This window comes from Sporomusa sp. GT1 (genome assembly GCF_014634905.1).
Classification (GTDB): Bacteria; Bacillota; Negativicutes; order Sporomusales; family Sporomusaceae; genus Sporomusa; species Sporomusa sphaeroides.
In genome coordinates this window covers 1-115,343 of the sequence record NZ_BMBX01000005.1, presented here as the reverse complement: position 1 = coordinate 115,343, position 115,343 = coordinate 1, and the positions used below count along the sequence as shown (strand labels likewise).

The window sequence follows — 115,343 nt, the reverse complement described above, 5'->3', positions numbered from 1 at the left end:
ACGGCGAACCGAAGGTCCAGTTGCCTTTGTTCTCTTCGCCTGTTACCGGTTTATCCATATAATACAGGGCGTTGCGGTGATGTTTGGACATTTCCCGGATGTTATTGTATTTTGTCAGGCTTAAAAGGCGCTCATATTCCATCCACAGAGCGTTTTTTTGCTCCCGGGTCCCGGCAAAAGCATCAATATGTCCTTCAAATACGGCGCAGGCCGCCTTCAGCCTGACGCTTTCGTTATAAGAAATCATAAAACGGATAAAAACCAGCATGGCGGCAAGATTTTCAATTTTTAACGCCTGTGGGCAGCCGTCAAAGTATTCGATTATTTTTTGCTTGTGCTCTCCGGTAATGGCCGCCCCTTTGGTCGTACTCAGGACCATGAGAATGAAACGAAAATTGCCGGCGTTTTCAAAGCAGGTCATAGCCTGGATGCATTCCTGCTGTTTGAGGTGCCAGTGCCCCGCCCGCTCCCATAGCGCGTTTCTGCGCTCCTGGCTTTGCACGGCAAACGCCTCCCGCACATGGGAAAGAAACAAATTATGAAAGCAATAGCGTCCTGTCGCCGCATCTTTGGCAATAAAAGCGTTTTTGCGAAAAAGCTCCTCGACCAGGCCGGCAGCATTTCCCTCCGGCCACATATACCACGCCTGCTCCAGACTGAAGGAATCAAACAGGCAAATGCAGTGTAAAAACTCCTTCACGCTGGCATCCAGCGGCTGATACACCATGCTGCGCACCAGTGCCGCAACATTGTCTGAGATGAAAAATTTGCCGTGCTCAACATATTCCAGCATGTACAGATACAGTGGCGTGATCCAACCCTCGCTGTAGGCAAACAGTCTCACCTGCAGCTCCTTGGTGATTACTATGCCGCACAGCGCGTAATATTTGGCAATATCACCGGGTTGAAGCAGAAAGCAATCGGTTCCAATATAGTTTACAGCACCCTTTAGCCGCAAGCCGGCCAGCACCTCAGGCAAAAACACGGTGCGGCTGGTGATAACGATATGAAACTGCGGCGGCAGATTGGCCAGCAAAAAGCCAAAAAAATTATCCATGCTGTCGGCAGCGACAAAATGGTAGTCGTCGATAACCAGCACCGTCGCCTGGGTGAGTCTGACACTGCCAATAAGCTCCACCGCTTTTTGCACCAGCACGGCATCTGTCGGCAAACCCAGTTTTTGCAGGCTGTCGGCCAGCTCCGGCCCAAGAGGCGCCAATGCTTTGCAAAAGCCGTTCCAAAAATAAGCGACTCCGTCCGCGTAAACCGTGTGCCAAAGAATTTTGGCGTTTGTATGTTGCAAAACAAAGCGCACCGCCGTCGTCTTTCCGTAACCCATAGGCGCTTCCAGGACGGTCAGCGCATAGTCGGGTATGGAATTCAGCCGGTCTTGCAGTTTTTCGGTAAAATACAGCGCGCCGGTATCATACATGTCTACCATGGGCAAGTAATTCACTCCTTCACGAAAAACGCTTTTGTTTCCCTGTCCCCGCTCAACCCCCGGTCTGGGGATGGATTCGCATATCGCGGGCAATAACCATGCATTCAGGCTGACTGTCCAGGTAATGCCGGAACAGCCTGTTGCCCAGCCGCTTCAGTAAAAAAATAAATTCCGGTGCCGCAGGGTTTCGGGAGGAAAAAAGCTGCGCGGCGGCCTGCCTGTAATAAGGCTCGTTCAGAATACGCAAAGGAACCTCTTCCGCTATGAGAATCCGCGCCCCGATTTGGGCGGGACCGAATTGACCGGCATATACGCCGCGGTAGACGATGGTCTGCAACTCCCGTTCGGCGTACAGGACTTTAAGCAGCAGCGTGCCCCCGGCTTCGTCCGGCCAAATCTCCCGGAGGATGACATTCCCGTATAAGAAGCGGCCGCCCGTAGGTCTGTAAAAAGTCCTCCCGGTCAAAAGGCCCCCTCCTTTTCCCTCTTTTTACACCACTATACATCGGGGAGGGGTAGCCGCAATAGCCCCGAAAAGTATCCTTTTTTATCAAAAAAATTAAAACGCGCGAATTCTCCGCGTGTCTGCGGAAAACCCGTGCGTTTTACAGACTCTATTCAGCTTCTGCCTTGTGCCCCAGCAACCGCGCCCGTTCCAGCGCTTTTTCCAGTTGTGCTTCCGGCGTATCGGCAGCAGGCACCCCAGCCTTGCCGGCCTCTTCCTCCTGACGCCGCTTTTTCAGTTGCAGCGCACCCATGGCAGCGCCCGCGCCAGCCATAGCACCCAACCCACCGGCTCCAGCCATGTCTGCACCGCCGGCAACGCCAGCTCCCGGTTCGGCAGCAATACCGGTGTTAGCCGCCATACCGGCAGAGGAATTAACCGCCGCCCCCGCCGGCGCGGCGGTATAGTTGACGGTGGTGGCATTGATCGTCACCCCGGCCGGCGACGGTGCGGCAGCCGCGCCGCCGACCGAGGCTACAACTACCGGGTTTTTATAGAAATCCCGGTTATGCGCCTTCAGATTATCCACTTTCTTCACCTGGCGGGTTTCAGCCGACGTGTAGCTGCCCACGCTTCTGGCAAGAATCTGGCCTGCCGTGCTTAATACCGCCCGGGACTCCCCAAGCTGGGCGCCAAGTTTTTGCAGATTGCTTCGCACGGTGGCCAGCGTCTGATTGTGCCCCAGCCTGCCCTGAATCTGATTGACCTGCTGCGCATAGCCGTCCAGCAGCTTGGCAACAGCCTTCAGTTCTTCGGCCTCTTTGCTTAGAACCTTATATGACACTTTATACTTCGCCATAAGACCGCTCCTTTTCCCAGGCTTTACCGCATGGTGTTGTTCGGCAGCTTCGGCAGTTTGGAGGCTTCCTGCTGCACCGCTTTTTCATTGCGCTCATAGGCATCGGCGGAATCGTACAGCGCGTGTACCAGGCGCTCCACCGCGCCCAGGCTTTCAGCGCATCTGTCCAGAACTCTCTGAAAGCCGGTGTTAAAGCTGATGGCCGCTTCCCCGGTCCATACCCCCTTTAACGAGCCTACCTGGCTGTTGGAGGCATGGAGGGTACTCTTCAGGGCAGTGTGAACCTTGCCGATATCATCGGCGATTTGACGCAGCTTCGCCGGATCGGCCTGGATATCGTTAGTCATTATTTCCTCCCTCCCATTTTGGCTTTAATGGCTTCGGCGGCTGCCATATCGGCCTTGCCGTAGGTATTGGCGATGGCGGTGAGCGAAGCAGAGCAGCTCATGATGGCTTCTGCCAGCTGCAAAAAATTCTGCGTGTTCTGGAGATACGCATTCTGATAAGCCTTGGCCCCTTCGCCTTTCCAGACTTGCCCCAGATTGGCCATACTTTCGTCCAGTTTTTTAATTTGATTGTTAATGGTGGCATAATTCTTGTCAAGCTCGGCTGCCACACTTTTCATTTTCTGGATATCAACCATGCTTTGCGCCATGTGGTTTCACACTCCTTGCTTACACTCTTTGCGCAGACTGCCTGGCGGCTGCGTCCGCCGCCTTCATTTTATTGGCGGCCGTACGCAAAAACTCCGCCATATCACGCAGATATTTCGCTTTTTTACCCAAATCTTCCTGAACACCCCGGATATAGGTAAGGTATACCTTGGCCGCCTGACCCGACCACGCCGCGTCCACATTCTCATACACCAAGTCCAGCTTTCTGACGCAGTGGTTTTGCAGGTCGGCCGCCAGTTCCTCCAGCAGTTTTGCCTGATTCATGGTTTGGTTGTAATCAAATTGAATAGCCAATTTCGCTCACCTCACCGAAACGGTTTATCAAACGTTAGTGACTTGCCGGTTTCCTGAATATTTTTTTCGGTTTTGTCGTAGATGCCGGCAATTTCCCGGAGTGTTGCCGAATAACCCGACAAAGCTCCCAACAAATCGACGGCGCTTTTTTGCACCTGCTCCACCGTGTTTTTGATATTGTCGGAGACATCGCCCTGCCAGCTTCCCCGCAGGCTGTTCATGGACCTGTTCCAGTCCTGGCAGAGACGGCTGAGCTCTTTGGCCGCACCGTCCACAGTATCGGCAGTGGCAGCAAAGAGCTTGGTATCGATTTTGCTTTCATTTCCCGTTGCCATTGGCCTGCCCCCTTTATCTCAATGAAGAAACCTCACTGAGGATTTCGCTTTCTGTTTTGTCAAAATCGGCAGCCGTCTCCCTGAGTTGGAGACTGATCTCCCGGAATTGCTCCAGCATTTCCTTCATAGCCTCCTCATCCCGCCGGTAGCGGCTCATAAATTCGGCCTTAACGCCGGAAACCCAGCCTTTATCCAGGGCGGCGACAGCCTCCCGCACTTTGGCTGTCTGATTGGCGATGGCCGCCACAATTTCATCAAGCTGCTGCACGGCGCTGCCGATTTGCTCTGAGTCAATATTGCTCATATTGGCCACAGCACTGCCTCCTTTATAACAAAATGATGGTATCGCCGCTGCTCACGCCGACCTCGCTCAAGATCTCATGATCCTGAAGCAAGCCTTCCAGCCGGCTGGAACAAAAGAGCACCTCGGCCGCGTCGGCGAAAATATCCCGGTTTTCGACAGCGGAGATCTGGGCAATAAACTGTTTTTTCACCCTCCCTACCGACATGCCGTTATCGGCGGTAAACTCGTAGGTCTTGGCATTGCCGGGAACCTGCACTTCCAGATAAATTTTACTCACTCAGAGCCCACCTCCTTTACCAGCGGTGTAAGGATTCTGACAGCCGCTCCGTCCGGCCCGGCGGCATACCCGGCTCCCGCCGGGAGCTGACGCACATTGTCGGCAGCGGACAGGGCAAATTGCAGGATGCTTTGCTGATCAAACAGGCCGCCGAGATGCACGCCCCGGCGATAGCCTGCATAGGTGCGCATGGCGGTATAACGCGTCATGTCGGCGTAGTCGTCAGGCGTAATGGCCGCAAAGAACTGAATCTTGTGGCCCAAACCCTTTGCCAGCGCGATTTCAAAAAAGCCGCTCATCTCCATATGGGGACTATACACCGCCGTAAGGAAGGCCGTCATGTTGTCGATAATAACCACAATGCGCTCATGGCCGGCTAAGGCTGCCGCGATATCGCCGCCCGCGTCCCTGGTATCGGCGACAATGCCGTTGCGTTCGCTGAAGGCAGGCACGATCACCGACTCCATCAGCGCGAACAGTTCCGCGTCGCTGCGGACAACCTGTTCAAAGCCGGTCAGGCTGTCAAGCCCGCTGTCCCCGTCGTCGAACAGAAAGAGACGCGCGCCTTTATTCCGGGCCTGCCTGGCGACAGCCGCCAGCAGATTGGTTTTGCCGGAGACGCCGGAGCCACCCACTATATAGCAAAATTCCTCATCCAGATTTACAGTGATAAGCTTGCCGTCTTCGGTGCCGAGGCCGATCGCCAGCATATTCCCGGGCAGAGCTTTGACATCGGCCCGGTTTAATAGTACGCCAAAGCTAAGACTGTCCAGCCTGTCGCCAATTTTTTTGACACCCTCGCCGGCGCCTGGTTTCATCGTCGCAAATTTCCGGCGCAAAGTCTGCGCCTGGGAAAGACCTTCGTCCTCGCGCACGCAGAGCGCCACCTGGAATTCCACCGGCAGTGGGGCCTTGATCAGGCCGCGGCCGGGAGTGCGGCTCTCGGGAATGATCTCGGTGCGGTCGCCGATAACGGCCTCGTATTCAAACCGGTCAGGCATTTGCAGCGCGATGCCGGCAACGAAGTTTTGCCGGATGCGGCTTCTAAGCTCGCCGGCGTTATTCATGGTCAGCACCAGGTAGATGCCGTAGCTTGCCGCCTCCCGGGAAAGCTGGGCCAGGGTGTCTTCATATTGTTCATAGCTTTCAATAAACGCCACATAGTTGTCAATCAGCAGCAAAATAGCCGGACAATTGTCATGCTGCGCTACATATTCACGGAAAGAGCCGATCCCCTGCCCGGAAAACTCGCTCTTGCGCCGGGCCAGCGTCTTTTGCAGCAGTTCAAAGGTTTCGGCGATCTTTTCGTCATCTCCCTCAAACATCACGCCGCCCACATGCGGCAGGCTGCCGAACACCGCCATGGTGCGGCTGGAGAAGTCTGCCACATACAGGTTGATTTCCTGGGGGGAATACCGGTTCACGGCACTGTAAACCAGCGTTTGCAACAGGGTCGTCTTGCCTGAACCGCCGGCGCCGCAGACTAAGAGATGACCGTCAGTCATGAAATCCACCGCGCAGGGGTACTGATTCTGACCCTCGGGATTATCGGCAAGACCGACCGGCAGCAGCACGGAAAAGCCTTCCGGCCGGGCGATTGCGTCCAGTTCCTCCAGATATACGGCTTTCGGCAGCGGCGGCATCCAGATTTGCTTGAGGCCGGGAATGCCGTTCTCGGCTGCGATTTGCGCCGCATGTTTCACCACAGCGTCCAGTTGGGTAACCTTCTGAATGTTGTCAGACTTTTTCTGTTTTTTCTGCTTGGGTACGCCGCTTTTGCCGATAAGATTAATCAGCTCCACTTTGGCGTTTTTGTCGTCGGTGAATGGCACGTGCGGCTCATAGGCCGCACCCGACCAGCCGGACTGGAATTCCTCAAAGATTTCGTCGTTGCCTACCTGGAAATAGCCGCGGCCGGTGCCGGTGATAAAGGCGGCGTCAGGGCGTTTGAGCATCTCGTTGGAGTCTTGCTTGTCGGCCACGCGCAAGCATAGCCTAAAGCGGGTGTTGGACCAGATCTCGTCATCCACCACGCCACTGGGCTTCTGGGTGGCGAGAATAAGGTTGACTCCCAGGGACCGGCCGACGCGGGCGGCGGAAACAAGCGCCCGCACAAACTCCGGCTGTTCCTTTTTGAGCTCAGCGAACTCGTCGGCGATAATTAACAGATGCGGCATAGGCTCGGTCGCCACGCCGGAGCGGTACAGCTCGATGTAAGCGTCAATATGCTTGACCTTGTATTCGTTGAAAATGCACTGGCGGGACTTGATCTCCGCATTGATGGACAGCAGCGCGCGATTAGTGGCATTGCCACCAAGGTTGGTAATGACGCCGGAAAGATGGGGCAGCCCCAAAAAGCTCTGGGCCATGCCGCCACCCTTGTAGTCAATCAGGATGAAGGCCACCTCATGCGGATGGTAGTTGACCACAAGCGACAGGATATAGCTTTGCAGTGTCTCGGATTTACCGGAGCCGGTGGTGCCGGCAACCAGCCCGTGCGGGCCGTGGTATTTCTCATGTATGTCCAGATAAAGCGGCTGATTGCCGGACTTATAGCCAATCATCGAGCGCATGCTTTCATAGGTGCGGTTCTCCAGCCACTTGTGCAGCATGCCCAGTTCCTCCACCCTGGCGGTTTTATACATATCCAGAAAGGAGAGTATATCGGGAATGGCGGTGGATACGTTAAGCTCCCGCACCTGATAGCCCGAAAGGCGGCGGGCAAACTGCTCGGTCAGGGCCAGCGGCATGGCATCATAAGCGACGTTTTCCCGCTGGGGGAACAGACCCGTAGTGGAGTAAAAGCCGCGGTTTTCCGGATCATCCTGCACAATGGCGGTGCAGCCGCTGGGCAGCTTGTCGATAGCATCCACCAGATAGATGACCGACAGCCCCAGCTCCGGCTGGGGATTCATCAGGTATTTTGCGATAGGTTCATCCTCCACCAGCGACCAGTCGGCCACCACCACCACATAATGCGGCAGCACCTTGGCGCCGTCTTCCTCGCCGGCCTCCCGTTCCAGACGCTCCCGGATGACGGTGGAAAGATGGTACATTACATCGCCTACCGTATTTTTGTCGTTGGCAATCAGGCGCAGCTTGCCGTCCGGTGTCCAGACATGGGGCAGCCAGCGGGTATAATGCCAGTTGTCGGCTTCCCGCATGGGATAGACATAGCACAGGCGCACATCGGTGTAAGGATGGAGCCCGGCGAGCTGTGTACTGATGAGGTTGCCCAGCGCCAAAACCCGCTGCCTGTCCCGGCTGACAACTCCCACCATCCGGTTTTGGTAGGCGGAAAGCTCTACCGGCACGCCTTTCAGGGTAGACATGGTCTCTCTGATCTCCTCCACCTTGTCATTAAGCGGGTCGTGCGCCATCATCATCTGTTCCTTGGACACCACGATCCGGTTAGGGGAAGGAATATTGCCCAGCCCGAATCGGACTGCCAGAAAATCCTCATGATTGCTGCTCTTTTCCCACAGGCGGGAACTGCCTTCCAGCGCAAAAGCGGCTACATCCCCGGCAGTTGGGAACATCCTGAGCAAAGCAGCGCGGTTGTATTCAATCTTCTGCAGAATTTGCTGAGCCATTTTGGCAATATAGGCACTGTAGCTGTGCACACGGGCCGCTTCGGTTTCCAGTTCCTCTTTGTTTTGGTGACGGATGTTGAGCATGGCCCACATGCCGCCGATCAGCGCCGCGCCGACAGACATCACCAGACCGCCGGCGGCAGAAGCCCCGCTGCCGCCCATCATCATTACCCCGGCAATCATCGGGACCATCATGGTGAGCGACGGGCCGATAACAAAAATAATCGGCTGCTTCTTCTGCTGGTTTTTCGGCGGGCATTTCTCAATGGTAAAAGTTTCTTCATCCAGTTTTTCCAGCTTACGGGGTGTACGAAGGAAATAGGCTTCGCCGTTTTCCTTCGCGGCTTCCTCCGCTTCCTGCCCGGCAGCCTCAATGCGGATGAGCTTCAGCTTGCCCTCATCAACAATGCAGGCCTGCTTGGGGTTGTTGATGGCCAGAACATTGCCCAGATAAACAATTTTCAGACCAATAATATAAATAATGTCACCATATTTAAGGCTATGCTCCCCGGCAAGCATGCGGCCGTTGACAAAGGTGCCGTTGACGCTTCCCAGATCTCTGGCCACCGCTTTGCCGTCCGCAAAGTCAATCTCCGCGTGACTGGGCGAGCAGAAGCGGTTGCCGTACGTAATGAGGTTGCCTGCCCCACTGCCGATTCCAACCCGCAGTGCCACGGCCGGATCATGGAAATACTTGCCGAACCGGGTGTTGCCGTCGTCCACTTCCTCCACAGTGACAGAAAATATCTCGTCACTGCCGCCGAGTTCGCAGTTGAGGAGCAGCCCGGGTGCCAGCGCTACGGTTTCCATCGGCTGCTCATTATGGATAATAGTGAACTGGCGGCTGCCGCTCAACTGCCAGGTTTCGTCCCACACCGCCAGCGGCAGGGTGATGTCCTCCTGCCAGCCGCTGATATGGGGCCGGATATCCACCGGAACCGTTTTATTGTTTACCAAAGGAAGATAAATCTCCTGGAAGCCGTTGGAAAATACAACCGTTAGTAACAGATGCATGCCGGATTCTCCTTCCTGACCGGATTATTTTACAGTAGTCTTTTTGTCCCAGATTTTCTCTACAAGCGGCAAATACTTCACGGCCAGGCTTGTTTTGCAAATGAAGGCGTACTCAGACACATAAGACTGCTTATTCTTATACCAGACTCCTGTCCACCAGTACATATACATTTCCTGGCCCGTATCATCCTTGAACGTAGCGGTGGTCAAATACCGCCAGACATTGCCGCTGGGATTTACAACCTTCTGGCTCAGCACGGCAGGCTCGGACACCGTGTTCAGCAACCCCGCAACCTTCGCCTTGTTATTGGCCTCCAGCACCGGGATTACCATGTCCTTGTTGGCCAGATACTTTGCCGTGGGCGTGTCGGCTATAGAAATAATCAGCATCGCATGGGCATCGTCCCCCGCACTCAAAACCAGCTCACTTGCCGTGGATGACTGGACGGTAAAGATGCTGGACGGATAATGGATAATAATCCCGCTGGTGCTTAATGTCTTTTGGTCATTAAACGGCGCGTTAACGTCTATGACAGTGTCCACTGCGACCGCCTTGGCCGCATTGTTCGTATCGCCGGGATCGCCCTGCGCTTCTTCGCCGCCGCCCCAGGCAAAAAACAATACTGCCATCAGAACCACAACAGCCGCGCCGATGATCTTCAGCCGCTTGGGGTTGCCGGTGATTTTTTCCATGGCGGCCGGGCTGATATCCGGCCGGGGAATACTGATTTTCGGCATCTGCGGCAGGCCTGCGCCTTTGCCCTCTTGCTCCGCCGGCGGCGGCCCCAGGATGGCGTCAGGATTGGCGGCGGCTTCCGCCTTCTGGGCCCGCGCCTCCTCGGCAATCCTTATGGCTTCCTCCTCTGCCTGACGTTTGCGCTCGGCCACCTCGGCCTCCAGGCGGCGCACCTCCTCCTCGGCGGCTTTGCGTTTGGCTTCTTCCTCAGCGGCTTTGCGCTGCACCTCCTGCTCGGCAAGCTGCTTCTTGCGGGCGCTGACGAACAGGGCCGACGTGTCGTCACCGGACGCCGCACCCGGATTTTTCTTTTCCTCATTACTCATTACCGTATTCCTCCTTAGTGCCTGTGCCGCTGCCGGCAAGGCAAAGCTGTCTATGAATGAAACTCACAGGTTGCCGGAAAATCCTCTATACAAATTATACCGGGGCACTTTCGACAATTTCAGTACCCAATGGGTAATTTCCGCAAAAAAACACCATATCCATTTGGAGAGAATATCCGCCATAGACCAAAAAGTATCCTTTCCGCGTCAACACACAAAAAAACGCACAAGTTTTTTCCACAGGCAAGCGGTAAAAATTCGTGCGCTTTCTTTTTGTGCTATATCGAAAATACTGTTCCGTGAAAGCTCTGTGAAAATAGCTGCCTTTGAGCTGTTGCGGCAGCCGTATTCGGCCAGGTGCATAATCGCCGCTTAATCTTGCTATTGGCGGTGTCATAGCTGTAAAATTGGCGCCTCAGCCGGCGAGAACCTGGTGGCATCACCGGCTGAGGCACTCTCATCAGCCGGCCGCGCTGCTATGCTTCCAGCGCATATAGCCGCCTCTTACCTCGTAGCTGTCAACAGGCCAGATGATCTCTGCGTTTCTGATTCTGAACCGGTGGTTGGATTCGCCATAAGGCGCAATCATTTTTTCAAAATCCCGGAAGCTCCCCTTTACCGTGCCGGTATAGCCTGAATCGTTAGTAATGGTGGCCGTAAGGTTAAATTCATAGACATAGTTGATATACCGATCTGTGTTGTTACGGAAATACCCGTCAATGATCAGTATATTTTCGGGCGTGTTATCCTCAGTCACCTCATAGTACAAATTGGTGGTATGCCACTCAACCTGGGCAGCTTCCGCCTGAACCGGCAGCAGGCACACCAGACCGAATAGCACGGCTGCGCAAATCAATAACCAGCTTTTGCTCTTTTTCACTGTCCATCCTCCTCGTCTTTTTTGCTAGCATGCGGTTGGTCTTTCAGGTATAAGGTATCGATGAGATCAAGCATCGCCTTAATGTCTCCGGTCACGCGCCGGCGCTGTTCGGAGAGCGTGGCATCACCGCCGGCGGCTTCAAACATATCACCGCAGCTTAGCGCCACATAGAGCTTATCTTCGCGGAAAGAAAGATACAGCAGACAGCCCAGTTTGTCTGAGGCCATCAAAATGCTTTCCAGAACAGGCGGGGTCAGGATACGCAAGGCTGCCGTCGGACTGGGGGCGCTGACGTAAAACCGCCGATTGAAGGCGTCCAGTTCGGTTTGAATCGCCTCGGTACTCTTCATCCTGCCGCCATGCCGGTCACAGACAGTGACCGGTTCATTGGAGATGGCGTCATAGTCAAAGATCATCAGCCGTCCGCGAAACACGCTGACATATATTGTCCGTGTCTGTAATTCGCCGTCGTCATCCCGGTAAGTCTCCTCCCGCTCCTCCTGCAAATGGATATCCGACTGAATAAAGTGACGCCCATGGTAGTCTGCCGCCAAATAATCGTTACCGTAGTAAATGTCATAGTGAGGAAACAGCGCCGCCGCTTTGACCAAGGCTTCATCCAGCTTTGCTTCCGGCTGAAAATCCAGATTGTCCAGAACCGCTTCCAGTTCTCCGGTCACAATCAGTTCTTTAAACATACGCTTGTAGCGCAGCTTGACAGATGTCTTCGCCAGCCAAAAGCCGAGGAGCGCAAGTCCTGCCAGAAGCATGAAGCCGTAGAAGCCCGCCTCACCGAAATCGCCGTATAAGTCCTCCAGGAAGACAAAGCCCAGGCTAAACAGGATAATCGCCGTAATTGGAAAGAGCAGGTCCAGGGCCTGCGATTTCAGCCGCAGCTTTTCCAGTTCCAGCAGTTGCGGGGAACCGGTGGCGATAGTTTCCCGGAAGCTTTGCCGCTGTTTTACGCCGCTGAGCATCCCGCCGACGAGTAGGCCGATCAGCGAGGCGACCCCCAGCATGATTGCCAGAATCGGGCCAAACGCTACGATAAAGAGGATGAGTGCGAAGATCAGACCGATGATGCCGTCTTCCATTACCATAGGGGCAAAATTGCCCCAAAAGGCTGTGGCAATGATCAGAGCAACAGCGGCAAAAGCCAGCCGCAGCCACTTGACCCAGGAGTGCGGGCTGTTAAAGCCTAATATTTTTTTGATCCAATTCATATGTTTTCCCCCCCCCCCATCCTCCCGCTAGACCGGCAGCACGGTAATCAGATAACCGCCCAACAACAGGCTCAACAGGTTGGCAGTCAAAACGAAAGCCACGCGGCGAAGACGGCGGTGCTCTTTGATCAGCACCAGCGCACCTGCGGTTTCCGCAATAAACACCCAGAATTCCATAATAATAAGCTTGAACATCAGATAAACAGCCAGTGGCGAGCCTCCGTTAAGAGCGATGTTCAGCAGCCCCTGTGTAAGCAGATTCATCGCCAGGAAAACGCGCCAGCTTCTTTTTTCGCGGAAGCCGAACAGGTAGAAGACCAGGCCTTCGATAACCAGCGTAAATATTACCCGCAGGCCCACCAGCAGGATTGACCGGGAAAGCAGTTTTCCCCCGGCTATGGTTTGCGCGGCAAAATCCAGTGTGATGACACCAGGGTAGCTGTTCAGATACTGCACTCCCACGGTTTGCTCATACCTGATGTCGTTTCCCGAAACCTGCAGCGTAAATTCGCCGCTTGTGCCGATATCCCGGTGGTAAAACACATAATAGGTTTCCCACGCGACCCGGCTTTTGGACACTTCCACCAAGCCTGCCGCCGTAACCAGGGAAACTTCAGCATCCGCCGGCGCGTTGGTCATAATAACGACCAGTGCAGGCGGTTCCGCCGCATTGGTATAGGCAATCGCCGGCACCAGGCAAATAACTGCCAATACGAGTACCAGCACTCGGTATCGGTTTTGTTTCAATGACTGTCCCTCCATGTAAACCGCATTCACTCCCCACCTTACGCCCTAACTATACACCTGGGGACGGTAACCAAAATAGACCCGAAAAGTACCCTGTTTTTGCAGGAAAAATAAAAAAACGCCCCAGGGAGGGACGCTGAAAGATTAAAGCTAACCGTCTCCGGTTAGCAAAAAAACCGTTTGACTTCGCTGCGTTTACCGATATCCAGCCGGTCAAACAGCCTGGATACCACTTTTTTTATATAGGAAGGCGAGTAATTCAGCAGCCGGCTGATTTCGTCATTGGTATACCCCTGCGCCACCAGCGCGGCAACAGTAAACTCGGTTTTTGTCAGCAGTTGTTTCATGGCAAGCATTTTATCGGCCTGCAAACCGCCGCTGCCCAGGTGCTGTTCCTTAAAGAGCTCCAACTGACGGCGTTTTTCGGCATTGTCCAGGTGCAGAGCAATGCGAGCCAGCAATACTTCCTTCACCACAGGCTTCCTGATGTAGTCGACGGCGCCCAGTTGCAGACCATAAGCCTCACTGTCGGCACCGGTAAGGCCGGTCAAATACACGACCGGCACTTCCCGGCCGGCGTTTAAGGCGCGCAGCTTCAACAGGGTTGCAAAACCATCCATGTCCGGCATGTCGATATCCAGCAGAATCAAATCCGGGCTGCCGCCCTTTTCCAGAAAGCGCACAGCCTGCAATCCCGATTTGGCAAGACTTACTTCGTAATACGCTTTTAACAGTTCCTCCATAATCTTCAGCAGCGTGATGTCGTCATCGACCACAAAGATCTTACTTTTCTGGTGCATTAAGCGCCGCCTCCTTCCTGCGTACCTTGCAGAATTGCCCAAACAGCGCCTCCGCATCCTCAAAATTAAGATTATCCACAGCAGTGAGAGCCTGCTCCAGCAGTCCCCTTAAGTCCTGGTCCTGCTCCAGCGAGAGCAGCAGCGTCAATGCCTGCCGGCTTTCCGTGAAGTGATAGCCGGCAATGCCGGCCTGCACCAGAGCAGTCAGCGCTGCAAAATTCATAGGCGGCAGGGAGGTGGCTGACTCACCGGCAGCCACCGCTTTGGTCTGTTGCAGGAACTCGGCAAGTCCCTCGCGGGTGGCCGTTAGTTCATGACAAAAGAGCGGCAGCGCGGTTCGTACATATCCGGCTTCGCCGGCAGAACATTTTTGTTCAAGCCGCCGGGCCAGTGCGAAAAGTTCCCCGGCGCCAATGAGGCGGGCCAGAGTTTTAAGTGAATGAGCCAAATGGGAAAGCGCTGTAAGATCATTCTGCGCAGCAAGCCGGGTCAGCAGCTCTGCGGTCTGCCGGGTGTGAACGAGAAATATTCCGGAAACGGTTATGTACTGGGACAGACTCTGACTTAGAAACTGAAGCCCGGTTTCCAGCGAAATATCATATTTTCCCAACTGCTGCCGGAATCGCTCCGCCGTATCCGGGCAGGCATTCCCCACGGTTACGGTGGTGCGCGTCACCAGTTGCTGCGGCAAATAGGACAGCAGGCTCTGTTCCAGCCGGGTCCAGGAAACAGGTTTGGAAAGATAGTCGGCAAACCCTGCGGTTAGGAGTTTTTGTCGTGTCCCGGCGGTAACATCGGCGGTCAGGGCAATGACAGGGGTGTGACAGTTCATTTGCCGCAGCCTGCGCAGGGTTTCGATGCCATCCAGCTCCGGCATCATATAATCCAGCACAATAATATGATAATGGCTTTGACCTGCCTGCTCCAGGCATTGCCGGCCGCTCAGCGCGGTGTCGATTTGCAGCAAAGTCCGGGCCAGCAGGGATTTTATCACACCCAAATTCCCTTCATTGTCATCCACAACCAGGATTCGTCCCTGCGGGGCGAAAAAGCTCTGTTCGGCCAGCGGCGCGACAGACCGGTGAGTGCAGTCAGCCAGCCCGTCGGCATAACGCTGGGGAATTTCAGCCGTAAAGGTGCTGCCGCTGCCATACTCGCTTTGCACCAGCAGCCGGCCACCCATTAGGTTCACCAAATTCCTGACAATGGCCAGACCCAGCCCGGCACCTTCAATTTTAAGGTTCCGGACCGCTTCACTGCGGGTGAAGGCTTCAAAAACGGAGTCAAGGTTTTCCGGCCGGATACCCATTCCCGTATCGGCCACCGCTACGGAAAGCAAAATGCCATCCCCGCCGGGCATTTCCTCGGCAGTAAGGGTAAGCCTGACAGAACCGGCCTCGGTGTATTTCACGGCATTGCTCAAAAGATTGACGGCAATCTGACGAATATGCAGGGTATCCCCCCAAAGCATAACCGGCAGCCCGGAAACCTCCGCGGAAAAGGACAACCCTTTTTTCTCCGACTGTTCCCGGCCAAATTGAATCAGGCGCTGTGCCAGGTCATCGGTATAGTACACTTCCTCCAAAAGCCCCATTTTGCCGGATTCGATTTTGGAAACATCCAGAATATCGTTGATGAGCGACAGAAGCATTTGGCCGGCATCCTGCGAGCGGGCGATGTAACCGGCAACCGCCGGGGAAGGCTGTTCCCGCAAAATCATCTCATTCATGCCCAGCATAATATTGATGGGAGTCCGGATCTCGTGACTCATACTGGCAAGAAACATGCTTTTGGCCTGATTAGCCCGGATAGCCTCCTCCCGGGCCTGCTCCAACTGCCGCTGCTGGCTGTTATACATACGAAAGTTAAGGTGCATGGTAATACCCAAAACAATACTGACAGCCAGAAAACATACAATAACATCGGCCAGAATCTTTTCCTCGGTTTCAAACCAGCTAACCTGCTCAGGCACGTAATATCCATAAAGGCAAAGCCCGGTGTAAAACAACAGTTCCAAAACACTGACAACCAGCATCTGCCGGCCTTCCAGCATAAATACAGTAAATACCGTGGCAAAAATAAAGAACGAGGGAAGACCGCCCCGGTATCCGCCGCCGGAAAAAAACAAAAAAGCAAAGCCGATAAAAAAAATAAAGACAATGGTAATCAGGTAACACCGCTGGTACTGCCCGCTGGTGTAGGAATAGTAAAGCAGCCCAAAGGAAAGTACGGCAATAAGCAAGTTGAGTATGGCCATCGGGAGTCCACCGACAACCAGCAATGAAAATCCGGCCTGCAGCAGACTGTTGACAGTACCGGCCATGGCCAGCAGATTAAACAGCCGTACACGAAACTCCAGCTCGGGCCGGAAAAACTTTTTTACTATGTTTTGCAGCCAAAGTTTCATGCATTACCTCCGAATGTCACGGCCAAGTGCTGGCGGTCCGTCCTATCTATCCTCGCCCCGCTGCTTGCTCCTAAGAGCCCTCCAGCTAAACTCTCGCAAAGTTAACTGTTATAAAAAAGCAAAGTACCGGCTTGATTTACCTGCATATATATTCCCTCCTAATCCATTAAATTCCTTTACAGATCATGGAATAGCGGAAAACACAAAAGAAAAGAGTTTCACCGGAAGCAGAGGGGAAGCAAGGGGACGTTCTTTTTGCTCCTTACAGCAAACTAGAGATTAAGATAAATCGAAAATAGAATGCCAGGTTGTGATTGATTATTTCTCACAACCTGGCATTCATAGACTTAGAGCCTTTTAATCCTGAGCTTTGCGTCTTATCTTTTGAAATCCTTAGGGAGAGCTTGGTTCGCGTTCAGGTGACGATGAGTTCAACACTGCTTCGCTGTCTGGAGTTAACTTATTTGATGAATTTGTTTTCTTCTAATTCCCGGAAGGCGAGCTGCAACTCTTCCCGGGTATTCATTACGATTGGGCCGCCCCAGGCAATCGACTCCCGCAGCGGCTCCCCGGCCATCAGGAAAAACCGAATTCCCTGATCAGCAGCTTTTACGAGGAATGTTCCTGTTTCATCAAATAATACGGCATGCTTGGCCGGGATTACCTGCTCGCTGCCAAAGGTTCCGGCTCCCTGAAAAATATAAATAAACAAAGTCGTATTGCCCGCAATCTCCAGTGACCACTCAGCCCCGGCACACACTGCTACGTCCAGCAGCAGTGGCTTGCGGTAGTCCCCGGCCATAGCCCCGGCTTTACCGCCGTACACGCCGGCAAGAATATGGATCCGCCGGTCTCCCTCATCAACTACCGGGATATCCTCTTTGCGTATTCCATTATATTTAGGGGACACCATTTTGTCTTTTGCCGGTAGATTGAGCCAAAGCTGGAGTCCAAACATCCGCTCACTGGGTTTTGGCATTTCCTGATGGAGGATTCCGGAGCCGGCAGTCATCCACTGATATTCTCCTGCTAAAATCCTGCCTGTATTCCCCAGGCTGTCGCCGTGCTCAATATCACCCTGAATGAGATAGGTAATCGTCTCAATCCCGCGGTGCGGATGCCAGGGGAACCCTTTGACATAGTCCTCGGGGTCCACCGAATCAAAAGCATCCAACATGAGAAAAGGATCAAAATCTTGCGTGTCGTCGCGACCAATTACCCGCACCAGCTTGACGCCGGCTCCGTCCACCGTATGTTTTCCTGTCACAATTTTACGGATAGTCCTCAGCTTGTTCATCGCCAACCTCCTTGTTATTTAAAAGCAATAATCGTCTTTACCGGCAGTTCTGCCTGCTCCAGTATTGCTATTCACATTTGGGCAGGAGGCCGTTTCAGGTATGGGAAATCTTGTGAATAACTAACTTCTATAAAAACTTTTTTTCTCCTCCAAAGCATGACATGGGGAGCTATGGGAGGCAAACGTACACCCTATGCGCCCAAGGCAGCATCGGGTGGTGATGAAGTTGCAAGGCGGCAAAGCCAGAAAGAAACCCTTGATTCCTCGGGGGTAAAGAAAGCAGACGGGACTGTCGCAATAAGACAGCCCCGTCTGTTTAATACCTGGCAAATAGCTGTACGCCGTAGATTGTTCCATCCGGGGCAGTATATAAGCCCAGGCCAACATGCGTATATTGAGAGCTTAAAATATTGGCCCGATGCCCCGGACTGTTCATCCAGGCCACCTGCATCGCGGCAATGCTGCTATTATAGGCTATATTTTCTCCCGCCGACCGGTAGGTAATACCGTTTTCCTTCATTCGGTCAAAGGGCGACTGTCCCTTGCGATTGGTGTGGCTGAAATACTTGCTCTGTGCCATGTCTTCGGCATGTTTTCTCGCTACCTCCGACAGCCTGGCATCGGCACTCAGGCGCGGCAGGCCCTGTTTTTCCCTGTCCCGGTTTAAGAGGTCAATGCCTAAGCGTTCATCGGCGGTAATAGCAGCAGGAGCTGCCTGCCATACCAACTTGACAGTGCCGTCAGTGCCAATATTTACCCGTGAAAAATACTCCTTTCGCCACTTATCGCCTGGCGGGCACTGTTCGCCGTCATAATATTTGAACTTACTTTTTATTACCGTCCGCTCCATTGCGCCCTCACCGCTGCCGCTCCAGGCTGAACTGTAGATATAGGCATGCTTTACCTTTGTCGAATCAAGGAAGGTAAAATCCTTGACCGTCTTTGGCCCTACGTTGTACCAACCGATGCATACCCATTTGTTCAGCTTGTCGTCATGCTTTAAGATCGCAAAAGATTTGGTTGTATTATACTTATTGTCAATAGTAACCTTGAAGGCTTCTGCCGTAAGCGGAATGGCAGCCAAAAGCAACGCGGCCAGCAGTAAGACAGCCACCCTTTTATACAGCGCAGGTACATCTTTATCCATGCTCCATCCCCCCACCCTTCTCGCATTCTCTCAGCGTAAGCGGAGCAATTGCCCGCCTAAACGGAAAGAATGCCGGCCTGGCTTCATGTCGCCACTGTATCACGGCTCAATCATCAGCGTATCGTACAGCATTTTGTACAGCAGGATAATGCCGTCACTGATGCCCGGCATTTTGACGCAGATTACCTGGAAATGCCTGCCGTAAATATTGGCATAGTATAGTTCGCCGCCGTCTATCGCCAGGCCGTCAATTGTCCCGGTAAAGGGGCGGCGGTAAAACTCGTAGCCGTTCAGTCTGGTTGTGTCGGTTTGATAAGCCCACTCAATTTGACTGTTGATAAACGGTTCCTGAAGCAGCGCCTTAGCTTCCAGTGCCTCGCGAACTGTATAGTTATCCAAATCCTGCACAGCTTTGCCCCTCTGAGCTACCAGCATAAACCATTTGCCGGCAGTGACTTTAACACCGTCAGCGGTATCCTTGGCAGTGGCTCCTACCGGCAGGAGCAGGGAAAAGCCCTGCTGTGACTTATAGAGAGTCGCATTCGGGAACGGGAATTCCGACAAATCCTCGTATTCGTTCCTCATAGCCTCTTCTGACAGCAGTTTCTGCTCCCGCACCAGCCGGCGCTCGCCCTGTTCATCCAGACGGTATTCTCTGGCTATCAGCCGATCTACCTCCGGATCATAGCTGCGCTCAATGATTTGCACCGGCCAAAGTCTGCCGCCTTTCCACACATAGGTTGCTTCCTCACTGTCGGTGGCACTGATATGGGTAAAAGAATATACGGTCTTTACATCAGGATTGAATACCGGTGAGGCAAGCCGGCTCAATTCCTCCTGAAAAATGAAATTCTGGCTTTTTTGATCCCACAGCCAGCAACTGTAATAAACATTGGTACGGCCCTCTGACGACGCAAATTTCAAATCCAGATAGCCATCAAAATTCATATCCTCGGAAATCGTCATCATCCACTGACCGTCCTCAATCTCCGGAAAAATAGCGGCATCATACGGAATTTCCTGCAAGAGCGAATGTGGTTTCCTGTCTTCCCGATAAATGGAAATCTTGTCTGAACTTGAACTGATGTCAACACTCACGGTAGGCGCATCTTTACCGATGACGACAGGCAGATAACCGCCTTCCTCACAGGCCTGCACGGGCGGCAGGTTTACGCCAAACGGTAATACCAGTGATAGAATTAGCAGCACGGCCAACCTTCGCATGAGAAACACTCCTTTTTTGGGAAAAACTAATACTATTTCCAAACTGCTGAGCTTTCCCTTTTTCTTTACTATATACCGAAAAAATATAATGCGATAGACTCGAAAAGTTACCTTTTTTACCTAAAAAAAGACTGCCGTATTGCTTTTCCGTGCAACACAGCAGTCTAACTTTCCTTATAGTAATATTAAGTCCGTTTAATGAGCATGGGTTTTTTCTCAAACTTATGAATGGCGTCAACAAACCGTACCGTACCGGTGGAAGCACGCATCACCAGCGAATGCGTACGCGCCCCGCCGCCAAAATAACGCACCCCGTTAAGCAGGTCGCCCTGGGTAATGGCTGTTGCCGCAAAAATGACTTCATCGCCCTTAACCAGATCGTCAAGGGTAAACACTTTATTGATATCCGTGATGCCCATTTCTTTAGCCCGTACAATATCGTTATCACTTTCCGCCCACAATTTTGCCTGCATATCGCCGCCCAGACATTTAATGGCAGCCGCCGCCAGCACACCTTCCGGCGCCCCGCCGATACCCAGCAGCATATGGATGCCGGTTCCCTCAATTGCAGCGTTAACGGCCGGCGATACATCTCCATCGGTAATCAGCTTAATCCTGGCCCCGGCATCACGCGCTTCCTGAATGATGGCGGCATGGCGCGGGCGGTCAAGAATGACGACAGTCACATCTTCGATCTTACGCGAAAGGGCCGTAGCAACTGCTGCCAGATTGTCCTTAACCGGCGCATTAATATCAATTTTTCCTCTGGCCAGCGGCCCGACAGCAATCTTGTCCATATACATATCAGGCGCGTGCAGGAGACAGCCACGCGGCGCTATGGCTAAAACAGCAATAGCTCCCGGCAAGCCTTTGGCTACCAAAGTGGTGCCTTCCAGCGGATCAACGGCAATATCCACTTCCCGTCCGCCATGTCCTACCTCTTCACCAATAAATAGCATCGGCGCTTCGTCCATTTCACCTTCGCCAATAACCACGCGACCGCTGATGCTTACTGTGTCAAACGCAGCCCGCATAGCATCTACGGCAGCCTGGTCGGCGGCAATTTTATCACCCCGCCCCATCCAGCGGCCGCAGGCAACAGCTGCCGCTTCGGTAACCCGTACAAACTCCAATGCTAATTCACGTTCCATAATACTACATCTCCTTACTTCTTTGCTTGTTCCCAGTCTTCCAGGAAACGCTTAATCCCGGCATCGGTCAACGGGTGGTTTAAGAGCGCCACTAACACCTTGGCGGGTATTGTGGCGATATGCGCCCCGGCCAGCGCGGCTTGAGTGACATGCAGGGGATGCCGGATGCTGGCAGCAATAATTTCGGTCTCAATGTCATGAATGGCAAAAATATCTGCTGTATCCTTTATCAAGGCAATGCCGTCCTGGCTAATATCGTCAAGGCGCCCAACGAACGGGCTGACAAAAGCGGCCCCTGCCCGGGCGGCCAAAAGTGCCTGATTGGCCGAAAAAACCAGGGTAACATTGGTTTTTATCCCCTCGGCTGCCAAAGCACTTACTGTTTTCAAACCATCTACCGTTACCGGAACCTTAATGACCACATTATCGCCAAGCTTGGCCAAATCACGCGCTTCCGGCAGCATTTCTGCAAATACTGTGCTGATTACCTCGGCACTTACCGGACCTGGGGTAAGTGAGGCAATTTCTTGAATTACCGCTTTAATGTCCTGTTTTTCTTTGGCAATCAGTGACGGATTGGTAGTTACACCTGCTACAACACCCATAGGCAAAATTTCTTTGATTTCAGCAAGATTCGCTGTATCCAGGAAAAATTTCACAGGTACCTCACTCGCCTTTCCCTCAATATTCTTTATCCGCAACCTGCTAAAGCCTGTTGCGAACGTCGTGTACTTGTAACTCCATTATTTTATCCAACGAATTAAGACTCCCGCCTCTAAAGGCGGCGTCAGTTGAGATGGGAGTAGACTCTCCACCTGAACCCCCGATGTTTCAGCTGTGCTGAAACGAGTTCACTTACGGCTGGTTCGCCGGAGTGGAGCCAGCTCAATAATTTTTAGCGCCGATATGGCTGCCAAATCTTGTTCGTCCTTGGCCGAAATCCGCAATCTTCCCTCACATTGGCCACAGGATATTTCAACGGCATCAACCAGCACATCCACATCAACATCGGTATTGCCACAAGAGCAGTATACCCCTCCCTGCTCGGCAATATCATGAATTCTATTTAAAATCTCCAGTAAAATCTGCGAATTTTCTATCCCTTGTTCCGATTGGCCGTCCAGCTCGCAGGCCAGGCTGGCTACCTCTTGTTTATGTCTGGCAATGGTCGCGGCAATGGCTTCAGGACTGCCGGCAAAACCCAGTTCAAGATTAGCCTGGGCACAATATATTTTGCTTGCTTTCGGCTGCCTGAACAGCTTACTGTCAAGAAAAATCAAGTGGTTGGTTTCGCATACTACACAAGGAATATCTAACAGATACTGACGGCGGCCCGCGCTGGCAATAGACCCTTGTATTTGGCCGCAGCTGCAGACAAGCTGGTACTCAGCATTATTGATAGCAAACCGGGAGACATTATGCAATTCAATTTTGCCGCACCGCGAACAATACAGCGCTAATGTAGAAACAGCGCTAATGACCAATGGATATCCCCCCCTTGTCTTCATCTATTTCGCCGCCAGTATTAAAAATCCTGCCTGCCATTACCAAGTTGCCGTATCGGTAAGTAAGGGCACAGTCTAGTACCTTGTCGCATCTAAAATTTGAGATTATATGGCAAGGATTTTTTCGCCCTGCTAGGCGGAGGAGCCGCGCATATCGGACATATGTAAGGCGACGACAACAACGCAGGGCGAAAAAAGACTGCTATATAATCCAAAGAATTAGGTGCGACGAGGTACTAAGTGGCCAATTAATCAATAAGGAACCCGGGACAAACCGTCCCGGGCCTTTCTGGATCTTAACCTATGAGCAGACGACGCTCGGTAGTAAAACTGCTGCTGTCAATATTGGCCTCTATGATTTGGCATAGAGACATAATATCAAATGGTTTGGTAATGTAGTCCCGCATGCCCGCTTCCCGGGCTTCATTAACCATATCCAGCTCGCCGTAAGCTGTCATCATAATCACCTGGTCACCCTGCCCCTGGCGCTTAAGCTCTTTCAGCGCCTCGATTCCATCCATACCCGGCATTTTCATATCCATCAAAATAACCGCCGGCTTGACATCGATGGCAACTTGTATCCCCTCATAGCCGTTGGCGGCTGTAAGTACGTTATACCCTTCATCCTGGAGAACCTCAGTAAGCAATCTCCGGATTCCAGGTTGGTCGTCAATCACCAGGATTGTCGCTTGGGAATTGCTCATGTCCTGCACCTTGCTTTCTCCGTAGTATTCGAGAATAACTCCTTTACCTTTTCCTTATATAACCATATTCGCAATTAATTGAAAATTTCCTGCTGATTTCTGGAAGAAAATAGAAATTTAATTAACTTTTTCTATTTGCCGTAAATAATTTTAAATATAACCAAGATTATGCTAAAATTTGTAATAGCAAATAGTTACATCGAGGTATACATTATGGCAGCAAAAATTTCCTTGCGCAATATTTTCAAATTACTGTACAACCATAAGGCGGCCCTTTTGTTCACCGCCATACTGGCGGCCTATTTAGCCCCTTTTGTCCTTTTGCGGCAAAATGCTCATTTTACCATTAATGACAATCTTGACTGGATTACCGCTTGGATTGTACTGGCCAAAAGCGGTAAAGTTTTTGACCTGACAGGAACCGTTAATCAAATGCTGGGAGAACTGCCCCGCAGTTGCCTGCCAAGCGGATTTAATGTAATAACCTGGCTGTATATGATTCTGCCCCCCTTTCGCGCTTACCTGATTAATCTCTTACTGGTACATAGCATTGCTTTTTTCGGCATGTATCTGCTGCTGAAACAGTATGTCCTCACCGACAAACAGCAGGCTTGGCTGGCCTGGGCAGGCGCCGCAGCATTCGCCACCATCCCCTTTTATACCGTCTATGGCCTGTCGATCGCCGGACAGCCCTTACTATTCTATGCCATGCTAAATGCCTTTTATGCTAAAAAAATGGCAGTTAATGTAATAATCATTACTATCTTCGCCCTGTACTCGTCATTGCCGCTTGCCGGTGTGTTTATTTTGGCAGTCCTTGGCCTTGCTGCTGTTTATGATTATTGGCACCACCGGATAAAACGCCCGCATTTTTGGGGAGCCATTGCGCTGTTGGCCTGTTCCTATGTCGTAACGGAAATCTGGCTGATTTATAATGCCTTTTTCAGCGAAGGTTTCCTGTCCAGCCGGGAGGAAATTAACCGGATTCTTTTAGGCCAGGCCCGCAATTGGGACGGAGTGCAAGCCCTTATTGTTGAAAATCTGGTCAATGGTCAGTATCACGCCGTCAGCCTGCACAAATATATTCTGCTGCTGGCTGTGCCGCTGGCCCTTATCAGCGGCTGGCGGCAACCGCGCGAATACAAGCGGCTGTTGCTGCTATTGGCGCTGGCGTTCTCCCTGTCTGCCTTTTATGGGTTGCGGTACTCCGAGTGGTTTATGTCAGCCGTGTCCGGCATCAGCTTTCTCAATGCGTTTCAAATCCAGCGTTTCCATTGGCTGCACCCGCTCTTATGGTATACTATTTTTGCCTTGTGCCTGTCAATCATTGCCAACATCCGCTATGTCGGCAGACTGGCTGCCGCCCTGCTAATCGTCCTGCAGCTGGGGTATTTGTTTGGCAATCATATTGAATACCATTTGGCTCTAAAAAAACAAACAGACGTCTCGGTGCTGGAGAACGCCTGGCTGTACGAAAATATAAGTTATGGCGAGTTTTTTGCCGACAGCCTGTTTAAACAGGTTGACGACTATATCGGCCGGCCAAAATCAGAGTACCGGATAGCCAGCATCGGCATCTATCCTGCCATTACCCAGTATAACGGCTTCTATACTCTTGACGGGCGGCTTAATATTTACCCGCTGGAATATAAGCATGCCTTCCGCCGGATCATGGCCCAGGAGCTGGCTAAGAACCCGTTTTGGCAGCGGTATTTTGACTATTGGGGTATAACCTGTTATATCTTCCCGGCCGAGCTTGAATACTATCAGGTCCGCCGAGCCTATAACCTCAAGCTCAACAAGCTGGAGCTTGACACCCAGGCTTTCAAAAACTTAGGCGGCGAATATATTCTATCCGCCGCCGAAATAACAAATTATCAGGAAAATGGCCTTGAATTTTTACAACGGTTTAATGACGGTTGGTCAATCTGGGAAATTTACCTGTACCGGGTACGCTAAGCAAGTTAGCCCAGCAGCGGCAGGTGCATTAAGCTGGAACCGACAAAAATCACCCCGGCCACAACCGCACCGATAATCGCCAGCATGGGTGCCAATAACACCAGTACAGCCCGTGTGCCTGACAAGCCATGGGCACCGCGAATGGCAGCGACATTCAGCATCAGGGTCCAAAGAACCACCAGCAGGCCAATACTGCCGAACGCTATGCCACGCAGGCCGCTCGGCAACAGGGCGGCAATCACCCATAGCGGCGTCACAGCCACCCGCGGCAAATGGGAAAATCCCAGTGCAGCAAACAAGCCTACCGCCGTTCCCCGTCCGCCTGCCAGTTCGGCAACAAAGTTAAGTACTGCGGCACTCAGCACCCAGCAAAACAAACTGCCGAAAAAATGCAAGACAAACATAATACCTAAAGCCGGCGCGCCTGGCGTAACAGTTATGCCGGCATAGACCGCCCACACCGGAACAAGCATGCCAATGCCAAACATGGCCAGTGCTTGCCCGGTTAATTTTTTTTCGGCAATATATTGCATTGCCACCGTGGGTTTGAACAGCACATCATAAACGGTTTCAAGAAAACTGCTCATTATTCGCCGCCCCCCCTTAATAGCCCTGGGGTGTGGCCGCACGACCGGCCGTGGAGAGCATTTCCGTAAAATAGGTAAGCAGAAGCTGCCCGGAGTTAATGGTGCTCTGTGCCCCCAGCAGCATTTCCAGCGCATTCATTTTGCCATATTCAACAATTTCCGGTTTACCGGCAATCCCCACCATAGCTGCCGTTCCATCGATGGCATCATACATATTGCCCAGTTCGTCGACAAGACCAAGTTCTTTGGCCTGCCGCCCGGTATAGATACGCCCGTCAGCCAATTGGCGCACCCTGTCCGGCTCCAGCCCGCGGCCTTCGGCAATCACCTCAACAAACTGATTGTACATATCGTCGACCATGGCTTGAATAATGGCCCGTTCCTCGGCGGTGAGCGGCCGGTCGGGTGATAAGATATCTTTATGCGGTCCGCTCTTAATTTTTTCCTGCCTGACGCCAATTTTTTGGTAGAGTTCTTCCCAGTTGGAATAAGGCATATATACCCCAAGGCTGCCGGTGATGGTAGCAGGATTGGCATATATTTTGTCCGTACAGGCGGCCAGCCAGTAACCGCCCGATGCCGCCATGTCACCCATCGAGGTAACCACCGGTTTGCCGGCAGCACGCAGTTTTTTGAGTTCCTCTCCCACTTCCTGCGAAGCCGGGACTGTGCCGCCAGGGCTGTTGATTCTAAGCACTACGGCTTTCACCGCTGCATCATCGCGGGCTGAATGCAGCTGCCGGATGAGAGCATCTGTGCCGCCGCCTTCCGTAAACAGACCGACCTGACCGCGACCGCCGACAATCATACCATCAACATAGATTATGGCAATTTTATCCGCAGCAGTCAGCTTGCTATCCTTAACCTTGGGCGCAATAAACAGCGAGACTACCATCGACAGGCCAATAATAAAAGCCAAAAAGAGGACAACCGAGCGTTTGAACATACGTTTACCTCCTTTAAACGAAAACTGTTGGAAATCTTCCAACAGTTTCTACACATTATCCGACGACTAAGCTTCAGCTGGGGATAAACCCCGTCTGAAGCAAGTCTTCCTTTATAGTTTACCCTGTTTATACTGCAGCGATGCCTTGACAAAATCTCTAAACAGCGGATGCGGATTTGTCGGACGGGATTTGAATTCCGGGTGGAACTGCGTGCCGACAAACCAGGGATGATCTTTTACTTCAACAATCTCAACAAGGCGTCCGTTGGGTAAGGTACCGGCAATAACCAAGCCGGCTGCTGCCAATTGTTCGCGGTAAGCATTGTTAAATTCAAAACGGTGGCGGTGACGCTCATAAACAATTTCATCTTGATAGGCCTGATAGGTCAGAGTACCTTCCGTAACTTTGCAGGGGTACACACCCAGGCGCATGGTACCGCCCTTGTCCTCGACGGCTGCCTGCTCGGCCATAAGATCAATAACCGGGTACGGAGTATCGGCATTAAATTCGGCGCTATGCGCCTCTTTCAGGCCGCAAACATTGCGGGCATACTCAATAACAGCCGACTGCATGCCCAGGCACAGACCCAAAAAGGGTATTTTATTCTCACGGGCATAACGAATGGCTTTTATTTTGCCTTCAATACCACGGTCGCCAAAGCCGCCTGGCACCAAAATACCTTCAACATCACCCAGGTAGGCGGCAAGATCGGTTTCATCGGCTTCAATGTCTTCGGCATGAACCCATTTTATTTCAATGGCCGTATTGCTGCTGATGCCGCCGTGGCGCAGAGCTTCCGACACGCTCATATACGCATCCTGCAGGGCGACATATTTACCGACAATAGCAATACGCACACTTTCTGAAGGGTTCATGATCTTGTCCACCATGTGCCGCCACTCAGCCATGTCGGCGCCATTATCCACAAGATTAAGTTTTTCCATGGCAATACGGTCCAGCCCCTCATTTTCCAGCATGAGCGGGACTTGATAAATACTGGCGGCATTTTTGTTCTGGATGACGGCATCGCCGTCAATATCGCAAAACAGCGCCAGTTTTTCTTTCATTTCCGGCGAAATTTCATGCTCGGTACGGCACACAATAACATCAGGATGGATACCGATACTTCTCAGTTCTTTTACACTATGCTGGGTAGGCTTGGTTTTAAGCTCACCGGCAGCCGAAATATACGGTACCAGCGTAACATGAATATAGAGTACACCGCCCCGGCCTACTTCCTTCTTGACCTGACGGATAGCCTCTAAAAACGGCAGGCTTTCAATATCGCCGACAGTACCGCCAATTTCGGTAATAACAATATCGGCATTGTCTTCTTTGCCTACCCTGTAGATGCGTTCTTTAATCTCATTGGTAATATGAGGGATTACCTGCACTGTACTTCCCAGGTAATCGCCTTTGCGTTCCTTATTAATGACAGACCAATAAATTTTTCCTGCGGTAACATTAGAGCTTTTGCTCAGATTAATATCAATAAACCGTTCATAATGGCCCAGGTCAAGGTCGGTCTCGCCACCGTCCTCGGTGACAAATACCTCGCCATGCTGATAAGGGCTCATGGTACCGGGGTCAAAGTTGATGTATGGATCAAACTTTTGGATGGTTACCTTAAGGCCGCGGCTTTTTAACAGACGCCCCAGCGACGCTGCCGTAATGCCCTTGCCTAGCGAAGATACCACACCGCCGGTAACAAAAATATATTTAGTCATAAAACTATCCTCCTACAAACTATCCCATGGTGGTTATCGAAAAACTATGATCCAGCTCACAGTATGATTGCTAAACTAATTATGCCAACCATTTGAAGCTTTTATCCGATGAGGGCCGGGGCTGTGTTATTTATATTCTTCACCCTCAAGCTCTTCTTCATCTTCCTCAAGCTCGTCTTCGTCTTCCAGCAAAGCGGCAGGCTCAGTATGAACAGCGCCATCCTCGGGTTCAAAATCCTGCTGAATGGCAGCCAGCAGCTTTTCCCGCCTTACACCAATGTCATCCTTCCTGGCAGTAGCCGATTCCTCAACTTCCCGCAGGCTGATGCGCTGCGGCGACCATTCGTTGAGGCCCCACATACTCTTACCGGTATGTACAAACCGGCTGTCCAGATTAATCCGGGTGTGTATATCGGCAATCACATAGGCCGGCGGCCGGGTGGCTCCGCCCTTGGCAGCCACAACCCGGTCAATTAACTCACGGTAATGTAACGGATGGCCTGTTGTTTTGAGAATCTGATAAGCTAAAACGATTTCGTCAACACTTTTTGATGTATTATTTTCCATAATATTAACCTCCGCACTTAAACAATCCGCGTTTTATATTCAACGTGCAGAAGTAAATTCCTCCCGGCTGTCCAAAAACATTGCGTATACAGCCTTATCACATTTTTTCCGGAGCATCCACTCCCAGGATATTGAGCGCTTGCCGAATGGTTGACCGCACGGCTGTTACCAAAGCCAGGCGGGCAGCCTGCAGCGCAGGGTCGACACCGATAATACGGCACTGATTATAAAACGTATGGAACAAACCGGCCAATTCATGCGCATACCGGGCAATGCGGTGCGGTGCACGCTCACGGGCGGCAGCTGTCACTTCTGCGGGAAATTGCGCCATTTTTTTGATGAGGTCAATCTCGGCCTGTTCTGTCAACAGTTCCAGTTTAACCTGGCTGAAGTCGCCCGGCACAGGCAGGCCGGCTTCAAGCACCTGGCGGAAAATACTGGCAATCCGGGCATGGGCATACTGGATATAATAAACCGGATTTTCGTTAGACTTCGATTTAGCCAAATCAAGATCAAAATCAAGCTGGCTGTCAATGGACCGCATAATAAAGAAAAATCTCGCAGCATCCCGGCCCACTTCTTCGATAAGCTCGCCTAAGGTTACACCCTGGCCTGTCCTCTTGGACATTTTAACCAGTTCACCATTTTGATACAGGCTGACCATTTGCAAAATAAGTACTTCCAGATGGTCAGGATTATATTCCATGGCGGCAATGGCCGCCTTCACCCGGCTAATATAGCCGTGATGATCGGCCCCCCAAATATTGATTACCCGGTTAAAGCCACGGGCAAATTTGTCACGGTGGTAGGCAATATCGGCAGCCAGATAGGTCGGTACACCATTGTCGCGGATAACCACCCGGTCTTTGTCGTCACCATAGACTGTTGATTTAAGCCATAAAGCTCCATCCTTCTCGTAGATACTGCCATTATTCTTCAGCAGGTCACAGGTGGCAGCCACCGAGCCGCTGTTGTGCAAAGTGCGTTCACTGAACCACACATCAAAGGTGACGCCGAATTGTTCCAGATCTTCTTTGAGAGCGGCCAGCTTTTCGACAAGGGCTACTTCTTTAAATTCAGCCAGGCGGTCGGCCTCGGACATAGTGAGATACCTATCGCCATGGCGGTCGATAATTCGCCGGGCAGTTTCGATAATATCCCGGCCATGATAGCCGTCTTCCGGGAACTGAACCGTTTGGCCCAAAAGCTCCAGATATCTGGCATTGACAGAAGCCGCCAGATTATCAATCTGATTACCGGCATCATTGATGTAAAACTCGGCTTCCACCTGGTAACCGGCTGCCTTAAGCAGATTAACCAGCGCACTGCCGAACGCCGCCCCCCGACCATGACCCACATGCAAGGGTCCGGTGGGATTGGCACTGACAAATTCTACCTGAATCCGCTCGGCCTGTCCGGCATCGGTTTGGCCGAAGCTGTCCCCGGCAGCCAGTATGGCAGCCAGTTCCTGGTAAATTATATCTGCCTTCAAATAAAAGTTAATAAAACCAGGCCCGGCAATTACAGCCTTATCCAGCCACGGCTCATTCAGCCGGTCAACAATGGCCTGGGCAATGCTCCGTGGATTGCTCCTGGCCGCTTTGGCCGATTGCATGGCAAAATTGGTGGCATAATCACCAAATTCTTTTTGCGGCGGCACTTCCAAGGAAATTTCAGGCAGTTCACCGGCAGTAAACACACCGTCGGCCATAGCCCTCGCAGCCGCTTGTCCAATTGCGGCAGTCAGTTGTTCTTTAATGTCCATTCTTTCTATCCCCCTGTACAGTGACATGCAGAGTATTAGCGCTTTGCCACTGTCCGCTGATTTCAAGCTCGTACTCAATATGCACTCCGGTCACACAGCCGCCGTCATTGGCTCGGGCTACTGTCAGCCGGGTTGTCCGAACAGTTATATTCATGGTTCCGAAAGGTGTGGTATAGCTGGAGGATGAGCGTTCACCGGTGCGGAATTCCTGGCGCTGTTCCACAGAGCCCTGCCGTACCAGGATAACATGATCGCTGTATATTTTTAACAGCGTCGTGGCACCCTCCATCCCGCTGATCTCGGTTTCCTGATAGGTAATGTAGTCAACGCTGTTTTTCGCATACCTTTTCCCATGGGTAAATAATTCAATTGTATTCTCTTCCCCTTGCGCGTCCCGCTGTGAACCAATCACAGTAAGCAGCACCTGGTCAACAGCAGTATTACCACATAACGGCTTAATCAGACTCAACCCTTTCATAGAACCTTAACTTTATTATTATAGCGTAGTCGAAAGCGATTGCCAATATTCGTTGCAGAAAAGACGAAAAAATTTTAGACTTGTCAGCTATGAGGAAACCAACAAGTCTAATGGCTTTATTTAAAGGATTCTACCAGCTTATTCGTTGAAGCTTGCACATTTTCAACCATATGGATAATTTCCTGCATAGCCCGGGCCTGTTCGGCCGAAACAGCCGCCGACTGGTTGATGCCCTGGATGACGGCAGAGATGGAGGTTTGAATTTCGCCCAGAATCGTGTTGATGTTTTCTGTTGCCTCAGCACTGGATTGGGCTAATTTCTGCATTTCCTGAGCTACTACCGCAAAGCCCCGCCCGTGAGTTCCGGCACGGGCAGCTTCGATGGAGGCATTCAGGCTTAAAAGTTTGGTTTGCGTGGCAATACTGCGGCTCATATCAATAATTTTGTTGGTCTCTTTGACCTTTGTTACCGCTTCATCAGAAATTTTGGCTACCTTCTCGGTTGTGGCCGCCATTTCTTCCGCGGAGGCCGACATTTCCTCAATAGCAGCAGCCGCCTGCTGGACATTTTCCGACACGGTGCCGGCTACCAGCCGTACCTGGCCGGCATCGGCCATGGCCTTTAGCCTGGCACTAAACAAAGCGGTTACTACCTTGGCAATAGGCTGGGTATATTCCAGTTTGCCGGCAATCCCGAAAGTGCCCAAACGTACACCGTCAACAGCTACCGGATAGTTCTGCCCCTCTTTAAGGTTAGGGTTTTTCGCAACATCCTCCGGTCCGACAAATACGGCGTCCACCTCGCCGCGCAAGATTCTTTGCGCACCGCTATGGGTGATTCCCAGTCTGGTTCCGGCCGAATCCCCGATAATCACGGCATTACTGTCACAGACAATGGTGTGATAACCTGTCTGATTATACACAAACCTGGTTAGTTCGTCTGCCAGCTCTTTGGTAATGTTATAGTCTGCCAATTGCGTTCTCCCTCCATTATCAACAAATAATGCTGCCTGTAGTATTCAACGCAACTGCCTATTCCCCCTGCCGCTACGCACTGGAAAATAAATCGCGCCGCCTGTCCGTGCGTACCAGACAAGCGGCGCCGTCCCCGGGAGGTAGCCGCCATACTACCTCGCGTAATTAATGTATGCAGAATAAAAAATTAAATTCATCGTTCTTGGGCAATTCTCATAAAGTTTTTTTTAAAAACGTTATCCTCATTGCCACAATTTTTTTACCTCAGCTCCGGGATAGTAGTGCCTGATAATGTCTTCTGCCTGTTTGCCTTCCTTTGCAAAGGTATAGGCTCCCCATTGGCATAAACCGACACCGTTGCCCCAGCCCAAACCGGTAAAGACGAAATTGCCGCCTTCGTAATTCATCCCGGTAACCAGGGTGGATTTAAGCCGGTCATAGCCGACAGCCCGGCGAAAATCAGAGCCGTACATCTTTTTGTCACCGGCGCCAATGTAGAGAATGCGGCCTGAAGGTCCCTTTTCCAGAATGCGGATATCTGCCGGATTGCCACGATAGCCAATGGCAGACGCCACTTGGGAAGCCGGAATTTTCACTGTCCAGGATTGGATGTTCTTAGGAGCATATTTGAAGCAATTATCGGCGACAGGTTGAAAATAAGGTGTATCATGGGGAATTTCTTTCGGAAAGCTTTCTTCTCTGGTGGCACTGATCTGCCCATTGCAAGAGCTGTAAATGGCATTGACCAGACCGTCGGCATATAGCAGCACCTCGCCGCGTGTCCGCGCTACGGCCTGTCGTACACTGTCATTAACTTTGTGCGGCGCAAAGGCTTGCAATTCTTCTTTGGAAGTGCTGACATCAGCATTGTGCAGCCTTTTTATGGTACCTGCCTCCATAGCGCTGATGGTTAGTGTCCGCGAGGCAATAGCCTGGGCGGCCAAGGCTTCCATCGGCCAATCGGGCTGCATCTCCTGGGCTATAACCCCTTCGATATACTTTTCCAGTTTCATGGTCTCAATTGTGCCTTTTTCCGCAATATATACCCGGACTGTCGGTTCCTTGGGGTACTTAGAGGCCTCAAAGGCCGGCACACCGGGTATCGGCTTTGGTGCCGCCGGTGCCGGCGCCTTTTCGGCAGGTGCCGGCGGAGTTGGTGCCGGTGCGGGTTTTTGGGCGGGAGGCTTGAGTAGTGTATACGCTCCCGCGACAAATAGTAATAAAACTCCTGCGACTAATGCGGTATTAATTTTTTTGTTTTTCATGCGCTCCCACCTCATTGTTAGTATGTCAGAATAACCACAGCTTATACGTCAGGCAATGCCAATACATCGACCGTTAGCCGTGAAGCTTCCGTCCCGACAAAGGCGCGGATAATAATTGGCCGGCGGGTAGTGTTGACAAAGCGGAAATCCTTGTCGGTGTAGGTTGTGGCATCTTTACCCGGCGGTACATAATTGACCGGCCGGGAATGCGGGTGCCGTTCAGTGACCTTAAGCTTTGCGGCTAAAACAGCATTATACAGGGTGGAGGATACCTGACACATGCCGCCGCCCAGGCTCTGCTCCTTCCGGCCGTTGTCAGCAAATACCGTAGCCGGTTGAAATCCCCGTTCGGCAGTGGGCTCCCCGGTTGCCGCATTGAAGGAAAACTCCTCGCCGGCTGCAATGATTTGATTATTAATTAATTTGCCTGTCAGACGAAGATTGACCAAACGGCCGGCACTTTTGTCCAGAACCGGGGTGGTATAAGTACCCAGCTGCCAGCTTTTGGCCAGCACCGCTGCCGTGATATCAGGCAAAAACGGCTGATACACCGGCGTAACCTTGCTGCCGGCCGGTGCGGCCAGCAGGGCCTGTAAGGTGTCGGCCACATTAAGCCGCTGTCCCGGACGCTCGGGAAAAATTTCGCCACTGACTGCATCAAACCCGGCGTTGACCGCAGGCACATCTTTGGCTTTAGCCAGGGTGGTAAGTACCTTGCCGGCGGCTTCAGCCGACATGCCGCCCACCTGCTGCCCTTCTATCGTCACCTGATCAGCTACCAAAGGGGCCTGTGGCTTAGGCGCCGGGGCATTCAACCCGCAACCGGCGTTAACTGCCAGGCTGCCGGCCAGCAATAGCCAAAGCATAAATTTTTTTTTAATCAGAATTCACCTCCTGCCGGTAATGTGAATACCTTGGAGTAGCATATTTTACTGATAAGGAGGAAATGGTATGCAAACCTGTGCCGAATGGATCACGCAAGCCACCGGCATTACCTGCCACTCGGATAAGGTACGCCCAGGCTATATTTTTGTGGCAATTGTCGGCCGCACCACCGATGGCAATGCCTTTGCCGCAGCAGCGGCTGCCCGGGGGGCACTGGTTATTGTGAGCGATTCACCCGCCCGGCTGCCGCCACTGACACTTCCCGTAATTACTGTCCCGGATGCCAGATTGGCACTGGCCCGGCTGGCAGCCCTTTTTTACGGTAACCCGTCAGATAAATTACACTTGGTAGGCATAACCGGCTCTAACGGCAAAACTACCATCGCCTGTATGCTGGAACATATCTTCACCCAGGCAGGCCTTACTACAGGTCTCATTGGTACTATCCGGGTCAACACCGGGACAAACTCTTTTCCCAGCACACTGACAACCCCCGACGCAGTCAGTGTTCAGCATTACCTGGCACAAATGCTTAAAAACAAAGTAACCCATGCGGCGATGGAAGTATCGGCCCAGGGGATCGATATGCACCGGGTGGCCAATGTCCGCTTTTCAGCAGGTATATTGACCAACCTGTGTGCTGATCATCTGGACTTTCATGGCAGTTTTGCCAGCTATCTTGAAGCCAAAGCCAAGTTTTTGGACTTGCTTGGCACTGGTACGCCGCTCATCGTCAACATCGCTGATCCTTACTGCCAAGCCATTGCCGGCCGCTTTTCCGGCAAACTAATTACGGCTGCCATCGACAGTCCGGCCGACATTACGGCCAGCATTACCCACCTGACCACTTACGGCAGCGCCTTCACAGTAACGGTAAACAGGCCTCTTGCGGCCGGTAACGGTCAAATGCTCCCTGCCGGCCGTTATCCTATGACCCTGGCTCTGCCCGGACGGCATAATGTCGAAAATGCTTTGCTGGCCTGTATTGCAGCCCTGGTCCACGGCTTAGCACCTGAGACAATTGGGGCAGCGCTGGCTGATTTCCGGAGTGTTGAACGGCGAATGAATATTTTCCACTTAGAGGGGCTTACGATTGTAGATGATACCGCCCTCAACCCCGGCAGTATTGATGCCGTATTTGCCGCACTGGCCTCTTTTCGTTATAACCGCCTGATTGTTGTCAATGCCATTCGCGGTCAGCGCGGCACCGCCATTAATGCCGCTAATGCGGCGGCACTAACCGGCCAGCGCCGCAAACTGCCTTTTGAATTAATTATTACAGCCAGTAATGAACAGGTTGGACCGGCAGATAGCGTTACCGCTGAAGAAAAGCTGGCCTTCCTGACAACCCTGAATACCCTTAAGACCGATTATACATACACCGGCACCCTGTCCGGCGCCATCAGACTGGCGCTAGGGCATGCCCTGCCCGGCGACCTGCTGCTGTTAATCGGAGCTCAGGGCATGGATGCCGGGAGGCAGGTATTGTCGTCTTTGGCCAAAACACCGGAAAACCCTTGCCGGGACCAAGGTCATTATCCCCGGCCGGTATGGAGTGCGGCTGCCGAATAAGGCTATTTTCCCTTGGTTTTCGGCTTTGGTTCTTTGTCCGCATAGCCGGAGAACATGGCTTGCAGCCTGGCCGGGTCTTCGGTTAAGGCCAGCATCACATGCAGCGGCATGGTGGCCAAAAAAAACATGGTTATCAGATAGTAGAAAATCCGGATGCCGGTAAGGCCGCCAAACGGTCTGCTGAGCCAGGACTCCTGCCCGGGAAAAAAGAAAGGCAGTGCCGCCAGGCCGGCAAGAAAAATGACCAGACCCCAAATGGTAAATAATGCCTTTTGCCCGGGATTATAACGACCGTAATTGGGGTGGTTTTCAGTGATAAACAGGGCGTAGCGAAAAAAGCTGCGCAGATTGGGAAAGTCACGCGACATAAACAATATTTCCGTGTACCTGCCGGTAAACAGGTAATAGCAGCTTTGACCAAACAAATTCAGCATAAGGATAATCCCGGCAAGGGTATGGGTCTTGCGCACTACTCCATACTTCAGGCCGGGCCAAGGCTCATGCAGGTATAGGCCGGTTATTACCAAATACATTACGGCGAAAAACATAATCCAGTGAAAGATCCGCACAGGCAGCGGCTGCAACAATAGTTTCATAAAAATAAAATCCCCCAAATGGGGGATTTTCATGTTACATCTTTAAATGAACTTTAGGAATATTTTTTCCGTAAAAAATTTCGGCCATTTCTTTTTTCAGGCGCTGCTTGATTTTCTTTTTCTCGCCGGCCTGCAATTCTTTTTTGGCGGTACCGAATAAATAGTTATCCAAATCAAATTCTTTCAAAAGCATCTTGGTGTGAAAAATGTTTTCCTGATATACATTCACATCAATCATCTGGTACATGTCGCGATTGTCGCCGGAAATATAGTTTTGAATCGAGTTGATCTTATGGTCGATAAAAAACTTTTTACCGTTAACATCCCGGGTAAAACCGCGCACCCGGTAATCCATAACGGCGATGTCCGGGCGAAAGGTATTAATGAGGAAGTTCAGGGCCTTAAGTGGTGAAATATGACCACAGGTCGATACGTCAATGTCGGCACGGAAAGTACTGATACCTTCGTCCGGATGGCTTTCCGGATAGGTGTGGACGGTAATATGGCTTTTGTCCAAATGGCAGACCACCGCATCAGGCATGGGTTCATTGAGCTCGCACTCCCCGCATTCCTCACTGGTAAAAATGGCCCCAGGCTGGTGGACGGCTTCCTCGGAAATCAGCATGGTGACACTGGCCCCTTGCGGGTCGTAGTCCTGTTTGGCAATATTCAAGATGTTAGCGCCAATCATATTAGCTACTTCGGTGAGAATATTGGTCAAACGCTCGGCGCTATATTCTTCATCAATATACTCGATGTAGGAATGACGATGCTGGGGAGTCTTCGCATAGCAGATGTCGTACATATTAAAGCTGAGCGATTTGGTGAGATTATTAAATCCATAGAGTTTTAGTTTTTTAATTGATTTAATTTCCATCTTGCCTGTCCTTCTCCTCACAGCTAAAAAATATAGGCTTTACCTTGAAAGAATTATACCACACCAAGGCAAAAAGTATAAGTTTTTAGGCTTTTTTTAAAATACAATATTGAATTTCTCAGTCATTTTTACCGGATAATAGGATTCTTTGGCCTTGCGCAAGCCTTCGATGCCCATATCTTCTTCCCGGTTAATCAAGCTAAGGTGCTGCCAGGCAGTTGCGCAGAACTTCTGGTTGATAACCGGATAAACACCGCGAATATCGGGATTTGCCTTTTCCACATGGATAACCGCAGTATCGCTGTTAAGCTGCTCACCAAAGGTAAAGGCCTCGACTTTGCCGCTGATAAGCAGCAGGCCACCGGTCAGCTTAAGCTCATCCCAATGGGTAAGCACCTCAATAACAGCATCCCGCTCACCGCGCAAATGAGCATCCTCGTCACAGCCTTTTTTCTTGCACCATTCCATTTCACTCTCAATACATTTGGGCGCCCATTCTGCAGTAAGAGGAAAATACTGGTAGTTACTGTAATTGCGGTAAAAGCTGTTGATATGATTTTTCTTGCCATGGTATTTGCGGCCTTTTAATTCAATCAAATCCTTGCTATTATAAACATAGTCGAAATTGTCACGTTCACTGGTAAGCGTAAACTGTCCGGGCCGCCATTTCTCAATAATGTCGACCATAAACTTTTCGACGCCCCGCAGGACAAAGGGCCGGTTCTCTGCCGCACAGTAGGCAGCCATTTTTTCCAGCACAGCTTCCACGCCCTGGTCAGGACCCATTGGCTGAAGCATAAACCGGTGATTGTCATATTCAGCTTGAAGAATCAGATACCCGTCCTGCTCTGCCCACCTAATCGAATAGATGTTGCGCCACATAAATAAATTGGTAAAATTAAAATGAGCGTTCTCATAACGGCGCTGCGTAAAGCATTTATCAAAAAAAGGCTTTTGCGCCAAAGTGATCTTCTGGAAGTTGATACGAATTCCCCCTATTTATGATCAACCTGATCTGTTTTGTCAACATAGGCTGAGTAATTGTTAACGCATTTTATTATATTCCAGTCACTGCTTCCACGCAACATATATAGTATCCACGAAGAAAGCCGTCAACATGCTGCTATATATTCCTCAGGTAAAAAATATAGCAGACGCAGGCAAGTACTATACTTAAGAAAGAGGTGAAGATATGACTAAACGCGCACCCACCTTGCTGTCCGGCGATTGCCCTTATCTGGAGAAACGCCATACCATTATTGCGATTTACCGGGAAACCCGTATTCCCGGCGAGGCGGTTCCCCATTATCAGGTGGCTGAAATCGAATGTGATTTCAGTGATGAGTGCGGCCTGGAGAAATGCCCGCTGGGGGAAAATGCCCCCAAGCATCCTCCCGGCATAGGCTTAGGCTAATGCGCCGTAAGCCATAGATATAAGGACAGTTCTTACCGCTGCAGCTTGTCTGCCAGTCAAGAACCGTCCTTGTTTTGTTTGCAGCGCGTACTATAGGGTGCCGTCATCCTCCAAGCCGAGTTTCAGTGCTTTATAACTTTTGGATAAACTCCAGGCGTTCTCCGTCAGGGCCGCTAAAAAACATCAGCTTTTTATTGCCCAATATTTTGGGCTGATCGAGCAGCAGCCTGACCTGCTGCTGCCGCAATTTAGCAAGCTCAACCTCCAGATCGTTGACCAGGAAGGCAATATGATCAACAATTCCCGGCCCGCGCTCACCGGCAGCATCCTCTTTGTACTGAATAAGTTCGATGGTCTGCTGGCCTGCCTTAATAAACTCCAGGCGGATACGCTCATCCTGGTAGCTTTCCTCCCGGGTACAGCCCAGTACCGTTGTATAGAATTCCAGTGATTTGTCGGCATCTTTGACGACTACGCCAATATGAGCAACATTGTACATAACCACTATTCCTCCTTTAACCGTTCCGGCCACGTAAAGATAAACTTCGCCCCCTGACCTGCCGCCGATAGTAACTCAATCTGGCCCCCCTGGTTCTCAACAATCTTTTTAACCAAAGCCAAACCTATGCCGGTATTTTTCAAAGTAGCGCACGGCTGCAGGGTTTGAAACATCTCAAAAATTTTGCGGTGATATTCCGGAGCAATGCCAGGCCCGTTATCAGCCACACTAAAGGCAAAACCGCCGTCTGTCCTGGCAACAGTTACAAGTATCTGGCCATCCGGCCTGTTATGATGGTTAACGGCATTACCGATGAGATTGACAAACACCTGCTTAAGCCGAATCCGTTCGGTCTTAATTACCGGCATATCCGGCCCGATCAAAATGTGAAAGCCGTCAGGCAGCGCTAAGTCTTCGATCACTTCGGCCAGCAAGTGCTGAATATTAACCGGCTCGACGCCTGTCTTAACCCTGCCGATACGGGAATATTCCAGGATATCTTCAATCAAATTAGCCATGCGCTGTACCCGTCCGCGCAAAAGCTCCAGCTTGTGCCGGATATCGGCATCCAAGGTGCCGGCAAGGTCTTCTGCAATCCATTGTGACAAATTATCAATAGCTCGCAGCGGCGCCTTGAGGTCATGGGAAACAACATAGGCAAACTGATCCAGTTCCCGGTTGCTCCGTTCCAGCGTCTGCGCATATTTGGTCAATTCAGCTTCGCGCCGGCGCACGGCCTCGGTCATCGCATGAAAATGTTCTGACAGAGCAGTAAACTCGGTATATTCATAAGCCTTAAACGGCAAATTGTAATTGCCTGAAGCTACCTGCCTGGCTTCGGCAGTGAATTCATTGAGCGGTTTAAAGATTTTTTTCAAATTGAACATGGCAATAATGCCTGCCAGCACCAGGGCCAAAGCAGCGCCAATGACAAAGATGTTCCGGGTTCTGTGCACCGGTGCAAAGGCAACCTCGGTCTGCTGGATCACAATCAGCGGCCAGCCCGTCGGCTTCACCATTCCTGCCGTAAGGAGATATTCCTGCTGTCCGTATTTGACATGGATTGTACCGTCCTCACAGGCTAATGCATCATGAATAATCTCCCTGTCACCAATATTGCTGCGCTGGTATACCTGACTCTGGTCAGAGTGTCCAATAAAAGTGCCCTCATGATCAAGAATGGCCGCCCAGCTGCCCTTGGTATTAGTATCATTTTTGGCCACAATTTCATTTAATTTGCTTAGATTGACATAGCCCACAAGCATGCCGTCAGCCATCGGCTTAGTCACCGTCAGAGTCGGCTGGCCTGTATGCTGGGAGATAAAGGTAGCCGACCAATACGTGGAATCAGCTTGCTGGGTAATCTGAAAAAACGGTTGTCTTGACATATCCAGGGTTGCATAGCTGGCATGATAAGGTGCAACCATCACAGACTGTCCTTTGGCATTGAGCACATACACAGTCTCAAAATAGTTGTGACTGGCGACCAGGGTATCCAGATAATATTGCCTTTGACGGTTATCAAGCCCGCCTGTCTCCAGCATAAGCGCCGCTTCCTGCATTACCATGCCGGCTGTTGCCAGAAAATCCTCGGTACTGGCAATCAAACTGCGCGCCAAATGGATATTATGCCGGACTACCTGCTCTCCCATACTTCTGGACAGAAGTGTAACGGTAATAATACTAATTACCAGAATAGGCAGAGCTACCGCGACTATGAAGTTAAAGGTCATAACCCCTTTGAGACTGCCTGTAATTTTGCTCATATGCCACCGACTCACTTTTTGTCCAATGTGACAAACTGACCATTTTTTACAATTACTAACCGGCAGACACGACTGGCATCGCCGGCAGCATTAATCAGGTAGTCATCCCATAATCCCGAAAATTGCTGCTGACCGATAATAGCCTGTTTAACAGCAAGCGCCTGATCATTGCCTGCCTTATTTATTCCTGTTAATACCAGCTGCGCCGCTTCATAGCTATGAGCAGCGGCATAGTTTGGCCAGCTGCCAAACCGCTCCCGGTATTTGCTGGCAAACCGGATATAAGCCGGGTTATGATTGTCAGGACTATAGGTACTGCTGAATACAATCCCTTCCACAGCCTGACCGCCGTGATGAATAAAATCATTGGTCATAGCCCAGCTGCTGGAAAATATGGGTACGGCAGGCTGCCCTTTTCTGAGCCATTGACTCATTACTGCGGCATCAACCGCACCGGCCACCAGGAGAATCCCCTCCGGCCGGTAGCCTGCCGCCGCTTGCGCTAAGCTTTCGTACTCGACACCGCTGCCTGAAGCAAAAGGCAGTGTCGCAACAACCTTACCGCCAAAGCTTTCAAAATAAGCGGTAAACACCTCTGCCCAGTTCCGGGCATATTCGGGATTGGAGCTGTCACCGATGATAACCAGCCGCTTAAGCCCCAGTTCCTGTACGGCATAGGCCGCCTGCACCTGGGCCATAAGCTTAAGGGGTGACATAATGGTAATCAGCATGTCGTCATTGCCCCTCAGGCTATCCGCCGTAGCGGTAGGCGTAACGATAAGCGCCTTGCCGCTGGCGCTGACCGGCAGGGAAGCCACTGCCGCAGCACTGGTCATATGCCCGATAAGAATGCGTACACCGGCGTTAATCAGCTCTTCATCAACAGCCCGGACAACGGCAGGATCGTTTTTATCATCTCTGACAATAAGCTCAACCGGCCTGCCGTGAATACCGCCGGCCTTGTTGATTTCCTCAACAGCCAAAGTAACCCCATTGCGTCCGGCAACACCAAGATCAGAATAGCGGCCGGTCAACCCGCCGACAAAGCCGATCTTATACGTCTGCTGGCCAAAACAGCCTGATACTGCCGGGATGATGAGCAACAACAGTACACTAACAACCAACTGGCAGCGTTTTGCAGTCGACACATTCTCCCTCCGTCCGACAATTATTGTAAATAATAATTAGTCAACAGTAAGAAGTTTTCCTGCTTATTTTCTCTTTATTTAAAATATCGCACACCGGCGTAAAATAGCTGCTGGTCTTTATTGCCCGGTATATTGGCCGCAACATGCCGGCCGATACGTTCGGAGTGCCCCATTTTCCCCAGTACCCGCCCATCCGGACTGGTAATGGCTTCGATGGCGTGAAACGAACCGTTAGGATTAAACCGGACATCATAGGTGGGCTGTCCCGCAAAATCGACATACTGGGTGGCAATCTGGCCGCCCTTGGCTAGCTGCTCAATCTCCTCGGCGGTGGCGTAAAAACGCCCCTCCCCATGGGAAGCCGGAATGGTAAATACTTCACCGGCCTCAACACAGCTCAGCCAGGGTGACAAAGTGGAAACCACCTTGGTATTGACCATACACGAGATATGGCGGCCAATTTTATTAAAAGTCAGGGTCGGACTAGTTTCGGCCAAATTACGGATTTCGCCATAAGGAACCAGCCCGAGCTTGATTAATGCCTGGAAGCCGTTGCAGATGCCCAGCATCAGGCCGTCGCGGTGCTGCAACAGCTCGGTAACAGCCTCTTTTACCCGGGGATTGCGGAACATGGTAGCAATAAATTTGCCTGAACCGTCAGGCTCGTCGCCGGCACTGAAGCCGCCTGGCAGCATAACAATCTGCGCTGCGGCAATTTCCCGGGACAAAGCCGTGATAGATTCTTCAATATGCGCGGAGGTCAGATTGCGGATTACCAGGGTTTGAGCAACCGCTCCGGCTTGTTCAAAGGCCTTGGCGGTATCATATTCACAGTTTGTGCCGGGAAATACCGGAATAAGCACCCGGGGTCTGGCCACACTGACCGCCGGCCGGCGGCTGCTGCGCCGGGTATAGGCGGTAAAGGCCTGCGGTTGTCCGCCAATCGCACCCGGACAGGTAGGAAAGACGGTTTCCAGGGGTTCCTGCCAAGCCTCCAGGGCTTCTTCCACAGTAAGCTCCAGGTCGTTCCAGCTAATAACCGGCCGCGAGGTTGTCCGGCCAATAAGCTCATAAGGAATACCGCCAAGCGCTTGTTCCAGCTCTGTCTCAGCCGGTAATTCAAGGATGAGCGAACCATAATCGGGAGCAAACAGCATGTCTGGTTTGACCGCAGCCATAAGGTCAACACCGAGGCGGTTGCCAAAGGACATCTTGGTGACCGCTTCGGCCAGACCGCCGATTTTAACGGTGTGAGCCGCCAAAACCCGGTCTGCCTGGATAAGTTGATGCACCCGGTCATAGGCCAGGGTCAAGGCGGCAAAGTCAGGCAATTCGTCCTGCCCGCGCTGCGAGCGGATGAGTACCACCTGGCTGCCGGCCTGTTTAAACTCCTGGGAGATTACCTTGCCAACATCAACCGTTGTTACCGCAAAGGCTACCAGGGTTGGCGGCACCGTGAGCTCGTTAAAGGAGCCGGACATACTGTCCTTGCCGCCAATGGCCGGGATACCCAATTGCTGCTGGGCGTAAAAAGCGCCTAATAACGCACTGAAGGGCTTGCCCCATTTTACCTGATCCTTACCCAGCTTCTCGAAATATTCCTGCAGGGTCAGGCGAATATTACGGAAATTGCCGCCTACGGCCACCACCTTGGCTACCGCTTCCACAATTGCGTAAACAGCTCCATGGAAGGGGCTCCAGGTCGACAAGCCGGGATTAAACCCATAGGTCATGATGGTGCCGGTTGTCGTGTCGCCTGACAGCACCGGCAGTTTGGCAACCATACCTTCACTGGGAGTATCCTGATATTTGCCGCCGAACGGCATCAGCACCGTGCCGGCGCCAATACTGCTGTCAAAGCGTTCGACAAGTCCCTTTTGACTTGCCACATTAATATTCTGCAACATGCTCAGCCAGGCCGCTTTGCCGGCTGCGGCAGCGCTAATCGCCGGCTGTCCGGCAAAATAACTTTCGGCCGCCGGCGCCGTCACCCGTACGGCAGTATGTTGTTTCACACCATTGGTATTCAAAAACTCGCGGCTGAGGCTCACGATCGGCTTGCCGCGCCACAGCATCGTCAGGCGCTGATCGTCAGACACTTTTGCCACAAGCGTAGCTTCCAGATTTTCCTGATCTGCATAATCGATGAACCTTTGGGCATCGGCTGCGGCAACAACTACCGCCATCCGCTCCTGTGATTCGGAGATAGCCAGCTCGGTGCCATCAAGACCTTCGTATTTTTTGGGAACAGCATCTAAGGTAATAATTACACCATCTGTCAATTCACCAATGGCTACCGAAACGCCGCCGGCGCCAAAATCGTTGCAGCGTTTAATCATGGTGCTGACTGCCGGCTGGCGAAACAGCCGCTGAATTTTCCGTTCTGTCGGCGGATTGCCTTTTTGTACCTCGGCACCGCAATTCTCCAGCGATTCTTCCGTATGGGCCTTAGAGGAGCCTGTCGCACCGCCGCAGCCGTCGCGTCCGGTCCGTCCGCCGACCAAAATGACAACATCCCCGGCCGCCGGCACTGTCCTGACGACATTCTCTTTCGGTGCGGCCGCCATAACAGCGCCAATCTCCAGGCGTTTGGCAATATAGCCGGGATCATAGATTTCAGCCACCTGACCTGTTGCCAGACCAATCTGGTTACCGTACGAGCTGTAACCGGCCGCGGCGCCGGTAGTAATCCTGCGCTGCGGTAATTTGCCAGGCAAGGTAGAAGCCAGCGGGACACGAGGGTCACCGCTGCCGGTAACACGCATGGCCTGATACACATATGAACGGCCTGACAGCGGGTCACGGATGCAGCCGCCCAGACAGGTAGCCGCTCCGCCAAAGGGTTCGATTTCTGTCGGGTGGTTATGGGTTTCGTTTTTGAACATAACCAGCCAGTCCTCAGTCCTGCCGTCAACATCGGCTTGTACCACAATGCTGCAGGCGTTAATTTCCTCGGATTCGTCCAAATCGGCAAGCTGCCCCTGCTTCTTTAGCTCTTTCATGGCAGTGGTGGCAATATCCATAAGATTGATATCACGCCCCTCTGCCTTGTCACCATATATATACTGCCGGGCTTGCCGGTACCCCTGCCAGGCGGCAGCCACCGGACGGCTGAACCGCCCGTCTTCAATTTCCACCGCTTCAATCCTGGTGTGGAAGGTGGTATGCCGGCAATGATCAGACCAATAGGTATCAATAACTTTTATTTCCGTAATCGTTGGCTCACGCTTTTCCGTATCGCGGAAATAAGCCTGGCAGAAAGCCAAATCCTCCAGGCTCATCGCCAGACCCCGCTTAGCTAAAAACCGGACCAGTTCCGCCTGTGACAACCCGGTAAACCCGTTGAGTACCGCAACATCGGGCGGCGTCTCGGTTGGCAGCCCCAGAGTTGCCGGTTTCTCCAGCAGTGCTTCCCGGGCTTCGATGGGGTTAATACAGTAATCCTTGATTTTAGCAAGCTCAGCGTCGGAAAGTTCCCCTTCCAATACCAGTACTTTGGCAGTACGAATGTCGGGACGTTCCTTTTGCGTGAGAATTTGCACCGACTGGGCGGCCCAATCGGCACGCTGGTCGTATTGACCTGGCAAATATTCCATAGCCAACACCCTGACCCCGGCAGGAACAGGCATTTCTTCCCGGTAGAGAAAATCCACCGGCGGTTCGGAGAATATGGTATAAAGTGACGATTCAAATTCAGAGTCGCTTATCCCGCTGATATCATAGCGATGCAGAATACGCACTCCGGTCAAACCGGTTATCCCCAGATGGTGTTTCAAATCAGAATAGACGCCTTCCGCTTCTACGGCAAAACCCGGTTTCTTTTCAACAAATATACGGCGAACGGTGCTCAAAACACATACCTCCTTATTATTACAGTCAGGAGCAGTACCTGCCCCCTGTCCCTGAAATATCATGAAAAACACGGCAAGATATTATTACTATTATAATTGAGTTGATAAATGAATAGCAAGGTGATAAGCAAGAATTGCCGGCTGCGGTCCTTACAACCGCCCGCGCCGCCCCGTACCGGCACCTTTTGTTTTATAAGACCTCAGTGGCTCACAGAACTTATGTTCTGTCAGATTAAAAGAAAAGCAGCCCTGTGCTTGCGCCTTGAGCTGCCATCGTAAAAGCCTATATATTCATATTATTGCTACATAAATAGTTTTAGTACTTTATACATCAGAGCACTGGTGACGGCACTAAAAGGAATGGTCAATACCCAGGCAAATAACATTTGCTGAGCCACACCCCAGCGCACAGCGGAAATCCGTTTGGAAGAACCCACTCCCATAATTGAGCCTGATACCACATGGGTAGTGCTGACAGGCAGGTGAAGATTGGTAGCCGCAAAAATAACAAGTGATGAATTCAAATCAGCAGCAAAGCCGCTAATAGGCTCAAGCTTAAAAATTTTCCCGCCCATAGTTTTGATGATTTTCCAGCCGCCGGCTGCCGTACCTAAAGCCATTGCCATGGCACAGGACAGTTTTACCCAAAAGGGCACTTCCAGTGTCGCTATCTGCCCTGAGCTTAACAGCGCCAGGGTAATAATGCCCATAGCCTTTTGCGCATCATTCGAACCATGCGAAAACGACATCATGCTGGCAGACAACAACTGCATCTTCTTAAAGCCTGAATTTAACTTCCCCGGCTCCTGTCTGCCAAACATCCACAGCAGGGCAATCATAATGATATAGCCGCCAGCCATGGCAATGAGCGGTGACAGCACCAGGGACAGGAAAATCCTTTCAACCCCGATAAAGTTAATGGCCTCAAAGCCTGCACCGACTACCACGGCTCCCAAAACGCCGCCGACAAGTGCGTGCGAGGAACTGCTGGGAATACCCAGCCACCAGGTAATCAGATTCCAGACAATGGCACCAATCAACGCCGATATGATTACAGGCTGACTGACTAAGGATGCCGATTTTACAAGATCGCCGCCAATAGTCTTCGCCACACCTGTGCTGTAGAGTGCCCCGGCAAAGTTTAGCACCGCCGCCAGCATAACGGCATACTGTGGTTCCAAAGCGCGGGTAGATACCGAAGTGGCAATGGCATTGGCGGTATCATGAAAGCCATTGATGTAATCAAATGCCAGCGCAAGAAATACCACAACATAGAGCAACGTCAGATCAGGCATATTTTACGATGACTCCCTTTAGCAAATTCGCAATATCCTCACTGATATCCAAGGTTTCTTCCAAATGCAGCAAAATTTCTTTCCATTTAATAATTTCAATCGGATCCTTGCATTCTCTGAACAATTTAGCCATTTCCTGACGGTACAGCCTGTCACCCATAGCTTCATATTCAATAATCCGGGCACAGCGCTCTTCCAGCTTCTCTTTTTGTTTTTTTATCTCAGGTAAATGGGTAAACGCCTTGTCAATCTGTTTGACACTTTTGCCTACAAGCACAGCAAGTTCCCTGGCTCCATCGGATGCGGTACCGGCATTATATAACTCCATACGTTCAATGGTACCCTGAATACAGTCAATGACATCATCAAGCTTGTGAGCAATACTGTAGATGTCTTCACGGTCAAGCGGCGTAATAAAGGTTTTGTGTAATAAACCGACAATTTTGGCCGTATTGACGTCAGCTTTTTTTTCCAGCTCGTCAATCCGAACCATTAATTCGGATAAGTCACCATCCCGGTTTATCGCTTCTTGTAACACATCGGCCGCATCCCGGATTAGTTGCGTGTTTTCTAATAAATAGCCATAAAACTTTTCTTCACGGGGCTTTAAGCCAAATCCCATAATAGCCTCCTTAAAAATTGTCGAATTCAAACTGATTATAGCACATAACCGCGCCTTTTGTTAACTAACTGTAAAAAAATGTTAAGATTCGGTTAATTTAGCACTTACTGCTATGACTTAGCAACGAGGACAATACCACTGATAATTAATACCAAACCACCCAGCCGGAGAGGACTGATCGATTCCTGAAACAGAAAATAAGAGGCGACAAACACCAGTACATAGCCCAGGCTAATCAGCGGATAAGCGTAGCTTAGCTCGACAGTGCGCAAGGCATAAATCCAGAACAGGGTACTTAGGCCATAGAGAAACAGACCACCGATAATCGGCCAGGCAGCTATGATTTTTTCCGTAAGCGAACCTGTTTCAGGAATATGGGTGGCGCCGTATTTAAAGGCAATCTGCCCAACAGCCCCCAGCAGGACTGAGAATAAAATTATATAGATTTCTTTCATGCGTTCGTCTCCTGCCGTCAATAAGCTCTGACCCATATAGGTGGGCCAGAGCCTCCATCTGCTACTATAATTCCCTTTGCCGAAGGGTATTCCTGCTAACAGCATTACTATTATTTATTATATTGTGTCACAAATAGCACAAAAAGTTACCGGATTTGTGAAATTAATATAGTGCTGAAACAGGGTCACTTGACGTAATGCGAATTGTATTTTATTGTTAAAGTAATGACAAAGCATCGCCGGGAAACTCCGTTTCCTGCCATAAGGAGGCCACCCGTCTTGCCCCAGCCAACCGCCCGACTGGCCGAAATAGATTTGCTGCGTGGAATCGCTATTCTGCTAATGATCATTTTTCATATCGTGTTTGACCTGGCCTATTTTTACCACTGGCCGGTTGATTATCTGAATGGGTTTTGGTATTACCAGGGCAAAGCTGCGGCAGTACTGTTTATGCTGGTATCGGGAATAAGCTGTACGCTTAGCCGTAATTCACTGCAGCGCGGACTCAAAGTACTGGGCACCGGCCTGATTATTACGGCAGTCACCTACCTTCTCCAGCCGGCAGAATATATCCGGTTTGGCATTTTGCACCTGCTGGGCAGCGCCATGCTGCTGGCCCCCTGGCTGAAACAGTATAGCGCCCTGACACTGGCAGTGGCCGGAACAGTCTGCATCATAGCAGGAAAACTAGCCATTACCCTGACACTGCCACTGCCCTGGTTTATCCCTTTGGGCATCACGCCTCCCGGCTTTGCCTCGCTTGATTATTACCCCATATTCCCCTGGCTGGGCATAGTCCTCTATGGCCTGGCAGCAGGCAAACTCTTATATCCGGCAAAACAGCCGCTGTGGCCTGAGGCCGCTTTGTACCGCCCGGTGCACTGGCTATGCTGGCTGGGCCGCCATTCGCTGCCGGTTTATCTTGTACATCAGCCGCTGATTTTAGCAGGCTTGTACCTCCTGTATACACTGTGAGTCTAAATATAAAAACCGCCCTCTGCCTGCCGGCATGGGGCGGTTCTTGCTATATTGACATGTTATTTCGAAGACATAAGCATTTCATCAATGGCGGCTGCGGCTTTTTTGCCTGCGCCCATGGCCAGAATGACTGTGGCTGCGCCGGTAACGGCATCACCGCCGGCGTAAACACGTTCGCGGCTGGTTAAACCGGTTTCCTCATCGGCGACAATGCATTGCCATTTATTGATTTCCAGTCCCTGGGTGGTCGAGGAAATGAGCGGATTAGGCGAAGTTCCGAGAGACATGATGACCGTATCCACTTCCATAACAAACTCGGAGTCAGCTACAACCACCGGTTTTCTCCGGCCGCCGGCATCCGGTTCACCCAGTTCCATTTTAACGCACTTCAGACCGGTTACCCAGCCTTTTTCATCCACCAGAATCTCTGTCGGATTGGTCAGCACATCAAAAATTACGCCTTCTTCTTTGGCATGATGCACTTCCTCAACCCGTGCAGGCAGTTCGGCTTCCGACCGGCGATAAACAATGTGAGTTTCCGCGCCCAGGCGGGCGGCTGTTCTGGCTGCATCCATAGCTACGTTGCCACCGCCAACTACAGCGACTTTTTTACCCACCTTGATGGGTGTTGAATATTCTTCTTTAAAAGCCTTCATCAGATTGTTGCGGGTTAAAAACTCATTGGCAGAGAATACGCCGTTGGCGTTTTCACCGGCAATTCCCATAAACTTCGGCAAGCCGGCGCCTGACCCAATAAATACGGCATCAAAGCCTTCTTCATTCAATAGTTCATCAATGGTGACGGTTTTACCAATAACCACGTTAGTCTCAATCGCAACACCCAGTTTTTTGAGGTTCTCGATCTCGGCTTTAACCACGGTTTCTTTCGGCAGCCGGAATTCCGGGATACCATAAACCAATACGCCGCCTGGTTCGTGCAGCGCTTCAAAGATGGTGACTTCATAGCCTTTAAGGGCCAAGTCGCCGGCACAGGTCAGTCCGGCAGGCCCACTGCCGATTACGGCTACTTTCTTGCCGTTTTTCGGTGCCGCTTCCGCCGCCGTTATCTGATTTTCCCGGGCCCAGTCGGCCACAAACCGCTCCAGTTTGCCAATGGCCACAGCTTCACCCTTAATTCCCAGAATACACTTGCCCTCACACTGGGTTTCCTGCGGACATACGCGGCCGCAGACAGCAGGCAGAGCACTGGCCTGGGCAATCACTTTGGCAGCTTCGGCAATTTCGCCTTTTTTAACATGGCTGACAAATTCCGGAATATTTATTGCTACAGGGCAATCGCCAACACATTTGGCGTTTTTGCAATTCAGGCAGCGGTTGGCTTCCGCAACGGCTTCCTCCAGCGAATAACCCAGGCATACTTCATCAAAATTGGTAACACGTTGTTTGGGACATTGTTCACGTACTGGTACTCTAGCTGCTTTGCTCATTAGTTATGCCCTCCACAACAACCGCCGGTGTGGCTGCCTTTTTCCATTGCCAGCATCTCCCGGCCTTCTTCAGTTTTGTACATAGCCTGGCGACGCATAGCTTCGTCAAAGTCGACCAAATGGCCGTCAAATTCCGGGCCGTCAACACAGGCAAATTTGATCTCGTCACCTACCGAAACACGGCAGGCGCCACACATGCCGGTGCCGTCAACCATAATCGGATTCAAGCTGATAGTTGTCTTGATAGCATACTCCTTGGTCAGCTTGGCTACAAACTTCATCATAATCATTGGACCAATGGCAATAACATGGTCATACCGGGTGCCATTGTCAATAAGCTCTTTTAACACATCGGTAACCAGGCCCTTCCGGCTGTAAGAGCCATCATCGGTGGTAACATATACCCTGGCGCCCAGAGCTTTCAGCTCTTCTTCCAAAATGACCATTTCCCTGTTGCGCGCCCCGATGATTACGTCAACCTGAACCCCCTGCTGCTGCAGCCATTTTACCTGCGGATAAACCGGGGCGGTTCCCACACCACCGGCAACAAAAATAATTTTCTGCTGTTTTAATGCCTCAATTTCCTCAAAAATAAACTCAGAGGCCTCACCCAGCGGTCCGGCAAAATCGGTAAAATAATCACCAGCCTGGTAATCAGCCATTTCCAGGGTTGATTTACCTAATGTCTGGAATACAATTGTGACCGTTCCCTTAACAGTATCATAATCGCAAATGGTAAGCGGAATCCTCTCACCTTTCTCGTCCGTCTTTACAATAATAAACTGGCCTGGTTTGGCTGATTTAGCCACCCGGGGTGCTTCCACATCCATCAAGTAAATCTGTGGTGCCAACTGCCGTTTTTCGACTATTTTATACATCTAATCATCCTCCCCTGCTGCGATATTATGTTGACAATACAAGACAAGATTATAGCATAAGCCGCCAGTTTTGGAAATAGGGAAAAGCCGTAGTTTACATACTACGGCTCTTACAGCCTATATCCTGGCGATTTCGTATCGATTAGCAGTACCGCCTGCCTTGGCGTCAGTCGTTTGCCGAAAGGAAAATCCGGGATTAAGCGTATTGACAAAAGTGGTAAGCCATTCGTTATAGAGTTTTTTCATTGTTTGGCCATCCGCCCCGGCCCGCTTCCAATTGGGTTCCTGCAGGCAAACCTCACTTTCCCATACCATCTTGTCAGCGGCGTTTTCAATAATAGCATCTGCCTGATCGCAAGGCATACCATTTAGATAATAATCATTTATGGCTTTGTAAATACCAGGGGCGGTAGCCGTCTCGTACTTGCCCTGGGCGGCGGCGTGCCGGGCGCAATGCGCGCCATGTTCGCCGAACGCCTTGCGCGCTACATCAATGGCCGCGTCACCGCAATTATCAACCAGCGCCTGGACAAAAGCAGCCTCCCGGCTTTCCGCAATATTAATCTGCCGCTGCAGCCAGCCATGAATATTGCTTTGATCAATATACTCCTGCAGGTCGGCATCAGGCAGTGGTTCCCCGTAGCTTTGCCAGGCCTGGGAACGGGCCTCTTCAGCGGTGGCGCCGCACAGGCTGTCGGCTTCGGCAAAAATCCTTTGTTCCCGTTCAATGACATGGCGAATTTTGTTATACAACCAGTAATGGATGGGTGCTAAAAAAGCGCTCATACTATCATCCCCTTATTATTTGTTAGCCGGGACTAGTAGTCCGCCAAGCCCAAATCCGCAGTGTTCTTATCGCGAGATTTCCCGCCCAACTTCGTTGTCGTCACCTTACATATGTCCGATATGTGCGGCTCCTCCGCCTTGCTGGACGAAAAATCTCGCGCAATTCATCCTACGTCTTTAGACTTGTCAGACTACCTTATTTAAAGCAGCCAATAGCTCTGTTAGGTTAAGGCCGTGAATTTCCGCAGCCTGGGTAACAGGTTCGCCGGCTGAAGACGGACAACCCAGGCAGCCCATGCCGAAAGAGCGGAATACCGGGACGGTTTGCGGATAAACCCGGATAATATCGCTGATGACACTGTCGGCAGTAATGGCATCGCCAAATACCAGGCTGCCTTCGGTAAGCCCGCCAGGCAGGGGCACAATCTTTTCTCCTGCCTCGGTTTGTGGTACCTTCGGCTCGACAGCCGCGCTTTTTTCACCATAGAACTCTGCCAGAATATCGGTCTTGAATTTTTCCCAGCCGATGCGGTCAATAAATTGTCCGATACGCTCAATGTCGGCATGTTTTTGATAATAGCGCATAATTATATCGATAATCCGCAGAGTATCATCATAATCGAGGCCTTCAATAAGCTTATCGGCCAGCCGGGGATGCGCCCCGGCGCTGCCGCCGACATAGATATCCCAGCCTGCATCGGTGCCAATGACACCGACATCCTTGACATAAGACTCCGCACAGGAGTTAGGGCAGGCCGACACCCCCAATTTAATCCGGCTGGGCATTTCTTTTTTGATATACCGTTTATCAAGTTCCAGGCCAAGTTTAATACTGTCTTGTTTACCCCGCTTGCAGAAAGCATTGCCTGGGCAAATCTTAACACTGCGCACGCAGTTGGCAAAACCCAGGGCCGGCTGCATACCAAGATCTTCCCAGATGGCTTCAATATCTTCAGCCTTTAATCCGGTAATCATAATGCGCTGGGCCGAAGTCAACTTCATGATTCCGCCATATTTTTTCGAAACATCCACATACTTTTGCATGACTTCCGGCTTGATAAAACCGCCGGGTAAATGGGGAGTTATCGCATAGGTCCGTTTTCCTTCCCTGATTTTCTGTAAGTTTGCTCCTTTGGGCAGCATGGCTGCCACCTCCTTTATTTTTTCATAATATGTTTCACCAGGGGTGCCGCCCAAACTCCCGCTTATAGAAACTGAGAGTATTAAGCAGGTTAGTCTCAGGAATTAGTGACTGCCCGGTTCACCGTTATGCTGGGCTTTTTCATAGATGGTATCCATAAATTTAATCAATGGGCTAAGTTTGACAATAGTGTGAGCACCTTTCATCCACACTTGCTGCCGAAACACTTCAATAACTTCTTCCCGGGTAGCTCCATGATTCAGGGCTTTTAACAGTTCCAGCTTGGCGCGGACATCATCATCGCCGTAAACGGCAGTAGCCAGTGCCATCAAGTAACGGTACTTCAGGGGAATAACACCCTCGCCCCAAATAATGTGATGGTATTCGCTGATGATTTTTTGCATATCTTCGCCCAAATCGCCTGCACCCATACTGCAGGGAGGCACAAAACCAAATTGTTTTTTAAATTCGGCAATCATTTGTTGTTTATTAAAATCAGCCATGCTTATTATCTCCTTCCGGCTCTATCTCCTGAATCAATTATATTACAGGTTTTCTTTCCATTTCGCTGCCAAATGTCACAGGACGGTGTGATTCTCGTCACAGAACCTGACTAAATCTCTGCACATAGTTTGCCGTTATCAGGCCAAAACTAAACTTCGAAAAAAATCCAAGGAGGACAAAGTCATGAATGTACTGCAGTTCTGTGAAAACAACCTGAAAAACGAAGGTATGGAAGAGCTTGTGGAAAAATGCCGGGCCGGATTTAAAACGGCTGAGATATCGATAGAACCCTGTTTGGGCGAATGCGGCGATTGTGCCGAAATGTATATTGCCAAGGTCAATGATCATCTGGTCACCGGCGACATTACGCATGATCTCTTTGAAGAAATCAAAAATCTGCTGGGCTGAAAAGGTAAAAGACCGGACGCTAATCCTGTTAAGGAAATCGTCCGGTCTTTCTGCATAAAACGGCAGTGGTTAGTTGCTTACATCCATGGACTGATCCGGTTTGGCGGACAATTTTAACAGCCATTTGGCAGACTCAGTAATCAGGAAGGGGATGACAGCCACGGCCAGCAGAAAGCCCCATTCGTGCAGGCCTGGCTCAATGGTTTTAAATATCAGATGCAAGGGGCTGTAAACCGACACTAGCAGCAGGCCAAAGGAAAGCGCAACGCCGCCGTTTAAAAATTTGTTGCTGAAAAAGCCCAGTGAGAATGCGGAATAGTATTCGGAACGGGCCGCATAGGCGCAGGTAATTTGGGTGGTAATTAGGGTAATAAAGGCAAAGGTCCGGGCCACTGTGAGGTCACCGCCATAGCTTGCCAAAGCGTACTGGAAGGACACTAACACCGTGACGGCAATAGCCAGGCTCTGCACCACAATCAGGGTTTTCAGCTTGCCGCCAAGCAGCGGCTCAGCCGGGTCACGCGGCTTAAGGCGCATTACATTGGGTTCTTTCTTTTCAACCCCCAGGGCCAAAGCCGGGAAGGCATCTGTTACCAGGTTAACCCATAACAACTGAATGGGTAACAACGGGAGCGGCCAGCCGAAAAGAATGGCAAAAAAGATGACCAGGACTTCGGAAGCATTGCAGGAGAGCAGGAAGTAGATAAACTTTTTAATATTGGTATAAATAACCCGGCCTTCTTCCACAGCCGCAACAATGGTGACAAAGTTATCGTCAGATATTACCATATCGGCGGTTTCTTTGGTAACATCGGTGCCGGTTATGCCCATAGCCACCCCGATGCCGGCCTTTTTCAAGGCAGGCGCATCATTCACACCGTCGCCGGTCATGGCGACAATATGTTTGTTCTGGCGGAGCGCTTCGACAATAGCAACCTTATGCTCCGGGGATACCCGGGCAAATACGCCGGTCGTCTCCCCGGCCTGTTTTAAAGCCTCCGGGGACATGGCGTCAAGGTCTTTGCCGGTAAGCACCTGGGCTGAGCCTGTTACAATGCCGAGTTCTTTGGCAATGGCAAAGGCAGTATCGGGATGGTCGCCGGTAATCATCACCGGCCGGATACCGGCGCCTTTGCACAGCTCAACCGCTGCCCTGACTTCCAGCCGGGGTGGATCAATCATGCCCAGCAGTCCGATAAATACCAGCTGGGTTTCAATGTCGGCCGGATTAGTCATATCCGGCTTGCTGTCAAAGTCGCGGTAGGCTACAGCCAGTACCCGCAGGGCGCTGGAAGCCATTTCTTTATTAGCCGCCTGGATGACGGCCTTTTCTGCCTCGGTCAAGGGGCGGACCGAACCGCCGGTGGCAATGGCCGTGCAACGGCTTAACAGGACATCGGGAGCGCCTTTGGTAAAGGTGCGCAGTTGTCTGTCAAATCGATGCAGGGTGGTCATCATCTTCCGGCCGGAATCAAAGGGAATTTCCTGCAGCCGGGGAAATTGCCCCGCCAGCTGGGATTGAGTATAGCCGCCCTTGTAGCCGGCCACCACCAAGGCCCCTTCTGTGGGGTCACCGATAATCGACCAGGTTTTATTATCGGCAGCGGCTTTTAACTGGGCGTCATTGCACAGGACAGCACTGCGCAAAAGCAAGTCAAGCTCGGTTTCGGCCGCTGCCTCTACCGGCAGTTCCTGATGGGTAAATTGGCCTGCAGGATTGTAGCCTTCGCCGCTTACCGCATACATCCTGCCAGGAGTGAAAACTTTAACCACCGTCATTTGATTTTGGGTAAGTGTTCCGGTTTTATCAGAACAAATTACCGAGATACTGCCCAAAGTCTCCACGGCGTGAAGCTTTTTCATAATGGAATTTTTTCTGGCCATCCGCTGCATCCCCAGCGCCAGCACAATGGTCACCACTGTGGGCAAGCCTTCGGGAATGGCGGCAACGGCCAGACTGATAGAGGTCATCAGCATCATCTGCACTTCATCAAAGGTTAACGCACCGTCCTGATAACCTTTCCACAGCCCCATGGCAAAAATAATGGCGCAAACGGCCAGACAGATAACGCCAAGTCCCTTGCCAAACTCGGCCAGCTTTTTTTGCAGCGGGGTGCTGTCTTCGGTGACAGTCTGCAGCATGGCGGCAATTTTGCCAATCTCGGTATTCATGGCCGTACCGACGGCGACGGCCTTACCGCGGCCGTAAGTTACGACAGTACTCATGAAACCTAAGTTATGGCGCTCTGCCAGGGGCGCTTCTGCTGCAACCACAGCACATTCCTTCTCAACCGGCACCGATTCACCGGTTAAAGAGGCCTCCTGGGCCTTCAGGTTAAACGACTCCAGTATCCGCACATCAGCGGGAATATAATCGCCGGCATCCAGGAGAATGATGTCGCCGGGGACCAGCTCCCGGGACGGAATGGTACTAATCCCGCCGTCGCGAACAACCTTCGAGGTCGGAGCACTCATCTCCTTTAAGGCTTCCAGAGCCTTTTCGGCTTTGGCCTCCTGAAATACCCCCAGGGCGGCATTGAGCACTACGATGGCGATAATAACCAGCGAATCGGCCACTTCGCCAACGGCCAGCGAAATGACGCTGGCCACCAGGAGAATTAACACCAGAAAATCCTTAAACTGATTGAGAAACTTTTTCCACAGGGGCTCCCGGGCTTTTTCCCGCAATTCATTGTAGCCATATTGCGCCAGACGATTGGCCACTTCGGCTGAGGACAGACCGCGCTCCAGGTCTGAATTAAGTGCAGTTAAAACCTCGGTTGAGGTCAACTGGTGCCACTGCTTTTCCATGAAAGTAAGCCTCCTTGTTATTTAAGTGATCATGCAGGCAATCAAAATGGCAAACCACCGTTCATCTTGCTAAGCTTAGTGAAAACCCGGAAAAAATAGATCACGGTCACCGGCATGATCAGCCATTCTACCAGGCATAAAGCGCCAGCCAGCAAGCCCAGACATATTTCGAAAATATGTCCGTTTTTTTGTTTCAGATAAAATCCGGTCACAATGGTGGCATAAGCCCACAAATAGGTTGCCCAGCGGATAATTGCGTCAGATGGTTGGATACCCAGATAATTCGGAACTGTATTGGCAATTACCTGGGCTAAAATGGCAATCATAATACACAGCAAGCCAAAATAGCCGGTTATTTTTTGCCAGTCCAAGTATATCCCCCCAGATCGCCTTTTGTTCATAGGCTTTTTGATCTGTCCAGATTGCAAACAGCCGGTCCATAAGCCCTCCTTTCCGGTTGTTCTCTACATAAAAATTAAAAAGACCTTACCTTTTAATAAAAGGCAAGGTCTTACCAACAGCAGTATACTGCCAACAAAGCCGGGGCCCACGCACCGCGCACTGACGACTTTGCTGTAAAGGTTACTCCCCTTGAGGCAATATTTAATTATACTTTTATTATAATTAGCGTTCCAATATCTGTCAATAGTTTGCATCATCTGTAATTTTTAGTATTTTTTTACATTTATTTAGAACTGCATGGTTCCGGTCTCCAGGAAACGGCAGTGCCAGGACAGCGCCTCGGCTAACAAGTGCGGCGTATGGGCTCCGCCGGTAGCTTTCTCTGCCCGTTCAAGATAGTCAAGCAACCGGGGACGGTAACGCGGGTGGGCGCAATTGCCGATGATTTTCCGGGCCCGCTCTTTGGGGCTGAGACCGCGTATGTCGGCCACCCCCTGTTCGGTAATGAATACATCAACATCGTGCTCAGTGTGGTCAATATGGGAGCACATGGGCACAATACAGGATATTGCCCCGTCCTTGGCTACCGAGCTGCTGAAAAAGCAGGTCAGATAACCGTTGCGGGCAAAGTCACCGGAACCGCCGATGCCGTTCATAATTTTACTGCCCATGACATGAGTGGAGTTGACATGCCCATAGATGTCAAATTCAATAGCGGTATTCATGGCAATAATCCCCAACCGGCGCGCGATTTCCGGATGGTTGGAAATCTCCTGCGGCCGCAAAACCAGCTTGTCTTTGTATCTGTCAAGATTGGCATAAAACCGCTGTAACCCCTGCGGTGACGGGGTAAGCGCCGTACCGGAGGCAAAGGTGAGTTTGCCGGCATCAATTAAATCCAGCATACCGTCCTGGATTACCTCGGTGTACACCGTCAGGTTGGAAAAATCCGAGTCCACCAGTCCGGTGATAACGGCATTGGCAACAGAGCCGACCCCCGATTGCAGCGGCAGAAGGTTTGCAGGCATTCTCCCGGCCTTAATTTCCGCCTGCAGAAACTTGATAAGATGCCCGGTCATGGCTTTGGCATCGGCATCAACGGCAGCCAGGGGCCGAACGTCGTCAGGAATGTCACTTACGACAATGCCGGCGATTTTCTCGATTGAGCAGGGAATATACGGCACACCAATCCTATCGGCTACATTAACCAGCGGCAGTACGGCCTGTACGGGCGGTAGGCCGGGTGTGACAATATCATGCATTCCTTCCAGTGCCAGCGGCTGCGCCACATTAAGTTCGACAATGACTGTATCGGCCAACTGCACGAAAGCGGCGGCATTGCCCACCGAGGTTGTGGGAACGATATGTCCGCCTTCGGTAATGGCACAGGCTTCCACAATAGCAACATCCACCTTGCCGCCAAGAAAACCGGCACGGGCCATTGGCGCCACATGACTCAAATGCAGGTCGGTATACTGCATGCGCCCGCTATTAATGGCCTGCCTGGTAACAGCGTTAGTCTGATAGGGCAGCCTTTTGGCGATTCCGCCTACTTCCGCCAAAGCCGCGTCCAGTTCTTTACCGACCGAGGCGCCGGTCCACAGGTTGACTGTAAATTTTTCCTGCCGGATTCTTTCGGCCAAAGCCAGCGGCACCGCCTTGGGATAGCCGGAAGGGGTAAAACCGCTTGTGCCGATATTCATGCCGGCCTTAATCAAAGACGCGGCCTCCTCTGCAGAAATAATTTTTTCCTGCAATGTTGTATTTCGGATTCTTGCTGATAAATTGTTCACTTACCTTCTGCCTCCTTTACTGTTCTACTGATTGACTAAAAAGAAATGCTATTCAATGCTTTTGCTGCTCTTTTGCCTTGGTATTTGATTATACTGCCTCTTGCAGGGGTACCCGCATGGATACGCATGTGCCCTCATTTGGGCTGCTTTCTATAATAAGACCGTACTCTTTGCCAAACAGCCGCTGAATACGGGCATGGACATTACTAAGTCCGATACCGATCCCGCTTGACAATTGGGAAGCGACAGGAAGCTCGCTGAAGCAAACCAGCCGCTCCCGGGCAATCCCCACCCCATTATCCTGGACCCGGATATTCAGGGTTGCATTGTCCCGCCAAATACGAATCTCAATAACGCCGCCGTCTTTTTTCGGGGACAGCCCATGCTTAACCGCGTTTTCCACAAGTACCTGGATGGAAAAAACCGGAATAATATAATGGTATGTTTCGGGGTCAATGACTTTTATAATCTGGATGCGGTCGCCAAACCGGGCTTGCTCCAAATAAACATAGTTATCGATAAAATCAAGCTCTTCTTTTAATGTATTTACTTCTTTCCCCGGCTTTATATGCCGTCTGATCATATCTGACAAATTCTTTATCAGCACCCGCGCCTTTTCGGGCTCTGTCCGGATGGTGGCTCTGATGGTGCCTAAAATATTAAAAATGAAGTGGGGGTGAATCTGGGCCCGCAAGGAGTTATACTCGGCCTGGGACAAAAGTATGGTTTGCACCTCAAGCTCGGATTGCAGCAGTTGCAGGCTTAAAAAGTCGGCAATGCCCTGCACCAGTTCGGCTTCATAGGGGAGAATCACTCCGTTGCCGGTCTTGTAAACCTTAATGCTCCCCTGAAAGCGGTGATTGACGATGAGCGGGGCATCGATTACCGCCCCCAGGGGACAGGCTTTGTTCGGACAGCCGATCTCCTCCCGGTTACTGGTAATAATCGTTTGCCGGGACTGCAGCGCCCGTTTGGTAGCCCCGGTAATAAAGGGCTGGCCGACAATGTGGTGATCGTCCCCCTTGCCGATAAAGGCCAGAGTTTTATCCGTATCGGTTACCGCCACAGCATCAGCGCCTACTTCGGCGTGGATAATTTCGGCAATCCGTTGGGCGGACTCCAGCGTCAGTCCTTGCCGCAGCATATTGCTGGTCTTCTGGATGACGCGCATGACCTGCTGCGCCGATTTGGCCTGAACTTTGTCCTGCTCCTGATACACATCGCGCACAATATACACAAAAAGCATTACCCCCAGGCTATTGGCAATGATGGTCGGAACAGCAATCACCCGCTCCAGTTCCCAGGCGGCTTCAGCGGAAGTAGACAGGGTTAACACCATGATTTTCAGTATGATTTCGGCACCCAGGCCGGTGGCAAATGCTTTGCCGACCCCGATCTTCCGGGCTCCATACCTGGCATATACCAGTCCGCTGAAATAGCCGACCAGAACATTGGCCATAACGGCGGGAAGCATGGTGAAGCCGCCCATAAAATATCGCGGGATGGCCCCGATAATACCGGCACCCAGGCCAACAGCCGGACCGCCTAAAAGGCCGCCGACAACAACGCCTACGATTCTGGTGTTCGCCAGCGACCCCAGCACAGGCATTCCCAGATAATTGCCGATGGCGGAAAAAAAGCCAAAGATCAGAATAAGCCTAAGCTTATCCTGCCAGTGGTACTGGGACTGGTTCAGCGCTCTGCGGAAAGGAGGCAACTGCGTGGTCAGGTAGGCGGCCACGCCTAATACAGCGATATTCTTGATAACAACTTCTGTCAAACTGGTATCCACATTGCCACCTCCATACTGAAGAAAAATACTGCATTTATTGTATCATAAAGCAAGGTCCAAGAAGGTACTCCTGAAAATGGCGTTTATGCTACAGTTTGAAAACATGCACCGCTTTTTGCAGCTCTTCGGCTAAAAGCGCCAGGGTATGACTGGCTACGCTTATCTCCTGCATTGTGGCCGACTGGCTCTGGGTATCGGCAGACACGCCCTGGATCAGCTGGTTCACCTGGTTGCCGGCCTGCTCCACGCCCCGTACCTTGTCAACAATCTGGGCACTGCCGACGGCCATGTCGCCAATGGCGGCCGATATGCCCCGAATCTGGTCGGAAACCTGCCCGACAAGCCGGGCAATCTCAGCAAACGAATCGCCCGCATGGTGGACAAGGCCAATGCCCTGCCGGACATCGCCGGTTCCCACGTTCATCAGATTGACGGCATTGGTTATATTGGCCTGATTCTCGCCGATCAGGCCGGTAATTTGCTTGGCCGCCTCCTGCGTTTGCTCGGCGAGCTTGCGTACTTCGTCGGCAACAACGGCAAAGCCCCGGCCTTGTTCACCGGCGCGTGCCGCCTCGATAGCGGCGTTCAGCGCCAAAAGATTGGTCTGCCCGGCAATGCTGGCAATTACATTGACAATTTCGTTAATCTGCGAAGAGCTGGCGGCCAGGCGCTCAATAGCCTGCTGCACACTGTTGGTGGCCTGATCGATCTTGTTCATTTGATTTACGGTCTGCTCCACCGCCTCTTTTCCGGTCACAATCTTACAAGAGGTCTCCCTGGCCAAATGGGTCGCCTCGTTGGCCCCGCCGGCAATTTCCTGAATCTGCCTGGAAAGTTTCTCGACTACCAGCGTGGTATCACACAAGTCTTTTAGCTGATTTTCGGTATTGACCGTAACTTTACCGATGGCACCGGCCACATGGGTTGCCGCCACGGCCGACTGTTCGGCGCTGGCGGTCAGTTCTTCCGAGGCGGCGGCAACCTGCTCGGCAGACTGCATCACCTGTTTAACAACGGTTTTGGTATTGGCGGTCATGGTATTAAAATCGGCGGCCAGACGGCCCAGTTCATCCTTTGAATGCAAGGTGACGGCCGGTACGGTCAGATCTCCGCAGGAAATGCTCTCCGTCATGGCGCTAAGCATCTGCAGCGGCCGCGCCAGGGTGCGGGCAAAAAAGAAGCTGCCCATACCAGCCAGTAGCAACACTGCCCCCAGGGTGATCAGGAAACCGGTTTTAAAGGAATCAAGCCCGGTTAGCACTTCCGCAGCCGGAACCGTTACCGCCAGACTCCACGAGGTTCCCGTCACAGGCGCGTAAGCCAAATATTTGCCCACTCCCTGCAAGGTATACCGGCCGGCCCCCTGCTTACCTGCCGTCATTTGCCCGGTAAGCTGCCGCAGTTGTGCATCCACAGCCTGATCTGCCAAAAAATTAGCTTTCATTATTAAATCTTTTTCCGGATGGATAATTACCAGGCCATTCCCCTGAATGACGTAGGCATACCCGGTCTGGCCGGTTTTCACAGTTAACACCTTTTCAATAAGGTCATTCACCATCACGGTGCCGCCCAGCATGCCGACCGTTTTACCGGCTTGCTTTAAGGGCGCGGCAATGACCACCACCATTTGTCCATCCACTTTAGAAATAACCGGGTCGGCGATGAACGACTGACCGCTGACCATGACCTTTTGGTAAAAATCCCGGTCACTTACATTGGCGCGGGTTTTGTTGGTATAAACGGCGTTGCCCTGGCCATCCACCAGAAAAAACCGGGAAAATATCGGGTTCCGCCTGCTTTCTTCGGTAAGATACGCCATGGCCTTATCCCGGTCCTCCAGTACCAGCGGTGAATTGGCCAGCAGCACGGTTTCGGCCTTGCGGGTCTCAAACCACAGCCCCGCTTCATTGGCGGTGCCGGCGGCGGTCAGCTTCAGCCCCGCCTCGGCGTCACCGGTAATCAGGTTATGGAACTGCCAGTAATTTATACCTCCCAGTACTCCCAGCGCTACCAGCAGCAGGCCGCAAATTATTGTTGTCAGTTTGGCTTTAATATTCATCGTTAGTCCTCCGCATTCCATCAGATCCTGTTTTGGTATAGCACAACAACCCCTAACGAGTCTGCGCCAGAGGTTGTTGCTGCTATTTGCTTACATTACGCTGCCCGGCAACCAGACTACAGGTATCTGTATCTGTTACTCTCCGGAATAAGGTTGCGGCGGCCACCGGCCTCAGATTAGGGGAAATTTAGCAGCAGCCGGTTTTGGGAGTCGAAGGCCAGCGGCTTGGCTTCACCGGCTATAGTCACGCCGGTGCGTACAGCCAATTGCCGGGCAACCGGTTCCGACACCAGGCATTCTGTTAAAAACAGCGTGTTGGGAATGGCCACAACCCGCAAGTTTTCCGGCGCAATGCTGCTCAGGCTATACTGCACGGCTTCCATAAGCGCTTTGTCATCAGCATAGTGAATGGGAGTCGCCGCCCGGATGACAAAGGTGCTGGTCAGACAGTTAAGATAGGTTGCCTGGCGATCCATTTTTTCAACCAGCCGCTGGGTTACAAAATCGGCCAGGCCGATTCCTGTTGCATTACCATGCGATTCCTCCGACAGATCCAGCACGACAATCCGTTTTACACTCGGGCTCAGCGGCTCAGTCACTCCCTGAATACGCGTCCGGCCAATGATATTGGTATCAATACCTGTGCCGCTGAAGTTTTTGCCCATTTCGCCGATAAGCAGAATGTCAATATCGTCAACCGGCAGCAATGGCATCAGCGACTTGGAATATGCCAGCAACCGGTTTTCCTCCTGGATAAACTCGGCTGTGGCCACTCCCTGGATCAGCGCCGTTTCCTCATAGGCATTTTCAATGATAGCCAACCCGCCTAAAACCGGCAGCTTGGCCAGGAGAACCTCGCCGATTTCGACCAGCAGCCGCGACAGTTCCGTACTGCCAAACCCGTGGAACTGTTTGGCCCCTTGCGGGCCTCCCAGTCCCACAACCAGTTTCTTGACCAGGCCGCTCTCTACTTGACCTTTGAAGGAGGTGTGCGTTTTCACCCGGTTAACCACTAAAATTCCATCCAGCTTGAGCGCAGACTTTACGATATAAGCAGGAATGCCTTCCCGGGTGTGGCCGATAATCTCGCTCTCGGCGCAGGTGACAACTGCGGCGCCAAGCATGGCCTCGGTAAGCCCTAAACTGTCAAGCACCTCCTTTTGCCCGGCCTCAGTGCCGCCTCCGTGACTGCCCATGGCCGCCAGCAAACAGGGTTCACCGCCCTGCTCTTTAATATATTGGACCACCTGCCGGAGAATGGGTACGATATTCTGGATGCCGCGGCTGCCGCCGGTAATGCCGATTCGCTTGCCGGCCAATTGATTCGCAATATTCAGTCTCTTGAGCTCGGCAAGCACCGCGCCTGGCACATCCTCCACCAGCGGGCGGGAAAAAGTCTGCCGTATGTTAACCAGCTTGGGAAAATTCATTCTCTCTGCCCCCTTTTTTTCTCTGTCTATGCGCCCCGGCTATAACAGGCCGATCCATTTCCACCAGGTAAACGCCGTGATAATCCACAGCCCCCAGATAATCAGACCGAGTATCACCGAAGACTTCAGTTGTTCGGTTACGGTATAATAGCCGGTTCCAAACATAATGATATTTCCCATGGTATTGAAGGGTAAAAACAGCGCATACGCCATCATAATGGCCAGCGGCATAACAAAACTGACAATATCAAAGCCCAGGGTTTTTGCCAGGCCGATGTAAATAGGGATCATAACTCCGGTCATGGCCGTAGTGGTGGACCAAATAACATGACTAAATATGCTAAAGCCAATCAGGATGATGAGCAGCGGCAGCATAGCCACGCTTTGCAGGCCGAGCGCACCGAGCAGCGCTTTGATAATCCACTCAAACGCCTTGGTTTTCATCAAAGCATCACTTAAGGTCAGTACCCCGCCAAAGTAGACGAACAGTTCCCACGGCAGTGATTTTTCGGTTTCTTTCCAGTCAAGCACGCCGATACGGGGGGTAAATATCAGCATGGACACCAGGAAGGCCACCATGGTGGAGTTAAACTTATGGATCGCGTCGGTAGACCACAGCACCAGCGCCAGAACAAAGTATAAAATAGCCTTTTTTTCACGGGCAGACATGGCCCCCATAGCGCTGAGCTCTTGTTTTATATAGTCGATACCGCCAGGCAGGGCCTTTACTTCGGAGGGATACAGTTTCAGCAGCAGCCAGCCGGTTAATGCCAGAATAATAATGTTGGTGGGCAGTGCCGCCAGGGCCCAGTAACTCCAGGTGGTGTAAAGGGACATGCCGGCTGCGGCGGCAATCATGCCGATAGCTACCGGATTTGGGATGGTGCCGGTCAGAAAAGCGGAGCCGGTAATATTGGAAGTAAACGTGCTGGCCAGCATGAGCGCCTTGCCAAAATTGCTCTGACCCGGCTTGGCTTTATAGGCTTCCGCGATCCCTTCCACAATTGGCAGCATAGCGGCAGTCCGGGCGGTATTGGATGGTGTCAGCGGCGCTATAATAAAATTTGCCAGCATGGAGGCATAAATAGCGCCGGTGGGTGTCCGTCCCAGCACCTTCATCATTTGCAGCGCCAGCCGCTTGGCTACGCCGGATTTGGTCATGGCAATGGAGAGCACAAAGCCGGTAACCAGCAGCCATAAGGAGGATGACGCAAAGCCACCTACCGCAAAGTTGGCATCTCTGATTAACTGTCCGGCTTGATCTACTTTGCCTGCCGGGTTCCCCACCCAGAAATACAGTAATGTGACTACGAAAAACGTGCTTACGGCAAAATTAACTCCTATGGTTATCCAGGCAACCACCGCACCGCCAAATATTGCCAGCAATTTATGCTGCGCCACCGTCATGGTCACCGGGGTAGGCATAGCCCATATTGCCAGCCCGACCAAGATGGCTGCAATCAACCCGTACTTTCTACCCCATTCTTCAATAGCACTCATATTGGCCCCCGTATTTGTGTTAACAGCTACATTTGTTTTTGTCACATGTTTCGCTCCTCTCTACGCCTTACGTAATTTACCGGGCTCTACTATTGCTGCTGAGTTACTCATACATCGCCTCCATATTAATTAAATATTTAGAAACTCAACTCAATTCTAAATAGTAACAACCAGAGAAGGCTATGCGATACCGACCAACAACGGAAAATCACCGACCAGCGGACAATAGCAAGGACAAAAAAAAGCGCCGCCCCGGAGGGCGGCGGCTTGCAGCTACAACTCTATATACTCTTTCAGCCTGGCAGCGTACGCTCTGCCGACCGGAACCTCCTGGCTCCTGCCGACAGCAGTTTTTTGCAGTATCAGTATATAACCTTTATTAAACCAGGTGGCAATCTCTTTAATCTGGTTCACGTTCACAATATAGTTGCGGTGACAGCGGAAAAAACGGTCTGCCGGCAATTTGCCTTCGAACTCCTGCAAGGTCAGCTTAGTCCGGTAGCTTTCACCGTCAAGGGTTTTAATATACACCAGCCGGTCTTTGGCATAAACAAGCTCAATTTTGTCACTGTCGATAATCTCCATGCGGTCCCCTTTTTCAACCGAAAATTTACGGACACCACCGGGTTTCGACAGTTCCTTATTGCCGCCTGTCTTTGCCTTTACGCTGGCGCCTGCCAGCATTTTTTCAAATTTACCCATCACCCGCTGGATGTCGGCTTCATCGTAGGGCTTAAGAATATAGTCCATCGCATTTACCGCAAAGGCTTGCAAAGCATATTCGTCATAAGCTGTGGAAAAAACCAGCGCCGGCGGCTCTTCGCAGGCAATAATGCTTGCTGCTACCTCCAGCCCGGTCATGCCCGGCATCTGAATATCCAGAAAAGCAATATCAGGCTTATGTGTTTTTATCAACTGCAACGCCGCCTCGCCGTCATGGGCCACGCCTACAATCTGCAGCTCGGGATAAGTTTCCAGCAACAACGCCTGCAGTTCCAGCGCCATTAATTTTTCATCATCGGCAATGACAACCTTGGCACCCTTCAGCCGTGTCATCGACATCACCTCCTGCCAGAATAAACGAACAGACACCACGGGTGTCCTGCTTTTCTCCGGCCGCATTTCCCGCAGCAACATCCAAATACATTGTAACATAATAAACGGCTATCAACATGAACAACAGCAACCTCTGGCACTTAAGTGCCAGAGGTTGCTCAATATTTTTACACAGCCTGATAACCGGTTTGGAGCGCCAGCCGGTTCATTTCCTCAGTTCCTTTGGGCACACGGGCCAGCACGGCCTGTTCCAGAGCGGTCAGGCCGACGGTATCGGTGAGCTTGGCAATGGTCCCGAGGGCAACGATGTTGGCGAACAGCTCACGGCCGCATTTATCTTTTGCCAGTTGGGTAATGGGAACGGCATGCACCTGTTTGTAGTGTGCCGGCACATCCCGGACAAAGGTGCTATCAATAATGAGCAGGCCGTCTTCCTTGAGGTCCGGACCATATTTATTGAGTGCTTCCTGGGTCATGGCCAGAAGCAGGTCAGGAGTCGCAACTTTAGGATAATGGATGCGTGCATCACTGATAATGACCTCCGATTTGCTGGAACCACCGCGGGCTTCCGGCCCGTAGGACTGGGACTGTATGGCCTCTTTGCCGTCGGCAATGGCGGCTTCGGCCAGAATGATGCCGGCCAGGATCAATCCCTGCCCGCCTGAGCCGCTTAATCTGACTTCCATCATGCTAAGAACGCCCTCCCATCGCTTGTTTGATGATTTTGCCGTATTCGGCCGTATATTCAGGCGCAGTTTTCTGATGCAGCAGACCTATGGGAATTTTCCCGGCCAGCTGCTCCGGTGTAAGCTTGCCCATGGCTTCGACCGGCACGGTATTGTCCCGCTGCCAGGCCAGCAGTGCGGCCGGTTTTCCCAGCTTGTTCTGCCTGCCGAACGAGATGGGACAGCCGGTCATGGCTTCCACCACGGCAAAGCCTTCGTGCTGGATGGCTTTGGTTACCAGTTCGGCAAGCTGCTTGGCATGGTAGGTGGTTGACCTGGCAACAAAGGTGGCACCGGCCCCTTTGGCCAGCTCAGCTAAATCAAAAGCGCGGTCAACATTGCCGTAAGGGGCGGTGGTGGCTTTGGCCAGATGGGGCGTCAGCGGCGAGTACTGCCCGCCGGTCATACCATAGATATTGTTGTTAAAGACAATGACAGTAAGATCAATGTTGCGTCTGGCAGCATGAATAAAATGATTGCCGCCAATAGCGGTAGCATCGCCATCGCCGGTAATAACCAGCACCTTGTGCCCCGGCTTGGTCAGCTTAATCCCGGTAGCAAACGGCAGTGCCCGGCCATGGGCCGTATGCAGGGTGTCAAAATGCAGATAGCCGGGAGCCCGTGACGAGCAGCCAATTCCCGACACAATGGTGGTTTTATCCTGATCAAGCCCCAGCTTGTCAATAGCCCGGACAATGGCGGCCGTTACAATGCCATTGCCACAGCCGGGACACCACATATGCGGCAGTTTGGGGCGAAAGTATTTTTCCAGTAATTGTTCCATCTTGTTCCCTCCCTATTTGACGTTTGCTTCGGCAATGGCTGCCAGCATTTCGGCAGGTGTAATCGGATCATTATTCCATTTGGCCAGCGATATCACCCGGGCCTGTCCGGCAACAATCCGCTCCACTTCATCGACATACTGCCCGTAGTTGAGTTCGGCCACAATAATGGTTTTGACCTGCTTCGCCAGGGCGGCAAGCTGCTTTTCCGGCGACGGCCAGATGGTAATGGGCCGGAACAAGCCTGCCCTGATTCCCTGTTCACGCGCCATTTCAATGGCGGCATAGGCCGTACGGGCCGTACCGCCGAAGGCAATAACGGCAACCTCGGCATCGGCCAGCTGCTGTTCTTCAAAGGTAACAATATCATCAATATGATCGGTAATTTTGGTATGCAGCCTGGCAATCAATTCATGCGAAGTACTGTTGGCACCGCTGGGAAAGCCGGTATAATCATGGGCCAGCCCGGTTACATGAAACCGGTAGCCGTCACCATAGGCCGGCATGGGGGGAACACCATCTGCTTCCGGCTTATAAGGAAGAAACTCGCCCGGCGGCAAAGCGGGCTTTTTCCGGCTAATAAGCTTCAGGCTGTCCGGCTCGGGCAGCTCGATTTTTTCCCGCATATGACCGATGATTTCGTCCAGCAGCAGCACTACCGGCGTGCGATATTTCTCAGCCAGATTAAAGGCCTCCACCGTCAGGCTGAAACATTCCGGGACACTGGCAGGGCTGAGGGCAATAACTCCCCTGTCGCCATGGGAACCCCAGCGGGCCTGCATGATATCGGCCTGGGCCGGCGAGGTCGGCTGGCCGGTGCTGGGGCCAACCCGCTGTACATTGACGATAACACAGGGTACTTCGGCCATAGAGGCATAGCCAATTAACTCCTGTTTCAGGGAAAAACCGGGACCGCTGGTGGCTGTCAGGGATTTCACACCTGTCAGTGAGGCGCCGATGGTGGCGGCCATGCCGGCAATCTCGTCCTCCATTTGGATAAAGGTACCGCCCACCTGCGGCAGGCGCCTGGCCAACAGCTCGGCCACCTCGGTAGACGGTGTTATCGGATAGCCGGCGAAAAACCTGGCACCGGCGGCAAGCGCGCCTTCTGCACAAGCATGATTTCCCTGCATCAGTACTGCTTTTGCCATAAATACATTCCTCCGTTCGTCATCTTCCTATTTATCCGGTGGCTAACTCGCTCTAAGACTCCCGTCTCTTTCGGCGGGAGTAAGCGCGACTAAGCCCCTGGATAATTCCGACTAGGATTCAGCTGGGGTTAACCCCCCACCTGAATCAAGTCTCTATTTATCTGCAGTTACATAAATGGCATAATCCGGGCATCTGAGCTCGCATTGTCCGCAGGCCACACAGTTGTCGGCAGCAGCCACCTCAATCTTGCCCATTTCATCAAGCTGCAGTACTTTTTTCGGGCAGAACTCAACACAGATGCCACAGCCCTTGCAGTACCGGGTCACGATTTTTAGCATTTCTTCTTCCTCCCCATAAAGTAGACTTGGCTTCAGGTGGAGGTTTAACTCCACCTGAAGGTTAACCGCCCAACTTCCAGGGGCTTAGCCGCTCGCCTGTGCCCGCCGGGGTAACCCCCCATTGGTAGAAGCAGGAGCCTTAGAGCGGGTTAGCCTCAGGATACATTTACTGCCGGCAGGCACTTAGGCATTAAACAATTTACCAGGATTCAGCAGTCCCTGTTCATCCATTACCTGTTTAATCCTCTGCCCGGCGGCGAAACCGGTTTCGCCTGTCTCCCATTTGAGAAACGGCGCTTTCATATAGCCGATGCCATGTTCGCCGGACAGCGTGCCGCCAAGGTCCAACGCAGCTTTAAACAATTCCTCCACCGCTTGCTCGACCCGTTCCATCTCTTCATGGTCGTGCTTATTGCTCAAAATATTGGGATGGAGATTGCCGTCACCGGCGTGGCCAAAAATAACCATCTTTAAATTATATTTTTGGGCAATCTCCCGCAGCCGGCGAACCATGGCCGGAATCTGGCTGCGCGGCACGGTGGCGTCTTCGGAGATTTTAGTCGGGTTGATCTTGCCGCAGGCCGGAGAAATAGCGCGGCGGGCCTGCCACAGTTTGTCAATGTCCTCAGGCGTCGAGGCTGCCTGGATCTCGGTGGCGCCGCACTGTTTGCACACCTTCATGACATGTCCGGCCTGTTTGGCAATGGCGGCCGCGCTGCCGTCCACTTCTATCAGGAGAATGGCCTCGGCATTAACCGGCAGGCCAACCTTAAGGTAATCCTCCACCGCCCGGATGGTCAGGTTATCCATAATTTCCAGGGTGGTCGGAATAGTGCCGGAGGCAATCATTTCACTGACCGTGTTGGCAGCATCATCCAGACTGTTAAAAATAGCCAGCAGGGTTTGTTTGGCGCTGGGTTTATCGACAAGCTTCAGGTAGATTTTAGTAACAATACCCAGCGTCCCCTCCGAGCCGACCAGCAGCATAGTCCAGTCCGGCCCGGCCATATCGCCGTCAAATTTGTTGCCCAGTTCGACAACACTGCCGTCAGGCAGTACAACTTCCAGCCCCAGCACATAATCCCTGGTAATGCCGTATTTGACCCCGCGGGGGCCGCCGGCGCATTCGGCGATATTGCCGCCCATGGTGGAGGTCTTGGCGCTGGCCGGATCAGGCGGATAGAACAAGCCGGCCTGGTTTACGGCATTGACAAAGGCTTCGGTAATCACCCCGGTTTCCACCACCGCCACCCGGTTGGCTTTATCAATTTCTATAATCCGGTTAAGCCGGGTAAGCACCAGGGCGATACCGCCCTGCACCGGTACCGAGCCGCCGGACAGACCGGTGGCCGCGCCTCTGGCTGTTACCGGCACATTGTACTGCCTTGCCAGTTTGACGATAGCTACAATCTCCTCCACACTGCCGGGCTTAACCACCACATCGGGGGGGAAATCCCGGAAGGTGGCGTCAAAGGAATAACAGATGCGGTCTTCCAGCTGCTCCATAACATATTGGGCGCCAACCAGCCGTTTTAACTCAGCAAGCATTTGCTGCTCCATGTTTCTCCCCCTCCTAGTCCAGGCCGTACGCCTGGGCAATAATTTCGGCCGTGTGTAATACCCGCATGCTGCTGCCGCGCTGTCCCAGTCCGTCGGTAATATGCATCCGGCAGGCCGAACAACCGGTGGCCAGAATACCGGCACCCGTCTTTTCCGCGTTATCCAGTTTCCAGTCATTGATGGTCCGGGCGATATCATAATAGGCCATGCTGAAGGTGCCGCCGGCACCGCAGCATTTGGCGGCATCCTTCATTTCGGCGTATTCCACGCCGGGAATGGCCTTTAACAGCTGACGCGGCTCTTTGGTAACACCCATGCCACGGACTAAATGGCAGGGGTCGTGATAGGTAATTTTGGCCTTTACTTCCCGCAAATCCTGTTTGAGCCCCACTTCGGCCACGAACTGGGTAATATCCTTTACTTTGGCGGCCAGCGATTCCCAGGCTGTTTTCACGGCCGGATCTTCGATAATAGCGCCGTATTCGTGTTTTAAGGCGGCTCCGCACGAAGCGCAGCCGGTGATAATGGCGTCATAGTTACCGGCTGCCAGCACTTTGACATTTTCCTCAGCCAGATACCGCCCCACCTGATAGTCGCCGGAGGTAAAGGCCGGTGTCCCGCAGCAGCTCTGCCTGGCCGGAATAACCACTTCCACATCGTGGGCTTTGAGGATTTTGACAATGGCTTCCCCTGATTCCGGATAAACATAATTGAGCATGCAGCCGGTATAAAACGCAACTCTGGCCTTGGGGGAAGCTACCTTACTGGTTTCCGGCAGGCAGCTTCTTAAGGGCGTGGAAGCTAACGGCGGGATGATGCGCCGCTGACTAAGCCCGGCGCCAGGCAGGGGAAAGCGCGCCAGCTTGCCTCTGCCGCCAGGAGCGTCTTTGAAGACAATGCCCTGGAAGGCGGCACCCATTTTGAGCCCCAGATCAAACAGCTTACGATAAGTCAGGCCGGTAAAGGCCAGCTTCTTGGCTATTGGCAGGCCGTTTTTCACGGCCAGGGCGCGTCTGGCACTTAAAAACAGTTCATCGGTTCTGACACCTGAGGGACAGCCGGGAGCACAGGCTTTGCACAGCAGGCACTTGGACATCCTGGTTTGCAGCTCAGGGGTCAGTGCCAGCTTGCCTTCGCTTACAGCTTCCAGCAGCTTTACTTTGCCTCTGGCGGTGGTATTTTCATTGTCGGAGACTTGAAATACCGGGCAAACCGACCGGCAGGTGCCACAGCGAATACATTTGACCAGTTGTTGCTGCCATTCTGCATAGTGCTGCTCCATTTATTTCACCTCCTGTAAGGTCGGTCGATTTAAAATCCGTTTGGGGTCAAAAGCGGCTTTGGCCCGCTGCTCAAGCTCTGCCAGGGGGCCGCTCCGGCATTTTCCTGTCAGGCGGTCATACTTGCCGGCAAGAACGCCGCCTGCCCGTATCAGGGCTGCGGCAAGTTCCTCAATAAAGGCGTGATCCGGCTGCACTCCGGCAAAAACAAGGTTAAGTTTGCCTTCGGCCACCTGGCCGAACAGGCCGGCTTTAACCCCGCGGCGCCCGGCTAATTCGTAAAACAGGCTGATGAATTCCGCCTGGCGGGTAAAAGCCATTTTATATTCATCGGTCAGTACATACTTATCGGCACACCGGTAAAGAGCGCTCCAGCGGCTTGCCGTTTGCCCGCGACCTTCATTGCGCTCCCGGATTGTGCCGCCATGCTTCTGGATGAGAACAGCGGCATTCTGACATTGCTCACCGGCCTCTTCCTGCAGACCGTCAAACTCCAGCAAGACAAGCTGGCCCTGCGGCGGCTCCTGAAAAAAGTCTTGCACATTCCTGTCCACCCATAACAGATACGCCGGCACCACACCGTTCTCTTTCAAATCCCGGGCAAAAGCCAGCACCTCATCCACCTCATTAAAGGCGACGGCAAGCCCGGTACGTGTTTCCGGTAAGGGCAGCAGCTTCAACAGAAACTTGACCGTAATACCATAATCGGTATAAGGCGCGTTGAAAAAACGGGTAAAATCATAGCCGGTTACATTCTTAACGGTTTTCCCGCCTGTTGTTAATAGTTCGCCGTCAGGCAGGACAATTTCCGAGCCCATCAGAAAATGCTTGGCACTCCCGTATTTAAGGCTGGACAGGTTGGAACAGCCTTCATAAAACAACCGGCCCACTGTTTTGTCCTGATAAAAGGGAGTGTCGGCCGGGATAAAGCGCAGGCCCTGCTCAGCCAGCCTGGCGGCCAGGATGCCGAGGGTAACGCCGGGACCGACGACGGCGACAAGGTTGGCGGCGTCAATTTCGAAAATTTGATTCAGGTTGGACAAATCAAGCATTACTCCCTCAGACTGGCCTGAGCGGTAAGTATATATCGGACTGCCGGCAGCGGCGGCGGTCCGCACCAGGTGCTGCAACTCCTCGACCGATTGAGGGGACACGGATTGGCTCACGTAAAGACCTCCTTTAAAGGCATTTCTATCACTATACTAGCTGCTGCGTAAACACCACAACAGCAAATTACGACCAAACGCAGGAATTGACTGACGAACCTATGGAATCTGCCCACAAAGTGCGCTTGGAATAGTCGGAAATTTCTTTATTCGTGAGGATGCTAAAAAAACACTCATACTGAGTGTTTTTTTAGCATCCGGATACACCTTCACAATACTTTACCGGGTTTTCCCAGCCCCAGCAGCCGCTATAGTTTTACAAACCGGACCCGCAGAATGCCTTCGACCCCGCCAAGGAATTCCAAAGTTTCTTTGGAAACTTCCGAATCAACGGTCAGCACCATCATGGCCTGCTGCTCGGTGAACTTACGCCCAAGCTGCATGGTGGCAATATTGACCTTGCCAACCCCCAGTAAGGTTCCCATTTGTCCGACAACACCGGGTTTATCCATGTTTTCCGCGATCAGCATATAAGGAGCAGGATGAACATCAAATTCATAGCCATTAATTTCAACAATCCGCAGCTCCCCTTTGCCAAAGGTAGTGCCGCTGATGGTAAACTCCCGGCCTTTTGATTTAACCTTGACGGTAATCAAGGTCAGGTAATTTTCCACTATAGATTCTTTGCTTTCGGTTACGGTAACACCCCTGCTTTTAGCAATAATATTGGCATTCACATAATTTATCCGCTCTTTAAGAACCGGCTCAAACAAACCCTTCAATATAGCCAGTGAAATGACCGAGGTTTCCATGGCCGCAACCTCGCCTCTGTAAATAATCTCTACCTTATCTACAGCTTCCTTTTCCAGCTGGTAATACATCTTGCCCAGGGTTTCACCCAGCTTTAGATAGGCTTTGACGGTATCCAGCTCCTGCGCCGGCAGGGTAGGCAGATTGACGGCGTTTGGCACCATTTCTCCCCTTAGCGCGGCAATCACCTCTTGAGCCACAGTTATACCGACATTATCCTGGGCCTCAACCGTATCGGCACCTGCGTGAGGCGTTATAATCACATTGTCTACATCCAACAGCGGCGAAGTAGGCTCAGGTTCCCCTTCCGGCACATCAACCCCGGCCCGTTTGACAATATTGGCTTTCATGGCCTCAATCAGCGCAGCCTCGTTCACAATACCGGCCCGGGCACAATTGATGACAGTCATGCCTTTTTTCGCAGCTTTAAACTGGTCTTTGCCAATCATCCCATAGGTTTCTTCGGTTTTAGGGGTATGCACGGTAAGAATATCACACTTGCTCATCAAATCTTCCAGCTTTTCTTGTTTCTCCACACCCAGATTCTTGAACCGGCTGTCGCTGATATAGGGATCATAGGCAATAATGTTCATCCCAAATGATTTCAGCCGGGTTGCCACCAGCGACCCGATCCGTCCCAAACCCACAATACCTACTGTTTTCCCCTGAAGCTCCATGCCTTTAAGGCCGGAACGATCCCAAACGCGTTCCTGGAGACGGTTATGAAGCTGCGGAATATTGCGGCAGGTGGCAAACAACAGGCCAATACTCAGTTCGGCTGCCGATACGATGTTGGATTCCGGGGTGTTGACAACAATAATCCCGCGTTTGGTGGCACCATTCATTTCAATATTGTCGACACCATTGCCGGCGCGTCCTACTACCTTTAACCGGGTGGCTTTTTGGTATAATTCTTCATTGACTTTGGTGTTGCTTCTGACAATCAGGGCATCATACTCACCGATAATTGCCAATAGTTCTTCGCGCGAAAGATTGGTTTTTATATCAACACTCGCGCCTTCTTGCGTAAGTTTTTCAACCCCTTTTTGTGCAATCTGTTCCGAAATAAGTATTTTCATAATTCTACCTCCATTTTATCTTAATCGTTGAGTCAGGACTCCTGCCGCCACAGGCGGCATCAGCTCAGGCAGGGCAGACTTTCCGCCTGAACCGCTGATGTTTGGCTCTGCTGAAATGAGTTCACTGGAATTTACTTAGTCTTTACGGACACCGGCGCGAAGCCTTTGGCAAAAGCGAAAGCCATGTGCCCTTACCCTGATAGAAAGGTATATGTTCCATCAGGATAAAAAAAAACTCACCCCACTACAATTGGGGCGAGTTTTCACCCGCGTTGCCACCCAGCTTAGACCGAAAATACTACATGTACCGGCAAATAAAAAAGTTCTCCATCCCCTTAGGGACGAGAACTATTCCCGCGTTGCCACCCATGTTGCCTTCCGGCCAACTTTAACCGCTGTATTGGGCGGATCCCATACTGATTCTTCACCAGCCACTCCCAGGCGGAACCTGCCTGTTTGGTGTACCGGCTCGCACCAACCGCCGGTTCTCTGAACACCTTGCATTCGGCTTCCTGTTCATCATGGTAACTATGAACTTATATCGATTATACTGTGTGCACCGGTATAAGTCAAGTGTCTTTTATAAAAGTTGCAGCTTTATATGTCTGCGCATTTATCTGTAAGAAGTTGTGCCAACATTACATTTCCTGATAGCGGCTCAGGCGCTGTTCGTCCAGGATAATAATTTGCTGTTCGGCTAAATCAATAACCTTATCCTTTTTCATCGAGCTGAGAACCCGGCTGACGGTTTCCCGGGTTGTCCCCACCAAATTGGCTAAATCCTGGCGGGTCATATCAATGTCAATCCGAATTCCTCCGGTTACCTCCCGGCCATACTGCTGGGCCAGCCGGCCAAGAATTTGCGCTGTGCGGGCAAACGTGTCCGATAATGCCAGTGTCTTAATCTTCATTTGCGCATGCAGCAGCTTTTTATTCATGACTCTGATAATATGCAATGCAATACGTGGGTTGTCGACTACCACGTTTTCCAGTTCTACATTTTTTATAATTCCAATGACCGAGTCTTCCAAGGCCACCGATGTAGCCGGATAGGGTCCACGGTTAAAAAGCAGCACTTCGGCAAACACTTCGCCGGGCCCCAAAATATTGATAATATGCTCTCTGCCATCCTGAGCCATTTTAACTATTTTTACTTTACCGCTTTTAACATAATGGAAACCTTCGCCAGGCTCACCCTCCATAAATATAATCATATTTTTTTTGTAACGGCGTTCAACCGTGACATTGTCGATGGCTGCCAGATCAACCGGAGCCAACTCCTCAAAAATAGGTAGGTGTTTTAAATACTCTAATTCCACCATGTACATCGCTCCTCTCCTGGAGACTGTCATACCGGAACGCTGAGACAATCCCGCCCTTTTCTATTTTACCATAAAGTGCAAGACTTACGCCAGCGTATGTGGACATGGTGAGTCCCGGAAACTATTATGTAAGATAAGAAAAATACTTTCAACACGACTGAGGCGCGGGCGACCGTTAGGCATAAGCGGAGGTTAAGCGGTCGCAGCGTTGTCTGACGGGCGCCCGCGCCGGGCCTTGTATGACACGTCAAACTTATCTGTTAGGAAAAAAACAAGTGCCGCAAAACGCTTTTTCAAGAAGCGTTTTGCGGCACTCTGATTTTATACTTGCTTAGAATAAACCTACAATCTTACCATCATTGTCAATATCCATCTTAACGGCAGAGGGCTCCTTGGGAAGTCCGGGCATAGTCATGATTTCACCGGTTATGGCTACCAGGAAGCCTGCGCCGGCTGCTACCCGCACTTCGCGAACGGTAATGCTAAATCCTGTTGGACGGCCTGCTTTATTCATATCATCGCTGAGAGAATACTGGGTCTTGGCCATACAAATCGGCGTCTTATCAAAACCCAAAGCCGTAAGTTCCTGAATCGTTTTCTCCGCAGCAGGCGTATAGCTTACGCCGTCTGCTCCATAAATTTTAGTGGCAATTGCTGAAATTTTATCTTTAATTGGCGCTGTTTCATCATAGGCAAAGGTAAATTCGTTAGGCCGTCCGCAGGCAGCCAATACCTTTTCCGCCAACACCTGCCCGCCCAGGCTGCCCTTGGCCCATACTTCGGATAAGGCCACTTCGGCACCCAGCTTATTGCACTGCTCTTCCACAAAACTTAACTCTTGGGCGGTGTCGGTCGGGAACGCGTTGATGGCTACCACAGCCGGCAGGCCAAATTGCTGGATATTCTCAATATGTTTGGTCAGGTTGGCAAGGCCCTTTTCCAGAGCTCCCATATTTTCACCGGCCAGTTCATTCTTAGGAACGCCGCCATGCATTTTCAGGGCACGAACAGTGGCTACGATAACCACAACACTTGGCTTAAAGCCGGCAAAACGGCATTTGATGTCAATAAATTTCTCTGCTCCAAGATCGGCGCCGAAACCGGCTTCGGTTACACAGTAATCTGCCAGCTTGAGGGCATACTTGGTAGCCGACACACTGTTACAACCATGCGCGATATTGGCAAACGGGCCGCCATGAACGAAAGCCGGCGTATTTTCCAGTGTTTGTACAAGGTTGGGTTTGATGGCATCTTTGAACAGCAAGGCTAAGGCCCCGGTTACTTTTAGGTCTTCAGGAGTAACAGGCTTGCCCGCATAGGTATAGGCAACAATAATCCGGCCAATTCTCTCTTTCATATCATCCAGATCTTTGGCTAAGCAAAGAATGGCCATCATTTCCGAGGCAACCGTTATATCAAAACCGGTTTCTCTTGGCACACCGTTAGCCTTGCCGCCAAGCCCGCATACAACATTGCGCAAAGCCCGCTCATTAAGGTCAAGTACCCGGCGCCAGGTAATACGCCGCGGATCGATGCCAAGGGCGTTTCCATGATGCAGGTGGTTATCAATAATGGCAGCCAGCAGGTTATGGGCTGTAGTAATGGCGTGAAAATCGCCGGTAAAGTGAAGATTGATATCTTCCATTGGCACAACCTGTGAATAACCACCGCCGGCGGCACCGCCTTTCACCCCGAAACAGGGTCCTAAAGACGGTTCACGCAGAGCGATGACAACCTTTTTGCCTTTTCGCCGCAGGGAGTCACCAAGTCCAACGGTTGTTGTTGTTTTGCCTTCACCGGCAGGAGTCGGATTTATCGCCGAAACCAGAATCAGTTTGCCATCCGGCCTGTTTTTGATCCGCTCCCAGGTCTTAAGAGCAACTTTTGCTTTGTAGTTACCGTAGAGTTCCAATTCTTCGGCGGGAATCTCTAATTCCCGGGCTACCTCAACAATAGGATTCATTTGTGCAGCTTGTGCAATCTCGACATCACTTTTCATAAATGCTCCCCCTGCCATAATTCATATTTTTTGTGAAGACTGTAATTCTCTGGTTGACTTTGCTTAACCTTAGACAACTCTCTTTTATTGTAGGGCAATACTCATTACGTTCGCATAAAAAATTCCAGCCAGGTATAACAAAAACATTACAAATAACAAAAAACACCATCTGTCATCGATGGTGTTCCTCGGCCTCCCTGCTGGCAATCATATATCCCACTCCGGGATAGGTAACAATACATTCTTCGCTGCAGGCACTGTTTCTAATTTTTTGACGTATACGGGCAATGGCCACCCGCAAATATTCTACATCATCACGATATTCGCTTCCCCACACCTCGCAAAGCAATTGTTCATGCGTAAGTACCTTGCCGGCATTGACCATTAATAGCGAAAACAAGTTATATTCCGTTTCCGTCAGTTTCAGCTCCCGGTCTTTTATCCATACCCGGCGCTGAGCCTGTTTTATGATTATATCACCGTTTTTTAGCTCACTGGCTGCGCCCTGACCGGGTAGTTTGCCGGCAAAACGTCGCAGAACAGCGTTGACTCTGGCGAATAATTCGTCCAGTGAAAACGGCTTGGTAAGATAATCGTCCGCTCCCATATTAAGGCCTTGCACCTTATCATTGGAATTGCCTCGCGCTGTCAGAATAATTACCGGAACGTCGGAAAACTTTCGCAGCCGTTTTAACAGTTCAAACCCATCCATACCGGGCATCATAATGTCCATCAAGACCAGTTCCGGGTCCAAAGCGTCAAAATTAGCCAGAGCCTCAGTTCCGTTTTGAAAGGTGTAAACTTCATACCCTAACGACTTAAGGTTTGCTGCAATAAAGCGCAATATTTTGGGCTCGTCATCAACAATAAATATCCTATACTTTTTCATACTCTGCACCCGCGCTCCTGTATTTAGGAATTGAAATCGTAAAGATGCTGCCGATACCTTCGCTGCTTTGGACCTTAATCATACCATTATGTGCTTCGATAATTCCCTTGCAAATTGTCAAGCCTAAGCCGGTTCCGCCTAAACGCCGCTCCCGCTCGTTATCCACACAATAAAAACGGTCAAAAATTTTCCCCAGATGCCGTTCGTTGATGCCGATCCCATTATCAGCGACACTGATGTGGACATATTCTTCATCACTGTGGGCACTTACTTCAATATGGGGACTGTCATCGTTATAACGAATGGCGTTAGTAAAAAGGTTCAGCAAAACCTGGCCCAGGCGCACTCTGTCACCATAGATAAACGGCAAGCTATCATCTACGATAGATTCAATCTTTGCATTGCTGGCAAAATGCTTGGGAAGCTTTCGGATAGCACTGGTAATAATAGCATGGGGCTGGACAGGTTCTTTGTCCAAACTGATAGCTTTGGCTTCAATCCTGGAGATGTCAAGCCAGTCATTCACCAGTTCCTGGACATGCTCAATATCTTCATGAATTCCTGTCAGCATCTCCCGTTTAAAGTCTTCCTCCCAGTCGGCGTCCTCGCGTAACAGCGTTTCGACACTTCCCCTGATACTGGTAATGGGTGTTTTAAATTCATGCGAAACCATGGAAATTAAATCATTCTTCAGCTTATCAACCTCATGTTCCTTGGTAATATCCCGCCAGACCATGCCTTTGCCGACTTCATCATTCTCATTGCCTGTAACCGGAAAAACTGTAAGCAGAATATACTGATGGCCGGCACCATGCTTAAGTTTCAAATTAAAAACACCGTATCCCCGCTTGGCTTGATCAATTACTTCCCAGTTAGCATCGATAAGGCGATGGGCAATTATCGCAAACAAATAATCCTCCGACATACCAATGATCTCAGAACAGGGAAGAGCAAGCAGTTCGGACATCCGGCCGTTGGCATACACTACCTGGCGACCGTTAATCAGGGTAATAGCATCATACATACTCTCCAGTACGGCCTTTAAGACAGCATGATTTTGCTCCAGCGTTCGCGACAATATTTCATTTTGAAAAATAATACCTGCCGAACGTGACAAGGTCTCCACAAAATCCCGGTCTTGCTGGCTGAGCTGTGAGTGAGGAATTATGAAACAACCGAAAATGTTATTGCCTGAGCGTATTGGCTGAATAGTATATCTGTAAGAAATTATGTACCAGGGCTTATCATTAATTTCAATATCATTAATACCGCGAATATCTTCTCCTGACCCGATTAACGATAATACAGGTTTTCTCAGATACAATTTAACATGAACTCCGGATATCTCAGAAAATTGCCTTAGACACTCTTTAATAATACTCGCTCCCCCCGGATGGGGTGAAATCGGAGTGATTAACTGATTGAGAATGGCTAATTCCTGATTGGTTCTTAGCAAACTGTTAGTTCGTTCTGCTATCCGCTGCTCTAACTCGGCATTTAATGCGGACAGTTCTTGCCGGCTTTCACTATGTTTCTTAGCCATTAATTGAAAATGTTCGGCCATCAATTCGAATTCACGCGGGGCAAATCTGGGAAATATAGCAGCCTGCGTCGCATCGTCCTGGCTAATTAATGCTTGAATAAAGGCTAGCAGACTCTTAATTGTGGAATGTATTCGTCTGGCGTGAAAATAACCAAGCAAGGAAGTAAGCAGTAAAGTAATAGCAATATTTAAAACCACTGATTGAAACGGAGTTTCATAAGTCCCCAGTGATTGTAAAATTCCAAGAATCAGAAACGTAATGATTGGAATAACTAAGAAGGCAATCCAAAGATGCGAAGTGATTGATAAATGTTTCATAAAAATTCCCCGCTATTACTTCCTGTTATAATAAATACCTGCATCGTACCAGACAACAGAATATGATATTATCCGGCTGCCTACTACTACTTTCACAATTACTCACATCCAACTTTATCAACATAATTAAAGTCAGTTTTATAAATTTTACTCTCGTAATCTTTCCTTGTCAACCAGAATTTTCAGATATTATCATTAAAGAAAACTGCTGGCCTGATCCCTGCAACCGTCAATGTTACTGAGGCGTGGGCGGCCATTATGCATAAGCGGAGGTTAAGCACCGGCAGCACAGCGTTGTATGATGGCCGCCCGCGCCGGGGCCCTTATGGTGACGCGCAAACCTTATATATATGCTGTTAAAAACAAAAAAACCAGCCCGAAAGCTGGTTCTTCTTACTTATTTACTAAACCCTATTCGCCCGGATGGATAGCCTCTACCGGACAGACAGCGGCACAGGCACCGCAATCAATACAAAGACCGGGATCAATGTCATACTGAGTATTCCCTTCCGATATTGCCTCTACCGGACATACCGAAGCACAGGCACCGCATTTGATACATTCAGAGTTAATATTATATGCCACGTTTCTTCCCTCCTTTTTCTGGTAAGCCAGCCTTACCATAAATATACTCCTAAATACCCGGCTGCGTCTGTGATAAAAATCATAGTCTTTATCGGAGACTTATAGAATAGTATTTGCACTTTTGCGGCTTTTAGGAGGACTGTTATTAAGGAAATTATTGTGATTTGCGATATAATCATAGTACACTTTCATCCATACCTATATAGATAAAGGAGAACAATTATGTACAAGATTTACCAACTAGTATTAACTATACTTCTATCCGCAGTTTTGTCAATACCCGTACATGCATCTACCATTATCAACGGCGAGTATAGCTCATTGCCGCCAGGCCCTGACGATGATGTCAAGGAAATCCACTATGTTGATGACAACTATGAACGCCTGACCGATTATGCCAACGGCTATTCCCTGCTTGTCCCCCATAATCTGACGGTTGACGCCTCACTCTCACCGGTAGTTACGGTGCTGACAAACGACTCTCTGCACATTGAAATTTTTTATGATAACTTGTCCGGTACGCCGGCTACTGCCAGCGACTATATGAGTTACAGCAACCGGTTTATCAGCAACACCCGCAACCATACCCGGCTGTATGAGGCTACCTACCGGCAAAACGACTTTACTGTTCACCGGTTGCACTGGACGCGCCCCAAGCTCATGCATGCACCTAATGACAAAAACTATTATGCCAGTATCGAGCTGGCGAAAAATAGTAAAGAAGTCTATACTGTTTTTATCAAATCTGCCACACCTATTGAAAATGCCGGGAAAATTGCCGGCAGCTTTACCCTGGTCCCCCGCCAGGGTACACCGCAGATTGCACTGCCGCTGCGCCGGGCACACACACCGCTTAATGCTGAAACCCGCGCCTTTTATGACAAGTATTTTAGTCCGGCAAGCCCGCAGCGTTGGGGGATCTTTGAGCCAGGCGCCCCCCAGACCTTTGAAAAGCTGGATATTTTGGAAGAACAGCTTAACTATACCTTCCCCATCCTGGTACGGTACCAGTCACTTGATGAAAATTTGCCCATTCTCGGCCTAAACTCCGCATACGAACACGGGAGAACCGTCGAGCTGACACTTCAGACCAGCCATGACTTTGTCGATAGTTCGGACGCGATTTATGACATTCTCGCCGGAAAATATGATGACTATTTCCAGCTGTATGCCCGGCAGTTAACAGCCTTCGGCCACCCTGTCCTATTCCGGCTCAATAATGAAATGAACGGTGACTGGTGCTCCTATTCGGCCTTTTACTATAGCAAGGACGCCGAGTTGTATAAAGCCATGTGGCGGCACATCCGCTGCATATTTGATGAAAATGGTGTTGACAATGTGCTCTGGGTATGGAATCCGCATGACTTATCCTTCCCCGACTTTAAGTGGAATCATTACCTGATGTATTATCCGGGAGATGAATATGTCGACATTATCGGCCTGACAGGCTACAATACCGGTACTTATTTCGCCGGAGAAAAATGGCGGGAATTTGACCAAATCTACCCGGAAATTTATAACGAATATGACAGGCATTTTGCCAAACCGTTTATGATTACCGAATTTGGGTCCAATTCGGTGGGCGGCGACAAGGCGGCCTGGATGAAAACCATGTTTGCGCAAATAGGCCTGTTGCCCAAAATCAAGGTGGCAATCTGGTGGAATGGCATTGACTGGGACGCTTCCGGCCAGCCTGGACGCATTTATATTTTGGACGAAACTGAGGAAACAACCGCAACCTTCCGGCAAGGACTGCAGCAGTTCAAGCAGGATTAGCAGCTATGACCGTCCGCGGTTGCGTTTCATTGACCACATGATGAATCGCCGGGCTTCCACCCGGTTCACGGCTTTATGGCTTTCCATATCGCGTTCGGCTCTCTGCCAGACATTCCGCAGATCTTCATCCGCGTCAGCGGCAGCCGTCCCCAGGGTTATGCTTAACGGCACTTCCGGATTGCGCAGGTTATGAAGATCAACATGGTATTTAACATCTTTTTTGATATCTTCAGCCATATCCGGCGAGGCAGCGGGCAGAAGCACAATAAATTTGTCCCCGTCAACACGGGCTGCCATGCACGCTGCACCCGCCAGTGTCTTAACAATATCGGCAGTGGCGGAGATGATAGCATCACCGGCTTTTCTGCCTAAAAAATCATTAATGACTTTCATGCCATTGATACTTAAAACAAGTATCATGCTATCCGGCTGTCCTTTATGGGCAGCTATTATTTTTTCAAATTCCTGCCGGGAGTATAAACCGGTCAGCGTATCAACGGCAGGCAGCTCCGGGGTACTTTTTTTGCCGATAAGCGGCTGCAGCCGATGAAGCGGCTGGGAAACGGGTGTCACTGCCGGTTTATTGTCCGGCAGGGTGGTCACCGCCGGGGCTTGCTGCCCGAATGTTTTTGGTTTATAGGCTTTAGCGGCCAGCGCCCGGTCAATTACGGCTGCCGGTGTTATATCTGCTGCAGTTACAGCAGCCGGTTTGCTGCCGGCCGCAGACTCGCTTGCGGTATCTTTTGCCGAACGCTTGCTGGCCAGTGCCAGTTCCTGCTGCAATATGGCTATTAATTCATTTTGTGTAGTCTCAAACTCCTCTGCCGCCGCCGCCTCCGGGCTTTGCATGCCAACCGTCTGCTCACGGCTAGATTCAAACACCTGCCGTTCTATAGCATCTTCCGGGAAAGCGGCAGCGCGTGCCTGCCAGCGGCGCAAAAACCAGCCCAGCAGCAATAGCGGAATTACTCCAATTAGGTATAAGCTGCCCAGCCAGAAAAACCACCGGCTGAGCGGCGCCTTACCGCCAGGTATGTCCGGAACAAGACCGGCCGCCCTTGCCGCTATGGTTTCCTGCCGAATAACACCATATACAATACCAGTTACCTCTCCGTTCACGGTAACAGGCGCCGCCACTATAGTAACATTCCCGTTCTGCAGCCAGTCGGTCCCCGGGACTTCCCCCTGGTATTCCCGTCCGGCAGCCGCTTCGATAAAATAATTGCTGCCGGCGATATCCCTGCCGGTACGGCCGCCGGTATCTACCTGAACTGTACCGCCAGATTCGGCATACCCCAGTGCCAACAAGCCTGTCTCCGCCGTAATAAAAGAAGCAAGCTCGTCAGCGGCATTTGGGGTTCCGGCAGTAACAGCCGGCAATTTGCTTATACCCCGAATATAGGCGGCCTGGTTTGACAGCCAGGCTGTGGCTGCTACTGCCCGCAGCCGGGCAAGCTCTTCCGCCCGTACCCGGACCATGCTGTCCGCCTGCTGACGCTCAACATAGACCACTCCGGCGATAAAAATAAGCGGCAGCAACACTGCTGCAACCACCAAAAAATTCACATACCTGCCAATCTGATGTAAGTTTCTCATACCATCCTCCTGCCTGTTAACCTATGCTTTATCTGGCCGCCAATTGATTTTTGCCGCAGAAAACAACACTGCAACCTTATTTCCTGTAATATTTCACATGTATTGCAAATTTCCTGCCGTTAACCTCCGGCCCTTATCCGGCATAGAATATATAACAGTACTAGGAGGTGAATACATTGGCTCTTTTCCGTGCCTATAAAAAATCACCTAAAAATAAGGTTTTAGCAGAAACTACGACTGCCGAAACTGCCGACACATGTCCCTGTCACCCGGATTTACTACTTTTGCGGGATGCCGCCGCCGATGAGCGGAACGCTATCGCCTTTTATCTTGAGGCTGCGCGAGGTTCTTGTCTATGCCAGCTGTTTCTGGATATCGCTGCAGACGAAATGCAACACTTTGCCGAACTGATGCAAATGGTTTCCTGTCTGGACCCCGTACAGGCTGAAATATTCAGCGACATAGGTCTTGATGCACTGGTAGCGGAACGCCCGCTGTTTAGACCTAAAAACAAGAATAAGAAAGTCGACGATCCCCAAGGTATCCTGCCTGACCGCAAAGATATGGTAACAGTGAACTTTTTGACCAGGGCTGTAGTCGACGAATTACAGGCCATCAATAAGTATCAGCGTTACATGCAGGCCGCCGAAAAACCTTCCGTAGCACGCCTATTCTGTCACATAATGAATGAAGAAAAAGAACATCTTGCCCAGTTTACTGCTGAGTTGTTCAAACTAACCAATGAACCGTTGCCGTCCGAACACGTGTAGTCCAAAGGCAACATGGCAAACAGAGAGGATAGGTCCTGTAAACCTATCCTCTCTGTTTGCCGCCGCGTTGTCCAGGCTGTTTCCCCGGCTGCTCGGCCTTTACCTTGGCAGGAATGGCTGTGAGCAGAACCTGGTTTCCCTGACAAGAAACTTTTATTTGATAATCAACAGTACCTGCCTTATACATAGTAAGCTTGAGTTCCAGCAAAGCCTTCCCCACAGCCTCTTTTAGTTCCGGCGTAAAATAAGCGCTGTTAATATCGTCTGCCGGCTCCTTCCGGGCAGAGGCAACAGGCCGCCGGACAGGCTGCTCTTCCTCTAACTCAGTCTCAAAGGTTGGCTCTTCCTGCCAGCCTTTAAACATTTCAGCATCACTCAGATTTTTTTTGATTTTGCTCAAAATAATTACCTCCTGGAAAACATACCACTAAATTCTGCAACCACCCCGGCTAATACCGCAATGACCTCCGGGCGGTAATGCTCTCTGAGCGTCCGGGCAATTTCTACCTGGAACGCGTTGTAATTTTTCCCATAGCCCGAATACCGCCGTCCTTCGCCCCAACGATGTGCGGCCAGCGACTGATTGCCCACCCAATGTTTATCAAAAACCACTTTCGTTCCCGGCAAAACAGTCTTCATTCTGGCTTTCAGGGTTTCACCAAACCATTTTCTGACCCCTACAGAACAGGTTTTGCCATAGATGGTTCCCACCTCAATACTTAGCGGGCCATGGAGCTGGTCTTTCATCCCGTGAATGCCAACATGCAGATATGGACTTGCCAGGTTTCTGTCGCCCGGTGCCAACAGTCCCGAATGATAAAGAAACTGGCTGATAACATCCCGGTATTCCCACACAGCTTCATCGTTGCCCTGGCCTGGCGGCCGGTTAAGGTCGGCAATAGTACGGGAAACGGTGCCGATAATACCGGCACAGCCTGTTTTTGCCATAATACCGGTCACAATCTCATCAGTAAAGCGGTCGGCTCTCGGCGAAGCGGCATGCACAGCATCAACATGGCAGCAGCGGCTGCCAAAAGCATATTTAATATAATTGCCGTTTTTCAATAATCCTGCCCTCCTGCAAGGTTTCTCCCAGCGCAAGGATATTTTTTGTTATGCGGCAACCGGATATTCTTCTAATTCTTTACCAATAACAGCAAATCCTGCAAAAAAAAAGCCGGAATTCCAGCTGCCACTGAATTCCGGCTATGAATTATACCGTACCAGACAAACGCATCAGAGTTTGATCGACATTGGGATCAAGACTGCCTAATTCGTTGAATTCTCCTGGATGCAAGTCTTCCTTGCCGGGTTTAATTTCCACATTTTCACGCTTTTTTTCCACCAGTAACACCACCCTCTTAGTTACATAGTTACACTTTATACTATATACACACGTTTTTAATACATGATACAACTACATTTGTTTAATGTCAAGATATAAATTGAGAAACCGGCGTTAAAAAATTGCCTCAATATATAAAAAACGTTTTGTGCAATAACACAAAACGTTTTTTATATATTGTTTCCCGTTATTCCTCTCATGAAATTAGATTTCCAGCTTTAATACAGCTTATGTTTATTCACATATTTATCGATCAGCTCTATTCTGCCTTCACTCCCGGTGTTCTTTTCACTGGCAGCCAATATAATCAAATCAGCAATCCACAACGGTGCTATATAGGAATTGCAAAAGCCCATAGTCTGCACGTAAGCTGTCAATACTATGTCGGCATAAAAAGCTACAGGGCATGTTATTTTATCTGTAATAACTATAATCTCAGCTTTTTTTCTCTGGGCAATTTCAACCAGCGAAAGAGCCATCTCTGTGTACCGGGGAAATGTGAATAATAAAATACAGTCTTTCTCCGTAATATCTGCAATCCTATGTACCGCAGCAACATCTGCATGGAAAATCCCTTGACAATTAGGCAAAAAACAGCCTAGCTTATTTTCCATAAAATGTGCAACCGATGCCGTCCCGCCAAAACCAACAATATATTTATTCCTGCTCTTAATAAGAACATCTGTAATTGTTTCAATAACACCCATATCTATCTTATCATAGGTTTTATTCAGATTTTCCAGCGTGGTCATCAGCAATTCTCCGGCCATATTACTGATATGTCCTCTTTCAATCGCTTTTTTATGCCGTTGCAACGGCGAGCCGGACTCAGATATTTGCTGAACTATATTCTCTTTCATGTGTTTCTGGAAATCAGCATACCCATTAAACCCAAGTGTTCTCACAAACCGTATTATGGATGTGTCGCTTACCCCTATATCAAGCGCTAAATCTGTCGCTGTCTTAAAACAAAATTGATTTTTATGCTCTAAAAAATAACTCGCAATTTTTTCTTCTGTTTTTGTTAATGAGGTTCCTTTGATTTTACTTTCGATGTAATCCACTACCATCCCCCTAACCTATACCAATTTTAGACTATCACAAAGATATCAATTGTGCAACAATTGTACCTCCATAACAAACAAAAGCCTCGCATCCTTTGGCTATGATAACACAGCCAAAAGATACAAGGCTTTGTACTCAATCTTTAAAACACCGTATACCAAAATCCGTTGATCAGCTCAACAGGGCAATAGCGGCTTCAATCCGGTTAAGCCCCTCTGCCAGATTCTCCATTGAATTCGCATAAGAAAACCGCAATTTGTGCTTAGTGTTGAACGCTTCCCCCGGTACTACCGCAATATGAGCTCTCTCCAGCAAAAAGGCTGCAAGCTCCATAGAGCTGTCAATCGTTTTTCCGGCATATGACCGGCCCAGCAGTCCGGAAATATCCGGCAGTAAATAAAAGGCTCCCTTAACCGGGTCACAGGCAAAACCATTTAGTTCATTAAGCCGCTTCTGCATAAAATGCCGTCGTTTATCATATTCCTCCCGCATGTTATACAGGTCGTCCTGCGGCCCGGTTATTGCCGCAAGCGCCGCTTTTTGCGAAACAGAGCAGGCTCCTGAAGTCATCTGGCTTTGAAATGCTTCGATGGCTTTGGCAATCGGTTTGGCAGCGGCAGAATAACCAATCCGCCAACCCGGCATGGCATATGCTTTGGACACCCCGTTGACAATTACACACCGGTCTTGCACCTCAGGCGAGATCGACCCAATACAAAAATGTTTTTCCCCATCAAAAACAAGTTTTTCATAAATCTCATCTGAAATTATATAAAAATCGTGTTTCACTGCCATAGCGGCAAGCTGCCGCAGGCTCTCCTCACTGTATACCGCTCCGGACGGGTTGTTGGGTGTATTGATGATGATCGCCTTAGTGCGTGGCGTTACAGCTGACTCAATGGCCTCAAGATCAAGCGCAAAACCATTTTTTTCATCGACCTTGACTAACACCGATACGGCTCCGGTCAACTTAACCATCTCAGTATAACTTACCCAGCAAGGCACCGGAATAATTACTTCATCCCCCTCGCCGCACAATGCGTACAGGGCATTAACCACTGCCTGCTTTGCCCCGTTGCTCACGCAGATCTGCTTGGGTTCATAGTTTACTCCATTATCAACCTGCAGTTTATATGCCACTGCCTCTTTCAGATCCAAAAAGCCGCTGGCAGGCGGGTATTTGGTAAAATTCTGATTAATGGCGTCAAAAGCCGCTTTTTTTATATAATCCGGTGTGGGAAAATCCGGTTCACCAATGTTAAAGGAAATGATGTCTGTCCCTTGCCGCTTAAGCTCAGCTATTTTTCCGGTTAATGCCACCGTAGGAGAAATTTGAACTTCACGCGCCCGTTTGGAAATCATATTAAACCCTCCCATACTTTTGCGTATTGGTATTCTTGGTTTGCCGCATCCGGCAGGGCAAGCTGCTGCCTTTACCGATAGTAATCATCAATAATCTCGCAGTTCAGCGCTTTTAGAGTTTTATCCACCCAGCTTTTGTCCCGGGGAAGGCCATCCCTGATTCCCTGAAGTATCGCCTGCTCTTTAACCAGCTTTTCCTTAGCCCTTGCCTGTATCGACACAGCATCGGCCGGATTGATGATTACAATACCGTCCGCATCCCCGACCACAATATCCCCGGGGTTGACAACCACCCCGCCAATACATACCGGCACATTGATTTCACCGGGACCGTCCTTGTACGGCCCCCTGGGCGTAACCCCCGCCGCATATACAGGCATATTCAATTCTTGCAATGCCTTGGCATCACGCACCGCCCCATCGACAACCACACCGGCCAGGCCTTTCTTGTCGGCTGTCAGCATCATAATTTCACCGGTTATCGCATTGGCCATATCTCCCTGGGCATCAACCAGGATAACATCTCCAGGCTGGGCCAGTTCTAACGCCTTATGAAGCAGCAAATTATCAGCCACTCTTACTTTCACGGTAAAGGCCGTCCCCAGCAAAGGGCGGGAGTTAAAAGGCTTAATCCGCGCATCCACACAACTGAAGCGATTCATTTCATCAGCAATATTGGCCACCGGTACACCGCTAAAACCTTCCAGCAGCTCTCTGTCGGGACGGTTAATTTTTAAAAAGATTCTGCAGCCTGCGTTTGACATAATTACCTCCTCTTCGCCTTTGAACTGCCCACAGTTAGGCTTCATTTTCCCTCATATATTCTTCATTTGACCAAATGCCTTCACTTTTGCCAATCAAAACTGCCCCTACGATATCGCCAATTACATTCAGCGGGGTATGGACCATATCAATCATCCGGTATATGCCGGCAAGCATACCGGCAATTTCATACGGCAGCCCCATCAGATTCAACATAATAGCGCTCATGACAATCCCGCCACCGGGAATTCCCGGCGCAGCAACAGAAAGCATGGTCGAAATCAGCACAGTTACAACCATTTGCTCAATAGATAACGTAAGTCCATAAAAATCAGCCGCAAAAACAATAAGAATTGCTTTATACATAGCGGCCCCGGTCGAGTTGACGGTACCTCCCAGCGGCAGGCAAAAATCAACAAGCCATTGAGGCAGTTTAAATTTCTTTGTGGCTGTTTCCATCGCCAAAGGCAGGGTAGCCGCACTGCTGCAGGTTGATGTAGCCATAACGAAAACGGCGCCTATATCTTTAAAAGCTTTAATAATATTAATTCTCGCATACAACATCAGCGGCAGGATAAAAACCAGGACTGCGATGATCAGCGCAGCAAGATAATCAGCAAGAATATATTTCATCATCGCACCAAAAACCGAAACCCCGTAAACCGCCACCGCATTGGCCATCAGTGCAAATACGCCAATGGGCGAGTACAGCATGATAATGTCGATAATGTAGAAGCTGACTCTTGCGCCCTGCTCTAATAAGTCTTTAACCGCCGAAGCCCTGTTGCCGAGGCCTACAAGGGCAACCCCTACAAAAATACCTAATACCAAAACCTGCACAATATCGCCTTTAGCCAGTGCCCCCACAAAATTTGAGGGTATCATCATCAGTAAAAAGTCGCCAATACTTGGTGTTTTAACTACTTGGGTGAATGCTTCAGTTGTCGCCATCGTAACACCCATTCCCGGACGAACCAGATAGCCCACGCCTAGTCCAATAACACATGCCACAAATGTCATGCCAACATAAACGACCAGCATCTTAGTGCCTACCCGTTTTAATTTCTGCATATCGCCCATACCGGCAATACCGGTGGTAATCGTACAAAAAATTACCGGTACAATAATCATTCTGATTAGTGTAATAAAAATGTCTCCCAACGGCTTAATAGACTTCGAAAAAGCGGGATACATTAATCCGACTACAATACTAAGAATAAAGGCTATAACTATCTGCGCAGGGATCCCCTTTTTTCCCGTCAAAACGATCTTCATGAATACAACCCCTTCCCGAATTTTGTAATTAGACCGATACACCAAAAAATTCTACCTGCCGCATCTGCCGTTAAACCTGATCCATACCTCCTTGCTAAAGCCGATTTTCTACTTAAACCCGATAACTGCTGCAAATTTATGTTATCATTTTATCGAATAATAGTCAACATTTTATATTTTTGTTGAATTAAATTCAACAAAAATATAAAATGTTGACTATCCTCATATTACGGTTAACCTCTCATTGCTAATTTTTAGCTCCAATATGGCCTTCAAGTTATTCAACAAGTACTACTTGCTACCTTCCTTCAACAATTGCCCGGTTGCTTGTTTAATTATTTGTATTAAATACTATAATATTTAAATAAATTTGTATTAAATACTACAATTGTAATTTTAGAATACTACCTCATTTGCCAAATGTCAAGAATATGACCTGAAAATTCAAAAACATTGCCAATTCATAAATTAAGATACTATAATAGATAACAAAGATATTGGCAGGAGTTAGGATGGTATGATGAAACTAAACATATTGCAAAAAATTCAAAGCAGTACTAATGATTTAACCAAAGCACAGCTTCAGGTTTCTGAATATATTCAAAATAATCTTGTCGAAGCATCTTTTCAAACCCTTGATCAAATAGCCGCAAGTATTGGCACCAGCACCACTACGGTTATGCGCTTTGCTTTCAGTCTAGGCTTTAGCGGCTATTCTGAATTGCAAAAAGAACTGCAAAACTATATCCGGAGAAAGTTATCTCCGGAATCCAGGCTCGAAAAGAACCTGGAAATGGCTAACGAAGCTTCTCTGATAACAAAATGTGCTGAAAAACAGATAGATAACATTAGAAATACCCAGGAAATGCTAACCGAAGAAGTAATTCAAGAATCAATACGACTTATTAAAAAAGCTAGAAGTATTTATTTCTTAGGTGCAAGAACTTCCTTCACCATTGCCTTCTTTTTGTACCAATCTTTGGCCCAGCAGCTGGACAATTGTGAACTGCTGCCCCCGGCAGGGCAAGACATTGATCAAATTTTAAATATTACCACCGATGATTTGATGATTGTAATTAGTCTGCCACGTTATGCCAACTCCACAATAGAAATGGTAAAGGCCATCCGAAAATTAAGAAAGCCATCAATAATAACAATTACTGATGGCTTTGCCGCACCGTTAGTACCGTACTCGGATATTATATTACCTTGTGAATATGACAGCTTATCCTATCACAATTCGATGACGGCACCGCTATATATTGCCGATCTTTTAATAACAGAATTATCGCAAACAGCAAGGTCAAAAGTGACTAAAAGGTTAGCAGACACTGAAGAGCTTGCAAAATTGCTTAATTACCACTATTAATTCAAAATGGTAAAACGTTTTGTGCAGTAACACAAAACGTTTTTTTGCTATAACCACTATATTGTTTCCGTAAAACTCCCCAGCTTGACAGCCGGCAAATTGTCGGTAATGGCTTGGAGGAAAGGTCTTATGCCGCCAGGCTGACCGCCTGCAGGCATGGCTGCCAAAAAGGCATCAGGATCAAAATTAAGATTGCGGAGCTGGATCATGTCTACACCGGTTTCTGCCAGAAATTCCAGCCACGCAGCCTGTTCCTCCCGGCGGTCGTTAAGCCCGGGAAACAGCAGCATATTGAGTGAGACATATACGCCCTGCCGTTTGGCGTAGGCAATGGAGCTTTTAACATCGTCAAGACTGTACTGTGTTTGATAATAAGCCTGATAGGTAGCCGGCAAAGCGCTGATAATACTTACCCGCATACTATTTAAACCGGCAGCTGCAATGGTTTTGATCCCCTGGGTGAAGCCGGCGTTGGTATTAATGTTAATCTGACCGCGTGCCGTTTTGCTCCGGATACTCGTAATACTCTCGGCAATAGCCTCAGCTGCCAGCGAGGGCTCACCTTCACACCCCTGGCCAAAACTGATAATGGGATCAGGCGCATGGGTCAGGTGGTACAAGCCAATGGCAGCGATTTCTGCCGGCTTGGGAGCAAACGTGATTCGGCTCTGCGGTGCCGGGCAGCATTCTGACGGCTGGAGCGAGATACAGCCCAGACAATTGGCGTTACAGGCCGGGGAGACTGGAATACCGGCTTCCCACCGCCGGTAAAAAAGGTTCTGCGCAGTACAGCAGTGCCAGACAAGCGAACAATTAGCCAAATGCTCTACCAGACGGTTATTGGGCAAATCCCGCTTGACCTGCGCTACCCGTTTCTTTAAGCCGGGAGTGTTATAGCGGTAAGGATGCCATTTGGTATTATCTGCTGTTTTGTGTGCGGCCACATAAATCTCATCATTAACCAGTGCGGCTGCCGTATAGCCATATAAGGGCAGCTGCGGTGCATTCGGACGGTTTGTATAAGCAGGCAGCAAGGTGCGGGTATAGCCGACAGGCAGCATAGCGGCCACCGCCAGGCGTCCCTTTAGCTTCCGGGCAGCGCCGTCTGCCATGCAGAGCGCATCCCGTCCCGGCAAAAACATCATTTGCGCCCCTTCCGGCAGCGGAATCATATCTTCCGGCCGCAAGGCCAGACAGGTTTCTCCCAGACGCCCCACCGCCGGACAACCGGGAGCATCAAATATTTCTCCGTTTTTATCCGCGTAAAGTGTTGTAATCATGATTTTGTTACCCTTTATTAAATGTATTCATGGCCTTGGAAAAGCCTTCTTTGATAATGCATTCGACAGCATCAGCGGTCTGTCCCAGAGCCTCGCTGATAACAGGTGCTTCCTCCGGTGAAAACCGTCCCAGCACATAGTTTGCTGTCTCCCAACCTTGCGGCGGACGCCCAATGCCGATTCTCACCCGGGAAAAATCGTCTTTGCCTGACTCATACAGGAGTGATTCTATCCCGCGATGTCCGCCTGAACCGCCCTTCAGTCTGAGACGCAGCCGTCCGACAGGCAAATCCAGGTCATCATAGATAACGATAATATCTTCATAGGCAACTTTATAGAAAGCAGCCAGCGGTACTATCGCACGGCCGCTTAAATTCATAAAGGTTTGCGGTTTTACTAATAAAACAGTTTCCTCGCCCCGGTATTCGGCCACCTGCGCGTTATAACGCTCACGCCAGGCGGTGACCGCCCACCGCTCTGCCAGTTTATCTACCGCCATAAAGCCGATATTGTGGCGGGTGGCGCTGTATTCCTGTCCGGGATTACCCAGACCTACAACAATTTTCATTTATTCCTCCGACATGTTGAGAATTTCATCAACCGTAACAAACCGGTAGCCCTCGGCCGCTAGCCTGTCAATAATGATCCGGGTCGCCGCTATCGTCTGGGAACGCGGCAGCTTGGCAGCAACCCCGTCACCATCATGCAGCAGGACGACTGAGCCGTTTTTTATCTTGCCTAACGTCCGCTCGGCAATTACCTCAGCTCCCGGATTGACCCAATCGCGACTGGCAACCGACCATTCGACTACCTTTAGCTTATATTCGGCCATAATGTCCATGACAACAGCATCCCGGAAGCCATGCGGCGGGCGCATGACATGGGGCGCATAACCAATAACATCGGCAATCACCTGATTGTTTTTTTCAATCTCGCTAATGATGGCTTGACGGTCGGCTTTCAGCAAATCAACATGATTATATGTATGGTTGCCTACCTGGTGTCCTTCGGCGACAATCCGCCGCAACAGCTCAGGATGTTTTGCGACATTTTGGCCGACAACAAAGAAGGTGGCCGGTACCTGCTTTTCCTTTAATAAATCAAGCAGCTGACCGGTATAGGGCGGATATGGCCCGTCATCAAAAGTAAGCGCCACCAGCTTTTGGCTTGTCCTGATTTCGGAATATACCGGCCCGTAAAAGTGATTTCTAGGCATTACGGCATTCAAGGTCAAAACAAAACCGATAATAATGCCAAGCACTGCTATACTCAGACCAAGGCGAACCGGTCGTTTGATGATGCGAAAGTAATCCAGTACCAAACCGATGGTCACTACCACGGTCAATAATCCCAGCATGCTGATTAGCCGGACATTGGTGTCAAACATAGCATACTACCCTCGTTTCAGGAAAAATCTTTGAACATGATAAGCCACGGACCCTGAGAGTCATAGGTCGTCCCGCCGGAATAATATCCCAGCTTTTCATAAACTCTGATGGCCGAATGATTGTCCGGTCTTACCTCCAGGCGCACCCTTCTCGCCTGCTGCTGGCGAAAATAGGCATCAGCCTCAGCCATAAGAGCGCTGGCAATCCCCCGCCCCCGTGCATCAGCGGCCACCGCAACGGATAAAATGCGGGCATTGGCGGCTTTGCCGGGAGTAGCGGCAGAGCGCAGAAAGGCCAGTTTATTGAGAATAATTATTTTGACCGGATGCAGGCCAAAACCATATTGGCCTGTCAGCCAGCGCCAGGCCCATATAATCAGATGTCCGCCGGTAATGGCTTTACGCCACAGGCGCTCTATGCGTACAGGGGCAAAACAATAGCCAATAAGCCGTCCGGTCTCATCCTTGGCAATCAGCGCCGCCTCCGGCTCAGCGGCATAAACCAGGCTGAAGACATCTTCCATCGCCTGCGGTTTAGGCAAGCGGCCACCGCAATGGTGCAGCACACTGCTTAAAAAGCTCTCAGTAAATAAGCGGGCAATGGCCGCAATATCAGCCGGCTGAGCCCGGGTAATCCAATAGCTGCTCATATAGATGTTTATTTACAAATAGGGCGCGATATTCGCGCCCTATTGCATTGCCTCCCTTATAGCCTTAGTTGTCAAACAACTTGCTAACCGATAGTTCGCCAAAAATACGAATAATGGCTTCCCCTAACAGCGGCGCAACCGACAATACCTTGATCTTGGGATGCAGTTTGGCTTCCGGCATGGGGATAGTATTAGTAACAATAAGTTCAGTAATATTAGATTTCGCAATACGCTCTACTGCCGGATCGCTTAAGACGGCGTGGGTACAGCAGGCATATACCGTTTTGGCACCCATTCTGGTTAAGGCATTGGCCCCTTCGGTCAGTGAACCGGCTGTATCGACAATATCATCAACAATAACAGCGGTTTTCCCTTCGACATTGCCGATAAGGTTCATCACTTCGGCAACCCCCGGAGCCGGCCGGCGTTTTTCAATAATGGCTATCGGAGCGTGCATCCTGTCGGCAAATTGCCGCGCTCTCGATACACCGCCTAAGTCCGGCGACACTACAACCAAATCTTCCAGGTTCAGGGACATGATATATTCGGCCAGCGTAGGCACACCCGGCAGGTTATCCACCGGAATATCAAAGAAACCCTGAATCTGCCCGGCATGGAGGTCCATGGTGACAACCCGGGTAGCGCCGGCTGTCGTTAAGAGGTTGGCCATAAGCTTCGCTGAAATAGGCTCACGGCCACGCGTTTTCCTATCCTGACGGGCGTAAGCATAGTAAGGAATAACTGCCGTAATATTTCTGGCCGAAGCCCGCTTAACGGCATCAATCATAATCAGTAATTCCATCATATTGTCATTTACCGGGTAGTTTGTCGGCTGAACGATGAATACATCGGTGCCGCGCACGCTCTCGTCAATCATAACCTGAATTTCGCCGTTATTAAACCGGCCGACAAAAGCATCTCCCACTGTCAAACCAAGATAAGCGGCAATCTCCTGAGCCAACACCGGATTGGCGTTGCCGCTGAATATCCGCAATCGTTTTTTATCCATTTTTTTAATTACCTCCGCTGTTTTTCCGCCCAACCCTCAATATTATTTTGACGGGCGCGTGCTACTCCCAGAGAACCGGGGGGAACATTTTTGGTAATGGTGGAGCCTGCCGCCACATAGGCACCCTGCCCAACAGTAACCGGTGCCACCAGGTTCGTATTGCAGCCAATAAAGGCGTCATCTTCAATAGTAGTGCGATGTTTGTTTTTGCCATCATAATTGACCGTGATAGTGCCTGAGCCGATATTGACGCCGGCCCCCATATCGGTGTCGCCAATATAACTGAGATGGGGAATCTTGCTGCCTTCACCGACAAGCGTATTTTTCACTTCCACAAAATTTCCGATTTTAACTCCGTCTTTTAGTTCGGTGTGCGGCCTGAGATGGACATAAGGACCGACGGTTACATGATTGCCAACCGTGCAGTCATGCGCATAAGTGAAGTGAAGAATACTGTCATCACCGACAATGGTATCGGCAAGACGGCTGCTTGGTCCGATAACGGAATTGGCACCAATCCGGCTGCAGCCCTCAATCCAGGTAAACGGATAAATAATGGTATCAGGCCCGATTTCTACCTGAGAATCAATAAAAGTGCTGTTCGGGTCCATAATGGTAACACCATTTTCCATCAGTGTTTCCAGCTTGCGCCGCCTGATTATACCTTCGGCTTCTGCCAGGTGAACCCGGGAATTAATCCCCATAGTCTCACGGTGGTCGGCAGCACTCACTGCGCATACTTTCTGCCCCTGGCCGTTTAAAATAGCAATAACATCTGTCAGATAATACTCGCCCTGAGCATTATTGCAGGTCAAACCCTCCAGCGCCTTAAGCAGCAGTTTTGCCTCAAAACAATAGATGCCGGTATTGATTTCTTTCACTGCCAGTTCGGCCGGGCCGGCATCTTTGTGCTCGACAATTTTAACAACCTGTCCGGCAGTATCCCGGATAACCCGTCCATACCCTGCCGGTTCAGGCATGATAGCCGTCAGCACGGTTGCTGCCGCCTGAGCCTGAGTATGCTCTGCATAGAGTGTGCGCAAGAGTTCTCCGGTCAGCAGCGGCGTATCGCCACACAGCACCATAACTGTGCCATTAAAACAGACAAGTTCGTTTCGGGCCTGCATAACGGCATGACCCGTTCCCAGTTGTTCAGACTGGACTGCAAATTCCGCCTGTCCCTGCAGTGCATCCACTACACTTTGCGCGCCAAAACCTACGATAACGACGTTTTTGGTTGCGCCGGCGAAGGTTGCCGCATCCAGCACATGCTGAACCATGGGTTTGCCGCCTACCTGGTGCAAAACCTTGGGCAAGGCCGATTTCATCCGTGTGCCTTTCCCGGCTGCCAGAATGACGGCCAACAGTTGTGACATCCATATACCTCCATTCACGGCCTGGTCTAACAAAAGTAAGCCAGGCCAATTGAAACCAAACAACTATAACGCTTCGACACAAACAGCTAAATTCCTTTAAATAATCTCTACCGTATACCCTTCATGGCGCAGCGAGGCCATAATATGCTCGGTATGGAGAACATCCCGGGTTTCCAGGCCAATTTCCACAACGGCCTGCCCCAAAGGCACATGCCGTTCTACCCGGTCATGGGATACATACAGTACATTAGCCTGCAGCCGGGCAATATTGCTTAAGAGACGCTGCAGGCTGCCCGGCCTGTCGACAACAACGGTCTGCAGCCGCACGCGGCGTCCGGCTTTAACTAAGCCGCGCTCGATAATGCGGGAGATAAAGTTGACGTCAACATTACCACCGGAAATAACACTGACAATTTTTCCTTTAGCCGGAATTTTATCATTCAGGACAGCGGCAAGACTGATGGCTCCCGCTCCTTCGACCATCAGTTTAGCCCGTTCCAACAGCATCAAAATGGTATTGGCAATGGCTTCGTCATCAATGACGACAATATCATCCACATATGTATCTATCAAACCAAAGGTTACATCTCCCGGAATCTTTACCGCAATACCGTCAGCAAACGTTTCGGCATCTTTGGTGGTCTTGATGGCATGCGCCTTTTTCGACATATACATAGCCGGCGCACCTTGCGCCTGTACGCCATATACCTTTACGTGAGGCGCCATTTCTTTTACCGCCACAGCGATACCGGCAATCATGCCGCCGCCGCCGACAGGCACGACAACGGCGTCAACATCTTCCAGGTCCTGCAGGATTTCAAGGCCGATAGTCCCCTGTCCGGCAATAACCGCCGGATCGTTGAAGGCATGAATGAAAGTCTGACCATTTTCGGCCTGCAATTCAACCGCCCGGCTGTAAGCTTCATCATAAACTCCTCCGGCCAGTACAACTTCGGCCCCATACCCCCGGGTAGCCGTAATTTTGGCTAAAGGCGCAATCTCAGGCATAACAATAGTAGCCTTAATCCCTGCCCGCTTGGCACCATAGGCAACGCCCTGGGCATGGTTGCCGGCCGAGGCGGCAATGACCCCCCGCGCCTTTTCCGCCGGCGTTAAGTTGTTAATTTTATTATAAGCACCCCGGATTTTAAACGACCCGGTCTTTTGCAAATTTTCCAGTTTTAAAAAAATTTCATTGCCAGTCAGTTCACTAAAGGTATTGCTTCTGTCAAGGGTAGTGTGGTGAATAACACCGGCTAACGCCTCCCGGGCTTTCTCAATGTCAGTCAGTGTTACCTTGTTTCTGTTTTCGGACACACGTTCTTCCTCCTTATTGAAATACTGATGAGCCTCAAGCAGCAGGAGGCTTCACCAATATTAACCGGTTGTTAGCACCGGTCTGATATCTGTTACTTTAGTATGTTCATCAATATCATGTAAAATAAGCAGCGCCAGGTAGTCCTCCACCAATTTGTGTTCAGGCTCGGCAGTGGCGACCAGCACACCAATGCCTGTCACTTCAGCCCCCACTTCCTGCGCCAGGTCAACCATGCCCTTGGCAGTGCCGCCGGCCTTCATAAAATCATCAATAACCAGCACTCTGGCACCGGCCGGCAACGCCCGCTTAGGCAGCGACATGGTTTGAATCCGTTTGGATGAACCGGTTACATAGTTAATGCTGACCGACGAGCCTTCCGTCACCCTGCTGCCGCGCCTGACAGTAATAAGCGGCAAATCAAAGGCACGGGCCACCATAAAAGCAAGCGGAATTCCCTTGGTTTCCACCGTTAAGATATAATCAGGAGACAAGTGAGCCAACCGTTCCATGAATATTTCTCCCGCTTTGACCATGAGATGCGGCGTAAACAACAAGTCTGACATATATAAAAATCCACCGGGAATAATCCGGTCAGGTTCAGCCAGCCGGCAGGCCAGCTCATGCAACAGCTTGTCAGCCTCATCTGCCGGCACAGTAGGAACAAACCGGACGCCACCGGCGGCTCCGGCTACCGTCTCAACCGTACCTAAGCCAAAATGCCCCATAGTTTCTTTGATGGTAGTAATATCTTCACAGATGGTGGATTTAGCAAAGCCAAATAGCTCGCTAAAATAACTGAGTGAAAATAAATGCTGCGGTCTGTCTGCCAGAATCTTGGTCAAAGCAGCTACCCGTTCCATTTTCCGTACTTTTTCCATACTAATATCCTCCACAGTCAAGGAAATACCGAATATTTTCTCCTGAATATATTTTTTTATTCCCATTCTCTATAGAGAGTGCAATTCCTGCCATAGACGAAAATTTTGTAACAGGTAAGAAGGCCGCCCGCGCCGGGCCTTGATTAGCACACAAACTGTCAGGAAAATAAAAAACGCGGAATATCCGCGTTTCTCAGCAGCCTTGGGAAAAGCAATTCCTGACTAACTCTAAGTCACTAGGCTTATCTACATCAATTCCCAGTTCTGCATACTGTGATCTGATAACGGCGCCTTGGATTCCCAAAATTTCACCGGCACGTTTTTCAACCTGATTAAGCTTCAGTATCCCTAAAACAAACTTCACAACAAAAGTCCAGCCTAACTGGCAGCACAATTTAAACGGATTTTTCCGGTTGGCGAAAATACGCTCGGCAACCTCCATACAATGGGGAACAATCCGGGGATTAACGAGAAAAATATTGCCGCCGGTAAATGTCCCTTCCCGCAGGCGCGCATAGGTTCGCTGATTTCCAGGAAAACGGCGTTCATGATCACTGCGGGCAACGATGGGATAATACAGATCGGCTTGTACACCGGCACACTGGGCTAAGAAATCCTCAATGGCTGCCGGCGTGATGAGTGGAATATCAGCAGTCACAACTAACGTCAGGCGTTCATGTTCTAATGCCTTCATTCCCAAGCTAATCGTATCCATGATTGTACGACCGCCAGCCACAATAACCGTCTGTTCAGGAAACGAACATTTGGCTAATTCCTCTGGCGGGCCGGCGACAAAAATCCGGGAAATCTGTGGACAGGCCGCAAGTGCCCTGGCGACGAATTCCACCATCGGTTTACCGGAAATGTCAATCATGGCTTCATACGGCTGAGAGGTATAGTGGACTAACGGCTCATTGTTTTCGCCACCAGCCAGGATTATGGCATCGTACATTCATTTACACTCCTTTGAGAGGTTACGCGCGACGACGTTCGTTCAAATCTTGCAGCAAGGTTTGTTCAGAATTTTCCATGTGTTCACGGGCAATTTGCTGAGCCAGGTCGGTATTGCGGCTGGCAATAGCCTCCACCAAACGCCGGTGTTCATCCACTGTATTCTGGATACGTCCCGGATATTGCATAGAAATCGAACGGAAACGGGTAATTTGTTCTCTAAGATTATTAATAATACCTACCAAACGGTCGTTACGGCTGGCTCTGTACAAAAGGTCGTGAAACTGGCCATCGGCTTCAACGATTTTATCGGCATCACCTTGCACACTTAAATCGCCGATTTCCACCAGCAGCCGCTCCATCTGTTCCAGTTCCTCCTCGGTGATCCGCTCTACAGCCAGCCCGGCGGCCAGTACATCAAGCGCGGTACGTATCTCAAACACTTCGTTAATATCTTTTATCGTTAAGTCAGCCACATACGTGCCGCGCCGGGGAATCATAACCACAAACCCCTCTAACTCCAGTTTGCGAATGGCTTCCCGGACCGGCGTCCGGCTGACACCCAATTCTTCGGCCAGTTGAATTTCCATCAACCGTTCGCCAGGCTCCAATATGCCGGTGGCGATAGCCTCACGCAATGTTTCAGCCACTACTTCCCTGAGCGGTTTATAACTGTCTAATTTAATAGGTACTAATCGCCTCTCCACTTTCATTCCACCTTTAAACTGTTTCTGCCACAAATACCTCAGGCACCCCTTCATCCCTCAGGCGCCCGGCAATAGCCTCCGCCTGATCCCGGCAGCCGACAATGCCAAATACCGTCGGACCACTGCCGGACATAAGAGCCGCCATAGCCCCGTAAGCAAGCATATGGTCTTTAATCCGGGCAATTTCGGGATATGCCGGGATGGTTACACTTTCCAGCACATTGGCCACATTAGCGGTCACCCCGGCAAGATTACCTTCGGCAAGATACCTGCTCATAGCCGCAATGTCCGGCCTGCGACCAGCCTGTTCTACTTTAAACTGCCGGTACACCCAGGCAGTAGGCACTTCAATAGCCGGTTTCGCCAGCACAACATAACAAGCTGGCAGCGCCGGCAACGGTGCTAATAGCTCGCCGCGTCCGGTAGCCAGCTTTGTACCATTATATAAGCAAAAAGGCACATCAGACCCGAGCTTTGCCGCTAGCTTGCCAAGCTCGTCAAGACTGAGATCGAGCCCCCATAATTCATTAAGCCCTTTCAGCACGGCAGCCGCATCGGCACTGCCGCCGGCCAAACCCGCAGCCAGCGGAATCTGCTTGTCCAGTTCAATATGGACGCCCTGTCCGGGCTCAGCATATTCCTGCAGCAAAGCGGCGGCCCTATATGCCAGATTACTGGCATCTCCCGGCAAGCCAGGGATATTGACATTGAGCGTAATATTCCCGGTCTGACTGGTCAACGTGACTGTATCGGCAAGATTGACGGCCTGCATAATCATCGCCACTTCATGATAACCATCCGGCCGTTTATAAAGGACATCCAATGCCAAATTAATTTTGGCGTAAGCCTGCACTGTTAGCATACCCAAAACCTTATCCATTAAGCTGCTTTAACACAATGGTTTCTTGCGAAGTCAATATTTGGTCAATTTCCAGCAAAATAAGAAGACGCTCCTCCAGCTTGCCAACCCCTTGAATATATTTGGCGTCAAGGATAAATGAAGGGGGAGGGGGTTCTACATTAGCTGCCGGCATGCTCACTACTTCGGCAACAGCATCAACAATAACGCCAACAGTCTGTCCATTTACTTCCACAATAATAATCCGGCTATCATCGTTATAGTCGGATACCTCAAGCCCAAAGCGTTTCCTCAAATCCACTACCGGGATAATCCGTCCGCGTAAGTTAATAATTCCTTCCATAAATACCGGCGTTTGCGGTAATTTCGTGATAGGAACCAGACGGTTTATTTCTTGCACTTTGGTAATTGGCAAACCATATTCCTCTTTTGCTAAGCGAAAAATTACCAGCTGCAATTCCTGTTCGGCTGTTACATGATTTGTTTCCATCCGGAACACCTCCACAGACAATATATACTACTATATTCTACCTGTTCCGGTTTTTGCCTGCAACCAGCCTTTTTGTTTTTACATTTTTTTCTTAATTATCCTTCCACACTTATACCGGCAACCACCAGTTCCTCACACTTAGCGGTCAGCCTGCCGGCTGTTGGTGTCTCGCGAAACTTGGCGACGGTTTGGATAACACTGTCATAGTCTTCGTAAAACACTGCAATCAAATCCCCGGCCTCACCTTCAGCCAAAGCGGCAGTTACCGCTGCCACTTCATCGGCAATAATGGTTATCCGCTCCGGTGCAAGGCCTGCTTCCAGCAAACCGCGCCGGACTAACGCGGCCGTTTCGCCAGGCTTCCGGCCGCGCAAGTCCTTATCTTCCTTGATAAAAACAGTGTCAAAACCCTTCCCGGCCATCCGCCCCAGACTGATAATCACGTCATCCCGCCGATCACCCGGCGCGGCAATGACACCGATCAGCCGCCGGGCATTCAGCCGGCAGAGCGTATTTACCAGCGCCCGGCAACCGGCAGGGTTGTGTGCATAATCAACACAAACCTTACAATCTCCAACATCCATAAGCATCAGCCGGCCAGGATTTTCACAGAAGCTCCGCAAGCTGCTGCTAATCTCAGCCAGCGAAAGTCCTTGTGCCCTGCAGGCAGCCACGGCAATTACCGCATTTTGAATATTGTGATGGGCAAGGCCGCCAAGCGTGAGCGGGACATCCACGACAGCAATGACCGCCTGCTCCCGGTTGCCGTCAGCCAAGTAAATCCTGCCATTTTTGACAAAACACGCTTTGCCGCCTTCCCCTAAATGCCGTCGGACAATAATATTGTCCGACTGGGTGCTAAAATAAATAATCTCCGCCTTTGCCCGTGATTTGAGCGCCGCCACCCGGCAGTCATCGGCATTTAGCAGCACTGCGCCCTCCGGGCGTACTGTTTCAATTACCAGTGATTTTATATAAGCCAAATCCTCCAGGTCTTCAATACCGTCCTGGCCGATATGGTCTTCGGTAATATTGGTAATTATGCCGATATCGGCATAATCGTACCCCAGGCCTCCTCTGATAATACCGCCGCGTGCCACCTCCAGCACGGCCACCTGGACAGCAGGATCGGCTAATACCATGGCCGCACTCGCAGGGCCGCTGGTATCGCCCCGCAAAATACAGTTTTCATCGACATAGATGCCGTCAGAACTGGTCATACCGGTTTTGTAGCCTGCCTGCCGGAAAGTATGGGCAATCAGTCTGGTTACCGTTGTTTTTCCATTAGTCCCGGTAATAGCTATAATGGGTATCCGTCCGTCGGCACCGGCGGGAAACAGATAGTCGACAATGGCCGCACCCACATCACGGGCCATTCCCTGGCTTGGATACAGATGCATACGGAGACCGGGCGCAGCATTGATTTCGATGATGGCCCCATTGCCGCCGGACAGCGGCTCGGAAATGTCGGGAACAACAAGATCAACACCGGCTATATCCAGCCCTATGAGCCGCACCGCCCGCTCCACCTGCCGCACCGTCTCCGGGTGAATACAATCCGTAACATCGGCAGCAGTTGCCCCTGTGCTTAGATTCGCGTTATCACGGATATAGACAACACGCCCGGCATCAGGTACAGAAGCCGCTGTCAGGTGTTGCCTTGCTAAGGTGAGAATAGCCGCAGCATCCAGTTCCAGCCTGGTCAGCGGCCGGCTATGGCCAAAGCCGCGGGCCGGATCTAAGTTAACCACATCGATAAGCTCAGCAATGGTATGCTGTCCGTCACCCACAACATGGGCCGGTATACGCTCGGCGCCTGCAACCAGTTTACCATTGATAACACATAACCGGTACTGGCGGCCGGTTATATATTCCTCCACCAATATCCGTTCATCATATTCCGCAGCCAGCCTATAGGCGCGTTTCAACGCAGCGCTGGTAACAATCTGCAAGGTAACCCCCTTGCCATGATTACCACCGACCGGCTTAATAACAACCGGTGTGCCCATAGCAGCAAACGCAGCCAGCGCTTCCTCCAGGCTTAAGGCCAGACAGCCTCGCGGCACCGGAACGGCATGCTGCCGGAGCAAGGTATTGGTAAGAAATTTATCTCCGGCCAAATCAACAGCCACCGAGCTGGTCTTGCTGCTGACAGTGGCCCAAGCCCGCTCCTGCCGGCAGCCATAGCCGAGAATAAGCAAATTAGTCTCAGCCTCCGGACGCAAAACAGGAATACCGCGCCGCCGCGCCGCATCATAAATGGCCTGGGTACTTGGCCCAAGCTTAGCCTCTTCACCTACTTTTCTCAGCGAAGCAACCAATGCCTCCACATCAAAAGCCTGTCCGGCAAGCACTGCTGTAAGCAGCCGGTATGCACCCTCGGCGACGGCCAGCCCGACCTGCCCCGATTTGCAGCCAAACACAATATTATAGACGCCCTGGCGCCCGGAGCCCCGGGTCTTGCCAAAGCCGGAGGCATATTCCTCACCTGCCAGCGACTGGATCTCCAGTGCCACATGTTCAAAAATATGCGCTAAGTAAGTGCCTTCCCGCAAACGCTCAGCAAAACCTCCCGGATAGCCCCGCGAACAGGAATGCTGGCACAAGCCTGGCAGCAATGCCAATAAACGGCCAACAAAACCTGTAATCGCATTGCTGGCAATATTTTCATAGATGCCAATATCAAGAATTGCTTTAATAACCGGACGATAACTATAAAGGTTAGGTCCGACAATAAAGCGGGCAGATAATAACTGCATGATAAATCCCCCTAAGTTAATTGCTGGAATCAAGCTGTATCGGCAGCCTTGTGGTTAAATCAAAACCATAGCCTGCAGGCAATATGTGCAGTAAAACATTGGAAATAGCCACAGGTTGATCCCGGTTAGACTCGGAAATATTGGAGTAAATAATATTTTTGCCATCAATTATGGTCACTGTTTGTGAGCCGATTACCCGGCAAAGCCGGTCAGGCCCTACAACCAGAGCGGTATCTTCGTCAATGCCAATTCCCAAAACATGCGGATTTTGCGCTACAGCCGCCAGCAAGCGGTTAATGCGCCCGCGCTGGGCAAAGTGCTGATCCACTACCCCTTCACTTAAAAAACCCATACCATGAGCCATGCTTAGTGAAGATTTTTTCGGAGTATCGTTGGAATTACCGCCAACGATCATAGTCTCACTCATTACGGCCGCACCGGCACTTGTCCCGGCAATAACCGCCCCCTGTCTAAAGGCAGCACGAAGAGCGGCGTCTACTGCCGACCCACCTAAAATACTGGTTAGCCGCAGTTGGTCACCGCCTGTAAAAAATATGCCGGTGGCACTTTTGATACTTTCAGCCTGTTCTCTCTGATTTGCCGTTTCCCTGTTGGCAACAGCCATACTGGTAACCGAGACGGCACCCAGGGAAGAAAATAGTTCTTTATACTCATTGCCCACGGCCCGCGGTTCATCAGTTGCGGTGGCAATGATCACAATACGGCTGTCCCGCCCACCGGCCATATCGATAAAGTGCTGCAAAATCAAACACTTGCCTGTTTTATCTTCATGACCGCCGATAATCAGCAGACTACCTGCCGGACTGTTGTTATTCGACTCTGCTTGTTCACTCATATAGTCATAATTCTCCCGTTTTTACCTTTACTCCTATTTTTACCAAAATTGCCTATCCTTTATACAAAATATTGCACTAACCAAATATGCGGCCTCTGAATATAATGTAGCAAGAATTTGGGAGAAAACGGAGGTCTGAAATATATGAATGTCAGAATGATCTATTTGCCCCAATCGCTAAGCAGAATTAAACTTGCCGAAAGCCAGGATTACATTACTTACTGCCAAAATCAGCCTGCCAGCATTACCGATGTAACACCCGCTCCCCGTACAGACAGAGCCAAGCACCTAATCCCCAGGGCTAATATTCTTATAGTGAGATCACAGCGCCAGCTTACTTTGTTTGACGGCAACAGTCCTTTCCGGCAATACCCTGTAGCTATCGGCAAGCCTGCGACCCCCACACCGCTTGGCAATTATGCCATTGCCACTAAAATCACGAACCCGGGCGGCGTGCTGGGAACCCGCTGGATGGGCCTTAATTATGATGCCTACGGTGTTCATGGAACTAACGCTCCCTGGCTGATTGGCAAAATGGTCTCCAACGGCTGTGTCCGGATGCACAATTCTCATGTAGAGGAACTATTTACCCTGGTAAATATCGGTACCCCTATTTATATCAGGGATTAAATCCACTAGCCGCCCAGTCACCCAGCCGACCTTTTCACACCGGGCGGTAATAAACTCAAGCAATGCTTGCCGTTCCACTTTATCCGGCAGCCACTCCTCCGGAATACTCTCGACAAACTGCGCCAATTCTCCTGGCGAAATCTCCTTGATGGCTTGAGTGTATGCATAAAAGTCCTTTGGTCTAAGATAGTACTTTAACAGCACCCCGTAAGACCGGCGGCGATTGAGGGTTATACCGTCAGTCATCCCCCGGAGCATTTCAATATTCCACTTGCCCCGGCGGAACAAGTGGGAATTATCAATGGCATACAGCTTATACCCGGCCTGTTCTTTCCGGATTAACAGATTTTTGCGATTTTCTGTCCGATCAGGATTATGAAACAAGTGGTCAAACAGCATGACTCCGGCCATTTGTTCTTTATTTATAGCCCGGTGCAAAGTATATTTGCTTACATACCCGACTCCCTTTAGATACTCACAGCCGAAATGCCGGCCTGCCTGCACACCTGCCGTTACCAGGCGCCTGCTTTTATTAAGAACGTCAGCAGAAATATCAATCATTCCTCCTGCCGGAAAACACAGCTTGAGCCATCGTCCAAACTGAGCAGCCAACAGCTCATTTACCAGTACTTTGGAGCCAAGCCGGTTAGCCGAGAGTTTAACCACACAAATCTTGCTTTCACCATCAATGGTCTCGGCCCGGAACAGTTGGGGCGAAGTAGCTCCCAGCCCAACCGGGCCAAGATATTTTATTGCCCGAAACATCCATCCAACTCCTCTCTGATTACAGGAATAAGAAAACAAGGCCCAGGGATTTGGTTCATCCCTGGGCCATTATTTTAGTTTGTGACCTGAGCCTCCCTACCCGCCCCGGATAAGCAGGAGTTAAACAGCAGCTTATCCGTCCGGGCAAGGGCGACTAAACTTCAGCTGAGGGTACTCCTCCTCTGAAGCTAAGTCTGCTTTATCAACCTGTCAGAATTAAAAAGAATTGCCGGTTACAAGCCAGCTGGCAATCCAGCCGGTAGTATTACCATCAGGCAGCACCACTCTGTACCAGCCAAAAGCCTGCTCTTTAACGGTTAACATTGCTCCCCGGTTTACTTTAGCCACAATCGGGAAATTGGTGCCGGGACCTGTTCTAATATTGACGGTGTTGCCTGTAACCGTCACAGTACCACTGGCCGTTGTTGGTGTTCCGGCGGTTGGCGTCATAGGTCCTGTTACAATCACATTCTGTTCACCAAAGCCTTCTATGTGGCCGCCGCCAGTCTCGGAAGCCGACACACTCTCGTCAGAAAACTGGCTGGCACTGACTTTGTCTGAGCTGGAGGTGCTGGCGGTATTGCTTTCGAACACACCGATTTCATCAACAGGACTTAAAGCAAATACATCCATCTCAGTGGTAGTAACCACCCGGGTCCATATTTTAAGTACAATAGTGATATGCACTTTGCGCCGGTCATGATGGCAGTGGAAGTCATAGTCCACAAATTCTACCGTAACATCGGCCGTAGCCTTCATATCCGGCTCGGCGCCCGCTACTTCAATATCCCGGGTAAACCGGATATGTCTTTTTTCAAAAGCATGGACCGGCTGATCCGGCAGGTCGGCTACATACATTACTTTTACTTCCAGTTCACCGCGTACGACTACCTTATCCGGGATTACATCAATTTTGGTAATTTCCACCTCTTTAACATACACGTCAACCACTTGTTCAATATCAGGCTTTTGCGCCGGAACAAACATATCCAGTTCAACCACACGCTGCGCCATCTCGGCACCCAGGACTTGCTCAACCTCTATGGTTTCCAGACTTGGTTCAGGGCAGCCGCATAATAATTCGGCACTTTCCGTAGTTGTCACGCCAGCAACTTTTTTTGTGTTGCTCGACAAGGTGTCTGTCGAGGCTGAAGCAACTCTTGTGTTGTCGTCCATTATTCCCCCCCCTTTTTAGCAATCCCTAACCTCTTATCCTTTAGGCTTGGTAGGCAATGTTCCTGTTCCGATATTTACTTCCCGGTCGGTCATAACCTTGGCGGTTACTTTAAGAATTACCGATACATCAAACTCCCGGCAATTGCGGTGGTGGTGATGCCCGTGATGATGATCATCGCAATCATCATGGTCATGGTCGTGACAACCGTGGTCGTGGTCATGGTCGTGGCAATCATCGTCATCGTCGTCATCGTCATCATCGCAGTCAATGGGATCGAAATTTTTGTACTTATATGCACGGTGGTGATCATCCACATCATAGTCGACAAATTCTACTACTACGCTGGCTTCTGCGTCCATACCCCTGCGGGCGCCGGGAATATCAATGTCAAGCGTCCATTTATAATGCTTAATTTCTACCGCGTGTACAGGCTGGTCAGGTAAGGCGGCTACATAAATGGCCTTTATTTCAAATTCACCGCGAACAATAACCTTGTCGGTAATAACGTCGACACTGTTAACTTCCACTTCTTTCACAAACACATCGACAATTTGCTCAATAGCCGGTTTTCTTTCAGGAACGACCACATGAATATCTAAGGCTTTCTGTTTTTCCTTTTCTCCAATGATTTGCCGTACAATAATAGTGCCTGTTTGCACACCTAGGGTACACGCATCATTAATGGCTCTATCGGCTCTATCGTCCATGCAGATTCCCCCCTTTGTATATTCTAGTTATATATATGCCTGCTCTAATTTTTATGTGACAAAAAATCAAAAAATGGCAGATGACAACAACCCTCCCCCAAACTTTTCCCGGCACAGGCAAACCATAAAGCAGACTTAGCTTCAGGTAGGGTTTTAACCCCATCTGAAGCTGAGTCGCCCTTATCCAGGGACTTAGTCGCTCGCCTGTGCCCGTAGGGATATACTCCCATCTGGAGAGGCGGGAGTCTTAGAGCGGAGTTAGTCATCGGATAAAGCTGCAGCCAGGATGGACCGCGGCAAAACAGCACCGCAAAATAGGATTTAAAAAACAACATAACATTTTTCGGGTATTCTTCATAGTATATAGCAGATGCGCTTTCCCTTTGCGGGCGGACATCAATCATCTAAAATTAAGGAGGTAACGCATTTAATGAAGTCTTATAAGAAAAATCCTTATTGGAAGTGCGATGACGATTATCCTAAATACGGCTGTAGTGATAAACCAGACATGGACGACTGCGCAGACATGGATATGTCCTGTTGTGTTCCACCAAAAATGAAATGCCAGCCAGTAAAAGAGTGTGTAAAAACTTTTAAATGCTACTATAAACTATACAGAATTTGTACCTACCGGTTATGCAAAATCTGCCCTTCCTGCGGCCACGAGTTCGACTATCACCAACACCGCGGTGCCTGCCCTAAATGCATGTAGTAAAAAGCAAAAACCCGCGCAATATAGCGCGGGTTTTTGCTTTTCACTCAATATAAAAGACCGGCTTCACGGTAACCAGAGCTGGTATAATCGCCAGGTCAATGAAAAAACAACATGTTTAGAAATTTGCCACGCGCTAAAACTATAATTTAGGGAACACTATTGTCAGGAGGTGATTTATATGAGCAATATTTATGACAATAACCTTAAATCAAAACATGGCCCCCATGGTCAAACGCAAAGCCATCAGGGTCCGTACGGCGGCAAAGAAACCGACAGCTTATCCAACGCAAACGCGGCTAAAGTTCTACCTCCCACCAACGATAGTAAAGCGCGCCCCAAACAATAGCGATAGTTACCGTAAACCAAAGAGGCCGTCTACCACTGACGGCCTCTTGGTTTTTTCAGTTCTTTATACCTTTCCCAATAGGAATCGGTATGCTGTTCAATATATAAAACATCATCAGCCGATAACCCGTATATATGGTATACAACCTGATTCATCTCATGATAAACGGCAGTAAAATCAGACAACCAGGTGGTGTTATCCTGCTGGCGCTGCAGCGAACACAGCCGGCTAACCAGCTGTGCCAGCGTTCTCCCCAGCCCGGCCAGCAGGCCGGCACGCTCCCGGTCAATGCAGAGCGGCAGTTTTTCTACTGTCTCAATATCGACCTGGGCCATAGACCGCCCTTTTTCTAAAGTCACAATATGATAATAAAAATTCATTAACCTGGAATTGAGAATACATGACAGGTAGTCCAAACAGATGCCCGGGTCCAGCACTGTCAGTGAATGAATATTGTTCAAATGGTATAAACCCGAGTTATCCACAGCAGCAATCAGGCTGTCGCCGGTCTGCCGGAGGAAAATCTTCGGCCCGGCTATCACCGCGGCATCCCAACCGCCTTTATTAAGCTTGGCGGGAGTAACATCAAGCCAGTCCCCCTGATAAACAATGCCAAACGGCAATACCTGTGAAGATGATATTACCCCCTGCTTCCAGGAGTCACCCTGCCTGTTTTTACTCTTAATTGCCGCCTGAACCGTCAAGGAGCGCATACCTGTCCTGATTTTGGTCAAATCACCGAAGCGGTTTGGCGCTTGCTCGATGGTATCAATAATGCCTTTATCTTTTGCGTTAAAAAACAGCCGGAACCGATTGTACGCCTGATGGTCAAAATAATTCTGGGAATATTGATGTGTCACGGTTACCTTGCCTGAATCGTTTAACTTGTTAACCGCAAGCACATCAGAATGTGCCTGCTGCCGCCTGGCCCCCTTAGACAAGACAGTAATAACCGGAATACCCACCTGAACACCGCTGAACACCTTGCTGCCGGCCAGTGTCAATTCATGTATTCTGCAAGTATCCAGTATATATTGCCGTATTTTTGAATAATAGCGGCCCAAAAGATAACTGTCCGGGGTAATAAACCCCAGATACCCTCCAGGGTTTAACGCTAAGATACTTCGTTCCAGAAACAACGCGTAATAGCTTAATTTGTACTGGGCCGAACGGGGATAATTAGCTCGCAGGTAATCGGACTGAACAACCGTCATTTTACCTACCCGGTTTAACCCGAAACTTACATATGGAGGATTGCCAACAATGAAATCATAGCCACAAGACCAAAAATCAGCCAACCGGCGCTGCTGCCCGGCATCCATAGGAATATCTGCCGGAATCTTATTGCTGTCTTCCCATTTAATCAGGCTGTCTCCTAGCAGCAGATTGGGTACCGGCCGGTATAAAGGCCGCTCCCGGCACTTGTCCAACAACCGGCCGTGCGCAATAGCTATGGCCTGCGCGTCAATATCGGCCCCGTATAAGCAATGCCTGACAAGGTGGTAATGCAGGTTTTCCCGGCACCAGTAGGCCGCCCCGTCAATAGCGACCTCGGTCTGACCGTCATGGATCATATACTTCCGGTCAGCATAATATTGCCGCAGCAGCGGCAGCATTTCGCCAAATTTATGCAGCAGCAAATCATAGGCAGCAATCAAAAAATTGCCTGTGCCGCAAGCCGGATCAAGCACCTTAGGCACCGGATTGGTTACAACATCATGGTTTGCCAGCGTCTGCTGCAAAATATAATCTACAATATACTCAGGTGTATAGAATACTCCGGCAGCCTTGCGGGCCGCCCGGCGGGCGCGACGTTCAGCTTGCGTTGACACCTCAGTTACCTCCGAGTATGAAGTATGCGAATCCCTCTACTGTGTATTTCGCCAAATAGTAATTATTCCCTATCAAAATTCTTCCTTTATATAAGAAAAACCGCCGACACGGCCCTCGCCATAGACCAAAAGAAAACGCCCTATGCCTGGAGTTCCCCCTGTCAAGTAGACAACGATAAAAAAACAACTATGCAGCCATCTTTTCCCGGTACTGTATCGGGGAA

General features: G+C 50.5%; 105 protein-coding genes and 1 pseudogene (1 of these 106 running past the window's edge). 11 read left to right on the top strand and 95 right to left on the bottom strand.

The window, feature by feature from the left end; all coding sequences use genetic code 11:
- From GT1_RS09115 to GT1_RS09005, 23 genes are all read right to left on the bottom strand, one after another.
- Window positions 1–1,441, bottom strand: the 5' portion of a protein-coding gene (locus GT1_RS09115; RefSeq protein WP_223226145.1) for a LuxR C-terminal-related transcriptional regulator. It extends 1,049 nt beyond the left edge of the window; 1,441 of the gene's 2,490 nt are visible here — the first part of the coding sequence; it begins with the start codon at window positions 1,439–1,441; its stop codon lies off the left edge, out of view.
- Between the two features lie 52 nt (window positions 1,442–1,493).
- Entirely contained in the window at window positions 1,494–1,907 is a 414-nt protein-coding gene (locus GT1_RS09110; protein ID WP_188398442.1) for a hypothetical protein, read from the bottom strand.
- 148 nt (window positions 1,908–2,055) lie between these two features.
- Complete coding sequence (locus GT1_RS09105) at window positions 2,056–2,745, bottom strand: hypothetical protein (protein ID WP_188398441.1); 690 nt, start codon at window positions 2,743–2,745, stop codon at window positions 2,056–2,058.
- 23 nt (window positions 2,746–2,768) lie between these two features.
- Complete coding sequence (locus GT1_RS09100) at window positions 2,769–3,092, bottom strand: WXG100 family type VII secretion target (RefSeq protein ID WP_188398440.1); 324 nt, start codon at window positions 3,090–3,092, stop codon at window positions 2,769–2,771.
- On the bottom strand, window positions 3,092–3,400 hold the full coding sequence (locus GT1_RS09095; RefSeq protein ID WP_188398439.1) for a WXG100 family type VII secretion target: 309 nt from the start codon (window positions 3,398–3,400) through the stop codon (window positions 3,092–3,094). Before GT1_RS09095 ends, GT1_RS09100 begins: the two co-directional genes overlap by 1 nt.
- Before the next feature lie 19 nt (window positions 3,401–3,419).
- The gene (locus GT1_RS09090; RefSeq protein WP_188398438.1) at window positions 3,420–3,713 is read right to left on the bottom strand and encodes a WXG100 family type VII secretion target; all 294 of its coding nucleotides are present in this window, start codon (window positions 3,711–3,713) and stop codon (window positions 3,420–3,422) included.
- Window positions 3,714–3,724: 11 nt separating this feature from the next.
- Window positions 3,725–4,048, bottom strand: a complete 324-nt coding sequence (locus tag GT1_RS09085) for a WXG100 family type VII secretion target (protein WP_188398437.1) — start codon at window positions 4,046–4,048, stop codon at window positions 3,725–3,727.
- A gap of 13 nt (window positions 4,049–4,061) precedes the next feature.
- Window positions 4,062–4,352 carry a WXG100 family type VII secretion target gene (locus tag GT1_RS09080; protein ID WP_223226144.1) on the bottom strand — a complete coding sequence of 97 codons (291 nt, stop codon included), beginning with the start codon at window positions 4,350–4,352 and terminating at the stop codon, window positions 4,062–4,064.
- 22 nt (window positions 4,353–4,374) lie between these two features.
- On the bottom strand, window positions 4,375–4,629 hold the full coding sequence (locus GT1_RS09075) for a hypothetical protein (RefSeq protein WP_188398435.1): 255 nt from the start codon (window positions 4,627–4,629) through the stop codon (window positions 4,375–4,377).
- The gene (essC, locus tag GT1_RS09070; RefSeq protein WP_188398434.1) at window positions 4,626–9,236 is read right to left on the bottom strand and encodes a type VII secretion protein EssC; all 4,611 of its coding nucleotides are present in this window, start codon (window positions 9,234–9,236) and stop codon (window positions 4,626–4,628) included. The genes GT1_RS09075 and essC overlap by 4 nt, the downstream gene beginning before the upstream one ends.
- A 24-nt stretch (window positions 9,237–9,260) precedes the next feature.
- Window positions 9,261–10,337, bottom strand: a complete 1,077-nt coding sequence (locus GT1_RS09065) for a hypothetical protein (protein WP_188398433.1) — start codon at window positions 10,335–10,337, stop codon at window positions 9,261–9,263.
- Between the two features lie 421 nt (window positions 10,338–10,758).
- Window positions 10,759–11,178, bottom strand: a complete 420-nt coding sequence (locus tag GT1_RS09060; protein ID WP_188398432.1) for a hypothetical protein — start codon at window positions 11,176–11,178, stop codon at window positions 10,759–10,761.
- Window positions 11,175–12,401, bottom strand: coding sequence for a DUF3137 domain-containing protein (locus GT1_RS09055; RefSeq protein ID WP_188398431.1), 1,227 nt, complete (start codon window positions 12,399–12,401; stop codon window positions 11,175–11,177). Before GT1_RS09055 ends, GT1_RS09060 begins: the two co-directional genes overlap by 4 nt.
- 27 nt (window positions 12,402–12,428) lie before the next feature.
- A complete protein-coding gene (locus tag GT1_RS09050) occupies window positions 12,429–13,148 on the bottom strand; it encodes a hypothetical protein (RefSeq protein ID WP_188398430.1) in 720 nt (239 codons plus the stop codon).
- Window positions 13,149–13,312: 164 nt separating this feature from the next.
- Window positions 13,313–13,948 (bottom strand): DNA-binding response regulator, encoded by a 636-nt coding sequence (locus GT1_RS09045; protein ID WP_188398429.1) that lies wholly within the window; start codon window positions 13,946–13,948, stop codon window positions 13,313–13,315.
- Window positions 13,932–16,355: a response regulator gene (locus GT1_RS09040; protein WP_188398428.1), complete on the bottom strand. Its 2,424-nt coding sequence runs from the start codon at window positions 16,353–16,355 to the stop codon at window positions 13,932–13,934. The genes GT1_RS09045 and GT1_RS09040 overlap by 17 nt, the downstream gene beginning before the upstream one ends.
- Window positions 16,356–16,815: 460 nt before the next feature.
- Window positions 16,816–17,652, bottom strand: coding sequence for a pirin family protein (locus GT1_RS09035; RefSeq protein WP_188398427.1), 837 nt, complete (start codon window positions 17,650–17,652; stop codon window positions 16,816–16,818).
- Between the two features lie 316 nt (window positions 17,653–17,968).
- The gene (locus GT1_RS09030) at window positions 17,969–18,799 is read right to left on the bottom strand and encodes a CAP domain-containing protein (RefSeq protein WP_188398426.1); all 831 of its coding nucleotides are present in this window, start codon (window positions 18,797–18,799) and stop codon (window positions 17,969–17,971) included.
- 99 nt (window positions 18,800–18,898) lie between these two features.
- A complete protein-coding gene (locus GT1_RS09025) occupies window positions 18,899–20,023 on the bottom strand; it encodes an XAC2610-related protein (RefSeq protein WP_188398425.1) in 1,125 nt (374 codons plus the stop codon).
- Window positions 20,024–20,208: 185 nt separating this feature from the next.
- Window positions 20,209–21,174 (bottom strand): class II fructose-bisphosphatase, encoded by a 966-nt coding sequence (gene glpX, locus GT1_RS09020; protein WP_075752496.1) that lies wholly within the window; start codon window positions 21,172–21,174, stop codon window positions 20,209–20,211.
- Between the two features lie 14 nt (window positions 21,175–21,188).
- Window positions 21,189–21,833, bottom strand: a complete 645-nt coding sequence (gene fsa / locus GT1_RS09015; RefSeq protein ID WP_075752494.1) for a fructose-6-phosphate aldolase — start codon at window positions 21,831–21,833, stop codon at window positions 21,189–21,191.
- Between the two features lie 192 nt (window positions 21,834–22,025).
- The gene (locus GT1_RS09010) at window positions 22,026–22,682 is read right to left on the bottom strand and encodes a hypothetical protein (protein ID WP_223226133.1); all 657 of its coding nucleotides are present in this window, start codon (window positions 22,680–22,682) and stop codon (window positions 22,026–22,028) included.
- Between the two features lie 293 nt (window positions 22,683–22,975).
- Entirely contained in the window at window positions 22,976–23,383 is a 408-nt protein-coding gene (locus GT1_RS09005; RefSeq protein ID WP_075755890.1) for a response regulator, read from the bottom strand.
- A 213-nt stretch (window positions 23,384–23,596) separates the two neighbouring features.
- On the opposite strand from GT1_RS09005, the gene GT1_RS09000 reads away from it, so the two are divergent.
- Window positions 23,597–25,342: a DUF6044 family protein gene (locus tag GT1_RS09000; RefSeq protein WP_188398423.1), complete on the top strand. Its 1,746-nt coding sequence runs from the start codon at window positions 23,597–23,599 to the stop codon at window positions 25,340–25,342.
- A gap of 5 nt (window positions 25,343–25,347) precedes the next feature.
- Here GT1_RS09000 and GT1_RS08995 read toward each other — a convergent pair whose 3' ends face one another.
- The 9 genes from GT1_RS08995 to GT1_RS08955 all read right to left on the bottom strand — a co-directional run bounded on the left by GT1_RS08995 (window position 25,348) and on the right by GT1_RS08955 (window position 34,519).
- Complete coding sequence (locus tag GT1_RS08995) at window positions 25,348–25,929, bottom strand: Yip1 family protein (protein ID WP_188398422.1); 582 nt, start codon at window positions 25,927–25,929, stop codon at window positions 25,348–25,350.
- Window positions 25,930–25,945: 16 nt separating this feature from the next.
- Window positions 25,946–26,875 (bottom strand): signal peptide peptidase SppA, encoded by a 930-nt coding sequence (gene sppA / locus GT1_RS08990; protein ID WP_188398421.1) that lies wholly within the window; start codon window positions 26,873–26,875, stop codon window positions 25,946–25,948.
- 111 nt (window positions 26,876–26,986) lie between these two features.
- Window positions 26,987–28,603, bottom strand: coding sequence for a CTP synthase (locus GT1_RS08985; protein WP_188398420.1), 1,617 nt, complete (start codon window positions 28,601–28,603; stop codon window positions 26,987–26,989).
- 126 nt (window positions 28,604–28,729) lie between these two features.
- Window positions 28,730–29,170, bottom strand: coding sequence for a DNA-directed RNA polymerase subunit delta (gene rpoE / locus GT1_RS08980; protein ID WP_188398419.1), 441 nt, complete (start codon window positions 29,168–29,170; stop codon window positions 28,730–28,732).
- Window positions 29,171–29,267: 97 nt separating this feature from the next.
- Complete coding sequence (argS, locus tag GT1_RS08975) at window positions 29,268–30,935, bottom strand: arginine--tRNA ligase (RefSeq protein WP_188398418.1); 1,668 nt, start codon at window positions 30,933–30,935, stop codon at window positions 29,268–29,270.
- Window positions 30,925–31,413, bottom strand: a complete 489-nt coding sequence (locus tag GT1_RS08970) for a DUF1934 domain-containing protein (protein ID WP_188398417.1) — start codon at window positions 31,411–31,413, stop codon at window positions 30,925–30,927. The genes argS and GT1_RS08970 overlap by 11 nt, the downstream gene beginning before the upstream one ends.
- A gap of 116 nt (window positions 31,414–31,529) precedes the next feature.
- Window positions 31,530–32,387 (bottom strand): methyl-accepting chemotaxis protein, encoded by an 858-nt coding sequence (locus tag GT1_RS08965; protein ID WP_188398416.1) that lies wholly within the window; start codon window positions 32,385–32,387, stop codon window positions 31,530–31,532.
- Between the two features lie 243 nt (window positions 32,388–32,630).
- On the bottom strand, window positions 32,631–33,653 hold the full coding sequence (locus GT1_RS08960; protein WP_188398415.1) for a SpoIID/LytB domain-containing protein: 1,023 nt from the start codon (window positions 33,651–33,653) through the stop codon (window positions 32,631–32,633).
- Window positions 33,654–33,694: 41 nt separating this feature from the next.
- Window positions 33,695–34,519 carry a VanW family protein gene (locus GT1_RS08955; protein ID WP_188398414.1) on the bottom strand — a complete coding sequence of 275 codons (825 nt, stop codon included), beginning with the start codon at window positions 34,517–34,519 and terminating at the stop codon, window positions 33,695–33,697.
- A gap of 85 nt (window positions 34,520–34,604) precedes the next feature.
- Between GT1_RS08955 and GT1_RS08950 the strand changes: the two genes are divergently transcribed.
- Window positions 34,605–36,110 (top strand): Mur ligase family protein, encoded by a 1,506-nt coding sequence (locus GT1_RS08950; protein WP_188398413.1) that lies wholly within the window; start codon window positions 34,605–34,607, stop codon window positions 36,108–36,110.
- A gap of 2 nt (window positions 36,111–36,112) precedes the next feature.
- Here the strand turns inward: GT1_RS08950 and GT1_RS08945 are convergent, their stop codons facing one another.
- From GT1_RS08945 to GT1_RS08935, 3 genes are all read right to left on the bottom strand, one after another.
- Complete coding sequence (locus GT1_RS08945) at window positions 36,113–36,706, bottom strand: cytochrome b/b6 domain-containing protein (RefSeq protein ID WP_188398412.1); 594 nt, start codon at window positions 36,704–36,706, stop codon at window positions 36,113–36,115.
- Between the two features lie 34 nt (window positions 36,707–36,740).
- Complete coding sequence (gene speD, locus GT1_RS08940; protein ID WP_075752465.1) at window positions 36,741–37,583, bottom strand: adenosylmethionine decarboxylase; 843 nt, start codon at window positions 37,581–37,583, stop codon at window positions 36,741–36,743.
- Window positions 37,584–37,679: 96 nt separating this feature from the next.
- A complete protein-coding gene (locus GT1_RS08935; RefSeq protein WP_223226132.1) occupies window positions 37,680–38,546 on the bottom strand; it encodes a DUF2156 domain-containing protein in 867 nt (288 codons plus the stop codon).
- 229 nt (window positions 38,547–38,775) lie between these two features.
- Between GT1_RS08935 and GT1_RS08930 the strand changes: the two genes are divergently transcribed.
- Complete coding sequence (locus tag GT1_RS08930) at window positions 38,776–38,997, top strand: hypothetical protein (protein WP_188398411.1); 222 nt, start codon at window positions 38,776–38,778, stop codon at window positions 38,995–38,997.
- Window positions 38,998–39,127: 130 nt separating this feature from the next.
- On the opposite strand, the gene GT1_RS08925 is transcribed toward GT1_RS08930, so the two are convergent.
- The 7 genes from GT1_RS08925 to GT1_RS08895 form a co-directional block, all read right to left on the bottom strand.
- Complete coding sequence (locus GT1_RS08925) at window positions 39,128–39,496, bottom strand: VOC family protein (RefSeq protein ID WP_188398410.1); 369 nt, start codon at window positions 39,494–39,496, stop codon at window positions 39,128–39,130.
- Between the two features lie 5 nt (window positions 39,497–39,501).
- Entirely contained in the window at window positions 39,502–41,262 is a 1,761-nt protein-coding gene (locus GT1_RS08920) for a sensor histidine kinase (RefSeq protein ID WP_188398409.1), read from the bottom strand.
- A gap of 11 nt (window positions 41,263–41,273) precedes the next feature.
- The gene (locus GT1_RS08915) at window positions 41,274–42,410 is read right to left on the bottom strand and encodes an ABC transporter substrate-binding protein (protein ID WP_188398408.1); all 1,137 of its coding nucleotides are present in this window, start codon (window positions 42,408–42,410) and stop codon (window positions 41,274–41,276) included.
- A 74-nt stretch (window positions 42,411–42,484) separates the two neighbouring features.
- Window positions 42,485–46,261: a phosphoribosylformylglycinamidine synthase gene (locus GT1_RS08910; RefSeq protein WP_373325736.1), complete on the bottom strand. Its 3,777-nt coding sequence runs from the start codon at window positions 46,259–46,261 to the stop codon at window positions 42,485–42,487.
- 302 nt (window positions 46,262–46,563) lie between these two features.
- Window positions 46,564–47,556 (bottom strand): inorganic phosphate transporter, encoded by a 993-nt coding sequence (locus GT1_RS08905; RefSeq protein ID WP_188398406.1) that lies wholly within the window; start codon window positions 47,554–47,556, stop codon window positions 46,564–46,566.
- Entirely contained in the window at window positions 47,549–48,178 is a 630-nt protein-coding gene (locus tag GT1_RS08900) for a DUF47 domain-containing protein (RefSeq protein WP_075752448.1), read from the bottom strand. Before GT1_RS08900 ends, GT1_RS08905 begins: the two co-directional genes overlap by 8 nt.
- Before the next feature lie 110 nt (window positions 48,179–48,288).
- Window positions 48,289–48,633 (bottom strand): SMR family transporter, encoded by a 345-nt coding sequence (locus tag GT1_RS08895; protein WP_188398405.1) that lies wholly within the window; start codon window positions 48,631–48,633, stop codon window positions 48,289–48,291.
- A gap of 279 nt (window positions 48,634–48,912) precedes the next feature.
- Between GT1_RS08895 and GT1_RS08890 the strand changes: the two genes are divergently transcribed.
- On the top strand, window positions 48,913–49,608 hold the full coding sequence (locus GT1_RS08890; RefSeq protein WP_223226131.1) for a heparan-alpha-glucosaminide N-acetyltransferase: 696 nt from the start codon (window positions 48,913–48,915) through the stop codon (window positions 49,606–49,608).
- Between the two features lie 62 nt (window positions 49,609–49,670).
- Here GT1_RS08890 and gltA read toward each other — a convergent pair whose 3' ends face one another.
- The 5 genes from gltA to GT1_RS08865 all read right to left on the bottom strand — a co-directional run bounded on the left by gltA (window position 49,671) and on the right by GT1_RS08865 (window position 54,367).
- Window positions 49,671–51,059 carry an NADPH-dependent glutamate synthase gene (gene gltA / locus GT1_RS08885; RefSeq protein ID WP_188398404.1) on the bottom strand — a complete coding sequence of 463 codons (1,389 nt, stop codon included), beginning with the start codon at window positions 51,057–51,059 and terminating at the stop codon, window positions 49,671–49,673.
- Window positions 51,059–51,937 carry a sulfide/dihydroorotate dehydrogenase-like FAD/NAD-binding protein gene (locus tag GT1_RS08880; protein ID WP_188398403.1) on the bottom strand — a complete coding sequence of 293 codons (879 nt, stop codon included), beginning with the start codon at window positions 51,935–51,937 and terminating at the stop codon, window positions 51,059–51,061. Before GT1_RS08880 ends, gltA begins: the two co-directional genes overlap by 1 nt.
- Before the next feature lie 117 nt (window positions 51,938–52,054).
- A complete protein-coding gene (locus GT1_RS08875; RefSeq protein ID WP_188398402.1) occupies window positions 52,055–52,723 on the bottom strand; it encodes a hypothetical protein in 669 nt (222 codons plus the stop codon).
- 186 nt (window positions 52,724–52,909) lie between these two features.
- Window positions 52,910–53,866, bottom strand: a complete 957-nt coding sequence (locus GT1_RS08870; RefSeq protein WP_188398401.1) for a DUF1858 domain-containing protein — start codon at window positions 53,864–53,866, stop codon at window positions 52,910–52,912.
- Window positions 53,867–53,968: 102 nt separating this feature from the next.
- Entirely contained in the window at window positions 53,969–54,367 is a 399-nt protein-coding gene (locus GT1_RS08865; RefSeq protein WP_075752436.1) for a carboxymuconolactone decarboxylase family protein, read from the bottom strand.
- Window positions 54,368–54,551: 184 nt separating this feature from the next.
- Between GT1_RS08865 and GT1_RS08860 the strand changes: the two genes are divergently transcribed.
- Window positions 54,552–54,776: a DUF1450 domain-containing protein gene (locus GT1_RS08860; RefSeq protein WP_075752434.1), complete on the top strand. Its 225-nt coding sequence runs from the start codon at window positions 54,552–54,554 to the stop codon at window positions 54,774–54,776.
- A gap of 69 nt (window positions 54,777–54,845) precedes the next feature.
- Here the strand turns inward: GT1_RS08860 and GT1_RS08855 are convergent, their stop codons facing one another.
- The 22 genes from GT1_RS08855 to GT1_RS08750 all read right to left on the bottom strand — a co-directional run bounded on the left by GT1_RS08855 (window position 54,846) and on the right by GT1_RS08750 (window position 83,107).
- The gene (locus GT1_RS08855; RefSeq protein WP_188398400.1) at window positions 54,846–57,587 is read right to left on the bottom strand and encodes a cation-translocating P-type ATPase; all 2,742 of its coding nucleotides are present in this window, start codon (window positions 57,585–57,587) and stop codon (window positions 54,846–54,848) included.
- A 41-nt stretch (window positions 57,588–57,628) separates the two neighbouring features.
- Entirely contained in the window at window positions 57,629–57,958 is a 330-nt protein-coding gene (locus tag GT1_RS08850; RefSeq protein WP_188398399.1) for a hypothetical protein, read from the bottom strand.
- A gap of 318 nt (window positions 57,959–58,276) precedes the next feature.
- Complete coding sequence (locus tag GT1_RS08845; protein WP_188398398.1) at window positions 58,277–59,782, bottom strand: acetyl-CoA hydrolase/transferase family protein; 1,506 nt, start codon at window positions 59,780–59,782, stop codon at window positions 58,277–58,279.
- An 88-nt stretch (window positions 59,783–59,870) separates the two neighbouring features.
- Complete coding sequence (locus GT1_RS08840; protein ID WP_188398397.1) at window positions 59,871–61,574, bottom strand: LytS/YhcK type 5TM receptor domain-containing protein; 1,704 nt, start codon at window positions 61,572–61,574, stop codon at window positions 59,871–59,873.
- 88 nt (window positions 61,575–61,662) lie between these two features.
- Window positions 61,663–63,633 carry a methyl-accepting chemotaxis protein gene (locus tag GT1_RS08835; protein ID WP_188398396.1) on the bottom strand — a complete coding sequence of 657 codons (1,971 nt, stop codon included), beginning with the start codon at window positions 63,631–63,633 and terminating at the stop codon, window positions 61,663–61,665.
- A gap of 176 nt (window positions 63,634–63,809) precedes the next feature.
- Window positions 63,810–65,063: a DUF362 domain-containing protein gene (locus GT1_RS08830; protein ID WP_188398395.1), complete on the bottom strand. Its 1,254-nt coding sequence runs from the start codon at window positions 65,061–65,063 to the stop codon at window positions 63,810–63,812.
- 39 nt (window positions 65,064–65,102) lie between these two features.
- Window positions 65,103–66,608, bottom strand: coding sequence for a DASS family sodium-coupled anion symporter (locus GT1_RS08825; RefSeq protein ID WP_223226130.1), 1,506 nt, complete (start codon window positions 66,606–66,608; stop codon window positions 65,103–65,105).
- A 228-nt stretch (window positions 66,609–66,836) separates the two neighbouring features.
- Window positions 66,837–67,619 (bottom strand): LytTR family DNA-binding domain-containing protein, encoded by a 783-nt coding sequence (locus tag GT1_RS08820; protein ID WP_188398394.1) that lies wholly within the window; start codon window positions 67,617–67,619, stop codon window positions 66,837–66,839.
- A 167-nt stretch (window positions 67,620–67,786) separates the two neighbouring features.
- On the bottom strand, window positions 67,787–68,308 hold the full coding sequence (locus tag GT1_RS08815) for a 2-oxoacid:acceptor oxidoreductase family protein (protein WP_075752420.1): 522 nt from the start codon (window positions 68,306–68,308) through the stop codon (window positions 67,787–67,789).
- A 1-nt stretch (window position 68,309) separates the two neighbouring features.
- Window positions 68,310–69,128: a 2-oxoacid:ferredoxin oxidoreductase subunit beta gene (locus GT1_RS08810; protein WP_188398393.1), complete on the bottom strand. Its 819-nt coding sequence runs from the start codon at window positions 69,126–69,128 to the stop codon at window positions 68,310–68,312.
- A 12-nt stretch (window positions 69,129–69,140) separates the two neighbouring features.
- Window positions 69,141–70,277 carry a 2-oxoacid:acceptor oxidoreductase subunit alpha gene (locus tag GT1_RS08805; RefSeq protein ID WP_188398392.1) on the bottom strand — a complete coding sequence of 379 codons (1,137 nt, stop codon included), beginning with the start codon at window positions 70,275–70,277 and terminating at the stop codon, window positions 69,141–69,143.
- A 153-nt stretch (window positions 70,278–70,430) separates the two neighbouring features.
- On the bottom strand, window positions 70,431–70,616 hold the full coding sequence (locus tag GT1_RS08800) for a ferredoxin family protein (protein ID WP_075752414.1): 186 nt from the start codon (window positions 70,614–70,616) through the stop codon (window positions 70,431–70,433).
- Window positions 70,617–70,799: 183 nt separating this feature from the next.
- A complete protein-coding gene (locus GT1_RS08795; protein WP_188398391.1) occupies window positions 70,800–72,176 on the bottom strand; it encodes an FAD-binding oxidoreductase in 1,377 nt (458 codons plus the stop codon).
- A 13-nt stretch (window positions 72,177–72,189) separates the two neighbouring features.
- Window positions 72,190–73,458, bottom strand: a complete 1,269-nt coding sequence (locus GT1_RS08790; protein WP_188398390.1) for a (Fe-S)-binding protein — start codon at window positions 73,456–73,458, stop codon at window positions 72,190–72,192.
- On the bottom strand, window positions 73,459–74,622 hold the full coding sequence (locus GT1_RS08785) for an FAD-binding oxidoreductase (protein WP_188398389.1): 1,164 nt from the start codon (window positions 74,620–74,622) through the stop codon (window positions 73,459–73,461).
- 248 nt (window positions 74,623–74,870) lie between these two features.
- Window positions 74,871–76,451, bottom strand: a complete 1,581-nt coding sequence (gene serA, locus GT1_RS08780) for a phosphoglycerate dehydrogenase (RefSeq protein ID WP_188398388.1) — start codon at window positions 76,449–76,451, stop codon at window positions 74,871–74,873.
- Between the two features lie 348 nt (window positions 76,452–76,799).
- On the bottom strand, window positions 76,800–76,955 hold the full coding sequence (locus tag GT1_RS08775; RefSeq protein ID WP_158027033.1) for a hypothetical protein: 156 nt from the start codon (window positions 76,953–76,955) through the stop codon (window positions 76,800–76,802).
- Between the two features lie 134 nt (window positions 76,956–77,089).
- On the bottom strand, window positions 77,090–77,773 hold the full coding sequence (locus tag GT1_RS08770) for a Crp/Fnr family transcriptional regulator (protein ID WP_109298164.1): 684 nt from the start codon (window positions 77,771–77,773) through the stop codon (window positions 77,090–77,092).
- A 331-nt stretch (window positions 77,774–78,104) separates the two neighbouring features.
- Window positions 78,105–79,772: a formate--tetrahydrofolate ligase gene (locus GT1_RS08765; RefSeq protein ID WP_188398387.1), complete on the bottom strand. Its 1,668-nt coding sequence runs from the start codon at window positions 79,770–79,772 to the stop codon at window positions 78,105–78,107.
- Between the two features lie 172 nt (window positions 79,773–79,944).
- The gene (locus GT1_RS08760; RefSeq protein WP_075752398.1) at window positions 79,945–80,661 is read right to left on the bottom strand and encodes a response regulator transcription factor; all 717 of its coding nucleotides are present in this window, start codon (window positions 80,659–80,661) and stop codon (window positions 79,945–79,947) included.
- Window positions 80,648–82,522 carry a cell wall metabolism sensor histidine kinase WalK gene (locus tag GT1_RS08755; RefSeq protein WP_188398386.1) on the bottom strand — a complete coding sequence of 625 codons (1,875 nt, stop codon included), beginning with the start codon at window positions 82,520–82,522 and terminating at the stop codon, window positions 80,648–80,650. Before GT1_RS08755 ends, GT1_RS08760 begins: the two co-directional genes overlap by 14 nt.
- Window positions 82,523–82,933: 411 nt before the next feature.
- Window positions 82,934–83,107 (bottom strand): DUF362 domain-containing protein, encoded by a 174-nt coding sequence (locus GT1_RS08750; protein WP_075755888.1) that lies wholly within the window; start codon window positions 83,105–83,107, stop codon window positions 82,934–82,936.
- Window positions 83,108–83,329: 222 nt separating this feature from the next.
- On the opposite strand from GT1_RS08750, the gene GT1_RS08745 reads away from it, so the two are divergent.
- A complete protein-coding gene (locus tag GT1_RS08745; protein ID WP_188398385.1) occupies window positions 83,330–84,883 on the top strand; it encodes a glycoside hydrolase family 26 protein in 1,554 nt (517 codons plus the stop codon).
- A gap of 3 nt (window positions 84,884–84,886) precedes the next feature.
- Here GT1_RS08745 and GT1_RS08740 read toward each other — a convergent pair whose 3' ends face one another.
- On the bottom strand, window positions 84,887–86,479 hold the full coding sequence (locus GT1_RS08740; protein ID WP_188398384.1) for a diguanylate cyclase domain-containing protein: 1,593 nt from the start codon (window positions 86,477–86,479) through the stop codon (window positions 84,887–84,889).
- 176 nt (window positions 86,480–86,655) lie between these two features.
- Here GT1_RS08740 and GT1_RS08735 point away from each other — a divergent pair, with 176 nt between their 5' ends.
- Window positions 86,656–87,249, top strand: coding sequence for a ferritin family protein (locus GT1_RS08735; protein ID WP_075752390.1), 594 nt, complete (start codon window positions 86,656–86,658; stop codon window positions 87,247–87,249).
- 43 nt (window positions 87,250–87,292) lie between these two features.
- Here GT1_RS08735 and GT1_RS08730 read toward each other — a convergent pair whose 3' ends face one another.
- The 7 genes from GT1_RS08730 to GT1_RS08705 form a co-directional block, all read right to left on the bottom strand.
- Entirely contained in the window at window positions 87,293–87,649 is a 357-nt protein-coding gene (locus GT1_RS08730) for a hypothetical protein (RefSeq protein WP_188398383.1), read from the bottom strand.
- 5 nt (window positions 87,650–87,654) lie between these two features.
- Window positions 87,655–88,314: a hypothetical protein gene (locus GT1_RS08725; protein WP_075752386.1), complete on the bottom strand. Its 660-nt coding sequence runs from the start codon at window positions 88,312–88,314 to the stop codon at window positions 87,655–87,657.
- Between the two features lie 148 nt (window positions 88,315–88,462).
- Window positions 88,463–88,594 carry a hypothetical protein gene (locus GT1_RS22525; protein ID WP_255430421.1) on the bottom strand — a complete coding sequence of 44 codons (132 nt, stop codon included), beginning with the start codon at window positions 88,592–88,594 and terminating at the stop codon, window positions 88,463–88,465.
- 218 nt (window positions 88,595–88,812) lie between these two features.
- Window positions 88,813–89,658 carry a MurR/RpiR family transcriptional regulator gene (locus GT1_RS08720; protein WP_188398382.1) on the bottom strand — a complete coding sequence of 282 codons (846 nt, stop codon included), beginning with the start codon at window positions 89,656–89,658 and terminating at the stop codon, window positions 88,813–88,815.
- A gap of 172 nt (window positions 89,659–89,830) precedes the next feature.
- The gene (locus tag GT1_RS08715) at window positions 89,831–91,021 is read right to left on the bottom strand and encodes a pyridoxal phosphate-dependent aminotransferase (RefSeq protein ID WP_075752382.1); all 1,191 of its coding nucleotides are present in this window, start codon (window positions 91,019–91,021) and stop codon (window positions 89,831–89,833) included.
- Window positions 91,022–91,092: 71 nt separating this feature from the next.
- On the bottom strand, window positions 91,093–91,785 hold the full coding sequence (locus tag GT1_RS08710; protein WP_075752380.1) for an RraA family protein: 693 nt from the start codon (window positions 91,783–91,785) through the stop codon (window positions 91,093–91,095).
- A gap of 34 nt (window positions 91,786–91,819) precedes the next feature.
- Window positions 91,820–93,058, bottom strand: coding sequence for a dicarboxylate/amino acid:cation symporter (locus GT1_RS08705; protein ID WP_188398381.1), 1,239 nt, complete (start codon window positions 93,056–93,058; stop codon window positions 91,820–91,822).
- A 517-nt stretch (window positions 93,059–93,575) separates the two neighbouring features.
- Between GT1_RS08705 and GT1_RS08700 the strand changes: the two genes are divergently transcribed.
- A complete protein-coding gene (locus tag GT1_RS08700; protein WP_188398380.1) occupies window positions 93,576–94,427 on the top strand; it encodes a MurR/RpiR family transcriptional regulator in 852 nt (283 codons plus the stop codon).
- A gap of 56 nt (window positions 94,428–94,483) precedes the next feature.
- Here GT1_RS08700 and GT1_RS08695 read toward each other — a convergent pair whose 3' ends face one another.
- From GT1_RS08695 to GT1_RS08630, 14 genes are all read right to left on the bottom strand, one after another.
- Window positions 94,484–95,707, bottom strand: a complete 1,224-nt coding sequence (locus GT1_RS08695; protein WP_188398379.1) for a radical SAM protein — start codon at window positions 95,705–95,707, stop codon at window positions 94,484–94,486.
- A gap of 7 nt (window positions 95,708–95,714) precedes the next feature.
- On the bottom strand, window positions 95,715–96,275 hold the full coding sequence (gene pth / locus GT1_RS08690) for an aminoacyl-tRNA hydrolase (RefSeq protein ID WP_188398378.1): 561 nt from the start codon (window positions 96,273–96,275) through the stop codon (window positions 95,715–95,717).
- Window positions 96,276–97,094 (bottom strand): polysaccharide deacetylase family protein, encoded by an 819-nt coding sequence (locus GT1_RS08685; RefSeq protein ID WP_188398377.1) that lies wholly within the window; start codon window positions 97,092–97,094, stop codon window positions 96,276–96,278.
- A 17-nt stretch (window positions 97,095–97,111) separates the two neighbouring features.
- Window positions 97,112–97,744: a GNAT family N-acetyltransferase gene (locus GT1_RS08680; RefSeq protein ID WP_188398376.1), complete on the bottom strand. Its 633-nt coding sequence runs from the start codon at window positions 97,742–97,744 to the stop codon at window positions 97,112–97,114.
- Window positions 97,745–97,808: 64 nt separating this feature from the next.
- Window positions 97,809–98,753 carry a ribose-phosphate pyrophosphokinase gene (locus GT1_RS08675; protein ID WP_075755887.1) on the bottom strand — a complete coding sequence of 315 codons (945 nt, stop codon included), beginning with the start codon at window positions 98,751–98,753 and terminating at the stop codon, window positions 97,809–97,811.
- A gap of 8 nt (window positions 98,754–98,761) precedes the next feature.
- Complete coding sequence (gene glmU / locus GT1_RS08670) at window positions 98,762–100,129, bottom strand: bifunctional UDP-N-acetylglucosamine diphosphorylase/glucosamine-1-phosphate N-acetyltransferase GlmU (RefSeq protein WP_188398375.1); 1,368 nt, start codon at window positions 100,127–100,129, stop codon at window positions 98,762–98,764.
- A gap of 96 nt (window positions 100,130–100,225) precedes the next feature.
- Window positions 100,226–101,446: a threonine ammonia-lyase gene (gene ilvA / locus GT1_RS08665; RefSeq protein WP_075752362.1), complete on the bottom strand. Its 1,221-nt coding sequence runs from the start codon at window positions 101,444–101,446 to the stop codon at window positions 100,226–100,228.
- Between the two features lie 60 nt (window positions 101,447–101,506).
- On the bottom strand, window positions 101,507–102,391 hold the full coding sequence (gene purR / locus GT1_RS08660) for a pur operon repressor (RefSeq protein WP_223226129.1): 885 nt from the start codon (window positions 102,389–102,391) through the stop codon (window positions 101,507–101,509).
- A gap of 127 nt (window positions 102,392–102,518) precedes the next feature.
- Window positions 102,519–103,277: an NTP transferase domain-containing protein gene (locus GT1_RS08655; RefSeq protein ID WP_075752358.1), complete on the bottom strand. Its 759-nt coding sequence runs from the start codon at window positions 103,275–103,277 to the stop codon at window positions 102,519–102,521.
- 22 nt (window positions 103,278–103,299) lie between these two features.
- Complete coding sequence (locus tag GT1_RS08650) at window positions 103,300–103,983, bottom strand: GntR family transcriptional regulator (protein WP_075752356.1); 684 nt, start codon at window positions 103,981–103,983, stop codon at window positions 103,300–103,302.
- 13 nt (window positions 103,984–103,996) lie between these two features.
- Window positions 103,997–104,845 carry a 4-(cytidine 5'-diphospho)-2-C-methyl-D-erythritol kinase gene (gene ispE / locus GT1_RS08645; protein ID WP_188398374.1) on the bottom strand — a complete coding sequence of 283 codons (849 nt, stop codon included), beginning with the start codon at window positions 104,843–104,845 and terminating at the stop codon, window positions 103,997–103,999.
- A gap of 10 nt (window positions 104,846–104,855) precedes the next feature.
- Entirely contained in the window at window positions 104,856–105,332 is a 477-nt protein-coding gene (locus GT1_RS08640; protein ID WP_188398373.1) for a chemotaxis protein CheW, read from the bottom strand.
- A 95-nt stretch (window positions 105,333–105,427) separates the two neighbouring features.
- The gene (gene cphA, locus GT1_RS08635; RefSeq protein WP_188398372.1) at window positions 105,428–108,091 is read right to left on the bottom strand and encodes a cyanophycin synthetase; all 2,664 of its coding nucleotides are present in this window, start codon (window positions 108,089–108,091) and stop codon (window positions 105,428–105,430) included.
- 16 nt (window positions 108,092–108,107) lie between these two features.
- The gene (locus GT1_RS08630; protein WP_075752350.1) at window positions 108,108–108,947 is read right to left on the bottom strand and encodes a cyanophycinase; all 840 of its coding nucleotides are present in this window, start codon (window positions 108,945–108,947) and stop codon (window positions 108,108–108,110) included.
- Window positions 108,948–109,091: 144 nt separating this feature from the next.
- On the opposite strand from GT1_RS08630, the gene GT1_RS08625 reads away from it, so the two are divergent.
- Window positions 109,092–109,577: a L,D-transpeptidase gene (locus GT1_RS08625; RefSeq protein ID WP_188398371.1), complete on the top strand. Its 486-nt coding sequence runs from the start codon at window positions 109,092–109,094 to the stop codon at window positions 109,575–109,577.
- Here the strand turns inward: GT1_RS08625 and GT1_RS08620 are convergent.
- Both GT1_RS08620 and GT1_RS08615 read right to left on the bottom strand, forming a co-directional pair.
- Complete coding sequence (locus GT1_RS08620; protein ID WP_188398370.1) at window positions 109,530–110,342, bottom strand: HipA family kinase; 813 nt, start codon at window positions 110,340–110,342, stop codon at window positions 109,530–109,532. The genes GT1_RS08625 and GT1_RS08620 overlap by 48 nt on opposite strands.
- A gap of 216 nt (window positions 110,343–110,558) precedes the next feature.
- Window positions 110,559–111,518 carry an SPOCS domain-containing protein gene (locus GT1_RS08615; RefSeq protein WP_109298158.1) on the bottom strand — a complete coding sequence of 320 codons (960 nt, stop codon included), beginning with the start codon at window positions 111,516–111,518 and terminating at the stop codon, window positions 110,559–110,561.
- A gap of 21 nt (window positions 111,519–111,539) precedes the next feature.
- On the opposite strand from GT1_RS08615, the gene GT1_RS22735 reads away from it, so the two are divergent.
- Complete coding sequence (locus GT1_RS22735) at window positions 111,540–111,962, top strand: DUF412 family protein (protein WP_373325901.1); 423 nt, start codon at window positions 111,540–111,542, stop codon at window positions 111,960–111,962.
- Here the strand turns inward: GT1_RS22735 and GT1_RS22730 are convergent.
- Window positions 111,843–112,226: pseudogene (locus GT1_RS22730) on the bottom strand (DUF3794 domain-containing protein); the annotation flags it as partial. The gene GT1_RS22735 and the pseudogene GT1_RS22730 overlap by 120 nt on opposite strands.
- A gap of 893 nt (window positions 112,227–113,119) precedes the next feature.
- Here GT1_RS22730 and GT1_RS08605 point away from each other — a divergent pair.
- Window positions 113,120–113,287 carry a hypothetical protein gene (locus tag GT1_RS08605; RefSeq protein WP_188398369.1) on the top strand — a complete coding sequence of 56 codons (168 nt, stop codon included), beginning with the start codon at window positions 113,120–113,122 and terminating at the stop codon, window positions 113,285–113,287.
- 29 nt (window positions 113,288–113,316) lie between these two features.
- On the opposite strand, the gene GT1_RS08600 is transcribed toward GT1_RS08605, so the two are convergent.
- The gene (locus GT1_RS08600) at window positions 113,317–115,119 is read right to left on the bottom strand and encodes an Eco57I restriction-modification methylase domain-containing protein (RefSeq protein WP_188398368.1); all 1,803 of its coding nucleotides are present in this window, start codon (window positions 115,117–115,119) and stop codon (window positions 113,317–113,319) included.
- Window positions 115,120–115,343: the final 224 nt, after the last annotated feature.

Excerpts from the sequence above, each read along its gene's own strand:
- GT1_RS08835 (WP_188398396.1), bottom strand. The coding sequence starts at position 63,633 with ATGAATATTAAAGCCAAACTGACAACAATAATTTGCGGCCTGCTGCTG.
- GT1_RS09005 (WP_075755890.1), bottom strand. The coding sequence starts at position 23,383 with ATGAGCAATTCCCAAGCGACAATCCTGGTGATTGACGACCAACCTGGA.
- GT1_RS08960 (WP_188398415.1), bottom strand. The coding sequence starts at position 33,653 with ATGAAAAACAAAAAAATTAATACCGCATTAGTCGCAGGAGTTTTATTA.
- GT1_RS08630 (WP_075752350.1), bottom strand. The coding sequence starts at position 108,947 with ATGAGTGAACAAGCAGAGTCGAATAACAACAGTCCGGCAGGTAGTCTG.
- GT1_RS08640 (WP_188398373.1), bottom strand. The coding sequence starts at position 105,332 with ATGGAAACAAATCATGTAACAGCCGAACAGGAATTGCAGCTGGTAATT.
- GT1_RS08880 (WP_188398403.1), bottom strand. The coding sequence starts at position 51,937 with ATGTATAAAATAGTCGAAAAACGGCAGTTGGCACCACAGATTTACTTG.
- GT1_RS09035 (WP_188398427.1), bottom strand. The coding sequence starts at position 17,652 with ATGAACAAGCTGAGGACTATCCGTAAAATTGTGACAGGAAAACATACG.
- cphA (WP_188398372.1), bottom strand. The coding sequence starts at position 108,091 with ATGCAGTTATTATCTGCCCGCTTTATTGTCGGACCTAACCTTTATAGT.
- GT1_RS08870 (WP_188398401.1), bottom strand. The coding sequence starts at position 53,866 with ATGCTGCCCAAAGGAGCAAACTTACAGAAAATCAGGGAAGGAAAACGG.
- GT1_RS08855 (WP_188398400.1), bottom strand. The coding sequence starts at position 57,587 with ATGGAAAAGCAGTGGCACCAGTTGACCTCAACCGAGGTTTTAACTGCA.
- GT1_RS09100 (WP_188398440.1), bottom strand. The coding sequence starts at position 3,092 with ATGACTAACGATATCCAGGCCGATCCGGCGAAGCTGCGTCAAATCGCC.
- GT1_RS08710 (WP_075752380.1), bottom strand. The coding sequence starts at position 91,785 with ATGTCAAACGCAGGCTGCAGAATCTTTTTAAAAATTAACCGTCCCGAC.
- GT1_RS09040 (WP_188398428.1), bottom strand. The coding sequence starts at position 16,355 with ATGAAACTTTGGCTGCAAAACATAGTAAAAAAGTTTTTCCGGCCCGAG.
- GT1_RS08740 (WP_188398384.1), bottom strand. The coding sequence starts at position 86,479 with ATGAGAAACTTACATCAGATTGGCAGGTATGTGAATTTTTTGGTGGTT.
- GT1_RS08695 (WP_188398379.1), bottom strand. The coding sequence starts at position 95,707 with ATGATTACAACACTTTACGCGGATAAAAACGGAGAAATATTTGATGCT.
- GT1_RS08685 (WP_188398377.1), bottom strand. The coding sequence starts at position 97,094 with ATGTTTGACACCAATGTCCGGCTAATCAGCATGCTGGGATTATTGACC.
- GT1_RS09105 (WP_188398441.1), bottom strand. The coding sequence starts at position 2,745 with ATGGCGAAGTATAAAGTGTCATATAAGGTTCTAAGCAAAGAGGCCGAA.
- GT1_RS08715 (WP_075752382.1), bottom strand. The coding sequence starts at position 91,021 with ATGATTTCCAAACGGGCGCGTGAAGTTCAAATTTCTCCTACGGTGGCA.
- GT1_RS09030 (WP_188398426.1), bottom strand. The coding sequence starts at position 18,799 with ATGGATAAAGATGTACCTGCGCTGTATAAAAGGGTGGCTGTCTTACTG.
- GT1_RS08865 (WP_075752436.1), bottom strand. The coding sequence starts at position 54,367 with ATGGCTGATTTTAATAAACAACAAATGATTGCCGAATTTAAAAAACAA.
- GT1_RS08765 (WP_188398387.1), bottom strand. The coding sequence starts at position 79,772 with ATGAAAAGTGATGTCGAGATTGCACAAGCTGCACAAATGAATCCTATT.
- GT1_RS09010 (WP_223226133.1), bottom strand. The coding sequence starts at position 22,682 with ATGAAGACAAGGGGGGGATATCCATTGGTCATTAGCGCTGTTTCTACA.
- GT1_RS08680 (WP_188398376.1), bottom strand. The coding sequence starts at position 97,744 with ATGAGCAGCTATTGGATTACCCGGGCTCAGCCGGCTGATATTGCGGCC.
- GT1_RS08955 (WP_188398414.1), bottom strand. The coding sequence starts at position 34,519 with ATGCTTTGGCTATTGCTGGCCGGCAGCCTGGCAGTTAACGCCGGTTGC.
- GT1_RS08970 (WP_188398417.1), bottom strand. The coding sequence starts at position 31,413 with ATGAAAGGGTTGAGTCTGATTAAGCCGTTATGTGGTAATACTGCTGTT.
- GT1_RS08620 (WP_188398370.1), bottom strand. The coding sequence starts at position 110,342 with ATGTTTCGGGCAATAAAATATCTTGGCCCGGTTGGGCTGGGAGCTACT.
- rpoE (WP_188398419.1), bottom strand. The coding sequence starts at position 29,170 with ATGGAAAATAATACATCAAAAAGTGTTGACGAAATCGTTTTAGCTTAT.
- GT1_RS08810 (WP_188398393.1), bottom strand. The coding sequence starts at position 69,128 with ATGGAACAATTACTGGAAAAATACTTTCGCCCCAAACTGCCGCATATG.
- GT1_RS08775 (WP_158027033.1), bottom strand. The coding sequence starts at position 76,955 with ATGCAAGGTGTTCAGAGAACCGGCGGTTGGTGCGAGCCGGTACACCAA.
- GT1_RS08605 (WP_188398369.1), top strand. The coding sequence starts at position 113,120 with ATGAGCAATATTTATGACAATAACCTTAAATCAAAACATGGCCCCCAT.
- pth (WP_188398378.1), bottom strand. The coding sequence starts at position 96,275 with ATGAAAATTGTTGTAGGTCTGGGTAATCCCGGACAGGAATACAGCGCC.
- GT1_RS08700 (WP_188398380.1), top strand. The coding sequence starts at position 93,576 with ATGATGAAACTAAACATATTGCAAAAAATTCAAAGCAGTACTAATGAT.
- purR (WP_223226129.1), bottom strand. The coding sequence starts at position 102,391 with ATGGGAATAAAAAAATATATTCAGGAGAAAATATTCGGTATTTCCTTG.
- GT1_RS08950 (WP_188398413.1), top strand. The coding sequence starts at position 34,605 with ATGCAAACCTGTGCCGAATGGATCACGCAAGCCACCGGCATTACCTGC.
- GT1_RS08770 (WP_109298164.1), bottom strand. The coding sequence starts at position 77,773 with ATGGTGGAATTAGAGTATTTAAAACACCTACCTATTTTTGAGGAGTTG.
- GT1_RS08945 (WP_188398412.1), bottom strand. The coding sequence starts at position 36,706 with ATGAAACTATTGTTGCAGCCGCTGCCTGTGCGGATCTTTCACTGGATT.
- GT1_RS08815 (WP_075752420.1), bottom strand. The coding sequence starts at position 68,308 with ATGATGGAAGTCAGATTAAGCGGCTCAGGCGGGCAGGGATTGATCCTG.
- GT1_RS08860 (WP_075752434.1), top strand. The coding sequence starts at position 54,552 with ATGAATGTACTGCAGTTCTGTGAAAACAACCTGAAAAACGAAGGTATG.
- GT1_RS08755 (WP_188398386.1), bottom strand. The coding sequence starts at position 82,522 with ATGAAACATTTATCAATCACTTCGCATCTTTGGATTGCCTTCTTAGTT.
- GT1_RS09025 (WP_188398425.1), bottom strand. The coding sequence starts at position 20,023 with ATGCGAAGGTTGGCCGTGCTGCTAATTCTATCACTGGTATTACCGTTT.
- glmU (WP_188398375.1), bottom strand. The coding sequence starts at position 100,129 with ATGTCACAACTGTTGGCCGTCATTCTGGCAGCCGGGAAAGGCACACGG.
- GT1_RS08705 (WP_188398381.1), bottom strand. The coding sequence starts at position 93,058 with ATGAAGATCGTTTTGACGGGAAAAAAGGGGATCCCTGCGCAGATAGTT.
- GT1_RS08675 (WP_075755887.1), bottom strand. The coding sequence starts at position 98,753 with ATGGATAAAAAACGATTGCGGATATTCAGCGGCAACGCCAATCCGGTG.
- GT1_RS08745 (WP_188398385.1), top strand. The coding sequence starts at position 83,330 with ATGTACAAGATTTACCAACTAGTATTAACTATACTTCTATCCGCAGTT.
- ispE (WP_188398374.1), bottom strand. The coding sequence starts at position 104,845 with ATGCTAACAGTGCAGGCTTACGCCAAAATTAATTTGGCATTGGATGTC.
- GT1_RS09080 (WP_223226144.1), bottom strand. The coding sequence starts at position 4,352 with ATGAGCAATATTGACTCAGAGCAAATCGGCAGCGCCGTGCAGCAGCTT.
- GT1_RS08795 (WP_188398391.1), bottom strand. The coding sequence starts at position 72,176 with ATGGAGCAGCAAATGCTTGCTGAGTTAAAACGGCTGGTTGGCGCCCAA.
- GT1_RS08800 (WP_075752414.1), bottom strand. The coding sequence starts at position 70,616 with ATGCTAAAAATCGTGACCCGGTACTGCAAGGGCTGTGGCATCTGTGTT.
- GT1_RS08760 (WP_075752398.1), bottom strand. The coding sequence starts at position 80,661 with ATGAAAAAGTATAGGATATTTATTGTTGATGACGAGCCCAAAATATTG.
- argS (WP_188398418.1), bottom strand. The coding sequence starts at position 30,935 with ATGGACATTAAAGAACAACTGACTGCCGCAATTGGACAAGCGGCTGCG.
- GT1_RS09095 (WP_188398439.1), bottom strand. The coding sequence starts at position 3,400 with ATGGCGCAAAGCATGGTTGATATCCAGAAAATGAAAAGTGTGGCAGCC.
- sppA (WP_188398421.1), bottom strand. The coding sequence starts at position 26,875 with ATGTTCAAACGCTCGGTTGTCCTCTTTTTGGCTTTTATTATTGGCCTG.
- GT1_RS08625 (WP_188398371.1), top strand. The coding sequence starts at position 109,092 with ATGAATGTCAGAATGATCTATTTGCCCCAATCGCTAAGCAGAATTAAA.
- GT1_RS09045 (WP_188398429.1), bottom strand. The coding sequence starts at position 13,948 with ATGCACCAGAAAAGTAAGATCTTTGTGGTCGATGACGACATCACGCTG.
- GT1_RS08655 (WP_075752358.1), bottom strand. The coding sequence starts at position 103,277 with ATGTACGATGCCATAATCCTGGCTGGTGGCGAAAACAATGAGCCGTTA.
- GT1_RS08905 (WP_188398406.1), bottom strand. The coding sequence starts at position 47,556 with ATGCCTGATCTGACGTTGCTCTATGTTGTGGTATTTCTTGCGCTGGCA.
- GT1_RS08805 (WP_188398392.1), bottom strand. The coding sequence starts at position 70,277 with ATGGCAAAAGCAGTACTGATGCAGGGAAATCATGCTTGTGCAGAAGGC.
- GT1_RS08895 (WP_188398405.1), bottom strand. The coding sequence starts at position 48,633 with ATGAAAGAAATCTATATAATTTTATTCTCAGTCCTGCTGGGGGCTGTT.
- GT1_RS08995 (WP_188398422.1), bottom strand. The coding sequence starts at position 25,929 with ATGAGCAGTTTTCTTGAAACCGTTTATGATGTGCTGTTCAAACCCACG.
- GT1_RS08925 (WP_188398410.1), bottom strand. The coding sequence starts at position 39,496 with ATGTACAATGTTGCTCATATTGGCGTAGTCGTCAAAGATGCCGACAAA.
- GT1_RS09055 (WP_188398431.1), bottom strand. The coding sequence starts at position 12,401 with ATGAATTGGATCAAAAAAATATTAGGCTTTAACAGCCCGCACTCCTGG.
- GT1_RS09085 (WP_188398437.1), bottom strand. The coding sequence starts at position 4,048 with ATGGCAACGGGAAATGAAAGCAAAATCGATACCAAGCTCTTTGCTGCC.
- GT1_RS08875 (WP_188398402.1), bottom strand. The coding sequence starts at position 52,723 with ATGAGCGCTTTTTTAGCACCCATCCATTACTGGTTGTATAACAAAATT.
- GT1_RS09000 (WP_188398423.1), top strand. The coding sequence starts at position 23,597 with ATGGCAGCAAAAATTTCCTTGCGCAATATTTTCAAATTACTGTACAAC.
- serA (WP_188398388.1), bottom strand. The coding sequence starts at position 76,451 with ATGAAAATACTTATTTCGGAACAGATTGCACAAAAAGGGGTTGAAAAA.
- GT1_RS08790 (WP_188398390.1), bottom strand. The coding sequence starts at position 73,458 with ATGGAGCAGCACTATGCAGAATGGCAGCAACAACTGGTCAAATGTATT.
- GT1_RS08985 (WP_188398420.1), bottom strand. The coding sequence starts at position 28,603 with ATGACTAAATATATTTTTGTTACCGGCGGTGTGGTATCTTCGCTAGGC.
- gltA (WP_188398404.1), bottom strand. The coding sequence starts at position 51,059 with ATGAGCAAAGCAGCTAGAGTACCAGTACGTGAACAATGTCCCAAACAA.
- glpX (WP_075752496.1), bottom strand. The coding sequence starts at position 21,174 with ATGGAACGTGAATTAGCATTGGAGTTTGTACGGGTTACCGAAGCGGCA.
- essC (WP_188398434.1), bottom strand. The coding sequence starts at position 9,236 with ATGCATCTGTTACTAACGGTTGTATTTTCCAACGGCTTCCAGGAGATT.
- GT1_RS08900 (WP_075752448.1), bottom strand. The coding sequence starts at position 48,178 with ATGGGATTTGGCTTAAAGCCCCGTGAAGAAAAGTTTTATGGCTATTTA.
- GT1_RS08615 (WP_109298158.1), bottom strand. The coding sequence starts at position 111,518 with ATGGACGACAACACAAGAGTTGCTTCAGCCTCGACAGACACCTTGTCG.
- GT1_RS08930 (WP_188398411.1), top strand. The coding sequence starts at position 38,776 with ATGACTAAACGCGCACCCACCTTGCTGTCCGGCGATTGCCCTTATCTG.
- speD (WP_075752465.1), bottom strand. The coding sequence starts at position 37,583 with ATGGAAATTAAATCAATTAAAAAACTAAAACTCTATGGATTTAATAAT.
- GT1_RS08820 (WP_188398394.1), bottom strand. The coding sequence starts at position 67,619 with ATGACACGGCTGAAGGGTGCCAAGGTTGTCATTGCCGATGATGAAAAA.
- GT1_RS08920 (WP_188398409.1), bottom strand. The coding sequence starts at position 41,262 with ATGAGCAAAATTACAGGCAGTCTCAAAGGGGTTATGACCTTTAACTTC.
- GT1_RS08830 (WP_188398395.1), bottom strand. The coding sequence starts at position 65,063 with ATGAATTTTCCCAAGCTGGTTAACATACGGCAGACTTTTTCCCGCCCG.